This is a genomic window from Microbulbifer mixtoriginis (SeqCode) (assembly GCF_052466695.1).
Map to the genome: position 1 here is coordinate 4,650,041 of NZ_CP174285.1, position 115,343 is coordinate 4,765,383.

Below are 115,343 nucleotides of genomic sequence, written 5' to 3' on the forward strand. Positions count from 1 at the left end.
TTTTCTTGTAGACCAGACCCTTTTCATAGAGACGGGTGAAGAACCATTGCTCCCAGCGATAATAGGATGGCTGGCAGGTGGCTAGCTCGCGGGACCAGTCGAAGCCAAATCCGAGAGCTTTCAGTTGCCCCTTCATATAATCAATATTGGCGTAGGTCCATTTTGCTGGCGCGGTTTTATTCTGGATCGCAGCATTTTCAGCCGGTAAGCCGAAGGCATCCCAGCCCATGGGGTGCAGGACATTCTTACCCTGCATACGCTGATAGCGGGAAATAACATCGGTAATGGTGTAATTGCGCACATGGCCCATGTGCAGCTTGCCGCTGGGGTAGGGGAACATGGATAGGCAGTAGAACTTTTCCCTGCCGGTATCTTCCTTTACCTCAAAGCTTTTCTCTGCCTCCCAGAATTCCTGGGCGGAAGCTTCGACTGCGGAGGGGTTGTACTGCTCTTCCATCGATTGGGGACCTATACTCTGTGATCAAATTTTGCGGGGAAACTTTTCAGTGTTTTAGTGGAAGCAGCTCTGGATCGACAAGCAAAAGGATTGATTGCGATCAAGGACTGCCCCCAGAGCATCTTTTAGGATGCGTAAACGCGAGATTATAGGAGGGATACCGTGACGAAGGAACCGAAGTTACCGCCGAAGGACGATCTGGCCGATGAGTTTCGTGAAGACCTGGAGGATTTGATTGAGGGAGAGCTGGCAGTTGAGGACCTGACCGCAAATAAGGTCGCTTTTCTTCGCGCCTGGTTAAAAGATGATCTGCATCGAGCCGGGGATTATATGCGCGGTCTGGGAGGGGAGCTGATTACTCTGGAAGAGCGCGGGGGTGACTGGTTGCTGAACGCAGCGGACCCGACAGAAACGGCTTGGCCCAATCTTATGCGTTGTATCCGTGAAGGCAAACCCTGGGCCCTTGCGGGTGAGATAGTGGGGGCCGATGAGGAACTGCAATGTCTGGGGTGTGGTTATCTCGCTCAGCCGCCGGAGAATAGTCAAATTACACCCTGTCACCGCTGTGGCTATGGTTGCTTCAGGCAAATAGAAGGCGGCCTTGAGTATTGATTGAGCTGTATAAAATAGCGGTCAATTTGTTGATGCCACCACTGGCGCCAATGCTGGGGCTGCTGGCGGCATTCTTGATACGCTTTTTTCCTGAAGGCTCTTTGCTGGAGAAATTGTCTCTGCCATTGGCGATCCTCTCATTTTGTCTGCTCTGGCTTAGTGCTACTCCGGCTTTTTCAAGCTGGATCGGTAAGCGCTTGGGCGTTGTAGCAGATTTACCTGATACAGAGGCAGCTCCAAGGGCTGTGGTGATCCTCGGAGGCGGTGTTTACAGGGATAATCAGCAAGGCTATGAGTACCTATCTGCGTCCAGTTTGGAGAGGGTGATCTGGGCAGCAAAGCATGTCCCAAGGGATATGCCAATCCTGGTGTCCGGCGGCCGTGTTTCACCGGATGAGCATGTCTCTGAGGCAGAGTTGATGGCGAAAATGTTGGATGAGATGTCCCGCCCGGTGAGTTGGCGCGAAGCTTGCAGTCGAACTACCGCAGAGAACGCGGTAAATAGCGCGGAGATATTGCGCAATTCAGGTGTGGGAACTATTGTGCTCGCCACTCACTGGTGGCACATGCCCAGGGCTGCGGCAGTTTTTACCCGCGCAGGCCTAAAGGTACAGCCTTTATCAGTGGGCAGTGCTTCTGAGTTAGAGTCAAGGGAAAAGGGTGGGGTCTTAAATTGGGTTCCCAGTGCTGAGGCGCTGCTGCGGACTCAGGCCTATTGGCGGGAACTATTGGCACAAGCCTGGTATCAATATCGACCACTGCCACAGGCCAAAAAGTGCTGAGGAACTTTTGTGATGCGGTGCTCTCAGATACTTATCAGGCATGAGGGAATAGGCGTCGGCGAGGGATTGCATCTGTTTTTTGAAAGCTGGTTGTACTAGGTAATGGACGACTGGCGCCACAGATCTCACCCGCTAATTACTACTTACATTGGAGTAGCGACTGTGGATAACAACCATAACAATAAACGAGATAACCTTATGATGAAGGGCATCCCGGTTTCCTTCACTCCCATCCAATTGCACAACCGACTCAACCGGGCTGTTTGGATCGGCTTCAAGCGTGTGGACCAGGATGGCCGAATTCTGTTTTTCCTATGTGGCGGTGCTGAGAGCGGGGCCCATTTGAATAAAAATTTCGAGACATTTGCGGGGCAAATTGTCCGTGAGTTCGGTTTAGATCCTGCAGAAGTGGAATTCATCGAGCTGCGGGTAAATGCAGAGGAGTCCCAGTGGTATCGCTGGCACGCGCACTGGGTTGGCTCAGCCCCTATGGGTAGTCACGGGGATTTAGTCACCAGTGAATCCAGTCGGCGTTATTTAATGCAGGCCCTGGAGAGTAGCGTGGTTGCTGCTTAAGCAGCATAGCCTGATCCAGCCAATAAAAGTGCCCAGGAATCAGACACTTACCTTATTACTAGCATTGTCTTTAGCTAGCAGGTCGGCTAGTGCTTGTTCCAGGGTAGGAAACTGGAAACTGTAGCCGCTGTTTAAGGCGGCTCGGGGCTCCACTCTTTCGCTGGCAAGGAGTAGCTCTTCTGCCATTTCCCCGAACAGGGTTTTCAGCAGCCAGGCTGGAGAACGGAAAAAGCAGGGGCGGTGTAGCTGTTTTGCCAATAAGCGGCTGAAGCTGTTATTGGTAACTGCTTCTGGAGCACTGGCGTTAAAAGGGGTGCATAGGTGTTGGTCAATAGCGTGAAGTATCAATCCGACTTCGTCGTCTTCGTGAATCCAGCTCATCCAGTGTTCGCCAGAACCCATTGGTCCACCAAGCCCCAGGCGAAATGCCGGTAGCATTTTGGGAAGTGCTCCCCCTCGGTTGGAGAGCACAATAGCGGTGCGTATGATTCCGACGCACATTCCGGCCCTTTGTAGTGGCAGTGTGGCCGCTTCCCAGTCACGGCACAGTTGTGCGGAAAACCCTCCGCCAGCAGGGCTGTCCTCCTTGAGCAGTTCGCCGCCACGGTCTCCGTAGTATCCAATAGCAGATCCTGAGAGAAAGTAATTGGGGCGTTCTCTTTGGGCGAGTGTCCAGCGTACTAGCCGTTCGGTAGTATTCAGGCGTGAGTTGCGAATTTCGGCACGGCGTTTCTCGGTCCAGCGAGAGGAAATGGGTTCCCCTGCCAGATTGACAACAACATCTACCCGCTCTTGCACCTCTTCAGGAGCGCTGGCGGCATTGACAGACTCTCCGCAGAGTTGGTGTATCTTATCCGGATGGCGACTAAGTACTGTCAGTGTGTCGCCACGAGCGAGCCAGCGTTGGCAAAAGAGTCTACCGATCAAACCGGTGCCACCACTGATTAAGCAATGCATAGACTGCCCATCCCCGCCATAATTTCACAGGTAAATTGCATGCAGCATAGCAGTCATCTGCACATGCGGGGTGTCTCGGCGGCGCACTTTAGAGTGATCAGTGGCAGGTCATTACTATTCGGTCACTCCCCCGGTCATTGGCTTGGCAGCGCTGTTCTTTCGCTTGCGATTGAGAATTACAGCTAGCGCCAACATTGGTAGTGCCAGGGCAAATACTGAGAAAATTCCGGCAAGCATAAATGGTGTTGAGCCGCGCATCGCACGTATGTCACCGCTCATATTGGCTTGCTCAAATTGTGGCAGCTGCTCAATGATAAGTCCGCGGGGATCGACAATCGCGGTTACACCGGTATTGGTGCCGCGGACTAAATAGCGACCGGTTTCCAGTGCGCGCATTTGCGCCATTTGCATATGCTGCAACGGCCCTATGGATTCACCGAACCAGGCATCATTACTGATGGTCAGGAGTACCTGGGAGGTGAGAGCGCTATCCGCCACTAGGCGAGGGTAGACAATTTCATAGCAGATTAGTGGAGCCCAACGTGCTCCTGCAGCATTCAGTGGCCCCTGTTGGTCGGGTCCGGAGCGAATAAAGGAGGTGGGTAAATTGAAGAATTCGATAGTGCCTCGAATCAGCTCCTCCAGTGGGACATACTCACCAAAAGGTACCAGGTGACGCTTATGGTAAACACTGGGGCTGCGGCCAAAGACCGCTGCGGAGTTGTGGACTTTGCGAGAGTTATCCACAGGGCTGTGGGTGTCGTAGAGAATTCCGCTGATAAGATCAATGCCGGTTTTCTCTGCATTGCGTTGCAGAGCCTGCATTAGGTTCGGAGCCTGGCCGTAAAACATGGGTAGCGCTGCTTCAGGCCAGATTATAACGTCGACATCACGCTCGCTCAGGGTGCGGGTACCCTCCTGATAGCGGCTAATAGTCTCGCCGCGAAACTCCGGCAGCCACTTTTTCTCCTGGGGAATATTAGCCTGTACCAGTCCAACGGTGATGATGCCTCCCTCTGCCTGAGTCCACTGTATATTGGCCAGGGCAGCACCGAGGGGCCAGGGTACGATTGCTGCTCCAATCAGTACAATATGGGCCGGTCGCTTGAGGGGGGACAAGCGGCCACTGGCAGCCAGTGCGATGACCGCACCGGAGAGGGCCAGAAAAAGTCCAATTCCGTAGACACTCACCACCGGAGCCCAACCAGATAGCCAGGTCTCCAAGTGGGCATAGCCGGCGAACAGCCAGGGAAAGCCAGTGAACATCCAGCTGCGGAACCACTCACTGATAAACCAGAGTGCGGCAAAGGCGAGGGCGAAGCTAAATTTGTTGGCGGTAAAGCGACCGAGGAAATAGAACGGTGCTGCAAGCAGCGCCGCCATCAGCGCGACGAAGCTGGCGGTGAGTGCGAATCCTAGCGGCGGCGAAGAATTGCCAAAATTGGTAATTGAGACATAGACCCAAGAGCCACCAGTGGCGTAAAGGCCTAGCCCATAACAGAAAGCTAGCCAGAGGCTGGTGCGCCCACGTAGCGGCTTGCCGCGAGAGGCAAACAGGAATAGCCCGGCAAAAAGCGCCAGAGAAAGTAGGCCGCACAACCAATAGTTGAAAGGGGCCAGGGAGAGCGTCATTAGCCCGCCGGCAGCTGCACCAGCGGCAGGTAAAAGTAATCTTCGCATAGACTCGCTTAATCGGTAGCCGCCGTTGCGGCTGCATCCTACCCGAGAAAATCTTGGCTAGAGCCCCAGAGGGGGCTTAGCTCAATCTTCATCGGGTGGTTTACGCATATGGGCCACGCGCAGCAGGTGGATTTGCCGGCTGTCCGCGTAGAGCACCCGGAAGAGGAAGTCTCCCAGGCGGGTGACTTCATCGCGACCGGGCAAGTGGCCGAAAGACTGCATAATCAGACCACCAACCGTGTCGAATTCTTCATCGCTGAATTCAGATTTAAAAAATTCATTGAACTCTTCAATCGGCGTGAGAGCTTTGACTATATAGTCATTTTCTCCCACCCGGCGGATAAAGCTATCTGCCTCTTCCTCATCGGTTTCGTCTTCGATCTCACCGACAATTTCTTCGAGGATGTCCTCAATGGTCACTACGCCGGAAACGCCGCCATATTCGTCGATAACGATGGCCATGTGGTAGCGGTTTTCACGGAACTCTCGCAGGAGAATGTTGAGGCGCTTACTTTCAGGGATGATATTGGCTGGGCGAATAATATCTTCGAGTTGAAATTCGCCGACGCCCTTGAGGAGCAGGGGGAGCAGGTCTTTGGCTAGCAGTATTCCGCGGATATCGTCGATACTCTCGCCGACGACAGGAAAGCGTGAATGGCCTGACTCGATAATCTTGGGGAGAAACGTTTCCGGCTTGTCCTGTAGCCCTACAACCACCATCTGCGAGCGAGGGATCATTATCTCCCGAACCTGCTGGTTGGATACGTCCAGGGCGCCCTCGATGATGGACAGGGCCTCGGCGTCAACCAGCTGATTTTCAGCGGCGTCTTTGATGATGTCCAATAGTTCATCGCGGGACTTGGGTTCGGCAGAAAATGCACCAAACAATCTTTCCAGCCAGTTCTTTTCACTCGACCTGGCTTTGCTGGAAGAGTGACTACTTGGGGGCTCGTCAGTGGTCATGGAAGTGGCCATGCTCCGAATATCTCTCGTCTATTTCAATCAGTAATCGTTAGTGGGTAGATCCATTTCAACCCTCGTTATCCCGCCTCATCGAGAGGGGTGTAGGGGTCCGCAAAGCCGAGATGGGTCATTAGGCCAGTCTCTAGCCTTTCCATGATTTCCGCATCGCTGTCTTTGATATGGTCATAACCCAGAAGGTGCAGTGTGCCATGGACTAGCATATGTGCCCAGTGCGCCTCAGTCGTTTTGTTCTGTTGCTCCGCTTCCTTCTCCACAACGGGAGCACAAATTACCAAGTCTCCTAATAGTGGGAGGTTCAGCTCTGCGGGAAAGTCTGCTTGGAAGGACAGGACATTGGTCGGCTTATCTTTGCCGCGATATTGCGCGTTGAGCGCTTGGCTCTCCTCTTCGTCGACGATTCGAACTGCCAGTTCGGCCTCATCTTTTCGGCCGGACAGAGCGTTAATGACCCAGGTGCGGATCTTTTCATCGGAGGGTAGGTTTGTGCAGTGGCTAGCCCGCTGCACATCAAGGGTTAAATCAATCATAACTCTGTGGAGGAACCTCAGGCGGCATTCTCGTCGGCTTTGTTGCTGACACTGGCATCCCGCTCAGCCTCGTGGATATCGTAGGCTTCGACAATACGTTGTACGAGAGGGTGGCGGACAACATCCTTGGCGCCGAAATGGGTAAAGCTGATGCCGTTGACCTTGCTCAGGACTTCCACCGCGTGACGCAGCCCCGAGGCCTGTCCTCGTGGCAGGTCCACCTGGCTCGGGTCTCCGGTAATCACTGCAGTGGAGCCGAAACCGATCCGGGTCAGGAACATTTTCATCTGCTCGCGGGTGGTGTTTTGGCTTTCATCGAGAATGACAAAGGCGTTGTTGAGGGTGCGCCCACGCATATAGGCCAGGGGGGCTACCTCGATCACATTGCGCTCAATGAGTTTGCCCACTGTTTCAAAGCCGAGCATTTCATAGAGTGCGTCGTACAGCGGTCGTAGGTAGGGGTCTACCTTCTGACTCAGGTCACCGGGGAGAAAGCCGAGCTTTTCGCCTGCTTCTACCGCCGGGCGCACTAGTAAGATACGCTCCACTTGGTCTTTGAGCAGGGCCTCGACCGCACAGGCTACTGCGAGGTAGGTCTTGCCGGTACCCGCTGGGCCAATACCGAAATTGATATCGTTACTCTGAACCGCATGCACATACTTGCGCTGATTCAAACCTCGGGGACGCACAGAGCATTTCTTAGTACGAATCAATACCACCTGGTCTGCTTCAGTGGATTCGCCCTTCTCTCCCTTGTGGAGAAGCTCCTCTACACCGGCTTGTTGCAAGGCTAAGTGGATCTCATCGGGGGTTAGTTGATCCCGAGAGTCAGTCTCCTTGTACAGGAAGCTAAGTAATTCACAGGCAGCCTTGGCTTTTTTAGCTTCACCGTAGACGGCGAACTGATTGCCGCGATTGCGGATCTCAATATCCAGTCGCTGTTCTATTTGGCGCAGATGTTGGTCGAACTGACCGCAGAGGTTGGCGAGACGGCGAGCATCGTTGGGCTCGAGGGTAATACTTTGAGCGAGGGTTTGCGTTTCCAAACTGGTTTCCGGCACCTTAATCTAGAGGGTTCATAGCTAGGGTATACCCATTTTCCCCAGATAGGAAAGCTTTGGGTGCTACCAATAGGTTCTAACTTTACCCGATTTTAATTACAGCTTGTAATTTCAGAGGTGTTATTAGGAAATTTGGGTGGCAAGGCGTGGTTTTAAAGCACGCCTTGCCTGGGGGGAAGGACGGTCACAATGCCTCAGATCAGAATAAGTCCTCTTCCAGTTCCGAGGTGAGTAAAGTGCCGCGTAGGGAGTTTGGCAGGGCTTCCTCAATCAGGACATCGGCAAATTTGCCGATTAGGGCCAAGTCATCGGCGCGGAAATTTACCACCCGATTGTTTTCAGTGCGTCCTTGCAGCTGTCCTGGATCCTTCTTGGATACTCCGGTCACCAGAACCCGTTCAGTGTTACCTACCATGTGCCGGGCAATTGCCTGGGCCTGCTGGTTGATACGGTTTTGCAAAAGCTGCAGGCGCTCTTTTTTGACGTCTTCCGGGGTGTCGTCGGGGAGATCCGCTGCCGGAGTACCTGGGCGCGGGGAATAAATAAAGCTGAAAGATATATCAAAGCCCACTTCCTGAATCAGGTTCATGGTAGCTTCGAAATCTCTGTCGGTTTCACCGGGGAAGCCCACGATAAAGTCCGAAGACAGGCAGATGTCCGGGCGTATTTTCTTCAGGCGGCGAATCTTTGACTTGTATTCCAGCGCGGTGTGTCCACGTTTCATGGCCATTAAAATACGGTCGGAGCCACTTTGCACTGGCAGATGCAGGTGGCTGACCAGTTCAGGCACCTGTGCATAGACGTCGATCAAAGCATCGGAGAACTCTACCGGATGTGATGTGGTGTAGCGGATGCGGTCGATGCCATCAATTGCCGCTACATAGGTGATCAGCTCGGCGAAGTCCACTTCCTGTCCGTCTACCCCTGCGGCGCGGTAGGCGTTGACGTTCTGGCCCAGTAGATTCACTTCCCTGACACCCTGCTCTGCTAAGTGTGCAACTTCTTCCAGTACATCGGCGACTGGGCGGCTCACTTCCTCGCCGCGAGTGTAGGGCACTACACAGAATGTGCAGTACTTGGAGCAACCTTCCATAATGGAGACAAAAGCCGTGGCTCCGTCGGCTTCAGGTTGTGGCAATCGGTCGAACTTCTCGATCTCAGGGAAGCTGATATCTACAACGACCACGCCATTCTTCTGCTCTTTGGTTTCCATCATTTCTGGAAGGCGGTGCAGAGTTTGCGGGCCAAAGATCAGATCTACATAGGGCGCGCGCTTGGCGATAGCCTCGCCCTCCTGGCTGGCTACACAGCCACCGACGCCGATAACCAGCTCGGGATTTTTTTCCTTGAGGCGCCTCCAGCGACCCAGCTGGTGGAACAGTTTTTCCTGAGCTTTCTCGCGAATGGAACAGGTATTGACCAGGAGAACGTCCGCCTCTTCGGGATCGTCGGTGGGTACCATAGCGTGAGACTCGCCGAGTAGATCGCGCATCCTGGCGGAATCGTACTCATTCATTTGGCAGCCGTGGGTTTTGATGTATAGCTTTTTCGCCGGTGTATCGGACATATCGTGCCTGATTAAAAACTGGTCAATTAAACGGGTGGGGCATTATAGCGACAGGACCCGGCACTGCATAGATGGCTATATTAGCGGTTGAGAACCTGTGCTATTCTTGCGCGCTTTTTCGGGCTTTGCCCGCTTTCTGAACAACTTCGAGCTTCGGGGTATTCCCCATCCTGAGAGACTTATGGCCAACCCGATATATAAAGTGATTTTCCACAACCAAAGCCAGGTGTATGAACTCTATGCCCGGGCGATTTATCAGAGCGATATGTACGGCTTTATTGAAGTCGAGGAGTTTGTTTTCGGGGAGAAGGCCCAGCTGGTAGTGGACCCCAGTGAAGAAAAGCTAAAAACCGAGTTTGCCTCGGTAACCCGTTCCTATATCCCGATGCATAGTATTGTGCGTATCGATGAGGTGGAAAAAGAGGGGACAGGCAAAATTGTTGAAGTTAAAGGCGATAAAGTTGCAAAGTTTCCCTTTGCGCCGCCCATTCGCCATCCCCAAGATACCGAATAACCCTCCCCCTTTACCGAATCAGCTGGCCTTGGGCCAGGCTGATTCGGGCGCCTAAAGCCCTCGCAGTCTAGCGGGTTTCACTGCAATATAAGCTTCAATAAAGGTCCTCTGGACTGTCATCAAATCGCTGCAAAGTGACTGCGCAGGCGATCATTGGCCTTGATGGTATTTGATCGATATCTAATAAGCGTTCGCCTGTTCGCGGCTTGCAAACTATTGACCGATAAATTCCACTGCATGGCATAGGTTGGCGCTCAGCAGGCTAGTTATCAGTCTTTACGCGAGTTGATTACTGGTCAAAGGTTGGAGCCTTGCTATGGGCAATCGCTACCATGCGCTGTGGATATCTGATGTCCATTTGGGTAGTAGAGACAGTGAGCCTCATCGGTTGGCGGATTTTCTGGCACAGAATCGTGCCGATAAGGTGTACCTGGTAGGGGATATTTTCGATATGTATGCCCTCTCTAAAGGGAAAGGCACCTGGTGTCAGGCATCCTCTATGTTGTTGGGGATGCTTTCGGAGTTAAGCAGTCTTACTCCGGAGGTTATTTATATTCCCGGAAATCACGACGCCCCCATGCGCAGCTGGGCGGGTAAACGTTTGGGCAATATTCGTATCGAGCGCGATTGGATTCACACAGCTGCCAGCGGTAAACGCTACTGGGTAACCCACGGCGATCAATTTGAACATAATATCAAAATTAATCCGTTCAGTTACCACATTGGGGATCGCAGTTACTATCTGATGCTGCGATTTAACCGCTGGATTAATTATTGGCGCAGTCGTTTCAACAAGCCCTGGTGGTCTCTGGCCAGCCAAGTAAAGAACCGTGTGAGTGCAGCCAGGCAAATGATGACCGATTTCGAAAATGTCGCTGTGGGTGAGGCTCAGGCCAAGGGGATGGATGGGATTATCTGTGGGCATATTCATCGCCCGGCGCTGCGCAATAAGAACAGAGGTGGGCGTACGGTTATTTACGCAAACTGCGGTGATTGGGTTGACTCGATGAGTGCCGTGGTAGAACAACAAGATGGCAGCCTGGAACTGCTTCATTGGTACCGGGCCCCAAAAATAGCCAGCATAATGACAGAGGTGGTGGCCGCATGATTCAGCTTGAAACACTGTTACAAAAAAATGCCTGGTACAGCGCAGCGCCGCAAAAGCCCACACGAAAATTGGTCTCCGCTACCCTTAAAAAAATTTGTTGTGAGGAACAGATTGTAGAATTTGGGCGGCGTTACCCTCACTTGGGAGGGTTGGATTTTATTCGCCAGTTATTTAGTGACCTCAATTTCCGCTATGAGTTAAATCCCTCGGAATTGGAGCGGGTGCCAGTGACTGGGCCCTTGATTATTGTGGCTAATCACCCCCTGGGCAGCCTGGATGGCCTGGCATTAATCGATATGGTTGCCAGAGTGCGCAAGGATGTGCGTGCAATTGCCAGTCACCTTTTATGGAATATTCATCCATTGCGTCCATATTTTTTGCCGGTAGATAACTTTAACGGACGTACCCGCCGTGCCGATGTGCAAGGGATTTATGATTATCTCGGCCTGGGTGGGGCTGTAATTATTTTTCCCGCCGGTGAGGTTTCACGCCTAAGCCCCCAGGGGGTGCGCGATGGGCGCTGGAACCCTGGATTTGTACGCTTTGCTGAGAGGGCCAATGCACCGATCTTACCGGTGCAAGTGCTCGGCAGAAATTCCTGGTGGTTCTACGGCCTGTCGATGCTGAATAAACCACTTTCAACCCTTTGGCTTATTCGAGAAATGTTCAAGCAAGCCAGCCGTGGTATTGATATCCGTATTGGCCGCCCCTTGGAAGCGGAGCACTTCCGCAGTTGGCCGCTAACTCCCCGTGCCCAGGCGGCTCTCTGGCGCAAACATGTTTATAAATTGCATCGTTCTCCCGCGCCTCTGGGGCCGGAACTTATTGCCGCTGCTGAGTCTCGGGGGGAGGTGAAAAAAATAATCGAGAGCTGTGAAGCTCTGACCTCCCAGGGGAACTTCTCCGTGCGACTCTATCGGCAGCGGCCGGATTGCCCGGTTATGCGTGAGCTGGCGCGTACGCGTGAAGTGGCTTTCCGGGCAGTGGGTGAGGGTACAGGACAGAGTCGGGATTGGGATGCATTTGATGCGCACTATGACCACTTGCTACTGTGGGACCATCATTGCCAGCAGATAGTGGGCGCCTACCGTATAGCGGGCACCGAGAGCTTGGCAGAGAATGAGATCTACAGCAGCACCCTGTTCAATTATCCCTCCCCACCGCGATATTGCCTGCCGGGTTCGGCAGAACTTGGTCGCAGTTTCTTACTGCCTGAATACTGGAGGGGCAAAGGGCTGGATTTGTTATGGAGCGCTATCGGCCAGTGGGTCTTGCGCAATAAAGTACGCTATTTATTTGGCCCTGTTTCTATGCCGGGAACATTTTCGGTGCGGGCAAAGTCGGCAATTGTAAGATATTTTTCCCATTATTTTGCTCCACAAAACCCACTGGGCGATGCGCGTCTGCCTTTCTTGCATGCCGGTGCACCTCTGCCAGATCTCTCAGGGGATTCAATTGCGGATATGCGCCAGTTAAAACTGGTGTTGCGTGAAGAGGGGGTGGTTTTACCGCCACTTTTCAAAAAGTATGCTGCATTAACCAAGCCGGGTGGCACTAGTTTTCACGCCTTCAATGTTGATCCAGACTTTTGTGATTCCGTTGATGGGCTCGTGGTGGTCGATTTAGATTTAGCCGATGAGAAGTTTGCACGACGCTATCTCTCAAGCGAAAACGCTGCTTGAATCAAAAGGGCAGTTTTTAATGCCGCCCTTTTGATTCTCTGCCAAACCATTTCAGAAGGTTATCCTGCCTTTCGCTGTTGCTCCAGCTTCTGGCGCACACTGGCTAGTTTCACGCACAGTACAAACACCGACATGGCGGTGTCGAGTTCTTCCAGGGGGGGGAAACTCGGTGCTATGCGGATATTGCTGTCCTCAGGATCTTTGCCATAGGGGAAGGTGGCACCTGCAGGGGTGAGTTTTACACCGGCCTCTGCTGCCAACTTGACTACGGCCTTGGCACAGCCTTTGCGGGTATTGAAGGAGACAAAATACCCTCCTTGAGGTTTTTCCCATTGGCCCAGATCCATTTCAGCCAGACCGTTGTGCAGGTGTTCCAGCACACAGTCAAATTTGGGCTTAAGGATATTGGCATGCTTGCGCATGTGTTCCTTCAGGGTGGTGAATTCGGTAAAGAAGCGTGAGTGGCGCAGCTGATTCACTTTATCTGGGCCAATAGTCATGGTCTGCATCTGTTGCTGCAAGGATTGCAGGTTGGCACTACTGGCACTGACAAATGCGACACCGGCTCCGGCATGGGAGACTTTAGAGGTGGAGGCAAATTGAAGCACTGAGTCCACAGTGTCATTTTCCAGAGTGGCAGTACGAATGCTGGCGAGACTGACATAGTGTCCAAGGTCGTGTACAGCATAGGCGTTATCCCAGAATATTCGAAAGCCTGGATTGGCGATTTGGCCGAGCTGAGCCAGGCGCTCTACGGTTTCATCACTGTAAGTGATACCACTGGGATTGGAGTACTTGGGCACGCACCAGATACCGATAATTTCATTGTCCTCACGAATATACTTTTCTACAAGGTCCATATTAGGTCCTTGATCATTCATGGGGATGCTGACCATACCGATCCCCAGTTGTGCACAAATACTGAAGTGCCGATCATATCCGGGCACAGGGCAGAGGAATTTGGGGGCTTTCAATTCTCGCCAGGGGGTATTGCCGGCAAAGCCGAACAGGTAGCCGGTTAATACTGCGTGATACATCAGGGTTAGGGAGCTGTTGCCTGCGGCGATAACCTCTTCTGTGGGCACTTGAAGCATATCCGCACCAAGTTCACGAGCACTAGTGAGCCCGATTAAACCGCCGTAATTGCGGGTGTCAGTGCCTCCTGCGGCGCGGTAATCGTTACACAGGATACCGTCGAGTTTGTCGGATAAATTCAACTGTTCTGTGGAGGGTTTGCCACGGGTGATATCCAGATTTAGCTCGTGTTGACGGATGCGCTCATAGTGGGAGCTCAGCTCTTTTTCCCACTCGGCTAACTGGTCAAAACTGGCGGATTCGATTTGCACGTGAAGTCCCCTGGCTGGTCATTAGAGTTGGCGAGCTTAGCAGTATGAGCTGGGCTTAGTCAGCCCCATGTTACGATTTTTGAAGGTTACTTTTTAGGGTGCATTGGCTTATAAGTGCGCTTTATCTTTTTTCTTCGGTATTTTTATTGGTTGGCGAGGGAGTGAAAGTCCTGCGCGTATTCTCTTAGTGTTTTACTGAGATGTCGGCGTTGTTCAAGGCTGGTACTGGTTAATATTTTTTTGGCCAGTTCTTGCGCCTGCTGTTGGCGCTGTTCCTGATTCTGGCGATATTCTGGCGGCCAGAGTTGTTCTGGGTTGAGCAGTAGGCTGCGAATTTTTTCCAGGTATCCCTCCGGTTTGTTACGCAATAATTCGAAGGTTTTGGATTGCCAGAGTCTTCGTTGCTCGATGCGCTGTAGAGGGTTGTACTCCATTTTGGATACCCAGGCGGTAATCATTTTTTTTTGCTCTTCGGTAAGGGCGCCGAGCCAGCGAATGCTTTCTCTCCGGATAATTTTGTCGCGCTTATGTTGTACTTTTTCCGGAGAGCGTTGCCATTTTTCCAATCTCTTTTGCTCTTTTCTCCACATATTGCCTTGTAGTTCATTAATCTGTTGTTCACTCAACTGCGCTGCCAAAGGCAACATCAGGTTGTAAGCATTTTCACTGGCGGCGGCTAAAAACTGATGGACCTGCTTATCGATAGGTTGCAAGTTGGGCTTTTCCAGTGCTCCTTCATCGACCCTTTTTGCTAGGTTATTCAAAAAGTCGGCGTAGCGAGGGAGTTGGGTCTGTCGGTGCCAGCGAAAAAAGCTGTTAAGGGCGCCCTGCAGCTCACCTTTTTGGGTGCGGTCCAGTTCTACATATTTTTGGGCTTTCCAGCGAATCCAGTAATCCACATTGTTGTAGGCAAATTGGATGCTGGAACAACTGTTAATAAATTGTAATAGGATTAGGAGCGTTATAACTCGCCAGAAAAGGTGTGTTGGCGTGCCGCCCTCTTTTGTCATCGATTGTTTCCTGTAGGCATTGCCCGATTGATGCCGGGGAATTATTAGAAAGCATAGATGATTAGGATATAAGCGTCTTGTGGCGTGAAATCGCTTGTTTCTCTCGTGTAGGCCTGCTTTGGGAAGCTTTTTACGCTTATCGAGAATGAGTCGAAAATGGCTTGATAAAAGAAGTGACAATGACCTCCCCAGCCATTAAAACAGCCGCTCTTTATGTGCTACCTGCACATAAACTGATAGTTGGATTCCTCCAAAAAGTTTGCCGGGAGTCCGGTTTCGGGGAGAGGGGTAGCCTGAGTGAATGATGGAATGACTACGACGATTATGGAGGCCGAAGCCCGTGAGGCTCCGGCAAGAATTGCTGAACAGCTACAAACGAATGCGAAAGTGATGGAGCGCCTGGGGGAGCGTTTGCAAGCTCATGCTCCGCGCTTTGTCATGATTGTTGGACGGGGTTCTTCTGACCATGCTGGTGTTTTTGCCAAGTATCTGATCGAAATAGAAACAGGGACGCCCACCTTTGCTGCGGCGCCTTCAGTTTCCAGTGTGTATGGACGCCGATTGAAATTGGAAGGGGCATTGGTGCTGGTGATCTCTCAGTCGGGGCGCAGTCCGGATATTCTGGCTCAGGCGAAGATGGCCAGGGAGTGCGGCGCCTATACGGTAGCCTTGGTGAATGATGAGCAGGCGCCAATCAAGGATATTGTCGATTTACTGATTCCCTTGAAGGCGGGGCCGGAAAAAGCGGTGGCAGCAACCAAAAGTTACCTGGCCACGCTTTCGGCAATTTTGCAGTTGGTGGCTTGTTGGAGTGGTGACAAGACGTTGCGCCTGGCCTTGGAAAAACTACCTGAAACTTTAGAAGCTGCTGTTCGCGCAGAGATACAATTGAGACCTGAGGATCTGGCTTCGGTGCAGAATCTGGTGGTGCTCGGACGCGGTCCCGGTTATGCCATAACCCGCGAGCTGGCGCTGAAATTAAAAGAAGTGTGCAATATCCATGCGGAGTCTTTTTCCAGTGCAGAATTTTTGCATGGGCCGGTAACTCTTGTTGAGGACAAGCTGACCGTTGTAAATGTCCCTATTGAGGATGAGTCATTCAAGGCGCACAGTGAGCAAATTGATGACATAGTGCAAAGAGGGGCAAGCCTGATCAATCTGCATGTGCCGAGTAAAGGAGTACATCCCCGCATCGCCCCCCTTGCTTTGCTGCAGCGCTTTTATATCGATGTTGCCCATGTGGCAGTAAACCGCGGTATTAATCCTGATGAGCCGGCAGGCCTAAAAAAGGTCACCCAGACCGTGTAATAATCTGCCAGGAATTTCGGTGTAAATAATATTCAGTGTTAAGGAGAGGTTGTGGCTTTCGCCCTGGTCGCAGAGAAGCTTTTTGATGGTGAACGGATCTTGGAGGACGTGTCACTGATTATCGACGATGATGGTCGCATTGCCTCCGTTGGAAAATCCCCGCAGTCCTCAGCGACATATTTACAGGGCCTATTGGCGCCGGGGTTGGTGGATGTGCAGGTGAATGGTGGTGGTGGTGTACTGTTTAACCAAGAGCCCAATGTTGCAGGGCTGCGTACAATGGGCGAGGCTCATGCCCGGTTCGGCACTACAGCTTTTCTCCCCACGCTGATTACCGACTGTCTCGATATTATGCAGGATGCTGCGAATGCGGTTAGTGCTGCGCTGCATCAGCAAGTACCCGGTGTGATCGGTATCCACTTTGAAGGACCACATCTTAGCGTGTCGAAAAAGGGGACTCATGAGCAGTCATTTATTCGTCCTCTTAGCGATGAGGAGTGGGAAATTTATGCGCGAGAGGATCTGGGTATCAAGGTTGTTACCTTGGCGCCGGAAACAGTGCCCATGGAGGATATCAGTCGATTGTCTTCTATGGGGGTGCGGGTGTGTTTGGGGCATTCTAATGCCGATGGGGAAACCGTGCGTTCGGCATTGCAGGCTGGCGCAGTGGGTTTTACACATTTGTACAATGCCATGTCGCCGTTGCATTCTCGCGAGCCGGGTATGGTGGGATCCGCTCTTGTTAGCGACGAAGCTTGGTGCGGAATTATTGCTGATGGTCATCATGTCAGTGCCGAGGCTATTACTCTGGCGCTCAAGGTTAAGCCGCATGGAAAGCTGCTTCTTGTGACTGATGCCATGTCCCTGGTGGGAAGTGATGCGCTGAGCTTTCCGTTATTTGATCGGGTGGTAACTAGAGAGGGGGATAAGCTCACTTCAAGTACCGGAGAGTTGGCCGGTTCGCATCTGGATATGATGGGGGCAGTGCGTAATATCAGCGACTGGTGTGGCTTGGATATCTGTGAATCCTTGCGAATGGCAAGCCTCTATCCTTGCCAGTTTCTGGGTTCGCAGGGCGGAAGGATTGTTCCTGGAACCAAAGCGAATTTTATTTTGCTCGACCGTAGTTTTAATGTGCAAAAAACCTGGATCGGTGGGCGTCAGGTTTATGGTGAGTAGTGTGCTTGCCTATCAATCAAGTTTGAGGGTTGTAGGCTTTCTCAACTACCGGACCACTGGATTCTCGCACGATTAGACTCGGAGTAAAGCTGTGGTAATTGCTATCTGACTTTACGCTGTTTAGTTGTTCTTTTTCCTGTCCTCCACGGCATTGAATACGCTCCAATAATAGTTCTGCAGCGCGACGGGCAATATCTTCGTTCGGTTGGTGGGCGGTGGTGAGCTTCGGCCAGGTCTGGCGTGAAAAGGGGCTGTCTTCGAAGCCAGCGATAGAAAGTTGTTGGGGCACCTCAATGTTTAACATGCGCGCGGCAAAAAGTGCTCCTGCAGCCATTTCATCATTACCGGCAAAGATGGCCGTGGGAGGGGTGACTGAGTGTAATAAGGCGGTCGCCCCGGCTACGCCGGAGTCAAAGGAATATTCGCCCTCTATGACCTGCTCCTCAGTAAAAGGTAAGCCAGCTTTTTGCAGGGCCTTTTTGTAACCCGCTAGGCGGCTGAGGGTGGATAAGTGTTCGGCGCCACCGCCAAGGTAGGCAATTTGTCTGTGCCCCAGCTGCAATAAATGTTGGGTAATTGTGAAAGCGGCGGTTTCGTCATCAATTGCAATGCAGTTTTCCTCTCCCTGGCCGCAACCTTCAGAGGAAATTATCCGTACAAATTCCACATCCAGTGACTTCAAAGTATCGATAACTTCCCGGGTCTCGGAGAAAGGGGGAGTGAGTACCAGTCCGGCAACCCGGCTTTGTTCTATTAGTTTGCGCAACTCTTCATGGATGGTTTCTCTTCGGCCACTGCCAGGATGGATAAGCAGTTCGTAGCCCCGTTCGCGGCAGGCTCCGAGGATGCCGTTTTGCATGTCGATCACATAGTAGGCATTGGGGTTGTCGTAAATAAAGGCAATGGAATAGGAATGGGTACCTGCCAGATTGCGCGCGGCCAGGTTGGGGCGGTAGTTTAGGGCTTGTACCGCCTGCATGACCCGCTCGCGGGTGCTGGGGCGCACAGAGGGTTCATTGTTTATGACCCGGGAAACTGTCTTTATTGATACGCCTGCGCGTGCGGCAACGTCGTTAATGGTGACTTTCATCGGCACCGATTCCTCTCGCAAAACCTGCCCTGGGGAGGCCTCAGCCTCAAGCTCATCTCATCTTCTTTGTTCGGACCATCCGAAGTAAAAAGGATCACTCGGTACTGACAGTTTGGCAGCAGCTAGTAATCCCGGTTAATGGCGGTAGTGGACATGAGCAAAATATACTGATCTGACATCTTTTTGTAATTTTCTTACATTATTACCTTTTGGTACCAAAAATTTATTTCCCGTATATCTTGCTATTGTGGCGCTTAATTCTCCTTGTTGGAGGATTTCGCATCGTTTCACTTGGCCTTCCCAGGCTAATGGCTTGGTTCTTATGTCGGCTATAGACTGGCTCTTGATCTTTTTTGTAGTTTTACTACATAATGCGCTTCATTAAGCTTGCAGGACCTGATTTGCTAGTGCCATTTGAGGTTTGTGAGCTTTCTACTCCATCTGGAGGGGGAGGATTTGATCTCACTGGCCCACTAGTATCCGATGGGGTTAGTGGGCTCCGGTAAAAATTAGGCCTGGTAAGAAAGTGCATTTCTTGAGGTTTGGTAGGGATGTTGATCAAGCCTATTAGTTTTTCTTGAAAAAAAAGTGCACTTTTTTTGCTGGGTGGGTGATGGAATTCTCCAGCTTGTCCATCGCCTGCCGGGTGATAGGGCTTCGCCCGCACTACAACCCAGTCAGGCGGCGGGATTTTACTTGCCGGAAGGCCCTTTCAGGGATGAAAACTCAATGGTGGCTGTGCCGCCACCGCAATAAGGCATCGATGTCAGTTCAAGCGTGCATCGAGCAGAATTAATACGGAAGAGTCATGGTTCACAGCAAGGTTCAGGCAGTTACCGAGCGAATTATCCAGCGCAGTGAGGAAACCCGCGCTCAGTATTTAGCTCAGGTGGAGAAGGCGCACATTGAAGGGCGTGCCACTGCGCACCTGTCCTGTGGCAATCTGGCCCATGCTATTGCAGCCTCTCCAGAAAAGGACAAGCAGCTTATTGTTTCCGGGCGTGGTCCCAATCTGGGGATTGTTACCGCTTATAACGATATGCTCTCAGCGCACCAGCCCTATGGGCTTTATCCGCCACGCTTGAAAGAGGCGGCGGCGCGCCAAGGTGCCACTGCGCAAGTAGCCGGTGGGGTACCGGCGATGTGCGATGGGGTGACGCAGGGGCGGCCAGGTATGGAGCTGAGTCTCTTTTCCCGCGATGTCATTGCCATGTCCACAGCCATTGCCCTTTCCCACGATGTCTTTGAAGGCGCTATGTTCCTCGGTATCTGCGACAAGATAGTGCCGGGACTGGTAATCGGTGCCCTCGCTTTTGGACATCTACCCTCAATTTTTGTACCGGCGGGCCCAATGCCCACTGGGCTTTCTAATGCGGAAAAAGTACGAGTTCGCCAGCTCTATGCCGAGGGCAAGGTTGGTCGTTCCGAATTGTTGGAGGCGGAGAGCGCTTCTTACCACAGTGCTGGCACCTGTACTTTTTACGGCACCGCTAACAGCAACCAGATGCTGGTGGAAATTATGGGCCTGCAGTTGCCAGGCAGTTCATTTGTCAATCCTGGCACTGGCCTGCGCGATGCACTTAATGAAGCGGCGGTGGCACAGTTAGCAAAAATTACTGAGCCCAGCCAGCACACACCCATCGCGAAAATCCTCACAGAAAAAACATTTGTTAACGGTATTGTGGGACTGCTCGCCACAGGTGGTTCCACCAACCATACGCTGCATTTAATAGCGATGGCGCGAGCTGCCGGTATCCAGATCACCTGGCAGGATATGGCCGACCTCTCTGAAGTGGTGCCTCTGTTGTGCCATGTCTACCCGAACGGTACAGCCGATATCAATCACTTTGCGGCAGCTGGCGGTATGCAATTCCTGATGAGTAAGTTGCTTGAGGCTGGCCTGTTACATGGTGATGTATGCACGGTGCTGGGTGATAGTGGTCTTGAGTCCTATTGCCAAGACCCCTTCCTTAACGAGTCGGGTGATGGTGTAGTTTGGCGGCCAACGGCGAAAGAGAGCGGCGACACTACAGTGATTCGCCCTGTTAGCGATCCTTTCTCCCATCACGGCGGCTTGCAGCTACTGGAGGGCAACCTCGGCCGTAGTGTGATCAAAGTTTCCGCGATTAAACCAGAGCATCTCAAGGTGAAAGCGCCGGCGATTGTGCTGCATAACCAGGATGAATTGCTGGAGCGTTTCAAAGCTGGCGAGCTGGAACGGGATTTTGTTGCGGTAGTGCGTTTTCAGGGACCACAAGCAAACGGTATGCCTGAACTGCATAAGCTGACTCCAACCCTGGGTGTACTGCAAGATCGAGGCTTCAAAGTGGCCCTGGTCACCGATGGGCGGATGTCCGGTGCTTCCGGCAAGGTGCCGGCGGCTATTCATATGTCTCCTGAGGCCGTCGAAGGCGGCCCCATTGCCAAGGTGCGTGATGGTGACATAGTGGAGCTAGATGCCGAAGCTGGCGTGTTGCGGGTCTTGGTGGATGAAACGGAATTACATGCGCGCGAACTCGCTCAGTGCGATTTATCTGATAGCGCCCGCGGTATGGGCCGGGAACTCTTTGCCAATATGCGCGCTATCGCCAGTGGTGCCGAGAGTGGTGCCAGTATCCTTTATTAATATGTGTCGCTCAAAAGAAACGGCGCAGTAGAAAACGATTTCAGAGCAAAATTTATGTCTAACCCATTTGATATGGTGTTATTTGGTGGTGGTGGTGATCTTGCCCTGCGCAAGTTGATTCCAGCACTGTATCGCGCTTACCGAGAGGGCAGCTTAGCAGAGGGCTGCCGAATTCTTCCTGTTTGTCGCCACCAGCAAGACGCCGATCAATATCTAAATGTGGCACTTCAGGCCCTACAGCAGCATTTGCGCGATGGTGAATATTGCAATTCCATCTGGACTGGTTTTAGCCAGTTATTACGCCCTGTGGCCCTGGATATTTCTGTACCGGATCAACAGTGGACGCACTTATCGGACATCCTCGAATCAGATCCCGAGCGAGTACGAATTTTTTATTTGGCGATTCCCCCTGGTGTTTTTGGCCCCTGCTGTGAAAACCTTTCATCCAAAGGCTTAATTAGTAAAAATTCCCGGGTAGTAGTAGAAAAACCTCTCGGTTATAACGCGCAGACTTCCGACGAAATCAATAGCAAAATTGCGAGTTACTTTCCGGAAAATAGTATTTTCCGCATCGATCATTACCTGGGTAAGGAAACCGTTCAAAACTTGCTGGCCTTGCGTTTTAGTAATGTATTGTTCGAGCACCTTTGGGATGCAAAAACTATTGACCATATACAGATTAGTATTTCTGAAACTGTCGGCCTTGAAGGCCGCGCGGGTTTTTATGATGAAACCGGTGCGCTGCGGGATATGGTGCAAAATCATCTTTTACAACTTTTGTGCCTGATCGCTATGGATTCTCCGAATTCCATGACCGCGAAAAATGTTCGAGCGGAAAAAATCAAGGTATTGGAGGCGTTGCGCCCACTAAAGGGCGGTCTGGTAGATAAAAACGTTGTGCGTGGCCAGTATGTTGCTGGAGAAATTAATGGTCAAAAAGTGCCGGGGTATCTGGATGATCTGGAAGGTGGCTCTAGTGCCACGGAAACCTTTGTCGCTTTGCGTGCATATATCGATAGCTGGCGTTGGGCGGGAGTACCTTTTTACCTGCGCACAGGCAAGCGTATGGAAAAACGCTGTGCGGAAATTGTGGTGCAGTACAAAAAAGTTTCCCACCTAGTCTATGACGAGAGTGCCGGCAATGTAGTCCCCAATCGTTTGGTTATCCGCTTGCAACCGGAAGAGAGCATCCGGCTGATTTTGATGGCCAAGAAAATGGATAGCCTGACCACTGAGCTACAGCCGGCGGAATTGAATTTAACGCTTTCAGACACTTATGACAGCTTCCGCAGTGATGCCTATAAGCGGTTGATGCTCGATGCCGCTGCCAATAACTCGGCCCTGTTTATTCACCGCGATGAAGTGGCGGCAGCCTGGGCCTGGGTGGACCCTATTATTGAACACTGGCGTGAAACCGAAAATCAGCCCAAGCCCTATCCTGCGGGTAGCTGGGGACCAGAAGAAGCTAACGAACTGCTAGCGCGTGATGGTCGCCAATGGTTTAACGCCTACTAATGATTTTGTGGATTACCTATTTTTAAGGTAATCCATAACGATGGATGGAAGTATTCATGGCAGAAGAGAAATTCTTTACCGATCGTGAACGCCTGGTACAGGCACTGGCCTACGACTGTGCCTGCGAACTGCAGCAAGGCATTAAAGAGTCTGGTCAAGCCACTTTTCTTGTCTCGGGAGGTAGTACTCCGGAACCGGTTTATCGTGAACTTTCCAAGCGTCCACTGCCCTGGGCGCAGATTACGGCGGCGCTGGTGGATGAACGCTGGGTAGAAAAATCCCACAGTGGCAGCAACCAGGCATTTATTGAAAACAGCCTACTGCAAAATAATGCCGCCGAGGCCACTTTGCTGGGCATGAAAAACACGCACAGTAGTGCTGTTGAGGGTGAAGCTGATTGTGAGCTCGCCTATGATGAGCTGCCGCGCCCCTTTGATGTGTGCATTCTGGGAATGGGTAACGACGGCCACACCGCTTCTTTATTTCCCCATGCGCAAGGGCTTGCCGAAGCACTAAATCCAGATTCGGACAAATTGTGTAGCGCCATTACCGCGCAACAGAGTGCCGTGACCGGAACTAATACCGAACGTATGACGCTAACCCTAAATGCCATTTTACAGGCAAAAAATATCAAGCTACTGATTACCGGTGAGGAAAAACTCAAGGTTTATCGTGAAGCCCTGCTCGGTAGTGATGAAATGGAAATGCCGGTGCGCAGTATTCTCAAGCAGGGACTGAAGCCGGTCACTGTGTATTGGGCGCCTTAACGAACGATTTGGAATTGATTGATGCAGAAAAATATCGCCGACATTTTGCAGTCTGCTGGCGTTGTCCCAGTGTTGGTTATCGAGCGGGCTGAAGATGCGTTGCCCCTGGCTGAGGCCTTGCTCGAAGGTGGCTTGAATGTTCTTGAGGTGACCCTGCGTACAGAAGCAGCCTTGGCTGCAGTAGAGCAAATTGCCAAACACCTACCCGAGGCTGATGTGGGTACCGGCACAGTGCTAAATGACGATGATCTGCGCCGCTCTGTCGATGCAGGAGCGCGCTTTATGGTAAGCCCTGGTGCAACAGAAAAACTATTGGCATCTGCGGATAAAAGTGATGTGCCTCTATTACCCGGTGCCGCAAGCGCCTCCGAAGTGATGGGCCTGTATGAGCGGGGTTACCGTTATCAGAAATTTTTCCCTGCTGAGGCCGCCGGCGGTGTGGCCATGCTGAAGTCCCTTGCCGGTCCATTAGCGGAAGTAAAATTTTGCCCAACCGGTGGTGTGAGCCCCAACAACGCGGCGGATTACCTGGCACTTAACAACGTGGTTTGTGTGGGAGGTTCCTGGATGGCCTCCAGTGCCTTGGTACAGGAGAAAAATTGGGCCGAGATTACTCGTCTTTCGCAACAGGCTGCAGCACTGAAATTCTAATCTGTTAATTGCCTGTGCCGTTCCCGAATTGTTCGGGTAGTACTTTAGTGACTGATGCAAGTGCGCTACACCATCAGGCAAATCGTCATAAAAGTTCGCTAGAGTGCATTCATAAATGGATGCAATAGGGGATAACCAGAAGCTAATAAAAAGGTAAAGCCAGATGAAAATTAAACTCGCCATCAATGGTTATGGCCGTATCGGTCGCAACGTCACCCGTGCCATCTACGAGTCTGGTTACAGCGATCGTATCCAGCTGGTTGCGATTAATGACTTGGCTCCGGTTGCCTCCAATGCGCACTTGACGCGTTTTGATACTATTCACGGCCGCTTTGCCACCGAAGTAAAAGTGGACGGCAATGCGTTGATTATCGGCTCTGATAGAGTTCAGGTCTATCAGGAGCGCGATCCGGCTAAACTGCCTTGGGGAAAGCTGGGGGTGGATCTGGTATTGGAATGTACCGGCCGCTTTACTGACAAGGCTTCTGCTTCTGCCCATATCGAAGCCGGTGCTGCAGCGGTGCTGATTTCCGCTCCTTCAAAAGATGCAGATCTCACCGTAGTTTACGGCGTGAATAATAGTAACCTGACCTCGGAGCATCGCGTAGTTTCCAATGCTTCCTGCACCACCAATTGCCTGGCACCGGTGGCACAGGCGCTGCACCGTATGCTGGGAATTGAGCGGGGCTTTATGACCACGGTGCATGCCTATACCAACGACCAAAACACTCAGGATGCGGTACATGCGGATATTTATCGGGCACGTGCTGCGGCCGACAATATGATTCCCACCAAGACTGGGGCGGCGGCGGCCGTGGGTCTGGTATTACCGGAATTAAAGGGGCGCTTGGATGGAATGGCGGTTCGGGTGCCGGTAAGTAACGTCTCTCTGGTGGACTGTCAGTTTATTGCGAGCCGCGATACTACGGTTGAAGAGGTAAACCGTATTATGCAGAGCGCCGCAGAAGCCAGTGGTGGTGTTTTGAGCTATTGCGACCAGCCTTTGGTTTCTGTGGATTTTAATCACACCACCGCTTCCAGCCACTTCGATGCCAATCACACGCGGGTGAATGGAAATCTGGTGAAGGTGATGGCCTGGTATGACAATGAATGGGGCTTCTCCCACCGTATGTTGGATACCAGCTTGGCCATGGCAGCAGCTTTACAGTTGGATCTGCCGGTGGCGGAATCTGCCTGAGTTTACTCCTATGATAGGTTGACCCGAAATTGGAAAACCCTTGTGGGAAAGCCTGTGAATTCGTCTTGTACTCTAGTGGGCCGGCTAAATTTACTTTTGCAGTGCTAGTCGGTCGTAGACATTTTCTTTCAAACAAATATCTAACGGGACCATATGATTCGCCATACAAAAATCGTCGCCACTCTGGGACCCGGTACCGATAAGCCGCGTGTGATCGATGAAATGATTCGTGCTGGCGTGAATGTTGTGCGTTTAAATTTCTCCCACGGTAGTGCCGATGACCATCGCCGTCGGGTGCGGGAAGTGCGAGATGCTGCTGAGGCACAGGGGAAAACTGTCGCAGTGCTGGGCGACTTACAGGGCCCCAAAATTCGAATTGCCCGTTTTACAGCCGGCAGCGTGGCGCTTGAGAACAATGATGAATTCACACTGGATCTCGACTGCCCTCCGGAAGGGGGCGATGAGCATCGTGTGGGAGTCGACTACCCCAGTCTGATCAGTGATTGCCATTCCGGTAATATTCTCCTGCTCGACGATGGCAAGATTCGCCTGGAGGTGACGGGCACAACTGCCAGCAAGCTGTATTGCCGTGTGCTGCAGGGCGGGAAACTCTCCAATAATAAGGGCATTAACCTGCTCGGTGGTGGTTTGTCCGCGCCAGCTTTAACTGAAAAAGATTACCGCGATATTGAACTGGCTGCCGAATTGGAAGTGGATTTCCTCGCAGTGAGTTTCCCCCGCTGTGCCGAGGACCTGGAGACCGCGCGCAAGGCCATGCAGGCTGCCGGTAGCCAGGCCGCCATTGTGGCCAAGATTGAGCGCGCCGAAGCCGTTGCCGACAATGCACAGATGGATGCCCTGATTCTCGCCTCTGATGCGATTATGGTGGCACGTGGCGACCTAGGGGTAGAGATTGGCGATCCCGCTCTGGTGGGTGTGCAAAAGAAACTGATCAACCGTGCCAATGCGCTCAATCGTGGCGTAATCACCGCGACGCAAATGATGGAGTCCATGATTACCAGCCCAACGCCCACCCGCGCGGAAGTGATGGACGTGGCCAATGCCGTGCTGGATGGCACCGATGCGGTGATGCTCTCTGCCGAGACCGCCGCTGGGGATTATCCTGTCTCCGCAGTGGAATCCATGAGCGAGGTGATTGTGGGGGCTGAGCAGTATCTCGGCAGTGTGCCTTACTCGCCAGAGGAACATGGTGCTTCGGATCGTATTGATACCGTGATCGCCCAGGCCGCTATTGATGTGGCTGCCCGAGTGGAGAATCTCTGCGCAGTGGCTGCGTTGACAGAGTCTGGCCGAACCCCGCGTATGATGTCCCGCGCCAATACCCGCCTGCCGATTTACGCTATGACAAGGCACCCCAATGTTGCACGTCAGCTGGTACTCTTGCGCGGAGTAGAGCCCATCAGTTACGATCCAGCCACGGTGCCTCTGGGGCACCTTACCGAGTCAATTATCGAAGTGCTGGGCGCGCGCATAGACCTGCAAAAAGGCCAGCGGGTATTGATCACCCAAGGTGAGCGCCTCAATGTCGGTGGTCATACCAACTCGATGCGTATTAAAGAAATCGAATAAATCTTTATGGTGTAAGTCATTACTAACGGTTTAGGGGTTGAAATTAGTAATGGCTTTCACCTGAAGAGAAAGATTGTCGATAAACTTTTCATTTCTCCATTCTCAGCTGCTCACTTTTTCACCCAGCTCTAAATTCTTTCTAATCTTTTCTCCTCTCTTGGTTTGTGATGTTGTTCACGTTGCGCCTGATCCTGGAGTGGTTCTATAGATCCAACTAGTAGCTACTAGTTAAAGCAGTGAAGAGGGATGGCAGCACAAATAACTTTTTTAATGAGTTATTGCCGGTTAAATTCGAATTTGATTTTTCTTTTAGATCTTTGCAGTAAATTATCTGTTGTTAGGATGATTGCCTTTATATTTATTACGCTTAATTCAAAATATTTTCAGTAATTTATTTGTCTGCAGCGCTACACTCGTTGTCGTACTCGTGTAATACCGTTTATCTATCCCCCTCGACCTATTTGCGGTAATCTGCCCAGATAGGTCGCAATTTCAGGTATCCCTTACCGGTAGCTTTGGCCTCATCCCATCCAGGTGCCGGTAAATTGGAGCTATTGGCAAGTAGTTTTCCATAAGCTTTCGGGATCATGAGGTTTACTATTTAAGATTTCACAAATTGCGAACATCCTAATCCAAAAGATTTTGGGCTGTGACAAGTACTCGTCGTGTTATTACTTGCAGGGTGAAAAATTTTTATTGGAATAGAGGCCGGCCATGTGCGCCGGGTTGTAAATAGATGTGAAGATAAATCGGGATGATTTATTGGATCTGGCAAAGATAAAAGAAGCTGGCGTAGAGCGGGCTTACGGCGTTTGAAGGATTATCCATGCAGCTAAGTGTCGAGAATAGGCAAGGCATTCGTTATATGGTGAGAGTTGGCTGGGCGTACCAGATGGGTATTCCCCTGCAGGTGGATGCCACCCAGCTCTTATCTATGTTCGATAACGCCGCCATTCAGGAGATCTATGAATACTTTTTCGGCTTGAATGGGATTTCCTGCAATACGCTGAGTGTCAGTATCCAGTCCAGTCAGTCGGGTACGATATTTCTTGGCCCCTTAAGTGAAGCTCCGGGACATTTAACCAGCCGGGAAAAAGAAATCTACCTGGCCCTGGTACAAAACCGCCTGATTATTGAGGAAGCCCCATTTGCCGCTACCGAGCTGGTCGACAAGCAGGCGCAACTGCTCAGCAAAATCCGTATAGGGTTTCAGCAGATTATTGCTCAAGAGCGGGCTGAGGCTGCGTTGATTCAGCAGCGCCATGAACAGCGCTCGGGTCTAGAGAAGGTAGGTGCTTATATTAATCGAGGCGCTACGGGCCTGGGCAACGCTGCCTGGGGGCTGGCCGTTTGGGCTAAAGACGTGCTTGAAGTGGCTGCACTAATCCATCCTGTACGTCAGTCCTTTGAGCAAAATAAAGCGGTTGTCAATTACCTGCTCCATGATAAAAGTCTTGTAGAGTCTCAACGGGAATATTTATCGGCTGTTCAGCGAGAAGCGGTAGATGTACTCGGCTTCGACCCCTCTAAAATCACCAAGCAGCAATTTGATCTGGCCCTTGAGGTGGCTGAACTGATTTATGACGATCCGGCGCTACGCGATATCATCATCCGTTTTGCCAAGGATTACGCCAGTGCCCAGCACAGTTTAGAAATCACCGAAATGGCCGGTGGTGGAGCTTTTGAGATTATTCTCACCATCGTGTTGGCTGCGGCTACAGGGGGTATTGGTGCGGTAGCGGCTATGGCGAAAAATACGCGCCTGCTAACAGCCTTCCGTGGCATCGGCGACCTGATGATGGATTTTGCCAAGCTGAAAAAGCAGCGCAATCTGCTCTCCAAAAAACGCGGCGGCAATGCCAAGGGCAATGGAGCCAGCTTCTCCGATTTAAGCTCTTCAGAGGCTTCAGTGCCGTCATCTTCCGGCGGCCCCTCGTCACGCGGTTCCTCCTCAAGCAGCACTTCCTCTAGTGGTAGCTCTAGTACTAGCAATAGCTCTTCTAGCGGTTCCAGCAACGGCAATCAAAGTAGCCAGGGTGCTGGTTCCGGCTCCAACGCAGTGGGCAGGAGTCAAGCAGGTGGCAACTCCGCCTCCAACGAGCCTGATAGAGCTAACAGTGAAACAGGCACAAACCAGAATGGTGGTACTTCCCAGTGCAATGCGAATGCCTGTGAGGGCGGAGAGCCCATCAACTTAAAAACCGGTGAGGAGCGTCTCACTCTGGTGGATACGGTATTAGATGGGCCCCTGCCACTCACTGTAGCGCGTACTTACCGCAGCAGTAACCCCAAAGATTTTGGTCTGGGACATGGCTGGACTCATACCCTGGGGGAAAAACTGCTATGGCGACCCGGTAAAGCGGTGCAATTCCACGATGCCGAGGGCCGAGTGATTAACCTGCCGGCACCAGGAGATAGCGGTCGCAGCCACAATGTGGTGGAGCAGTTATCGCTTACTCGCGTTAATGATGAACATTGGATAGTTACCCCCTATGGTGCCCCCAATGGAGTGCAGAGGCACTTTAAAGCTATCGGGGATAAGGGGACTCTTAAGCTTGCAGAAATTCGCGATGGTTACGGCAACTTCTACCTGTTCCACTATATCGATGAGCGTTTAATCTGTATCGAGAGCAGTCTCGGTGAAGCCCTGCATATCAGTCCTCCGGAAGGGCAGGCAAAAAGTTTACATATTGGTGAACTGAAAAAAGAAACCCGCGATGGTCGTATTAAAGTTCTCGCAAAATATGAGTACAACAATGAAGGCGACCTGATCAAGGCCACCGATGCTGATGGCCACAGTGAGCAGTATCAGTATCACCAGCATGTTATTAAGCAGCGTACCCTAAAAACCGGCTACCGCTTCCACTTCGAATGGGATGCCGAAGGTCCCTCCGCCCGCTGTGTTCGTCAGTGGGGTGACCCTATCGATGGGCAGGACACTTACAATTATCAGTTTGCCTGGGATGATGATGGTAAGGGGGTTAGCGTCACGGATACCCGCGGCGGTAAAGAGCGTTACCGTTTCAATGAGCGCGCCCTGCCCATTTATCACCGCGATCCGGAAGGTGCCGAGACCCTTTATACATATAACGATCTGGGCCAGATCACTAAGGTACAGCTGCCAAGTGACGATGGCAGTCTGCGCGAAGAGATTTATCAATACGATAATCAAGGCCGCCTGGTACAAAAAACCGATGCCGCCGGCAATAAGCGCCGCATTGAATACAATAGCGAAGGTCTGCCCGCAAAAGTTACGGACCCTGCTGGCAATAAGTGGCAACGCGAGTACAATGAAAAAGGTCAGATCGTTGCCACTAAAGATCCTCTCGGCAACAGTACCCAGTACGGTTATAACCCCGTTGGTCTGATCGGCAGCGTTACCGACCCATTGGGAAATACCACCCGCTACTTGTGGAACCCCGAGGGTAAACTTGCGGCGGTCAAAGACCCTATGGGCCGCGCCCAACACTACCGCTATGACAACGCTCGTCGCCTGGAAGAAGTACAACACGCCCCCGGCCAGGTCACTCGCTACGAATACGATGCCCAGGATCGTATTCATGCGGTGACCACTCCAGACGGCGCCCGCACCCAATACAGCTACAACCCTCAGGGGTTACTGGCCGAAGTTACCGACTCCGAAGGTCGTAGTACCAGTTATGCCTACGACGGCCTCAGCCAGGTTAAGACCCGCACCAACCCGGACGGCAGCCGCCTGCAATATCACTATGACGGCGAGCGCAACTTAGTCGGCCTCACCAATGAAAACGGAGAGCGCTACCAGCTTAAATACGATCTCAACGAACGATTAATCGAAGAAGTCGGTTTCGATGGCCGCGTGACCCGCTATGCCTATAATCGCGCTGGCCATCTGATCAGCTCCAGAGCCGTTACCGACACTGATACTGGTAAGGGCATCGACACCATCTTCGAGCGAGACCCCTTCGGCCGCCTGTTAGAAGAAGTGACCCCGGATGGGATTACTAACTTCCGCTACAACCGAAGCGGACAGCTTATCGAAGCGGAAAATACCCACCGCAAACTGCGTTGGGAGTACGATGCCAATGGGCGTGTTGTTGCCGATTGGCAGGGCAAAGACAAACTGAGCCACCAATACGATGCCGTCGGTAATCGTATTGCCACAACATTACCCGATGGTGAAGTACTGAACTTCGCCTTCAACCCCGCCGGTCAATTCCAAAGCCTGCACCGCCGCCCCATAGGCAGTGATACAGATCAGCTGATCACCAGCATCAGCCACGATGAACAGGGCAGGGAAAGCCAGCGCCAACACGGCAATGGGCTGGAAAGCCAGAGAGACTACGACCCTCAGGGCCGCCTGCAAAAACTGCGCCTGGGCAAGGCAAATGGCCCGGTATCAGATCCGGCTCAGTCAAACTCCATCCTTGAGCGTAGCTACCAATACAATAAAGCCGGCCAGATTGCCCAAATTGAGGACAGCCTGCGCGGCACCCGCAGCTACCACTACGACGCCCTCGACCGCCTCACTCAGGTAGACGGCCCCAACCCCGAATATATTGTGCACGACCCCGCGCACAATATTCTTGCCGCCGCTAACTCGAAAGACGAAGCCAAGCAGCAGGCCAGCGCCACCCAGGTCAAAGGCAACCGCTTAGCCTTCCGTGGTGATACCCACTACCGCTACGATATCCACGGCAATCGCATCGCCGAACTGCGCGGTAAAGGACAAAAACTGCAAACCCGCTACCACTACAACAGCCGCCAGCAGCTGGTGCGGGTAGAAAAGCTCAAGGTAGAAGAGGGGGCAGAGCAGCTTCAACAAAAAATTCACTACCAATACGACCCTCTGGGGCGTCGTATTGGTAAAGTGAGTGAAAGCGTGCAAACCGGTTTTCTCTGGGATGGCGACGTGCTCCTGCAGGAAAATAAAGTCGATACCCAGACCAAGCAGGATCTCAATACCCGTACTTACTACTTCGAGCCGGGCACTTTCAAACCTGTTGGTTTAAAAGAAGATAATCAGGTTTATCACTACCATCTGGATCACCTGGGAACTCCAGATACCCTTACCAACCAAGATGGTGAAGTGGTATGGAGTGTTGCCTACAAGAGCTATGGCAATATCGCCGTGGCTCACGAAAACCAAATTGAACAGCCGATTCGCTTCCAAGGGCAGTATTTCGATGAAGAAACTGGGCTGCATTACAACCGGTTTAGGTACTATGATCCACAAGTTGGTGAGTTTACTCAACAAGATCCGGTTGGGTTATTGGGGGGATCGAATAATTATCGGTATGTTCCCAACCCAGTTAGATGGATTGATCCGTTTGGGCTTACTGCAAAAAGTGACGATTGCTCTAAAGGTGATGTAAATAAAATACCGGATGATTTTGACTTTCTTGAAGATTTAAATGTCAATAACGTCGTTGAGCAACATGCTGGTTTATCTTTTGTTGAAAATAGTAATCAGTTGCAAAGTTCTCTTGAGGGGTTGCCAGAAAATTTATATCAGCATGAGTTTTTAGCACTTCGGACCTATACCGGCCCATACTATAGGCAGATGAATGGGGTGTTGAGAGGAAAATACCCTGAAATAAGTGAGACGTGGGACCCTGTTAATAGTGCTGCAAGTAGGGCGCTTGAAAAACTTTCAGCTGACCCTTTAAGAAATTTTGCGGGAACAACTTATCGCGGTGCCCCAATGACAGAAGAAAAAGTTCATGAGCGTTTTCCTGGTGTGGGGGAAATATATTCAGATAAGGGCTTTAGTAGTTCAACTTCAGACCCAGATGAAGCTTTTTCTGGAAATGTGCAAATGACTATAAAATCTAAAACAGGTGTAAAAATACAAGATATATCTGCAGTTCCCTCCGAAGATGAGGTTTTGTTCCGTCCGGGAACAGAATTTAAAATAACTAAGAAAGAAAAAGATGAAGATGGTATTTGGCGTATTGATTTGGAGGAGGAATAATGGTTGTTAAAGTTAGTGTTCCTCCATTGTCTAATAAATTTGATGAGGAAAGTCAAACTAAAAATCAATGGCTACTAAACTACTTTATCTATCGAGAATCTTCTCGATCACAGGCAGACTTATTCAATTTTACAAGATCAATTGGGAAGAACTCTAGTATTCTAGCTGATAGATATAGAGGTTGCTTGTTAGGTCTGGCTATTGGAGATGCCCTAGGTACAACCCTGGAATTTGGTGCGAGACCGGATAAAGAGGATCTAACAGAAATTGTAGGGGGAGGACCATTTAAGTTGAAGCCTGGTCAATGGACTGATGATACTAGTATGGCTCTTTGTCTAGCCTATAGCTTGCTTGATAAGAAATCTTTCGATGCAAGAAATCAAATGGAGCTTTATCTAGCGTGGTGGAAGGATGGTCTTTTTAGTTCCACTGGTAGTTGTTTTGATATAGGGAATGCTACTGCGAGAGCCCTCAGTAAGTTCTCTGAAACAGGGCAAGAGTTTTCTGGTTCTGACGATGAAAGATCCGCAGGTAATGGTTCCCTAATGAGGCTGGCTCCGGTCCCCCTTTTTTTTGCTAGCCTGCCACAGGATGGTATCCGAATGGCTGGAGAAAGTTCAAAAACAACTCATCCCGCAATTGAATGTGTGGATTCATGTAGGTATTTTTCAGCTCTGATTCTTGGTGCTTTGTATGGCGAGACAAAAGATGTACTTTTGAGCGAAGGATATGCTCCAGTTAACGGCTATTGGGGATTTCATCCTCTTTGCGAGAAGGTAAACAAAATAGCACTGGGATCATATAAGAAAAAAACAAGAGATGAAATACTCTCATCCGGTTATGTCATTGATTCTTTAGAGGCGGCTTTATGGGCTTTTTATAACACTTCAAATTTTGAAGATGGCCTTGTGAAAGCCGTAAACCTTGGAGGTGATAGTGATACTATTGGTGCTATATATGGTCAATTGGCTGGAGCCTTCTATGGAGAATCGAAGATCCCATTTCACTTTATAAAAAAGATACATAAGCCTCATCTATTTTATTATTTTGCAGATGAGTTGGTTGCATATTATGCAGGGAGTCCAGTTTTTGAAGAGTGTAATATTGTTAATTTACAAAAAGTCTAGTTTTGCTATGTTTTGAATGTGTATGAAGCCTCTTGGTTGTCGGAATAATATTTCGACATATGCACCTATTTGAAATTATTCCTCTAATAATAGGTTAGTTTTAATTAACACACAGGTAAACCACCGCCTCTGGCGGTGAGACTTGACAAGGCTCAGCCGTTCCGGCGTGCAGAGTAAAAATATGGCCTCCATGAACGGGCAAGTTCTAGAAGGAGGCCATATGCGAGATTGGCAGTGCCAAACTCACGTGAAACATTATTGCAGGTACCACGTGGTATTTGTGCCCAAGTATCGAAAGAAAGCGTTATTTGGGACATTGAGGCGGGAGATTGGAGCAATATTCCGAGACTTATGTCGCCAAAAAGGCATTGAGTTAGTCGAGGGGTACGGAATGAGGGATCACATTCATATGCTGTTAATGATTCCTCCGAAGTTTAGTGTTTCCAATACGGTTGGGTTTCTGAAAGGGAAATCTGCGATCCAGATATTTCGGAAGTACAAACATGTACAGAGAAATTTCACAGGAAGACACTTTTGGGCTCGGGGTTACTGCGTGAGTACAGTGGGGCTTGATGAGCAGATGATTCGAGAGTGCATCAAGAATCAAGAGGTCGAAGAACGCCGGCAAGAACAGATTCAACTAGCGGGGTTGTAACTAGCCCTCTCTGGGGGCTTTCACCATACCACCCGCTATGCGAGTGGTTGTTGATTGCTCCATTAAGTCTTTGATAAGTTGGTTGTATATAATTTTGTAGCGTTAAATTTTAGTGGGGATCACTTCGTGAGCTAGGTGTAATATTAATTCTTCAATAAATGAAGAGGCTGTTTTGAGTGCGAACTTACATATAGTTTTTTCCATTTCTTGTTGAAAATTACATAGAAAGAAAATGGGTCGATTTAGGTCTGATCGAAATGGTAATTAAGGAGTGAAACATGTGTTGCCAATGTTCTCTTGATCTCTGGCTAGCCAGCCTGTGATTGGCTTGAGAGGAATACCGGCTAGGGGGCTTTAGCTACTATATTGGATGAGTATGAAGTGCTTAACTTCGCCTTCAATCCTGCCAGTAAATTCCAAAACCTACTTAGGCAGCGATACTGATCGGCTGATTAGCAATACCAAGAAAAACAATGTCTGGGCAAGGTCAACTGCCTGGAATAAGATCCGACTCAGGGCTCAATCCCTGAGTGCAGTTATTATTACGATGCCCTGGTCCGCCTGACCCAACCCCGAATGCTTTGTCCACGTTCCTACACAATATTCTTGTCGCCCCCAACTCGAAAGGCGAAGCAAATCAACAGGCCAGCGCCACTCAAGTCAAAGGCAACTGCCTCGCTTTTCGTGGTGATACCCACTACCGCTACGATATCCACGGCAACCGTATTGCCGAGCTACGCGGTAAAGGCCAAAAACTGCAAGCCCGCTACCATTACAACAGTCGCCAGCAGCTGGTGCGGGTAGAAAAGCTTAAGGTAGAAGATGGGGCAGAGCGGCTTCAACTAGAGATTCACTACCAATATGCCCCTCTAAGGCGCCTTATTAGTAAGGCTTCTAGCGATGATCAAACTGGCTTTCTTTGGGATGGTGATGTCCTCCTGCAAGAAATCAAAAGAGATCTCCAAGTTCAGCAGGATCTTAATAGCCGTACATACTACTTCGAACCGAAGACTTTCAAACCTGTTGCACTTAATGAAGATAAGTAGGTCTATTACTACCACCTAGACCACCTAGACCACCTAGACCACCTAGACCACCTCGAAACCCCGGATACCCTCACCAACCAAGATGGTGAAGTGGTGTGGAGACGTTGCCTACAAGAGCTATGGCAATATCGCCGTGGCTCACGAAAACCAAATTGAACAGCCGATTCGCTTCCAAGGGCAGTACTTCGATGAAGAGACCGGGCTGCACTACAACCGGTTTAGATACTATGATTCGCGGGTGGGAGAGTTTACTCAGCAGGACCCGATTGGTTTAGTGGGGGGAATCAATTTATACCGCTATTGCTCTAATCCGATACATTGGGTTGATCCTCTTGGGCTTACTTCTAGCGAAGTAGTTTCAATTTGTCCTAAAAAAGCAGCAAGAGAACTTTCGGAAGGTAAGAAAACACAAGAAGTTTATGAAGTAAACGGGGTATGGGATGAGGAGCGTCAAGTTTTACATCATGACTTGGTTCAAGAAAAATTAAATCGTATTACAGGTCTAGGCCAATCAGTTGATGAACCAACAATATTCGCTATGCGAGGCAATTCTGGTAGTGGTAAGTCGCGTTTTGTTAACTCTGGCGGAGTGCAAGGCGTCGAAAGTATGAATGACATTGCAGTAATTAACCCTGATGAGTTCAAGAAATTACTGATTGATAACACAAAATTTCCTGTCACACATGATCAGGTACATGCTGAGAGTTCAATGCTTGCTAAACGAGTACAAGCCGAATTGTTAAAACAAAAGGATGTATTAGGAAAGCCTGTAAGCTTTATGGTAGATAAGCGTTTAGGTGATGTTGAAGATATTCAAAAGTTAGTTGATGCGGCGCAAAACACAGGAAGAAAACTTAATGTCTCTGATATGGATGCTCCGCTCGAAATCTCTTTAATCGGTGTTCTAATGCGAAAGCCTGGTGGTGAGGACCCTATAGTCCCTTTTCATGTTGTGGGAGAGACTAGTTTCAAACCAGCAAGAGAAAACAGAGAGAAGACAATAAAATTTTTTGAGGATAATCCGGAGCTTGGGGTTTACGAGCTTTATGGTACATCCCCTTCAGGAGATAAAAAGCTGGTCACTAGAGTTGAGCAAGGTGAGTTGGATATTCTTGATCAATCTGAATACGTTAAACTTACAAGTGATCCAACTTTTGAAATGAATGAGTTGAAACATATTGAAATTGATGATGCTGAGATAGCAAGAATAACCGACCCTTTACCTGACGGAGCTTGGAAAGAGGATGTGGTTTCAACCTTATCCAAGTATAAGGGGAGAACTTGGGGTAAAGCTATTGAAGAGCATGGTGGGTTTGGAGATTGATATGAGGCTTAAAGGTGAAGCTGCAAAGCAATTTGTTGCTGAATTAAGGCGACGACACAAAAAAGAAAGGCAGGAAAGGCTGGAAAAGGCTAAGCAAAAAGCAAAATTAGATGGTAAAGAACCTTTTGATATTGATTTGGTTTTTAAGTATTTTCCAGTTTATGAACATGATAAAGAGGATATGGAAAATCCAAAAGTAATGCAGCAAAAAATAGAGGCTTTAGAGGAGCGTTACTATGTTAGCTTTCCAGATATCATGACTATAAAAGAGTTTGGTGAGAAAATGTGTGAGTTGAGAAATTGGGGGGCTTTTGATTGATTGTCTATTAGCCAGAAATTTTTATGGTGTCTGGAGGGCTCTCTGTATGTGTCCGTATCTTATAGTTCCTATTACTTGTGATCTATGGCGTGCTAAAGAGGCAGCTTAGAATGGTCATAAATTGAAGAGCTGAGATTTAGGTATGGGCAATAAAAGTATTGCCAGTACTTTATTAAGTGGTTAATTTAAATATCGGTTTACTCTGAATTGGGTAACGATGGTAAGAGTGTTACCGGTTGCCTAGATGGTGAGTAACGCTAGAAGCTGTTTTATAACTTCCTTAATGTAATTAACATGCAGGCAATATAAAAAAAGGAAGTTATAAAATGGCTTATAGGATGTATCCCATGGATTTATATCACTTGTGAAATGGTAGTAAATATAGTTGGGTGCAGTGGTAGGTGATAATTGTCTTTTTAAAAGCGAAATTGTGTCGATTGGTACCTGTAGCAGCTGGGGCTTTAAATTGCGATTAATTTTTTAATCGTGTTTTGCCCAGGGATAATTACTTGTGAAACTATTTTTCCTGTCTTTATTGTGTTTCTGGTGTGGAAACTTCATTTGAAGTGGTCCTTGAATTTAATTCTTTTTATGCCATTTGGTTGAGCTTGCCGCCTCATTAAAGAAACCAATGTCATTATTCCTTTTTTGAGAGTTGGTACTATTGACAGTAGTTGTCTTCAGCATGGAAGGTGATCGGGCTGTCTGGGGTTGTCAATTTAATAAAAAAATTAAGGTTCAAGTTATGAGAAAAGCTAATCTTTCAACTTCAATAAAAACTGCATTATCTTTATGTTTGCTAATATCACCTGCTATCAGTTTTGCTGAAAGTGATTCTTCACTTGAGCGTGCTAATGACAACGCTAAATTTAAACGTTGTGGCACTAATCACCCCTCTATTCAGGAGGCTGCTTTGAAAGAGCAGCATTTTACTGCGCTGCGCGGACAGTCTCATAGTATAAGCAGTGGAACTCATACGCTACGTCCAGCGGGTTCTGTAACTATTGATGTATATTTCCATGTTATTACTGATAACGCCAATAATGGGTCGCTACCCAGCAATGTAATTAATGCGCAAATGGCAGTACTTAATGATGCTTATGCGAGTACACCATTTACTTTCAATCTGGTTTCAACTTCAGTAACGGCTAATAATTCTTGGTATAACGTTGGATATGGTTCCTCCGCAGAGCGCGCTATGAAAAGTTCATTGCGTGTTGGTGATGCGGGAGACCTGAATATCTATGTGGCTGATATCGGCGGTGGTCTACTTGGGTGGGCAACTTTCCCAAGCAGCTATTCTTCAGATCCGCTGGATGACGGGGTAGTTATTTTAACCGGTTCTGTGCCTGGTGGCGATGCAGCACCTTACAACGAGGGCGATACTCTTACTCATGAGGTTGGCCACTGGTTAGGTTTGTATCATACCTTCCAGGGCGGCTGTGGTGGAAATGGGGATTATGTTTCCGATACTCCTGCCGAGAGGTCACCGGCTTACGGGTGTCCAGTAGGTAGGGATTCCTGTACTAGGGGGCGGAACGCAGCCGGTCTTGATCCGATTACAAATTTTATGGATTACACAGACGATAGCTGTATGTACGAATTCACAGAGGGGCAGGCTACTCGCGCAGATGAGCAAAGCAGTACCTACCGCGGTCTATAATAATTTTTTGGGGGGATTACTCCCCCCAATACACTGATAATTATGAAAAGTATCCGATTTTTTATCCTATTTGCTTTGATATCTATGAATACGGCTAACGTAACTGCCCAGAGGCTCGCTGTGCCAGGCTATGTTGCTTGTAATAGGAACCAGCTGACTTCCTGGCAGGGAGAGGTGACAAAATTAGTGCGGACAGGAAACGGCGTTAAAGTATGGATTTCCACCGATTACGACACCAAAGAATCATTAGAATTGACGATGCCTAGTTGGAAAGCACTTCTCGGTCAGTTCCGTTTACAAGGGAAAGAGTTTCTGGAGAGTGACTGGGGAAAGGTTACTGATTCACAAGCAGAACTTAGGCCTGGGATTCGAGCAGTAATTTGGTTGTGCGAGAATAAGGCCTATCCCGCTGTGATCAATTGGCAACCTCGGCCAGAGTAGGTGCCTGCATTCTTACTTTATATGTAATCAAGATTTAATTAAATTTTTAGTACCGCCCTAATTAAGTCAAAGATATCTTCTCTGATGGTTGGTTATTTTTAAACCAAAGATTACAAGTTGTTGAAAAGTAACCCCTCAATAAGCTTTGGGAACTTACTCCTATATTGAGAGTTGTTTGTAGGGGGGGATTTTTAAGAGAATTCAATTGCTGGAGTTCTCATCAATTAATCGATTTCTCCCGTCGTACAGAATTTTCTGCATTTCTTTTTGCGCTATGATCTACATCTACCCTGTGAACGTATTCTCGATATGGGTTGCTGGAGCTAACTGAATAGTCCTTAAGTTCAACTCCTTGCTTGAATATAAAATGAATATGTGCCTATTACTATCTGTATACCTCCTTCTGAGAAAAAAGAAGGGTGTGAGCATCGCTTGGGCTAAAACACCGTGTTGAAGGCATTAGATAGACTCCAGTTTTAGCAGGCTGCCCTCGGCGTCTCCTGTTGGGAGTTTCTTCTATAAATTTATCTGTAATTTTGTAAAAGACTCATTTTTTTGGTATTCCCTGATCTAGAAATCCAGAATCGACACCGAACCAAAAGCTTCCATCTTTATTGTCAAAATACATATATCGAATGTTACCTCCGCTGGGTACAGTCGTTTGACTGACAAATTTTTGTGCTTCTGTATCAAAAGCAAAGATGATGTTAGGAATATCACCGGTGTCTGCTACCCATAGCCGGCCTTTGTTATCCATTGCGGTTCCGTAAGGGCGTGGATTTTCAGTGGGGAGCTTCCATTCTTTGAATTCTTTTGTACTGGGCGTATATCTGCCAAGATAGCCCTCTGGATAGTCCACATACCAGATATTGTTAGATGTATCGATTTCCAGCCTGCGAGGCCGAGCGTTTGGTCGGGGAATTGAGATTTCGTTTACCACCATGGTTTTAGGGTCTACCCAAGCTAGTTTATTCGTGCCAAATAGAGCAACCCAGGGGCGACCTTGTGAGTCTACCTTGATTCCATAAGGGCGTGCGTTGGCAGTTTGTGGTGTAGCTACTTTCACCTCTCCATTATTTACATCCAAAATACCTATGCGATTGCTCTGTTGGGCTGTAAACCAAATATTGCCCTCACGGTTGAATACCAGTGTATGTGGATCATTTACACCTTTAGGCATTGGGTATTGAGTGATTTTACCGGTCTCTGCATCCATACGCCCAATATGCGCATTGCGGTTGCCCGCATACCAAACCATGCCCTGCTTATCTACTATCAAGTTGTGAGGGTGGGTTCCTTCAGGGACCTCAAATTTTTTAAACGTCTGATCAGACGGAGAAAATCGACCGATGTAGTTGCCGGCCTGCCCACAGAACCAAACTTGCTGCCTGTTATCCACATGGGGGTCTCTGGGCAGTCCCTGCCAGGGGACCTTCCACTCGTTTAATTTGAGTCCGTCTGGCAGTTTATTTTCTTGTGCCGCAGTAATTAATGATGTCGACAAGAAATAAATGACGCAGATAGTGATTTTTAGTGACAGCGCAGGAAGTTTTGGGGAGATTTTCATTTGCCAATTCCAGTGATTAAGCCGTCAAGGAGAATTTATACGTATATGCCGTAGTGTGGGAAAATGGGTGATCTGAGTCCTGGTCAAAGCATAGGTGATAATTGATGCATATTGAAAATGGTTTACAGGATTAATGTTTCGCCGAAGAGTGATTTCAAACTGCTATTTAGCGATCAAGAATCTCATTGGGGCACTTGATCATATTTACGAAAGAGATACTGAAGTCTCAGAGCTCTATTTGTGTAAGTTCTAATTGACCCAGTGGGGTTTAAATGAGAAGAGCCTTGTCTTTACTACAAGGCAGAATTAATAGCTGGTTTGGTGGTGATTGGCAGTCATCTTAAGCTCAATTTACACGCCAGCGTTGTATAGCGTATATTGCTGTCCTCAGTGTAGGAGTCCCGCTATGTTACAACGCCTCCGTCGACCGGAAATTCTTCTGTTGATCCTTGCAGGCTCAATGCCACTTTCTTTTTCTGTCTGGAATACCCTCCTTAATAACTTTGTGATAGCCAAGGCTTCATTTACCGGGGCTGATATTGGCTTGCTGCAAAGTGTGCGGGAAATCCCAGGTTTCCTTGCCTTTACAGTGATCTTTGTTTTGCTGCTTATTCGTGAGCAGCGGTTGGCGCTTCTCTCACTTGTAGCAACCGGGATTGGTGTGTTGCTGACCGGTTTTTTTCCATCTCTCACAGGTTTATTACTCACGACATTATTGATGTCGATCGGTTTTCACTTCTATGAAACCCTGCAAACCTCTCTGGCTTTGCAGTGGTTTCCAAAGAAGACTTCGGCAATCTGGATGGGGCGAATGGCTGCAGCTGGCTCTTTTGCCGCATTATTGGCCTATGGGCTAGTTTGGGGCTTGATGGATTTTGGCGGGTTGGACTATTCCTGGGTTTACCTGATTGGAGGAGGGAGCACAGTTATTATTGCCCTGGTGGCCTGGATACTTTTTCCTCAATTTCCCCAGCCCCATAGCCAGAGAAAGCAGTTGGTTGTACGCAAACGTTATTGGCTTTACTACGCTCTGACAATGATGAGCGGTGCACGTCGGCAGATCTTTATTGTTTTTGCTGGTTTTTTGATGGTTGAGAAGTTTGGTTATAGCGTAGGGGAAGTTGCTGCACTTTATACCGTAAACCACCTGTTGAATTTATATATTGCCCCGAAAATTGGCCAGTTTATTGTTCGCTTTGGTGAGCGCCGAATCCTCACTCTGGAATATATTGGTTTAGCACTAGTCTTTGCTGGTTATGCATTGGTGGAGAGCGCGATGATGGCAGCTGCGCTTTATATTATCGATCATCTGTTTTTCTCTATGGCCATTGCCATCAAGACCTATTTCCAAAAGATCGTGGATGAACGTGACATCGCAGCCTCTGCAGGTGTCAGCTTTACCATTAATCATATCGCGGCGGTTATTATCCCCGTTTTGTTTGGTTTGCTATGGCTCACCTCTCCAGCGATGGTTTTCTTTGCTGGATCTTTGATGGCTTTGGTTTCTTTGGGATTGGCTCAGCTGGTACCGGAACACCCCGGACCAGGCAATGAAGCGCGCTTAGGGCAGGGTGTTGCTGCCACATAGTGGCTCTATTATTTTTTAAGTTTGGATTCTTTGATCGTTATTATGGGTTGTATATGCATCAAATCCTCCTACTCATAGTGCTTGCACTTCCGCTATATGCTTTTGCGTCGCCGGAACAGATTCCTGTGGGTGAGTACCGTATTGAATATGAGATCAAAGGATCTGGTAAGGCTATCCTGCTTTTAGAAGCGGGGGGCTCGGCTGGTATGTCTGACTGGAATCCAATCTATGACAGGCTAGCAGAGCATGCACGAGTTATACGTTACTCGCGTGTTGGCAATGGTAATTCTACAGCCATCAAGAAACATTTTAGCTCTGAGGATTATGCTCAAGGGGCCAAGGCGTTATTGGAGGCTTTGGGGGTTAAAGAGAAAGTTACTTATATTGCGCACTCCTATGGTGCTCATGTAGCCCGAACGTTTGCCGCACAGTACCCAGAAAGAATGGCAGCGTTGATGCTGATAGAGCCTTCTTCTGAGCATGATGTGGATATTATGCGATCTCTGAATCTGGAATTGGCCGAAGAGCAAATTGCTCAGGTAAAACTGGATGATATGAAGAACGGCATGTCGAATCAGTACCTGGATTTTTGGTCTAAACGCCCTTTACCTGACTATCCACAAATCCCAGATATACCCGTCACAGTAATTGCCTCAATTAAAAAGTATGACAATCCTCCTCTTCTTTTCTTTACTGATGAGGCCCGGGATAGATGGGGGGAGTTACATTCTAATTGGGCCAAAGCGTTTCCACGAGGCAAAGCTGTTTTGACTGAGAAGAGCTATCACTATCCTCAAAATGATGAGCCGGATATGGTATTAAATGAGATTCTGGCACTTATTTCCAGGACCTATAAATAGATGTTGAAGTCAAATAAAAAGCAAATGTAGCCATATTGCATTTCATATTTGACAAATTGCAGTCTTATAAAGGTGGTCTGTATTGACCATCCATCCCCTAGCCCTAAAATAGAAGTCCTTGCATCTATAGGGCTTTTATTGTGCTTAAAAAAATTATATTGGCTTTTTCTTTGACAACTTTCTCTGCAGGCATTGTATTTGCGAAGGGCATCAATAAAGTTCCAGAGAATTTATCTGATGCAGAAAAACTTTATGGTCTCTCCCTTTATTGGAGGGAAGTTAGCTACAACTTTGCTTTCTTTGATCAGGTTCCCGAGTTGGACTTTGATGCTAAATACCAGGAGTTTATTCCACGGGTTTTAGCAACACAAAACACCTATGAATATTACCGCGAGTTAAAGCGTCTCAATGCCTTTCTACAGGATGGACATACTAATATTTATTACCCAAAGGGTATGTCCTCCAGTTATGTAGACTGGCCAGCTATTCGCTTAGCTGAGGCCGGACGTAAAGCAGTAATCACAGGTGTTGAGAAGGGCTTGGAGTCACATATTCCGCCGGGTTCAATTATTGTCGCAATCAATGGGCAGCCCATAGAAGCTCATTTAAAAGAACAGGTTTTGCCATATATTGCTAGCTCTACCCAGCATATTCTCTGGAATGCCGCGGTTCGGGATGCTCTTGATGGAAAGCCGGGCAGCATGGTCCAGCTCACTATTGCAACCCCCGATGGGGCGACCAAGAGTATTGAGGTTAAGCGGGATGCGCGGGGTAGGAAGATCGAATATGCCTCAATTAAACAGCCCGCCTCCAACGGTGAGCTGTTTGAGTTCAAATGGCTGGAGAATGATATTGGTTATGTAGCGCTAAATGGTTTTCATGATGAGGCGATTGTTGCGCAGTTTAAATCTCACTACGATGAGATTACTAAGTCTAAAGGGCTGATTATTGATCTGCGTTTTAATGGTGGAGGTAATTCTGCTTATGCCGGAGAGATAATCTCTTATTTGGCTGATCGGAATTTACCAGGCTCTGTATGGAAAACTCCCAAACATGTTGCGGCTTATAAGGCCTGGGGCTCTTTTGCCGATCAGTTTGAAGATTTAGAAGAGTATCGGCCCTATGCAGAGGGTGCTTCGTGGGAATTTAGTGAGGACTCCGGGGATATAGTTGAGCCGAAATTGGATAGTAACCACATAGTGCCAACTTATGTACTAATTGGCCGAAATACCGCCTCTGCAGCCGAAGATTTCTTGGTGTATGCAGATTCTCTCGAGCACTTTACTACCGTCGGTGAGCCTACTTATGGCAGTACAGGTCAGCCAATGATTGTAGATCTTCCTGGAGGTGGTACTTTCAGGGTGTGTACCAAGCGGGACACTTACCCTGATGGGCGGGAGTTTGTTGGCTATGGTATCCAGCCAGATATTCTGGTGGAGCGCACCCTGGATATTGTGAGATCAGGTGAGGACAGGGTGCTGGATAGGGCTTTCATTGACTTGAAGAGCACAATCACTAGCTCAGCGCTCTGATTGCGGATTTATTGAACAATGTTGACTAACTTTCCCTGCTGTTACGGGTCCCTTAAATAATTCTACTCTGATGGTTCCCTGTACAAGCTTGGACTGTTATGCCTCACATTTCTATTATATGGCTGGAACCCAAGTCTTTGCTGGGAGAGGCATGCTCGCGGGATTTTGTCTTTAGATAATTTACTGGTGGTCGAGATTGCCTGTTGGCCCGCTTACCTGTTTAATGCTGACTTTGGTTTCCGGCGACTACAGGAAAGCGCTTGTCATCGTTTATAAGCCAATTAAGTGGTACGTTAGGGTATCTCTGAAAATTAAGTAACTATAAAAGTAGCTAGGAGTTGTACTTATGGCACAGATCAAAGCTTTGGATAAAAAGGCACACGCCAACCTGAAACTCACCCAGGACATCACTTTTGACCATGTGAGCAGCAATCATATTTTGCCGCTGGTGGTTCAGGAAATTGTTCAGGCGGCCCAGAGCTATCCGATCCTGTTCGTAAAAGACCAGAATACTGAGCAGTTTAAAGTGGTTGCCCTTACAGGCCTGCGTCCCGGTGAAAACCTGTTCTCTGGCGCTGAGGGTTGGAATGGCAGCTACATTCCTCTGCAGGTTCGCACCTACCCATTCGTGCTGGTGAAGAACCCGGAGAATACCGATCAGGCGGTACTGTGTATCGATGAAGACTCCAGCATGTTGAGTGAGTCCGCAGGTGAGGCTCTGTTTGACGGTGAGGGCGAGCAGACTGACTACCTGAAAAACCGCGCTCAGGCGGTGGTGGAAACTGCCCAGCGCGTATCTGTTACCGAGTCGTTTATCGAATTCCTGGTATCCAAAGACCTGCTGACCCAGAAGAAGCTGACTCTGCGTATTACCGAAGAGGATAAGCCCTACGATCTGACTGGTTTCTACGTGATTGACGAAGAGAAGCTGAACAAGCTATCCGATGAAGACTTCCTGGAACTGCGCAAGCGTGGTGCCCTGCCGGCGATCTATGCTTCCATGATGTCCTCCATGCAGGTTCAGAATCTGATTCGCAAGAAGCGTCTGAACTAATCCTGTATGGCCCGGCAATTGCAGTTGCCGGGCTGTCTGCGCGTATCAGTATTACGAGATGTAGTTATCAGCAGTCATTATCCCTCCTTGATCCCGCCTTACACTCGTACCACTATTAGCCCCTCTGACGTTTAAGTTCGCGAATAATAAAATGAAATACTTAGCGCGGCTCTCTTTCCGCTACTGGTTTGCCTGGTTGGCGTTATTTTACGGAGCTTGGCTGTTTCTCGTTGTGCAGGGCGATAACTTGGCCCTAGCACTGGAGCATTGGTCCATGGCGCTTGCCATGGCGCTCGGCAGCTATGCCGCCGGTTCCACGCCCATGGGCGGAGGCACGGTGGGCTTCCCCGTGTTGGTGCTCTTATTTGATATGCCTGCCAGTCTCGGCCGCGACTTCAGTTTTGCGGTGCAGTCGATCGGTATGGTTAGTGCCAGCCTGTTTATTCTCTGTCGGCGACAGCCGTTAGCCTGGTCGATGCTACGTGGCGCCTTGCTTGGTTCTTTATTGGCTACCCCCGCGGGCATATTGCTGTTTGCGCCGATGATTTCCGAACTGTGGGTGAAGCTCTCTTTCGCGGTGCTTTGGGGTAGCTTTGGGATATTTCATTTGTATCGGCTCGCCGAGATCACCGACTGTGAGCACAAGGGTGATCCGCAGTGCCCAACGGATTTTCGTGTAGGTCTTCTGCTTGGGGTTTTTGCGGGCTTCTGTGTGGTCTCGGTAACCGGGGTTGGTGTGGATATGCTGGTGTACGCGGCTTTGGTGCTGCTGAGCCGTGTGGACCTGAAGGTAGCGATTCCCACCTCGGTAGTGATCATGGCCTTCTGCTCTGTTCTCGGTGTGCTGGTGAAGTCGCTGGCCGGCGACTGGCAGCCAGGGGTTTTTGGTAACTGGCTGGCAGCGGCGCCGGTGGTGGCCTTGGGGGCGCCCCTTGGTGTTTTTGTTGTGAGCTTGCTGGGGCGCAAACCCACCCTGCTAATTGTGGCTCTACTGTGTGTTGTACAGCTTTTGTGGACCTGTGCGTCGGAACGGCAGGCCCTAAGCGGCCTGGGAGGACCTCTAGTGCTATTGGCGTTATTGCTGTGCTTACTGGGGTTCGAGTGGCTGCGGGTATTGGGGTTGCGTCGAGAGCTCAGCCGTGGCGCGGCAGCAAATGGGTCTGGTGCAGAGATTAAGGCAGTTGCGATAGAGGAGAGTTTGATACCGGGGGTTAAATAAGGGAGCTTGGCGAGTGCTGGCGCGCGACTGCGTGCCGGCGGCAAAGACTAGATGTTTTGCGTTAAAAATATCAGCTGCTAAGTAATCTGGCTTCGAGTGCTGCCCTTATTCGGGCCTGCGGGATAAATTCTGGAAGATGGCTGGGGCGGAAGGATTCGAACCTTCGCATGACGGGATCAAAACCCGCTGCCTTACCGCTTGGCTACGCCCCAGTTTCAAGGTTCACAAAGAATAGTCTCTGTGATTTGAAATGGTAGCAAGGGGGAGACTCGAACTCCCGACCTCAGCATTATGAGTGCTGCGCTCTAACCGGCTGAGCTACCTTGCCATTTCTTTTGTTGTCTCGGCTGTCCCGAGGGCGCGCATTATTAATCGATGGGCTGGGTGTGTCAACACTTTTTTGTATTCTTTTCAGTTAGTTAGCGATTTTTTTCATCTGGAGCCGCAGAGCCCTTGGCGCGATGCCCGGAACGGATAGCGGCGAGGGCGGAACCCAACACCACCGCAGCGGCACCACTCCAGCTGATCCAGTTAAGCGGCTCCACCGCGATGTAATCGGGCCAGATACTGCTCACCAGGGTGCTGAACAGCAGCGTGATTACTGGTACCAGTGACAGAGTGGCACTGACACTGGAGGCTTCCCAGTGCGCCAGGGCCTTGCTAAAGGCGCCATAGGCGATCAGTGTGTTGGCGGTAAGAAATGCAAGTAGCAGCCAGTCCAGCCAGCCCAGATGGGTGACATCCAGTGGATCTGCCATGGGTAGGAAGCACAGGGTGCCAGCAATATAAATCAATACCAGCAAGTCCTGGGGTGTGGCGCGGCTGAGGATTTTCTTCTGGAAAAAGCCATATACCGCCCAGGATACCGCGGCGATCAGGATCAATCCGAGCCCCAGCAGGTAATCACTATCGGCGCCGCTCCCCAGCTCGGCGAGGCGCTGGTTGAAAAATAACAGTAGCCCCATCACCACTAGGGCCACACCGGCCCACTGTCTCGGAGAAAAGCGTTCATTAAGCCACAGAACACTGGAGATCAGCAGTAGTAGCGGGGCTAGCTGGATCACGATCTGTGCCGCACCAGGGGTGATGTGATTTAGGCCGCTGGCATAGGTGAGGTAATTCAACAGCAGCCCGGCCACGGCGAGTAGGGTGAACAGCAGCAGGCTGCGGCTGAACAGTGCCTTTAATTTCAATTGCCGTGCACGCCCGTAGTAGAGTCCCGCCAACAACGCCGCGCCAGCAAAACGATACCAGGTGGCGGTCTCAGGGCTGATGTGTTCCAAAAGGCCTTTGAGGGCGATGGGTAGGGCTGCCCACATAAAGACGGTGGTCAATGCCAAAGGCAGGCCGACTTTCCAGTTTGATTGCGCCATGGATCTTACGCCGCAGAGACAGCCTCCCCGGGGTGGGGAGGCGAAGGATAGATAGCAGGGGGATTAGACGTTGAAGCGGAAGTGAATTACGTCACCATCAGCGACAACATAATCTTTACCCTCCAGGCGCCACTTGCCTGCGTCTTTGGCTCCAGCCTCGCCATTGTGATCGACAAAGTCACTGTAGCTAATCACTTCGGCGCGGATAAAGCCTTTCTCAAAGTCCGTATGGATCTTGCCGGCGGCATTGGGTGCGGTGGCACCTAGCGGGATGGTCCAGGCGCGCACTTCCTTCACGCCGGCGGTAAAGTAGGTGTGCAGGCCAAGCAGTTGGTAACCGGCGCGGATTACACGGTTCAAGCCCGGCTCTTCCATACCCAGTTCTTCCAGGAATTCTTGCTTCTCATCGTCGTCCAGTTCGGCAATTTCCGCTTCAAGCTTGTTGCAGATGGGTACCAGTACAGCGTTCTCTTCAGCGGCGATGGCGGCAACGGCGTCCAGGTGCGGATTATTTTCGAAACCGTCTTCGTGCACGTTGGCAATGTACATGGTGGGCTTCACCGTGAGCAGGCTCAGTTCACGCAGGTCCGTCAGTTCATCTTCGGACAGGCCAAAGGAGCGTAGCGGCTTGGCTTCGTTCAGGTGTGGCAGGATTTTTTCCAGCAGCGCTTTCATCTTGATGGCGTGCTTGTCCTGCCCCTTGGCGGCGCGGGTAAAGCGTTGCAGAGCTTTCTCCACAGTGTCCAGGTCGGCGAGTGCCAGCTCGGTGTTGATCACTTCGATATCGGATACCGGGTGCACCTGATTGGCCACGTGGATGACATTGTCGTCTTCGAAACAGCGTACAACGTGAGCGATGGCATCGGTCTCGCGGATATTGGCGAGGAATTTGTTGCCCAGACCTTCGCCTTTGGAGGCACCTGCAACCAGTCCGGCGATATCGGTGAACTCCATGGTGGTTGGAATCACTTTCTGGGGCTTGACGATCTCCGCTAACTTGTCGAGGCGGGGATCCGGCACTGGCACTACGCCGGCGTTGGGCTCGATGGTGCAGAAGGGGAAGTTCTCTGCGTCGATTCCCGCTTTGGTCAGTGCATTGAAGAGGGTGGATTTGCCCACGTTAGGCAGGCCGACAATACCGCAAGTAAAACCCATGGTGATATTTTTCCGTTTGCCTGAGGCGCGTACCGCGCGCTCTGCTAATTGCGTTTGAAGTCCGGTAGTGATTGCGCTGGCGGGAGTCTGGGCGGGCTGGGTAGCGCGGCCTCCGAATGATCCGGGCCAGCCGGGAAAATACCGGCAATTTGGCGCAGCACACTATCGAGATTTCCGGGGCAAAAGGCAAGCCGCCCGGTGGGATCTATTTGGCGGTGTGCAGCGTTTTCATGGCTGCGCCCCAGTCGCCGCTGGCGGCGGTGGGCAGCACGTCGATCGAGTGATCGATGGCGTCAGCCAGAGTTTCCTGTTCCGCCCTGGGGGCGCGCTGAAGGACAAAGCGCGCCACCTCGCTAGCGCTACCGGGGTGGCCGATGCCGAGTCGCAGGCGCATAAAGTCCCGGTTGTTGCCCAGAGCGGCAATAATATCCCGCAAGCCATTGTGTCCGCCGTGACCACCGCCAGCTTTCAGGCGCGCGATACCGGGGGCCAGGTCCAGCTCATCGTGAGCGACCAATATGGCTTCCGGGGGAATTTTGAAGAAGTTCGCCAGCGGGCCTACAGCCTGGCCACTGCGATTCATATAGGTGGTGGGAATCAGCAGCCGGACTTCCCGGTTGCCGATCCGCACACGGCCGGTGAGGCCGTGGTATTTGCTGTCGGAGCTGAGCTGAGTGCCGTGGCGGCGTGCCAGTTCGACAACAAAGTCGGCACCGGCGTTATGTCTTGTCCGGTCATATTCCGGCCCGGGGTTGCCCAGGCCGACAATCAACTGGATGGGAGTATCCGGTGCCGCAGCCAAGGTGATTACTCTTCGCCTTCGCCGGCTTCTTCGGCTTCAGCTTCAACAGCGCCGCGAGGCTTGTGAATAGAAGCTACAACCAGGTTGTGGTCTTCGCCGTGGCTCAGATCTGCAGACTCAACACCTTCCGGCAGTTTCAGGTCGGAGATGTGCAGGATGCCATCCAGTTCCAGGTCCGCCAGGTCTACCTCGATGAACTCGGGCAGTTTACCGGCAGGAGCATTTACTTCCAGCTCGGTCAGGGTGTGAGAAACGATGCCGCCGGCCTTAACGCCTTTACAGGTTTCTTCGTTGAGGAAGTGCAGGGGCACTTTCACGTGTACTTTGGTGCTGGCGGAAACGCGCTGGAAGTCAATGTGCAGAAGCAGCTGCTTTGCAGGGTGACGTTGCAGATCGCGCAGAATAACTTTCTCTTCTTTGCCGTCGACGTCGATGGTCAGCATGGAGGAGAAGAAAGCTTCGTTTTCCAGGGCCTTGAACAGGTCCTTTTGCAGCAGGGATACAGACTGCGGCTCAACTTCGCCACCGTAAACGATGCCGGGTACACGGCCTTCCAGGCGACGCAGGCGGCGGCTCGCACCTTTCCCTTCATCGCTGCGGGCAATGGCGTTCAGTTTGATATCAGACATGGGTAAAACCTCGGGTTGTCTGTCCAGAGAGACCTGCGACCGGACCGCTCTGGCGTTAGTGTAAATTGGGCGCTTGCCCAGAAGTAATAGCCCGGCAGTGCCAGGCGGGCGCGTATTCTACGGGAATCAGTCCCAAACGCAAAGTGCCCCGCTGCTGCGGGGCACTTTTCTATTTGCCGATAGGGAGTCCTTAGCGGAACATCGCAGAGAGGGATTCCTCATTGCTGATACGGCGCATGGACTCGGCCAGCATGGCAGATAAGGTCAGCTGGCGAATTTTTGGAGCCTTTTCCATTTTGTCACCCAGCGGGATGGAGTCGGTAACCACCAGCTCATCCAGAACGGAGTTGTTCAGGTTGCTGATGGCATTGCCGGAAAGTACTGGGTGGGTACAGTAGGCGACAACTTTCTCGGCGCCGTGTTCTTTCAGGGCGTTGGCGGCATTGCACAAAGTGCCAGCGGTGTCGACCATATCGTCTACCAGCAGGCAGGTGCGGCCACTAACTTCACCGATGATGTTCATCACTTCGGCAACGTTGGCGGCGGGGCGGCGTTTGTCGATGATGGCTAGGTCGCAGTCGAGGCTCTTGGCCACGGCGCGGGCGCGAACAACACCGCCAATATCGGGGGATACCACAACCAGGTTCTGGTACTTCTGGCGCTCGATATCGTCGAGCAACACGGAAGAGCCGTAAACGTTATCCACAGGCACATCGAAGAAGCCCTGAATCTGCTCGGCGTGCAGATCGACAGTCAGCACGCGGTCGATACCCACGCTCACCATCATATCGGCAACCACTTTTGCGGAAATTGGTACGCGCTGGGAGCGCACGCGACGGTCCTGGCGGGCGTAGCCGAAGTAGGGAACCACTGCGGTGACGCGGCCGGCTGAGGCGCGGCGCAGGGCGTCAACCAGTAGGATCAGCTCCATCAGGTTTCGATTGGTGGGCTGGCAGGTGGATTGCACTACGAAAACGTCGCGACCGCGCACGTTGTCAGTAATTTCAACTGCAATCTCGCCGTCGGAGAAGCGCTTGACCGTGGCTTCGCCCAGGGGGATCGCCATATGGTCGACAATTTTCTGCGCCAGTTCCGGGTTTGCGTTGCCGGTGAAGACCATTAAGTCAGCCACTGCGAGTTCCTTTAATTCTGTCTTGAAGTGAGTTGAAGTGTAGATGCCGGCATAATTTGCTAGCAGTTAGGATGCGATAGCACCACTTTTTATAGGGGGCGATAGAGCGGATAGCGAAGCTGTTAAAGGTGCTGGCCGTGGCTCCTGGTCACCCAGGTGGTTGCTTTGATATTCGGAAAGCCTCCGGGTCGACGGCAGGGAGTTGCATGCAAAACTGCCTTCGACATTATTCTTTAGAATTCGGGGGTAGGCTTTTTGTAGCCCGCTACGAGTGGCCTCGGCCGGTTGGGTCAGTGTCGACTGAAACATGTCGGAACCGGTTTTTGCTGCTGCCACTGTATAAAAGGAAAATGGCTGGGGCGGAAGGATTCGAACCTTCGCATGACGGGATCAAAACCCGCTGCCTTACCGCTTGGCTACGCCCCAGTATGTTTCCTCAATTGCTTGAGGTTAATTTCGCGAGTTGCTGATGTGTCGGTGAAATCTGTACACCGGCCGCAACAAAACCCTGCCATTTTCGCGGTAGCCTGGCAAGTGCCGATCGGGCTGCTTGCTCAGTTTCGAAGGCGGCAAAAACGCAACCTCCGGTGCCGGTGAGTTGTGCTGGCGCAAATTGCTGCAGCCACTCTCGGGCATCGCGAACTTCTGGGTAGAGACTCTCAACAAGTTCCTGGCAGTCGTTACCGGAAAAAACTTCCAGTTTTTTACTGCTGAGTGGCGTTTCATTGAGCTGCCCCTCGCGAAGGGCCGCTAATGTAATTGCGTCGGAATCTCTTGTCAAACGGGAATCGGAAAAAATTTTTGCCGTACTCACCTGGCAACCGGGAGCAAGGACTAAATAGTGGCGTTTTTCTGTGCAAAGTGGTGTGAGTTTTTCTCCAACACCTTCGGCCCAGGCGGTGTGCCCTCGCACAAATACTGGAATATCTGCGCCGAGTTGCCGGCCGAGCTCGGCGAGGGTATCGATGGATAGATGGCACTGCCACAGATAGTTGAGGCCGAGCAGAGTGGTGGCCGCGTCGCTACTGCCACCGCCGATGCCACCGCCATGTGGCAACTTTTTAATCAGGCGGATATGAACACCGGGAAGTGATTTATTCTGCCACTGCATATTTTGACGCAGCAGCAGAGCTGCGCGATAGACCAGGTTGTCCTGCTCGGGAACATCCAAAGCGCCTGCATCCACACGGATAATGCCGTCGTCCCGCAGGGAGAACTCAAGACTGTCGCCGTAATCGAGTATTTGAAAGAGGGTTTGTAGTTCGTGGTAACCGTCGGGGCGACGGCCGAGTATACGCAGAATCAGGTTGAGTTTTGCGGGGGCGGGTAAGGTCAGCATGCGGGAATGTTGGGCCGGTTAATTCTGTTGGGCGCATCATACCCGCATGCCGGGGCTTCGGCATTTAAAAAGCCCAGTCCTTAATTACCAGAGTGACTTGTACCGGCCCGGCGGCACCGTTGGTCTGGGCTTTAATACGTGTGGGAAGTAGGTAAGGGCCGTTTTGGCGATAATCGCTGAACCGCAACGACCAGCCGGATTGTTGCAGGCTCTGTAGCTCGCCCTGGCCGTTGTGTTTTTCAGCGCCTCTTGGACCGGGCGCGGGAAGACCGCGTACCCAGTAGAACATTTCCCTTGCGGGCAGTGGCCAGCCCAGAGTTTGCTGAGTGAGTTGGGCGGCATCGCGGGCGACTACCGGCGCTTCATTGCCGCGCACCAGACTGACACCGCCAGCGGAACCGGAAATTATCGTGGTACCAGCACCCAAGGGGCCGCTTAGGTGAATACGAAAATTTTGCGGGCCACTCTGTTGCCAGGTCAAATTGGCACTGCCGTTATCTGCCGGAGAGCGCACGCCGAGTTTTCCTTTGATAGTCCACTGTTTGAGCTGGGCTACCGAAGTGGGGGCCGCAGTTTCGCCGGGGGGCTCCTGAGCAACGGGCTCTTTGGTCTTTTGGCCAGCACACGCGGAGATCAGCAGAGTCAGTGCTGTTGCCAGGAGAAAATAAAACTTACGGGTAGCGGCGTCAGTTGTCGGATACATGTTGTTCCAGTGTTTCTTTGATTTGCAGTCGTTTCATCGCAGCCGGAATAATTTTGCTCTCTGGATTGGCGGCCAGCCCATCGTTCCAGACTTTGAGGGCCGCTTCGCGATCCCCCTGAACCCAGAGCACCTCGCCCAGGTGGGCAGAGATTTCGTGATCCGGCAGTTTTTCCAGGGCTTTGCGCAAATATTTTTCCGCGTCGCGATAATTCCCCAGACGGTACTGCACCCAGCCCATACTGTCGATAATGGCTGGATCCTCCGGTTCCAGCTCCAGAGCCCGGCTGATAAGTTGCAGGGCCTCCTGGCGGCGGGTCTCATCGTCGATCAGTTTGTAGCCCAGTGCATTTAATACCGTGGCGTTATCCGGGTCGCGTTCCAGTAGTGTACGCAGGTCCTTCTCAAACGCTGCGGCATTGCCCAGCTGGTCGTTGAGCAGGGCGCGGCTATACATCAGGCGGCCGCTGTTATTCAGTTTAGAAATGGCCTGGTCTGCCACTTGTAGGGCCATCTGTGGCTCACCATTCCTGCGCAGCAGTTCGACCTCCATCAGGAAAAAATGTTCTACCTGTCCGGGGTGTCGCTCTCGTAACTTGGCAAACCACAGGCTGTTTTCACGGTGTTTACCGCTGGCTGCGAGTAGCTTGGTGCCCTTGGTGATGGCCTCCACGTAATCGTTGCCGGGTTGTACTTGTTGGAAGTGAGCGGCGGCAGTGTCGTTGTCACCCCGCTTCTGCGCGAGTCCGCCCAAGTAAAAGTGTGCCGCCGATTCGTGTTGTTTTAGTTCCAGTAGGCGGTTGAGTAGGGGTTTGGCTTCACCGAGCTGGTTGGTTTCATAGTGAATCAACGCTAGGGATAAAATCAGGTTGCCGTCCTCTGGACGCTGTTTGACTAATTCGGCGAATTGTTGGCGAGCAAGATTGAGGTCTTCGCGAATAAGCAGGCGCGCGTATTGTAGGCGCAGGCGGGTTTCCTCTGGATAAATTTTGACTAAATTTTCCAATAATTGAATGGCTTCGTTGCGCCTATCCAAGTCCACCAAAAGATGGCTTTGTAGGAGCGGTGCATCGATTTGTTCGGGGTGTTGTTCCTGAATGTGGCGTACCAGTGCGAGGGCGCGCCTGTACTGCTTCGCATCACGCAATACCATGGCATAGGCCATAACGACTTCATCGTTATTGGGGTAAACCCCAGCCAGCCGGGCAAATTCTGCACGAAGTTGTTCATCGAGTTGTTGGTGGCCGATGGCGGTGGCTGCGAGGGATTGCATCGGTGCTTTGCCGCCGAGAGCGAGCGCTCTCTCAGCGTGTTTCATGGCCTCTAAAAACTCTCTAGACAAGGTGAGCTCTGCGGTCAGTGCCAGTTGGGCATCCGCATTGTCCGGCTCCAGCTCAGCCCACAACTGTGCCGAACGCAGTGCGGCCTGACGCGCATTGAGAAAGCGTGCGATGCGGGTTGCACGCGCTGCCACGCCTGCATCTTTAGTAACTTCAGCCTGGTGGTAGTAGTTGGCCAGGGCCACATCGTACTGTTCGCGTATACCGGCGACTTCGGCTACCAACAGTGTGTAAAACGTATCTATGGGGAAGCTGCGCGCTGCATCCTTCCCGGCGGCGGCCGCCCCTTCATCGCGGTGCTGCTCCCGAGCTGAAGGCTCGGTTTCCTCATTGGTTGCCGTTTCAGGCGGTATTTGGGCGCAGGCACTCAGTAGGTAGACGAAGGATAGGCAGAGCGCACCGAGTGATAGAGTTTGGTTTTTGAGGAGGGGGAGCGGACGACGGGGTGGAAGCATAGATCGTATCCATACATGGCTGCTACTGGGATGCAGTGTCAGAGTGGCGTGTTTTAAACGTTTATCGCCATATAATTCTAGCCGTGAATCCGCTTCTGGAGCGCGGGCCCTGGGCCGGTTATTCAAATCAGCGCATAATTAAACCGCCTCATCAGCTTGCAAGCAAAGCGGTGGCCCGTGAAAATGCGCCCCGAATGCGGATGACGCGCCTCTAGATTTAGCCGACGGAATTCTATGCCAATTGTTACCCTGGGGATCAACCACGACAGTGCGCCAATCGAGGTGCGCGAACGGGTCGCTTTTGCACCCGAGGTGATGTCCGGTGCCCTGGGGGATGCGCGCAAGGCGCTCGACTGCCGGGAACTCGCCATTCTTTCCACCTGTAATCGCACCGAAATCTACGGCAATGTGGAGGCGGAGCCGCTGCTGCAGTGGCTGGCCGAGTACCATCAGGTACCGCTGGAGCAGCTGCGAGGTTGCAGCTATATCCACAGTGGTGAGGCGGCGGTGCGCCATATGATGCGCGTCGCCTGTGGGCTCGATTCACTGGTCCTTGGGGAGCCGCAAATTCTTGGCCAGATCAAGTCCGCCTATGCGGTGGCGCGGGAGTCTGGCAGTGTCGGCAGCGAGTTGCACCGGGTTTTCCAACGGGTATTTACCGTGGCGAAAAAGGTGCGCACAGAGACGGCGATTGGTGAAAACCCCGTCTCTGTTGCCTATGCGGCAGTATCCTTGGCTTCGCGTATTTTTACCGACTTGAAGCAACAGACTGCGCTGCTGATCGGTGCCGGTGAGACGGTGGAACTGGTGGCGCGCCACCTGTTAGATCAGGGCATTAAGCAGCTGATCGTGGCTAATCGGACTCTGAGTCGCGCGCAGTCTTTGGCGGAAAATTTCGGTGCTGAAGCGATACTGTTGGCAGATATTCCCGAGCACTTGTCCCGCGCCGATATCGTGATCAGCTCCACCGCCAGTCAGCTGCCGATTTTAGGGAAGGGGGCGGTGGAATCCGCGCTGCGCAAGCGCCGTCACAGCCCCATGTTTATGGTGGATATCGCGGTGCCACGGGATATTGAAACCGAGGTCGGCGAACTGGACGATGTCTACCTGTACAGTGTTGACGATCTGCGCGGCGTGATCGATGAGGGGATGCGCTCCCGCGAACGCGCCGCTGAGGCCGCCGGGGAAATTGTAGATAGCGCTGCGGCGGAATTTACCAAAGAGGGGCGTGCTCTCGGAGCGGTGGACACGATTCGCAGCTACCGCCAGCGCGCACAGCAGATAAGTGGCACCGAACTTGAGCGGGTACTGCTGCAGCTCGATAAGGGCGATGACCCCAGGCGTTTGCTGGAGCAGCTGGCCCGTTCACTGACCAACAAATTGATCCATGCTCCCACGATCAGCCTGAAAAAAGCGACTGCGGATGGCGATCTGGAGCGGCTGCGTATCGCCCGCGAAGTGGTGGGGCTCGATGATCTCGCCGATACCGAATTAGAGAAAAAACAGAAATGAAAGAATCCCTATTGAACAAGCTGGAGAATCTGCAGGAGCGCCACGAAGAAGTTTCCGCGCTGCTTGGTGACGCCAGCATAATTTCCGATCAGGATCAGTTCCGTGAGCTATCGCGGGAGTACTCCGAGCTGGAAGAAGTGGTCAAGTGTTACGGCCGTTACAAACAGCTGAAAGAGGATATGGCTGCGGCGCGGGAAATGCTTGGCGAGAGCGACCCCGAGATGCGTGAAATGGCCCAGGAGGAGCTGCGTGAGGCAGAGGTCCAGGTGGAGCCCATGGAGCGCGAGCTGCAAACCCTGCTGCTGCCCCGGGACCCCAATGACCGCAAGAATGTCTTCCTGGAAATTCGCGCTGGCACCGGCGGTGACGAAGCGGCGATCTTTTCCGGCGATCTTTTCCGTATGTACTCGCGTTATGCCGAAAAACAGGGCTGGCGTATTGAAATTGTCAGTGAGAATGCTGGCGAGCACGGCGGTTACAAAGAGATTATCACCCGTGTGGCCGGTGAAGATGTTTACGCCAGGCTGAAGTTTGAATCCGGTGCACACCGTGTGCAACGAGTGCCGGAAACTGAATCCCAGGGGCGTATTCACACTTCCGCCTGTACCGTGGCGGTAATGCCGGAGCCAGACGAGCGCGATGCGATCGAGATCAATAAGGCCGATCTGCGTGTGGATACCTACCGCGCTTCGGGAGCTGGTGGTCAGCACGTCAATAAAACCGACTCCGCTGTGCGCCTGACGCACCTACCCACCGGCATCGTGGTGGAGTGTCAGGACGAGCGTTCCCAGCATAAAAACAAGGCCAAGGCGATGGCACTATTACAGGCCAAGCTTTCCAGCGAGCAGGAGGCGGCTGCTGCACAGGAGATCTCTGATGCCCGTCGTAGCCTGGTGGGTAGCGGCGATCGTTCCGAGCGCATTCGCACCTACAACTACCCCCAGGGGCGTGTAACCGATCACCGTATCGGTCTGACCTTGTACAAGCTCGATGAAGTGATGCAGGGTGCCCTGGAAGAGGTGATTGAGCCGCTGCGTACCGAACACCAGGCGGATCAGCTGGCGGCGATGGGACAGTAGTTGCCGTGTTGTATGGCGATATTGGGTAGCGTTTTCCTATGAGCAGTGTGAAGGATAATCTCGCCCGTAGTATTGAACTTATCGACAGTGAGTCAGCGCGACTCGACGTAGAGGTCCTGTTGGCACATATTCTCGGTCGTGAGCGCAGCTGGCTGTATACCTGGCCGGAGTACGAGCTGAGCACGAGTGAGCAGAGTGAGTTCGATGGACTGCTGACGCGTCGTAAAGATGGTGAACCTGTGGCTCACCTGACCGGTGAGCGGGAGTTTTGGTCTCTCATCTTGAGGGTCGATACCTCTACATTAATTCCCCGCCCGGATACCGAACTGCTGGTGGAAGCCGCGCTGGAACTCTGCCCTCAAGAGAAATTGCGCGCACTCGACCTGGGTACTGGTAGCGGGGCAATTGCCCTGGCATTGGCCTCGGAAAAACCGGGATGGAAGATTATTGCGGCGGAGAAGTCTCCCGCTGCCCTGGCGTTAGCGGAGGATAACCGCAGGCGCCTCGGTTTCACCAATGTGCAGATCCTGGAAAGTGATTGGTTTGCCCAGTTGCCGCCCCAGCAATTTGGCCTGATCGTCAGTAATCCCCCCTATATCGATGCAGCGGATCCTCATCTGGCCCAGGGCGATGTGCGTTTCGAGCCACACTCTGCGCTAGTGGCTGAGCGCCATGGGCTGGCGGATATTGAAGAAATCGCCAATTGCGCGGGAAGTTTTCTGCAAGACGGCGGCTGGCTGATGGTAGAGCACGGTTGGCAGCAGGCAGAATCCGTACGGGAAATTTTTATTGCTGCCGGTTACAGAGCGGTGGAGAGTCGCAAAGACTATTCCGGCTGGGAGCGCATAACCCTGGGGCGAAAAAACTAGCCGGGCGGGTATTACTAGGATTTAAAAGGGAGGGAGCTCATGCACGATCACGTTCACCATCGCAATGGAAATGGCGCCCTCCGCCCGCTAATTATTGCTCTGATTCTGACGCTTAGTTTTTCAATTGTTGAGGCCATCGGTGGATGGCTGTCGGGCTCCCTGGCGCTACTCGGGGATGCCGCCCACATGCTCACGGATACTTTTGCCCTGGCACTGGGTGCTATTGCTGCGGTGCTGGCAAAAAAGCCCGCAGACCGTGAATTGTCGTTTGGCTGGGGGCGTGCGGAAGTATTGGCAGCAGTGACGAATGGCCTGATTATGTTGCTGATTGTTGTGGGAATCTCCTTTATGGCGATCAACCGCCTGCGCAACCCCCAACCGGTGCACGGCAGTACGGTGATGTTGATAGCTGCGGCGGGCCTGTTGATCAATATTCTGGCGGCTTGGGTGCTACTGCGTGGCGAGCGCACGCTCAATATTCGCGGCGCATTGCTTCATGTGATGGGGGATATGCTCGGCTCAGTAGCCGCCCTGGCTTCGGGTGCGGTGATTTACTTTACTGGCTGGGTGCCGATTGATCCGCTGTTATCGCTGTTGATCTGTTTTCTGATTTTGATTTCTTGTGTGCGTCTGCTGCGTGATGCGGTGGATGTGCTAATGGAGCGTGTTCCTCGGGAATTGAGCCTGCCAGTTGTGGGGGAAGCCCTGGCCGCGGAGGTAGGTGTGCGCTCAGTACACGATCTGCATATCTGGCGTCTGGATTCCAGCACCATCTCTCTGTCGGCACACATTGTGGTGGATGATTTAAGTGCTTGGCCCGCGGTGTTGGAGCGCTTGAGGAGGACCCTGACCAAGCGCTTTGATATCGAGCATATCACTTTACAACCGGAGCCCCTGGAGCAGCCCAGCCCAAGGGTTATCGATAAAGTGAGTGGCCCGCAGTAGCGGGCTAGTCCTCGTCCCCTTGGAGGTCCGCGGCGCTATTGTCGGATACTCTTGTTTTTTGGGCATCTGGAGATTGGGGTTTTTGTGCAGCCGTCTCTTCTGGGATGACCTCTTCGGGCGGGCTGATTTGTTCCTGCGGAGCCTGGATACCGATGTGGTAGGCGGCGAAGCCAGGTTGCACCACCTGATCCAGCGCCATGCCGAGAATACGGCCGTTGTGCTGCGAGCGAATTTCTGTGCGCACATTGGTGATGGGATTGGTCACTGTGCCCAGTAGATCTCCCTTGCGCACAAACTCTCCCAACTGAACCTCACTAAAAATAATGCCGCCAGTGGAGGCCCGCTGCCAGGTGGAGTTGTAGTATACGGGCTCGGGATCACCCCATAGGCGGAACTTGCTCACCATACCCAGTTGGTTAAGCAGGGTGCGAACCCCTTTCACACTGTGGCTAACGGAGCGCTCGTCCAGCACCATCGGCGCGCCGGCTTCCAGGGTTACGGTGGGGATACCCGCATCCACCGCGGCGCGACGCAGGGTACCTTTGGCCCCGGCGCTGTGGAGTACCACAGTGGAGCCAAAACCCTTGGTCATTTTCACGATTCTGGGGTTGGTGAGGTCGCCGCGTAACTGCGGCAGGTTGGTGCGGTAAAAAGAGCCTGTGTGCAGGTCTACCACTGCATTGCAGTGGCTGATGACTTCGTGGAAAAAGGAGTTGGCAATCCGTGAGGCAGAGGAGCCATTAGGGTCTCCGGGGAAGTGCCTGTTCAGGTCGCGGCGGTCGGTGAGGTAGCGTGAGCTGCGGTGGAAGCCCTGCAGATTAACGATAGGCACGCCGATTACCGCGCCACTTAACTGTTCAGCATCGAGGTCGTACATGACCCTGCGCACCGTTTCTACGCCGTTTAATTCATCTCCATGGACCGCTGCGGTCAGGCAAAGTACCGGTCCCGGTTTGGCACCGTTGACAACCAGGACGGCGGTGGGGCTGTAGACACCCTCAAAGTGTTGACTGGGAGACCAGGCCAGGCGGGTGGAGGTTGCCGGGGTTACCTCGGCACCGAGCAAGCGCAGGGGTTTGGCCTTTACCACTTCTATAGAAATATTGCCGGTAGGGGATGATTCTGGCTGAGTGGATGTATCTACTGTAGGCCTGGTTTGCGGCTCTTTATTTGAAGGCGGTGCTTCCAGTTCATTGATGGGCTGGTCTAACTGCAGATTTTCCGCCTGGGGCAGTGATTTCTGAGGGGGGGCTTCCCCATTGGCCTGCGTATCAATAATTGGTTCCGCGGCGCCAGTGGGTGGGCCCAGCTCGGTAATCACCGGCTGGTCCAATTGCAAGTTTTCCGCCTTTGAGATGACGCCTTCCTGCTCTTTTTCCTGTGCCTTCACGTTGGGTTTTTCTTGCTCGCCGATGGTGGCACTCACTGCCCAGGCCTGGGCTGAGGCCAAAATCAGGGCAAGGCTCAACAGGCGCCGGGGCCTGCTGGGGAAAAGGCGCGGGATCATTGGGTAACTCCGATTAACTGCTTGTGCGGGCGGTGCCGGTTATTATTGTTGCCTGGCACGCTTGGAGACTTGGAGCGCCAGTATAGTCAAAGCGTTCCCTGGGAATGTGAACCAACCTGTATTCCCCAGGTTTTGGCAATGGCTTTGCGGCTGGTTCGGCGCAGTCGAAGCGCCAATAGGATCGAGGCGGTGCCCAGGCCGATACAGACACCAGTCCAATAGCCATAAACGCCCCAGAAGTTTTCGCCCAGCCAATAGGCGCTGGAGAGCCCTACCAGCCAGTAAGAGAACAGCTGTATATACATGGGAACGCGGGTGTCTTTATAACCTCGCAGTGCTCCCCAGGCCATGGCTTGAGCGGCGTCTACCAATTGGTAGGCGGCACAGAGCAGTAGTAGGTTGGTTGCCACTGCGATAATTTCCGCATTGTTGGTATAAGCCTGCACAAACAGGTGGCGAAAGGTGATCAGTAGTACACCTGTTCCGAGGGCATACACGACGCCACTACCAATCCCCACCATGCCGGCAAACAGTGCCCGCTTGGGGCGCTTCTGGCCGAGTAAGTGAGCCGTACGGATGCTCAGGGCCTGGGCTAGAGCCAGGGCTACCAGGTAAAAAATCGAGCCGATACTCATGCCGATTTGATGCGCTGCCACTATGGCTGCGCCATAGGGAGCGAGCAGAATCGTCAAGCTGGCAAAAAATGTGACCTCACTGGCAGCGCCGACACATACTGGCAGCCCTACAGCCAAAAGATGTTTCAAAATGGGCCAGTTGGGCCTGGGCGGTATCAGTTTTAGCTTGAGTTGGTGGTATACCGGATCTGTGGCGGCATGCCAAAACAGGGCGATAGCAATCAGGGTGCTTACCGCTGCGGTTGCCCAGCCACAGCCGGCACCGCCCATAGCTGGTATAGGGCCGGCGCCAAATACAAAGAGAATGTCCAGGGGGATATTGAGCAGGGCGGCGGCCAGATAAATACGCATGACTGGGCGCACCTGTCCCATACCCTCACAATAGCCGCGCAGTGCGGTTCCGAGGGCAAAGGGTAGGGTGCCTACCGTGAGTGCCAGGATATAACCCTGTAAAACCTGTCGAACAGGCTCCTCGGTTTTGATCCACTGGCTCCACACAGGCACGGCGAGCAGGGCGAGTAGCACTAATATGCCGCCGATCAAGCCAATCCAGAGAGCTTGGTGTAACTGGGCAGCACAACCTTCCTCATCGCGACTTCCGCGCAAGTGGGCAACAACCGGGGATACTGCAGCGAGCAGGCCGATCAGGGTAACTGCGCATACAGCCCAAATACTTGAGCCCAGCGCCAAGCCGGCCAGGTCTACCTCCCCAGCGTTACCGGCGACAATGGTATCCACAACGCCCATGCTCACCACTGCCAAGTTACTGACTACTAAGGGCCCCCCCAGAGTGGTGAGGTGGGAGAGTTCGGTGGAGATGGCGCGTCGGTAAATCTTGAGCAAGGGAAAAACCAAGTTTATTAAGGCAGAGCCTGTCGATGATTTTGGTATATCAGCCAAGTTCAGCCGGGGCTGGGCAGAAAATGTTATTGAGGCAGTCGGTTGTGCCAAATGATCTTTAAAGCAGAGCGGGGGAGCTGGATGGGAGCTGACAGCAAGAATTTCCCGTCGCCATAAAGGCGGAATATTCTACGGCTAAATCATGTTTTCTCCCAGCGGCTACAGAGGAATTTCCTGCAATAATCTGGCGACTTTGTGCGGTGTGAGAAAGATACAACCGTGGCTGACGGCAACTTCTCGGTAGTGCCAGCCGAGAATCTTTTGCGCGCGCTCACCGCTTACATTGGCTGGGGGGTAGTAGGGCTTGGTGCAGCGAATAAAAGTACAGCTCGGTCCTTGCTCGGGTGGGAGTCTCATTTGGATGGGATCCAAATAAGTTTTCACGGGGTGAGGGGTCATACGCCGGCGCAGCCAATTTTGAACATCCTGCTTCTTAATCCCCATTTGCGCCGGATCTATCGGTAAAAAACAGCGGGTGCCGTGAATTTCTTTTGCCTCTGCCAGGCGTTGTGTGAGGATATCTTGCGGTAGTTGTTCGGCAAAAGCGTGATCGGGATTGGGAATGGCACCATCCAGGTAAACGAGATGGCGAATGCGCTCGGGAAGTGCGTCAGCGGTGCCGGCGGCCGCCATGCCCCCAAAGCTGTGCCCCACTAAAATCACCCGGTTTAATTCCTCAAATTCGATTACGTTCACCAGGTCTTGGATAAAGGTATCCATACCTATTGTGGGTGAAAGTAAATGATGTCTCTCTCCCAGGCCTGTCTGGGTGGGGGTGAATACCCGGTGTCCGTTGGCAGTCAGCAGCCTGGCTACGGGGCCCCAGCACCATCCCCCGAGAAATAGGCCATGAACCAGTACGTAGGTATTCACTATGCATTTACTCCATTCCGCGATTCGGAAGAACAAGCTTAGTTGGAGGCAGTGTAAGAGATGCCTGGGCCGCTCGACTAAAGTGAACACATATACTGAAAAGAGAGTGAAAAGGATGGTTCTGTTATGAATACCCTGGGTCGTTGGTATGGCTGCTTTGTGCATTGGGTGCAGAAAATCGACTGGCTCGGGCCTCTGGCACTACGGATTTATTTGGCGCCGATTTTTATTTTGGCGGGCCTCAATAAAATGGGGGATATCAATAGTGTGGCCGCTTGGTTTGGTAACCCCGACTGGGGTCTTGGCCTGCCGGCACCACTGTTTATGGCTTGGGCAGCGGCATTGACGGAGTTTTTTGGTGGTATTGCCATCCTACTGGGGTTTGCCACTAGGTTGGTGGCGATCCCCTTAATGTTTGTGATGGCGGTGGCGGCGTTTACCGCACACTGGGAGAATGGGTGGTCAGCCCTGCCTGATAAAACTCTGGTTGCTCCTTGGGAGTGGCGCGAGGACCTGATTGATGAAGCCATCACTCGCAAAGAGAAGGCTATAGAACTCCTAAAAGAGCACGGCAACTATGAGTGGTTATCCGAGAAGGGTAGTTTTACTGTTCTGAAGAACGGCATAGAGTTTTCTGCGACCTACTTCATTATGTTGTTGGCACTGTTATGTAGTGGGGCGGGGCGCTTCTTTAGTATTGATTATTGGCTGTGCCGCCACTGTAGTGGGCGAGAATCCACCTAGAGTGGTGGTATACTCGCCGATTATTTGAACATTTGAGCGAGTATTTCACTTGATAGGAAAGTTGTTCCGCCGTTCCTCCTCCTCTGAGGAGAAGACTCCCCGCCAGGGAGACGAGCACTCCCAGCAGCGTAAAAGTGGCCAGAATCCCTCTAAAAAGCCTCGTGGGGGCCAAAAAGCCGAGGGGAAGTCTGGCCAGAGCGAGGGAGGTTCGCGCCGGAGCGGCGGCAAAAGTTCCCAGAGGGGACGTCAGCGTTCTCGCTCTCCTAAGGCGGAGGCCTCGGCAACGCCCTGGTCCTTGGGTGATTTCAAGGTTCCAGAGCAAGAGGGCAAGGTCCGCTTCCATGACTTGGGCCTGCCGCCGGAGCTAATGCGCGGTATTCACGACCTGGGTTTCCAGTACTGCTCGCCAATCCAGGGCCATTCTCTACCTCACACCCTGAATGGCCACGACCTGGTGGGCAAGGCCCAGACAGGCACTGGCAAGACCGCAGCTTTCCTAATTACGGTCATTGATGATCTGTTGCGTCATCCCTTTGATGGTGAGCGCTACGCCGGTGAAGCCCGCGCCCTGATCATCGCTCCCACTCGCGAGTTGGTAATGCAGATCGCCGATGATGCCAAGGCGTTGTGCAAATACACCGACTTGGAAATCCATACCCTGGTGGGGGGGATGGATTACGATAAGCAACAGCGCAATCTGAATGAGCGATTAGTGGATATTCTAGTGGCGACACCGGGGCGCCTGTTGGATTTTGTCGGCAACCGCGATTGCTTCCTGGATCAAGTGGAAGTGCTGGTGATCGACGAGGCCGACCGCATGCTGGATATGGGCTTTATTCCCCAGGTTCGTAGGATTGTACGCCAGACACCTCGCAAGACTCATCGCCAAACCATGTTTTTCTCTGCCACCTTCACCCCCGAAGTCGATGACTTAGTGGAGCAATGGACCGAAGAGCCGGTAGTGGTAGAAATTGAACCTGAACGGGTTGCTACCGATTCCGTCGAGCAGCATGTCTATCTGGCCGCTAGTGAGGAGAAGTACGCACTCCTCTACAATATTTTGCAGCGAGATGAGGTGGACAGCCTGATTGTCTTTGCCAACCGCCGCGACCAGTGTCGCCGCTTGCATGAACACCTGCTCGCCCACGGCATTTCCGCCGGTCTACTCTCCGGCGAAGTGGCACAGAACAAGCGTGTACGCACTCTCGACGACTTCAAGTCGGGTAAAACCAAGGTGTTGGTAGCCACGGATGTCGCCGGGCGCGGTATCCATATCGATGGCATTAGTCATGTGGTGAACTTCACGCTTCCTGAAGAGCCTGAGGATTACGTTCATCGCATCGGCCGCACCGGTCGTGCTGGCAAGACTGGAACATCGATCAGCTTTGCCTGTGAAGATGATGCTATGCGTCTGGAGCCGATCGAGCAGTTACTGGGACAGAAGCTCAAATGTGAAGTCCCACCCGAAGAGCTACTACAGGAGCCCCCGAGAGTCGAAGTGCGTCGCAGTGGTGGTGATAGGGACCATCGTGGAGGGCACGGTAACCGTCGCGGTGGTGGCCGGGGGCGTTCTCGCCATTGACTCCATTTAAGCTAATAGGCCGCTAAAGGCCTATTGGCGTTTCTAGTAATTGGAAACATACCTTATCTACTCAATAAGTAATGAGTGCATCAGTTTTTGCCTTTTTCCCTCTTCTGACCTCCCTTTTCTATCCTTGAACTACACTGGTATAGATTTTTCCTGTTGTTGGGATTTTCACTCCGTGGGCTGCCTCATTTGTTCAGATGTTTGACGCAGCCTTGCATTCGGATGTTTTTTTACCTATGTAAAATCAAAAAGTATTCGAATGCGAACTCTCTTCCTTCATATCGGTTTTCATAAAACTGGCTCTAGTGCACTGCAGCTTGCTCTAAAACAATCCACCAAACTATTAAGTTCAAAAGGTATAGAGTTTCTTTCCTTGGGGAAAAAGGGGAGTTCCTCTCGTACTGTCGATTTCCAGAAAAAAAATGGTCGAATGTCCTATCGTCTGAACCGGCGGCTTAGTGACTTACTGGCATCAAGTCGCGGTGATAATGTCGTTGTGTCTGCGGAGCACCTTTGTTTTCTGCATACGTTTGAAGATATTGACAGTCTCTACAAGGAGTGTCGAAGATTTTTTGACCGCTGCCAAGTCGTTGTTTATTTGCGACGGCAGGATTTACAGGCATTCTCATTTAAAAGGCAGGCTGCACGGGCGGCAGCACCTGATGTCAGCCCCTCCAGCTTGTTATTTGGGCATTGCGAAGGTGCTTTCCCACATCTCAATACTGACTTAATGGTGTATTTTGACTATTTTTCAAAGTTAAAAATATGGGCTGCAGTTTTTGGGGGAACTGCCCTGAATGTGCGGGATTTCTCTGCTGAGTTCTTGCGTGAAGGCGATGTGGTTAGTGATTTTTGCTCATTGCTTGGAGTGAATTTTTGCATCCCATCTGTTCGTGTGAATGAGGGAGTCGGTCGAAAGGAATTTCTGTTAACTAATAAGCTAATAGAGCTTGGCGTTTCTAAGTCGGAGATTAAAAAAATCAAGCCGATGATGAGGTTGGAAGTTTCAGAGCCTTTCCCTGCAAAAGTTGAGGCAGAGCGCTTCTTTAGACGATTTGAGTGCTGTAATAAATCGCTTAATAGTCATTTCCTCAAACATTCTTCGGGTTTGGCATTTAGTGATGATTTTTCTGGATATCCCGAAGAGGGAAATGACTATTTAACCCTGCAGGATTTATCCTCTTGGTTACCGCAGATTCTATCTGCCGGTGTGAGGCATCCCCAACAGTTGCGCGATGCTCTGTTAAGAGAGTCTCTGCAAAGCCTGATGGGAGAGTACCTCGAAAACCCATTGTTATTACGTGAGCTTGAAGGAATTATGAGATGCTTGTCCCCCGTAATTAAGGATAAGCCAGTTGATGTGCCCCGGTTGTGGTCTCTTCGCAGCTGATTTCTACTAAAAGTGCTTTCTTATACCAGCTGGTTTTCTATTTGCGAGTCAACTGTTTATAGTGAGTGAGTACTTGGTTGGCAACTTTCTCCCAGCTGAATTTCTCTTGTACCACGGCAAGCGCGGCATTCCCCATGCGATTATTCAAATTTCGGTCATTCATTAGTTGCTTAATGGCTCCTTGTAGATCTTCCACAGAGCCAGGCCTTGTCAAAATGCCTGTAATGCCATCGTTGACAATATAAGGCGTGCCGCCAACATTTGAGGCTATCAGGGGGAGTCCCGAGGCCATTGCCTCCAGGCCGGCGATACTCATTCCCTCCATAAAAGAAGGCAGCGAAGAGGCGTTTGCGGCGCGGTAAATGTTTGACATCTCCTTGTTGCTGACATTACCGAGAAAGTGTGCGTGTCCTGAGCTTATTTTATCTTTTAGTAACTCTTTAATTTCTGCTGACTCTTTACCCTCGCCAGCAACAACCAGATATAGTTGGGGGTCATCAATCGCTGCAACTGCCGCAGCCAAAAAACGCACACCTTTTACCCGTTCGAGTCGGCAGCCGATAGCAATAACATAAGCACTTTCTGGAATCGATAATTGTTCTCTGAGGGAGGATTCTCCCGGATGAAATACAGAAGTATCTACACCATTACAGGTAAAGCTTATCGGTTTTTGGTAACCCGTTTCTCTAGTGTTGGCAATAAGGGTTTCACTGACAGCAAGTATGCTAGAAGTAATATCCAATTGTTTGCGCATCTTCTTGAGCGCTTTCTTCCCTTTTTGTGCTCTTTTGACAAATGAGGAGGTGTGATTGGTGAAAATAACGGGAACATCTAGCCCCTTGCAGGCATTTAAAGGACGCATGCCGTGCACATGCACAATGTCAACTTTACGTTCACGTACTTGTTGGTGAATTTTTCTGCGTAATAGCCAGTCGTAGAGTAGGTGACTGTCTGGCAACTTCAGGCGCTCAACAGTTACATCGTCAAAGCAGTCAGTTTCGGGAGTGTTCTCATAAGGCTTTCTGGTCAGTACGTGTACTGAGTGATTAAGCTTGGCAAGCGCTCTAGAGAGTTCGAGCACATGAGTCTGAACCCCACCGATGGAGGGTGGGAATTCATTGGTAATCATTAGGATATTCATTAACGCTTGTACTAATAATTAGGTGGGTGAGTAACTGCCTAGCCAGTGTGATGCATTTTTAGTGAGAAGCAGACTCATTCTGCCACTCACTGGAGTCAAAGAAGCATTCATCTAGAGATCAAGAGACAGACAATTACCTTGTTTCTATCTAGGCTGGGTATTGGTGAGAGTTTGTGCCAGGATCTCCCTCCCTGCGCAGTCGCTCTACCCAGAGTGCGGTACCCCCTGCCACTGCCGCAGGCATTACGAAGATATTCAAAATGGGCACCATCTTGGCCAGCATTACGCTTCCACCAAAGGCGAGGCTGGTTAGTTTGCGCCTGCGTAGTACGCTCTTTAGTTCGTCAAAAGGACGCTGGTGGTTATCGAGAGGGTAGTCAACGTATTGTATTGCCATACACCAGGCACCCCAAACTGCAGCTAATACGGCAGGGATAATTATGGTCCAGCTGGTTACTGTGGATATCAGAAAAATGATCACTCCCCAGAAAATAAAATAACCTAACTTGCGCAGTTCCCGTCCCAGTGTACGCCATACCATCTGTATCATTGGTTCAGCAGGAGGTGCTTTACCGGTGAGAAGTTCTTCAACTTTCTCGGCCAGAAGGCCATTAAAAGGAGCCGCAATAATATTGGTGATTATCCCAAACAAATAGCCATAGGCGAGGAAAAATAAAAACAACACCAGAATTGCAATGATCCAGGCGAGCCAACGAAAAACGCTGGCGGTCCAGGCGGCACCTTTGGCCATCACGGCTTCCCACCAGGACATATTGGTAGTGTCCACTGGGGTGTGTGACAGCAGACTGCTGATAAACTCACTGAGACCACCGAGCTGGGTAATCATGATGCCGCTGATCACGATAAATAACACTAGGTTGATCAGCAGGGGGACCAGGATAAAGGGGCGTAGTTCACGCTTGGTTAATAGGCGGGCGCCGCGCATTAGCGCGTCAATACCATGGACTGGATTTGAAGTCATAAAGTTACCTCTCGCAGGTGCGCGGCGGCCAATCAGTGTTTAGCACCGGCGGCTTTTAGTATTTCTATGTACTCGTTGCTCTGGCGGTGTTCACTAATGCGGGTTAATAAGGTTTTTCCATCCGGATCCATACTGTTGAGGTCATGACCTTCGGCGAGAAATAGTTGTACAAAAGTGGCAAAACTCTCCGCTTTCATACTGCGGTAGGCGCGTTCAAGTAAATGGAAATCCCGGTTGGTATTTTTTGGTGCTTCCCCCACCAGAAAACCGGCAATTCGCTCCTCGTCAAATACTTCACCGAGGACTTTTTGTTTGTCTTTTTTTAGGCTCAAAATCTTTTCCTTAGTTAAGTGAAAGAAGCCAGGTAGATTGAACCTGGCCGCAGGTTAAAAAGGTTTAAAGGAGAGCGTCGAGCTTATCCTTGAGGATCTTGTTGATCATCTGTGGATTCGCCTGACCCTTCGAGGCTTTCATGATTTGGCCGACAAAATAGCCCATCATCTTGGGCCGCTTGGATTCGTCGGCTTTGCAGTAGTTATCTACTTGTGCGCTGCTGGCAGCAATAACTGTCTCTACCATCTCTTCAATGGCACCGGTATCAGATACCTGCTTGAGACCACGCTTTTCGATAACTTCATCCGCACTACCCTCTCCCTGTGCAATAGCTTCAAAAACCTGTTTGGCAATCTTGCTAGAGATGGTGTTGTCTTTGATACGCATGATTAAGCCCGCGAGTTGCTGGGCGCTAACCGGGGAATCCTGTATAGAGATTTCCTGACGGTTCAGCAGTGCGGCTAACTCACCGGTAATCCAGTTAGCGGTGAGTTTTGGTTCCCCGCAGGATTTGCATACTGTTTCAAAGTAGTCGGCGCTGGCGCGCTCCTGAGTGAGTTGGTCAGCGTCGTAGGCAGATAAGCCGTACTCTGACTGGAAGCGCTCGGCTTTGGCATCGGGCAGCTCAGGAAGTAGTTCATGCAGTTGCTCGACATAGTTATCGGTGAGTACTACGGGTAGTAGGTCTGGGCAGGGGAAATAGCGATAGTCATTGGCAACTTCTTTACTGCGCATGGAGCGGGTTTCATTTTTATCCGCGTCGTACAGTCGGGTTTCCTGCACTATGCTGCCACCATCTTCGAGAATATCGATCTGACGCTCGGCTTCAACTTTGATAGCTCGCTCAACAAAGCGGAAGGAGTTGATGTTTTTAAGCTCGGTGCGAGTGCCCAGCTTTTCCTCTCCCTTTAATCGCACAGAGACGTTGGCATCACAGCGGAGAGAGCCTTGAGACATATCTCCATCGGAGATGCCCAGATAGGTGACGATACTGTGGATTTTTTTCAGGTAGGCAACCGCTTCGGCAGCGCTGCGCATATCGGGCTCTGAGACAATTTCTATCAGAGGTGTGCCCGCGCGGTTTAAATCGATTCCAGACATGCCGTGGAAGTCTTCATGCAAGGATTTGCCCGCATCTTCTTCTAGGTGGGCGTGGTGCAAGCGTACTTTTTTACTACTGCCATCCTCTAGATGAATTTCAACTTCGCCAGCCCCAACGATAGGTTGCTCCAACTGGGTTGTCTGGTAGCCTTTGGGGAGATCTGGGTAAAAATAGTTTTTACGCTCAAAAACAGAGCGTTTACTAATATCCGCATTCATCGCTAGGCCAAACATAACCGCGTAACGAAAGGCTTCCTCATTAGGGACAGGCAGGGTACCGGGCATGGCCAAGTCAACGGCGCAGGCCTGGCTATTCGGTGCCGCACCGAAACGGGTACTAGCGCCAGAAAAAAGTTTGGATTGGGTGGATAACTGCACGTGAATTTCCAGCCCGATAACGATTTCCCATTCCACGATAGATCTCCTTATACGGCGCTGGCTTGGTGCCAGTCGGTAACCTGTTGGTATTGATGCGCAACATTGAGCATGCGGGATTCGTCCAGATAGTTACCGGTAATCTGAAGCCCTACAGGCAAATTATTTACCAATCCACAGGGGATAGACATGCCTGGTAGGCCCGCCAAATTGGTCGCGATGGTATAGATATCTTCCAGGTACATGGCTACCGGATCAGCCCCCTTGGCTCCCAGCTCAAACGCTGGGGAGGGTGTGGTGGGCCCCATAATTACGTCGACTTTTTCAAAGGCCTGTACAAAATCCTGCTTGATCAGTCGGCGCACCTGCTGGGCCTTATTGTAATAAGCATCGTAATAGCCAGCGGATAGCGCGTAGGAGCCAACCAGAATGCGGCGCTGGACTTCTTCGCCAAAGCCCTCACCGCGGGAGCGCATATATAAATCTCGCAAATCTTTGGGGTTTTCACAGCGATGGCCATAGCGCACCCCATCGAAGCGGGATAGGTTGGCGGAGGCCTCGGCTGGGGCTATGACGTAGTAAGCGGGAATAGCCAACTCAGTATGTGGCAGACTGATATCCACCAGCTCGGCCCCGAGTTTTTCAAACTCCTTAAGGGCATCTTGTACGCGGGCGGCTGTTTCAGCATTCAAGCCTTCCCCAAAGTATTCTTTAGGGACTCCGATTTTGAGGCCGGCGATAGAGTCGCTCAGTCCCGCGGTGAAGTCTTCATGCGGACGGTTCAGGCTGGTGGAATCTTTTGGGTCGTGGCTGACCATAGCAGACAACAGATAAGCGGCATCCTCAGCATTGCGTGCAATAGGGCCTGCCTGATCCAAGCTGGAAGCATAGGCGACAATACCCCAGCGGGATACACGGCCGTATGTAGGTTTAAGGCCGGTGGTATTGGTCAATGCGGCGGGTTGTCGAATGGAGCCGCCGGTATCTGTGGCCGTGGCTCCAGGTACTAGCAGCGCCGCTACTGCTGCAGCGGAACCTCCGGATGAGCCGCCCGGTACACAACGGGTATTCCAGGGGTTTTTTACTGGGCCGTAATAGCTGCTTTCGTTGGAGGAGCCCATGGCGAACTCATCCATATTGGTTTTGCCCAGAGTTACGGTGCCGGCGCCGTTGAGGTTTTCCACTATGGTGGCATCGTAAGGCGGAATAAAATTGTCCAACATCTTTGAAGCACAACTGGTGCGTATGCCATTGGTGCAGATGATGTCTTTATGAGCAACTGGCACTCCGCACAGGGTGGGTGCTTCGCCTTTGGCAATACGTTGATCGGCGGCTTCGGCCTGCGATAGGGCGAGTTCTTCGGTTACGGTAATAAAGCTGTTATAGCTGCTGTCTAGTTGTTGGATTCGTGCAAGTAGATGGCGAGTTAACTCCATACTGGAGAATGCCTTGCTCTGCAGGCCGCGGATCATCTCGGCGATAGTAAGCTGGTGCATGTTATTCCCTTAAAGGCTTTGGGCGGGCTCAGGGCGAAATCGAATAATTGGGTGCTTGCCTGGGGGCCTGTTCAGTCGATGACTTTGGGGACTAGATAAAGCCCTTCTTCAGATTGGGGGGCCAAGTTCAGGAAACTCTGGTGCTGGTCAGTCTCTGTTACCTTGTCGGCTCGCAGGGTCTGCACTTCATCAAGTGGGTGCGCCATGGGTGCGACCCCATCGGTGTTGACGGCCTGTAACTGGTCCACCAGTTGAAGAATATCGCCGAGGCGGCCGCTGACTTCCTCAATGGTTTCTTCGGATATGGCGATGCGAGCGAGTTCCGCCAGCTTCTCTACGGTTTGCGTATCCACAGCCATGGCAATAGAGCTCCTCCGGCTTCAGTTGCGAATCTGGGTTGCTCCGTATAAGGACGGGGCAGGGCCGGCAAATTTAGCACAATAGGCCGCTATTCTCACCGGCTCAGCTGTAGGGGGAAGTCTGCAATCGATTAGCCGGGCTTCAGCCTTGCCCTGAACCGGTGCCGTTGTTAGAGTTTGCCCAATCCTGCCGGGCGCTCAGAGACTCCGGCGTATTGCGTAAATTCCGATTCGAAATGCGGCTCGGAACTCAGAATTATTTGCGCGGACTAACTAGGATTTGTATCCATAAAATAAGCCGCGCCCGCAGTGCCCGATCTGGGGGCTGACAATTAGTACAAGGTAATCGAATTCCATGTTTAAACGTTTGCGGGGCATGTTCTCCAGTGACCTCTCCATTGATCTGGGAACCGCCAATACGCTGATTTACGTTCGCGATCGCGGCGTAGTACTCGACGAGCCCTCTGTCGTCGCAATCCGTCACTACAATGGCCAGAAAATCGTTGAGGCAGTTGGAGTGGAAGCCAAACGTATGCTCGGCCGCACCCCCGGTAATATCACAGCGATTCGCCCACTGAAGGACGGGGTGATTGCCGATTTCCAAGTGACTGAAAAAATGTTGCAGCACTTTATCAAGAAAGTGCATGAAAACAGCTGGATGCGCCCAAGTCCCCGTGTGCTGGTATGCGTACCCTGTCAGTCCACCGAGGTGGAGCGCCGTGCGATTCGCGAATCTGCCCTGGGTGCAGGCGCCCGCGAAGTATCCCTGATCGAAGAGCCGATGGCGGCGGCGATCGGTGCCGGCCTGAATGTGGAAGAGGCTAGCGGTTCTATGGTGGTGGATATCGGTGGGGGTACAACTGAGATTGCCATTATCTCCCTCAATGGCGTGGTCTACTCCGACTCTGTGCGCATTGGTGGCGACCGTTTTGATGAAGCCATCGTCAACTATGTACGCCGCAACTACGGTAGTGTAATCGGTGATGCCACTGCTGAGCGTATTAAAGAAGAAATTGGCTGTGCCTACGCGGGTAGTGAAGTTCGTGAGATCGATGTACGCGGCCGCAACTTGGCGGAAGGGGTGCCCCGTAGTTTTACCCTGAATTCCGATGAAATTCTTGAGGCCTTACAAGAGCCGCTAACTGGTATTGTACAAGCGGTGAAAAGTGCCCTTGAGCAATCTCCCCCCGAGCTGGCTTCGGATATCGCTGAGCGCGGCATGGTATTAACCGGCGGTGGAGCCTTGCTGCGGGACCTGGATCGCCTGCTGATGGAAGAGTCAGGTCTGCCAGTGATCGTTGCTGATGACCCCCTTACCTGTGTTGCCCGAGGTGGCGGCAAGGCCCTGGATATGTTGGATCGCAGCCGTTTGTACCTGATGTCCAACTGAGTGGATTGAAGCTGGCGGGTTTTCCTAACAGTTAGTGAGGTAGCCCTGCCGGCGGTTAGTTTCACGTTTCAGTGACATTCGATATATTGTGAGATCAATAATCATTGACCTGTACAAAGGTGGCTGCCCTTGAAACCGCTTTTTACCCGCGGCCCCTCCCCTGAGTTCCGCCTTCTACTATTGGTGCCGCTAGCAATCGCCTTGATCGTTGCAGATCACTACACCAATTGGTTCCAGTCTACTCGCGAGCGTCTTTCTGGTGTTACAGCGCCTCTTTACTGGATCACTGGTGCTCCAGAGCGTGTTGGCGATTGGGCTGGAGAGCAGTTTCGCTCCCGCGAGGAGCTGCTTGAAGAAAATGACCGTCTCAAGCGTCAAGTGTTGCTGTTGGAGCAGCGCAGCCAATTATTGGCTGCTGTCAAAGCGGAAAATACACGCTTGAAGGAGCTGATGAATTCGGCAGAAATGGTTGATGACCGGGTGCTGGTGGCCCAGGTCATCGGTGTCTCACCGGATCCTCTTGAACATGTGCTGTTGATCGATAAAGGGCGCGATCATGGTATTGATGTGGGTACACCGGTTATGGATGCGAGTGGTTTGCTCGGGCAGGTGATTGAGGCTGGGGATGCGTTCAGCCGGATTCTCCTGATCACTGATTCCAGCCACGCAATTCCTGTCCAAGTGTTACGCAACAGTATGCGTGCCGTCGTTGAGGGCACCGGTGACCTCTATCGCCTCAAGCTCAGGCATCTTGCGAATACCAGCGATATCCGCGAGGGTGATCTGCTACTCAGTTCCGGTCTCGGTGGACGTTTTCCCGCAGGCTACCCGGTGGGCGAGGTTATGTCGATCTCCCGAGACCCGGGTCAACCATTTGCCGAGGCGGAAGTGCTCCCGCGCGGGCGTATGAGTCGCAGCCGCTTTGTTCTGGCGGTAATCGGGAGTGGGGGGCAGGGCCTTGCAAGCGAATAATCGCTGGTTTATCACGCTCACGCTCTTTCTCTCGATGTTACTTGTGGTTATGCCCTTGCCACAGCAGTGGCTGTGGTTCCGACCCGCGTTTCCGGCCCTATTGGTTATTTTCTGGGTTACTCGTATGCCTCAGGCCTTGGGCGTTGGTTTTGCCTGGCTGGTGGGTATCCTGGAAGATCTGATCAGCGGAGCCAGTCTCGGTACCCATGCATTGGCTCTGGCAGTTTTGGCCTATTTCAGCCTGTTAACCTACCAGCGTACCAGGGCCTTTAATCCAGCTCAGCAGCTTCTATGGGTGTTCGTTTTGGTGGGTATCCACCAGGTTGTGGGTAACTGGGTACATGGTTTGGAGGGAAAAACCGTTCCCGGCCTGACTTTCTTATGGCCGGCACTCACCACGGCCCTGCTATGGCCTTGGGTTGCTCCGCTATTGCATCGCCTCTGCAGTCGGCTGCAGGTTCATTGAGCGTCTTGTCAGTCTGTAAATCAATGTAAAATTCTGATCATTTTTCGATCAGTATCGCTATAATCAGCCGCTGGCCCACAGGGAATATGTAGTACAGTGACAAATATCACCTCTTCGAATCGTCTTCTTCTTGCTTCGGGGTCGCCACGTCGAGCCGAATTGCTGGAGCAAATAGGCGTTGTGTTTTCCCAATGCCCGCCCTCGGTGCCTGAGCAGAAAGAAGCTTCAGAGACTCCCCAAGAATATATTCAGCGCTTGGCGCAGGAAAAATCTGTGGCCGGGTTATTGGCGACACCAGAACAGGCCGGGCTCTGGGCCCTGGGGGCCGATACAGTCGTACTTTGTGGTGAGCGTCTCCTGGAGAAACCGCGGGATTTTACTGACTTCGAGTCAATGATGTCGGCCCTATCGGGCAGAGAGCATTCTGTGCTGACTGCGATTTGTCTTCGCAGTCAGCACAGGCAATTCAGCTGTCTGGTGGAAACCCGGGTGCGCTTTCGCCAATTATCAGTCCAGAGTATTCAAGACTACTGGCACACCGGTGAGCCCGCCGATAAAGCTGGAGGATACGGTATTCAGGGAATGGGAGCCGCGTTAGTGGAGTCTATCAGCGGCAGTTATAGCAATGTGGTTGGCCTGCCCTTGGAGGCGTTAGTTCCGATGCTGGAACAGGCCGGGATTTCTTACTGGCAGGAGGCCAAGTCTTGAGTGAAGAATTGCTGATCAATGTTGCCCCAACAGAGACCCGAGTGGCACTGGTAGAAAATGGTGTGCTACAGGAAGTCTACCTGGAGCGCAGTGCACGTCGGGGCATTGTTGGCAATATCTATAAGGGCAAGGTGATTCGGGTATTGCCGGGGATGCAGGCGGCTTTTGTGGATATTGGCCTGGAGCGCGCCGGGTTTATCCATGCCTCTGATATCGCCCCCCTGGATGATGATGGAATGGAGTCCAGGGATGCTGAAGTTGCAGATATTCGCGCTCTTGTGCGGGAGGGGCAGCCCCTGGTCGTTCAGGTAGTAAAAGATCCTATTAGCAGTAAAGGCGCGAGACTGACCACCCACTTGTCAGTATCTGCCCGCTATCTCGTCTATATGCCGCAAACTCGTCATATCGGGATCTCCAATCGCATCGAGGATGAGGGCGAGCGTGAGCGCTTGCGTCAGCTGGTGGAGGCCGCCTCGTCACGTCTCGCCGAAGATGGCCTTTCCGCTGATGGAGGCTTTATTTTACGCACCGTGGCTGAGGGTGTTAGCGAGGAGGAGTTGTTACGGGATATCCCCTTTCTTTACAAACTTTGGGGGGAGTTGGAGCAGCGCATCAAGGAGCGGGCAGTGCCCTCCGTAATTTACGAGGATTTGCCGCTATTTATGCGTGCCCTACGTGATCTTGCGCGCCCTTATACCGAGAAGATTCGTATAGACTCCCGCGAGGCGCACGGTCGCGCGGCAGAATTTGCAGGCAAGTATGCACCAGAAATAGCTGGACGACTCGAGCACTACCCCGGTGAGCGCCCCCTGTTTGATCTGTATGGGGTTGAGGAGGAAATCCGCCGCGCCCTACAGCATAAGGTGACGCTAAAGTCCGGGGGGTATCTGATTGTCGAGCAAACCGAGGCGATGAGTACAATTGACGTCAATACCGGCGCATTTGTAGGTCACCGCAACCTGGAAGAGACTATCTTCAAGACGAATTTGGAGGCGGCAACGGCAATCGCCCGCCAGCTGCGCCTGCGCAACCTCGGGGGAATCATCATTATCGATTTTATCGATATGAAAGATCCTGAGCACCAACGTCAGGTATTGCGCACCCTGGAGAAGGCCCTTGAACGGGATCACGCTAAGTCGAGTATTACCGGGGTTTCCGAACTCGGTTTGGTAGAGATGACCCGCAAACGTACGCGGGAATCTCTAGGGCAAATCCTGTGCGAGCCCTGCCCTGTGTGTGAGGGGCGCGGCACCTTAAAGAGTGCGGAAACAGTTTGCTTTGAGATCTTCCGGGAAATTATCCGTGAGGCGCGCGCCTACGATAGTGAAAAAATCATGGTTTTGGCCAGTCAGGTGGTAATCGATCTGCTGCTGGATGAAGAGTCGGCGAATGTCGCCGATCTGGAGGAATTTATTCGCAGGCCCATACAGTTCCAAGTAGAGCCCATTTACAACCAGGAGCAGTACGACATTGTTCTTGTGTAAATCATTATTAGCCTCCTCGCAGTTTTTCGATGCTGGTCGTTGCGATGCCTGCGACAGCACCGTGGAAGAGTGGGGGTGATGATGATCTTATTGCGCTGGCTTGCGCGAAAGTTTTGGCTGTTATCGGTAAGCTTGGTGATTGCCCTGGCAATCCTTGTACAAACCGGACGCCTGCTATCGCCTCAAGTTGAGGAATATCGCCCGCAGATCAGCCGTTGGCTCAGCGGCCAGTTGGGAGTTCCGGTGCAGATGGACCGTATCTCCCTGCGCTGGGAAGCACTGCAAGTCTCATTACAGCTCGACGGCCTGCGTCTGGGGCAGAAGGGCGAGTTGCGTATGGGGCACGGCCTGTTCCAACTGGATTTGCTCGCCAGCCTATGGAATCGTGAGCTGGTGTGGAAAGACCTGCAAATGCACGCCTTTACGGCTGGACTCAGCCGAGATGAGCAGGGCGAGTGGCGTCTGGACGGCTTCCCCGATATCTCCCTAAAGCCTGACGGCAGGGTTGTGTCCAATCCCAAGGCAGCGGACCCGGCACGACTTTTCCAGTTGAGCCCCAAGGTCTGGATTAGCGATGCGGCAATCACTGTCAGGCTGCCTGATGAGCAGGTTGCCGAGCTCAACTTGCCACAAATTTCTCTGGAAAACCGAGGTGATTTTCATCGTCTTACGGCCCGCGCTTTTATCTCCCGCGAAGGCGAAGAGCAGGCTAGCAACAGTGAGACTCTCCGCCTGGTGCTCGAGGGGCGTGGTAACCCGCGCAGTAAAAAACAATTTTCACTGCGAGGTTATATGCAGCTCAATGAGCTGCTGTTGGACCAGGATATTGTGTCACTACTCCATCAGTTGACCCCTCTACCCGACCGATTTCATTGGAGTGGGCGTAAGTGGGCGGATGGACGCCTGTGGCTGCACAGCGATGCGAGCAGTGGTTATCGGTTGGTCGGACGAGTAGACCTTGCTCAGGTATCAAACTTGGATCAGCCAGAAGAGGCGCCGAAGAAAAGCAGTCAGGGCAAAAGTCAGCATGAAAGTAGTGATCTGGTACAAAACAGAGATCACATAATGGCACCTTTACGGGCGCTTTCTGGAGATATTTCTGGTCGCTGGCTGCCCGGTGAACATTGGCGTTTGGCTTTACAGGATACCCAAATCGATTGGCAGGGCTTGCAGATGCCGCCGCTAAACCTGCAGGTTAGTAACGACCTTCAGGGAGTAGCACTGTCCGCAGATGTGATCGATTTAGCGGGATGGAGCGATATTCTCACTCGGCTGGATGTTTTGCAGGGTGCTGCAGGCGAGTGGTTGACGTCCCTGAAGCCTTCTGGCCAGTTGCGACGCGTGCAGCTGCGCAAAGAAGCGCAAGGTGCGGTGAGCCTGAGTGCCAATTTGCACAATATCAGCACGCAGGCATTCCGCGGTGCGCCATCAGTGGCCGGCTTGAGTGGCTACATGGAGTTTGCCGGTAACGATGGCCGGGTGGAATTGGATGGCTCGAACTTGCAAGCAGGGTTTCCAAATCTTTACTCCGAGGCATTCTCTTTTGAGCAAGCCAGCGGTACTTTGGCCTGGAGCCTTGGTAAGGATTCGAATGAAATCAATGTCTTCTCTGGCCCTTTGCTATTAGATGGAAATCTGGGCGAAGTTCGCGGGCAGTTTTTGTTGTCCCTGCCTTTCCATCCTCAGAGCCGTCCAACGGATTTACTCCTGTCGCTTTCTCTGCGTGATGCGGATGTTGGCGTTCAAGAGAAGCTGGTGCCGACAAATGTCAGTGAAGACTTGCGCAGTTGGTTGAATGAGGGGCTGGGCAACGGAAATCCTGGTCGGGTTGAGACTGCCGCATTTATTTACCGTGGCAGCAGTTATCGCAAAGATGGCAAGGATGAGTCTCTACGTGCGCTGGGGGCTCACAATAAGCGTCAAACAGTACAGTTGGCTGCAGACTTTTCTGGCGCCAATCTTAAGTATGCCGACGAATGGCCTAAGGTTCAGTCTGTTGATGGCCTACTCAGGCTGGATGATGGCAATGTTTCTGTCAGTGCAGACAAGGCCCGTGTTTGGGGAGTGGATGCGAATAAAGTTTTAGTGGAAGTAACCCCACAAAAAGATAAAGGCTCACGTCTGGATGTGACCGCCCAGCTTCAGGGGCCGGCTGCTGATGGTTTGCGCTTGTTGCGCGAATCCCCTTTGCGCAAACAGCTCGGCAATGCTTTTGATGAGTGGTTGTTGTCGGGAGATATTCGCGGGCAGCTGAACCTCACTCAGCCCCTGGGTGGCGCTTCAGTATCACCAGCTCAAAGAGTTGAATTGCAGTTGAGTCGTGGTGATTTACAGCTGCAAAATCTGCGCTTGCATGCTGAGGCTCTGGCTGGTGATGTCATTTTTGACAGCGATACAGGACTCGAAGGTACTAAGCTGAAAGGTCAGTTCTGGGGGCGGCCAATAAATGCGAGCATACGTCATATAGGTGATGCCGATGCGCGCGATACGCAGGTGGTCGTGGATGGCAGTGCCAGTACTGAGTCGATCTATAGCTGGAGCCAGCGTCCTGAGCTGAGATGGCTTGAAGGTACCATGGGTTACCAGGCACTTATTACTATCCCAGCAAAATCCAAAGAGGCTCCCTATGCTGCAGTTTTCGAGCTGACCTCAAATCTTGCTGGTGTGGCGGTAAACCTTCCGGAGCCCCTGGCTAAGCCCTCTGAAAGTAAAACGAATTTTGTATTGCGAGCTCCCATTGGTGATCAGGGCAGCTTATTTCACCTGAACTACGGTGAGCACCTGCAAGGGCAGTTTTGGCTGGTGGACGGAGCTCTTGAACGAGCGGCTATTGCGCTCAATGCCGAGGCGAAATTACCTGAAGAAAGAGGGGTGAGTATCCTTGGCGACATTTCCAATGTTGATTTACCCCGCTGGGAAAAGCTATTGGGCGTTTACCGAGATGACTCATCGGTTGTCGAAGAGTCATCCGCTCAGCCCGAACAAGCACCATCACTGATTCATAAGGTGCAAGCAAGCAACCTGGATGGCCTGACTGCACTTCCCCAAAGTGGACAGACAACTGACAATGTTTCCAGTCCACTGCCGATTAGTCTTGACCTAAGCACAGATAGCCTGCAATTGGGAACAGTGGCTATTGAGCATATTCATGTCACAGGCGGAGGAGTGGGTTCAAAGTGGCAGTTAGATTTTGATAGTGAAATGGCGGCGGGAAGACTTTCGGGAACGCTCGGTGGGCAAAAACCTCTGCGTTTAAAGTTGGCGCATTTACGCCTTCCTGCTCCTGAAGAAAGGCAGACTATTTCCGGCGCTACATTGGCTGAGCAGCCCTTTGCGGAAGAGTTGTTGGACCCCTGGGCAGATTTTAATTTTCAGACGCTGCCAGCCCTGGATTTCAGCACGGAAAGTCTGCGAGTGGGGGGTGAGGAGCTCGGGCGCTGGTCTTTTGAAGTTCGGCCATCCGAAGACCGCCTGGTTCTAAGCGATATTCGCGGTAGTGTCCGCGGGTTCCATCTGCAGGGACGTGGTGGTGGTGAAAAAGCCTTGGGAGCGCAATTGATGTGGATGCGCGATGCGGAGGGCAATAATTCCTCTCAATTTATTGGGCGCCTGGCAGCAGATGATCTCGCTGATATTCAGCGTGAGATGGGGCATGAACCGCTTATTGAAAGTAAGTCTGCGACCTTTGATACAGCCTTGCGCTGGGATGGGTCTCCGGCCATGGCCAAGGGTAGTTTGCTCTCCGGAGATTTGAAAATAGATATTCGTGATGGCCGCTTCCTTCGTTCCACCGGTACTGCTGGCTCAACAGTCTTGCGGTTGTTATCGCTGTTTAATTTCGATACCTGGGCGCGCCGCTTGCGATTGGATTTCTCCGACCTTTATAAGAGTGGTATGGCTTTCGACCGAGTGCGTGGAGAGGTCGTGTTCGAAGGGGATGGGCAGTTGTTGATTGCAGTGCCTATTCAGGTTGAGGGGCCAACCAGTGAGCTGCAGATGGCGGGAAGGGTCAATTTATTGCGGGAAGATTTGGATTTGACTCTGGTGGCGACTTTGCCAGTAAGTAACAACCTAGCCCTGGTTGCCGCTCTTGCTGGGGGATTGCCGGCAGCGGCAGGGGTTTATCTCATTAGTAAAGCGTTTAAAAAGCAGGTGAAGAAGATGGCCAGTGTAAGTTATCGCATCAGCGGTGACTGGGCTGACCCACAAATGCGTTTTGAGAGACTCTTTGATGGAGATGGTGCAGAGCGTCAGGGGGCCGCCTCTGAGGCTGCTGGGAAACAGGCAAAACCGGATCAGGGAATCAGCCGTGCACCAACGCCTCCTTTGGCGGATGAAGCGGGCTCTTAGCCTGCTTATTGGGAGGATACACTTCCAGAAAGAGCTCAACTGCATGTGCATCTAGTTCTCTATCCTATTAGGTAGGTATAACTGAGTGAGGACAGGAGTTTGCAAGATGGTGAGGTCCCCGGTCCTATGGCCCCTGTTGGTGTTTACCCTGGTTCTATCGGCCTGCTCTGAGGCTGATGACCAAAGAATCCAGAATATGACAGTGGCGGAAGCCAAATCACGTATAGCCGAAGGCCAAGGGCTAGAGCAGATCCCCAAGTCGGTATGGAAGCAGCTACTCCCCGAGGACCGTTACAAGGTTCTCTGGCAGGGAGATACGGAGCGGGCTTTTAGTGGCAAATTGTTATACAACGAAAAAGAAGGTGTTTATGTCACCGCAGGCTGCCGTCTGCCGGTTTTTAGTTCAAAGCACAAGTTTAAATCGGGTACTGGTTGGCCCAGCTTTTGGGATGTGGCCTATCCGCAGAATATCGTATTAAAGGATGATTTCAGCTGGGGGCTCAGGCGCACAGAGGTATTGTCCAAATGCGGAGAGCACCTGGGGCATGTGTTTAAGGATGGTCCACCACCGACAAACCTGCGGTATTGCTTGAACTCGCTGGCCTTAGATTTTGAGCCGGCCGGGGATGTCAAACAGTAATCGCTAGATCTCATACTATCTTTGTCTGATTTTTGGTTTGAGCGAGACTCTTTTGTAGTTTTAATTGATGCAATTTGGCTTTGGTATAAGTCAATTGAGTTTATGGGCGGAGCAGGGCCGCCCGTGTGACATGCGGTGGGTGAATGAGAACTACTGTGATGCCTGAATAAAGAAATCACGCAGGTAGCGGAACAGCTTGCGCTGATTGCTGGGTGGTTTGCTGTTTTTGATCTCGCGCAGGGAGTCGCGTACCAACTGCCGTAAATGCTGGTGGTCTATCTGGGGGTACTGGTCAAAAAAGGTACCCTGGGCACTATTACCTTCTTCGAGTAGGCGTCTGCGCCAGTCTTCGGCCATTTTATCGAAGCGCAGGTGCTGCTGGTCTCGCTCTTTAAATTTATTCAGCACGGCTTCTATCGCTTCGTGATCTGCACTGCGCATCAGCTTGCCAATATACTGCATTTGGCGACGGCGAGCCTCGTTGGACTTGATTCGCCCCAAGGTGTCTATTGCCTCGCGCATATCCTCATCAATGGGCACCTCGGCGAGCTGGGCTTTAGATAGTTCGGTTAATTGCTTCCCCAGGGCCTGCAGCTCGTGCATCTCCTGTTTTACCTGCGTCTTGCTCTTGGGCAGGTCTTCATCATCGTATTCGTACATCTTCAGTTCCGTATAAAAGTTCCGGATCGTACCGGCTCTGTTTGAGCGGGGAGTGTATTGCCTTTCAGCCAAAATACCAGGTGGCGAGGCCAAGGAAGGACATGAACCCCACCACATCGGTGACGGTTGTCAGTGCGACACTACCGGCTAATGCCGGATCGATTTTTATTGCCCGCAATACAACCGGTAAGATTGCTCCTGCCATCGCTGCCACAATCAAATTGATTACCATGGCCGCAACAATAATGACCGCAATGGTAATGTCGTCAAACCAGAGTGCAGCGATTAGCCCCATCACCAGAGACCAAAGCAGGGCATTAAGGCATGCAGAGCCGAGCTCCCGCGAGAGTAGCCAACTGAGGTTACTTTTGCCAATCTGGCCCAGAGCCATGCCCCTGATCACCACGGTGAGTGTCTGGCTGCCGGCCACCCCCCCCATACTTGCGACAATCGGCATCAATACCGCCAGGGCAACGACCTTTTCCAGCGTATTCTGGAACAGACTGATTACCCATGAGGCCAGAAGGGCTGTGAGCAGATTAATACCGAGCCAGAGGGCGCGCCTGCGCGCAGTGCGCCTTACCGGAGCAAAGGTGTCCTCTTCTTCATCGAGGCCCGCCATACTCATCAGTGAGTGGTCAGCGTCTTCGCGAATAACATCGACGATATCGTCGATTGTAATTCGACCCAGCAGGCGGTTGTGTTCATCCACTACTGGTGCGGTGATCCAGTCATACTTTTCAAATAGCCGGGCCACCTCTGTATCGCGCATATCGGCGGGAATTGGCTCCACATCAGTATTGACGACCTCGCGTACCGTGACAGAGGGGTCTGTGGTGAGAAGCTTTGAAAGCGGTAGCAGCCCGATATATTGGCCGCGTCGGTTGACTACAAATAAGCTATCGGTGGATTCCGGCAGTTGCTCATGGCGGCGTAGGTAGCGCAGTACCACATCCAAGCTTAAGTTGGGGCGCACCGAGATAGTATCGGTGTCCATTAAGCCGCCAGCGGTATTCTCATCGTAAGCGAGTACGCTTTCCACCCGCAGGCGGTCGGTTTCGCTCATTGCTGAGAGGACTTCAGAGACAACACGTTCGGGGAGCTGCTGAAGGATATCGGCGATATCGTCCGCATCCAGCCCCTCCATAATCTCCACCATCTCCTCGGTATCCATGGTATCGAGGATTTGGCTGCGCACTTCATCGGTGAGCTCTTGCAGTACTTCACCTTCGACATCGCGATCAATCAGGTTCCACAGAACTTGGCGAATACGCGGGGGGGAGCTTTCCAATAGCTGCGCAATACTCTGCGGGGTCAGGGTTTTGAGCATGCGCCGGACTTCCTGCCCGGTGCCACTATCGAGGGCGGCGAACAACTCGCTGAGCTGGTTTTGCGCGCGGAACTTGATTTCGGCTTGGGGTGGGCTGGACACGATAAATCCTTACTGCTCAGCGGTGTTTAGGGAGTAGAGACCATAAGAAAGTCGCGGCGTTATTACGCCATGGCGGACTCTATCCAGAGCCGCTCGCCTTTGCAAATTACTCGGCTTCTCCAAAGCGCTCTGAGACGAGAGTGCTGATAGCTCCGAGTGCGTCACTCTCATCACGGCCCTCAACCTCCAGCTCCAACTCTGTGCCCTGCCCGGCGGCAAGTAACATAAGCGCCATAACGCTCTTGCCATCCACCGATCTATCGCCACAGTGCACTTTGATGTTGGAGGAAAAGCGGGCAGAGGTTTGGGCAAACTTACTGGCTGCGCGAGCGTGCAGCCCGAGCTTGTTAATGATGGTGAGGCGCTGTTTTTGCATAGGTAGCGGATTTGTATGGACTATCTCTGTTGTTCGCGGTGACGGACTTGAATATTGCCAAATTTGTGTAGAAAAGTGCGCGCCAGTTGTTCAACCATATAAACTGAGCGATGTCTCCCTCCGGTGCAGCCAATGGAGATGCAGGTGTAGCTGCGATTGCTCTCCTGGAAAGAGGGCAGCCAGTTCTCTAAGAAACCGGTGATATCTGCTTCCATCTTGTTAGTTTTGGGGTGGGAGCGTAAAAATTCGGCTACTTCATGGTCCAGTCCAGTTTTTTTCCTAAGATTGGGTTCCCAGTAGGGATTTGGTAAGCAGCGTAAGTCGAACATCAGGTCGGCATCCACTGGCACTCCATATTTAAAGCCGAAAGACTGGAAAAGTATTGCCATCCCTTCCGAATGTCCGCCCACCACGCGACTTCTAATCAGCTCCCGTAACTCGTGCAAACCGAGGCTACTGGTATCTATCACCATATCCGCTATGGCTGAGACGGGTGTTAGCAGCTCTCTTTCTTGTTTCAAGGCTTCGAGTAAGTGGGTGCAATCATTGCTCAGGGGGTGTTTGCGGCGGGTCTCGCTGAAGCGTTGTACCAGTACAGGTTCGCGGGCGTCCAGGTAGATTACATCACACTCTACGCCGGTACTGCGCAGGGCTTCAATAACACGGGGGGCCTGTTTGATATCCTGCCAGAGGTTGCGAGCGTCTATTCCCAGGGCAAGGGGGGTATCCCCTTTAGTCGTTTGCTGCTCAGCTCGCTTGATGAGTTCGGGTAGTAGGCTAATCGGCAGATTGTCGATGCAGTTAAAGCCCGCATCTTCGAGCAGTTGAAGTGCGGAGCTTTTACCAGAGCCGGAGCGGCCGCTGATGATAATCAAACGCATGGGGACCCCCTCTTTTTAGCTCTTTATACCATTTAATCGTTGATTAAATGGTGTTTATATTCCTGGCGGTAATTTATAAATCGTGACTCCGGAATCGGATTACCAGGATATGAGCGCAAAGCTAGAATCAGGCTGCTGCGGCTGAGTCTATAGCTAGGGCGTAGAGTGCGTCGCTAGTGTCAGCCTGCCTCAACTTGTCCCGGACCTGGGTGTTAGAGAAGAGCGCAGCGATTTCTGCCAGTGTATCGAGATGTTGTTGTTCCGAATCTTCAGGGACCAGTAAGACAAAGAGCAGATCGACAGGCTGTCGGTCGATAGCGTCGAAATCTATGGCGGGTTCTGTAGTGCAGAGCACGCCAATAGGGTGCTCACATCCAGGAAGGCGGCAGTGGGGGATAGCCACACCTTCGCCAATTCCTGTGGAGCCTAGACGCTCGCGTGCTATCAGTTGGTTGAATATGGTGTCAGAGTCATGCTGTGGATATTGTTCGGCTACAGCCTGGGCGATATTGAGCAGCAATTTTTTTTTGCTGCTCCCCGCCAGATGGCAAAGGCTGAGGCGGGGAGAGAGTAAAGCTTCCAGTGTCATAGTTCAGCGGTGGTTCTGCAACTTCTCTTTGTGTTTTTTCAGTTGGCGGTCCAGTTTGTCTGTAAGCGAATCAATGGCCGCATACATGTCCTTGTCTTCCGAACCCGCGCAAAGATCGTGACCATTGATATGTACTCGGGCTTCGGCTTTCTGGATCAGCTTGTCTATGGATAGGATGACTTGCGCGTTGGTTATATTGTCATAATGCCTTGAGAGCTTTTCCAGCTTGTTCTCACAGTAGCTGCGCATTGGCGAGGTAACGTCGACGTGGTGACCACTAATATTGATCTGCATGGATTTCTCCTTACCAGGTGCATCACATTACGGCGAGCCTCCTTTCGGGTCGCAACCCTACTAGGAAGTGGCCCAGAATGGAAGGATACACTCAAAGTTTGGAGTTCGGTTGCGAAGGTGTAGTAATTGGTGCCAGGTTATGACTTGGCCTACCTCATGAGTCGAAACCCAAGCGGCCCCTTCAGACCAAGCGTTTTCGCTCGCTGGAGGAGGGAATTCCCATTGACTCGCGGTATTTCGCCACAGTGCGGCGGGCTACTTTAATACCCTGTTTATCGAGCTCTAGGGTAATTTTGTTATCTGAGAGCGGCTTGCGCGGGGTCTCTGCGTCAATCAGCTTGCGGATCAGGGCGCGGATAGCGGTTGAAGAGGCATCCTCACCGGAGTCTGTGCTGACGTGGCTCGAAAAGAAATACTTGAGCTCAAACACGCCGCGAGGCGTGAGCATGTATTTCTGGGTGGTCACCCTGGATATGGTCGATTCATGCATGCCAATAGATTCAGCAACATCTGCCAGCACCATAGGTCGCATGGCTTCCGGGCCTTCTTCAAAAAAACCTTGCTGCTTTTCGACAATACAGTTGGCTACTTTCAGTAAAGTCTCGTGGCGACTCTGCAGGCTCTTCATAAACCAACGTGCTTCTTGCAGGTGATCCCGCAAAAAATTGTTATCTCTGGAGTTGTCGGCACGCTTGACCAGGGAGGCGTAGTGGTCATTGATACGGATCTTTGGGGTGATCTCTGCATTCAATTCTACGTGCCAGCGAAGGGTTTTGCGGGAAACGACAATATCCGGAATTACATAGTCCGGTTCTTGCCCGCCATAGCTCTCTCCCGGACTGGGGTTTAAGGTCTGGATTAGGCGAATGGCCTCGCCTAGCTGGGCTTCAGTGAGTCGTGTGCGTCGACTCAACTGGCGAAAATCCCTTTTGCCAAGTAAGTCCAAGTGTTTCTCAATAATGTTTTGCGCTTGGCTTAGCCAAGGGGTATTTGGCGGCAACTGCTGCAGTTGTAATTGCAGGCATTCTTTGAGATCCCGAGCCCCGCAGCCAGCGGGATCAAACTGCTGAATAGCCTTTAGAACCGCGAGCACCTCATCTTCATCGATCGATAAAGAGGTGGCGACATCCTGCACAGAAGTACCAAGGAGGCCGCTGGGGGCTATGCCATCAATTAAGTTTTCACCAATCCACTTATCCTGCTCGGATAAGGGGGTCAAGTTCAGCTGCCAGCGTAGATGATCCTGAAGGCCGATGGAGGTGGAGTTACGCTCATAGCTGGAGGAATCTAACTCGTGGCTGCCGCTGTTATTGGTGTAGATATCATCCCAGCGCGAGTCGACGGGCAGCTCATCAGGAATTGCCTGGTCCCAGTCCCCCTCGGCCAGTTCGCGCTCTTCTACCGGCTGTGTTGTGTTTTCCGGTGTTTGTTCAGACTGTGGTTGATTTTCATCCACCTTTACGGATTGCTCTTCGCTATCCGCTTCCAGCATTGGGTTGTTGTCCAGTGCTGCCTGGACCTCCTGCTGCAGATCGAGTGTGGAGAGTTGCAGTAGGCGAATTGCTTGCTGCAACTGGGGGGTCATGGTCAGCTGTGTGCCGAGCTTGAGCTGGAGAGACTGCTTCATAGTGGAGCGCCGCAGGCCGATAAGACAGGGTGTCGATCAAATTGTCCTAAGATGGCGCAGACTACCCCTCTCTTCAATCTATTACAAGCAATAAGCGTGCCGGTCCTGGCGTGATAGCTGGCGCTATGTTTCCAGAATTATGATTATTCCCGTCTTAAGTGAAGAATTTAAGGACAGAAATTGGTGGTTAGCCTCAAATAGTGAATTCGTGTCCCAAATAAACTTCGCGCACCTGTTGGTTGGCGAGAACCTCATCCGGCGTGCCTGCAGCGATGATATGACCTTCACTGACAATGTAAGCGGTCTCACAGATATCCAGCGTTTCGCGAACATTATGGTCTGTGATTAGTACGCCAATATCGCGATCACGCAGGTGGCGGATGATCTCCTTGATATCGTTCACCGATATGGGGTCTACCCCAGCAAAGGGCTCGTCCAACAGGACGAAGCCGGGGTTGGTGGCCAGAGCGCGGGCAATCTCAACTCGGCGTCGTTCTCCACCAGAGAGGGCCATACCCAGGCTTTGCGCGATATGGGTTATATTAAATTCCTCAAGTAGTGCTTGGGCCTGTTGTTGCCGCTCGTCTCTTGAGAGGTCCTTGCGGGTTTCAAGGATTGCTAAGATATTGTCTTTTACCGTCAAGCGGCGAAATACAGAGGCTTCTTGGGGGAGATAACCGATACCTTTGCGTGCGCGTCCGTGCATGGATAGCCGGGTTATATCCTCATCGTCGATCATCACCCTGCCAGCGTCGGCCTGCACCAGCCCGGCAATCATATAAAAGCAGGTTGTTTTGCCGGCACCGTTAGGGCCGAGGAGGCCAACAACCTGTCCACTGGAAACACTGACGGTGACATCCTGGACAACTTTTCTTTTTTTATACTGTTTCGCGAGATGTAACGCTTTGAGCGTTGGCATAGTGTGTACCGAATCTATCCATGCCGCGGGCAGAGTGATGCCCGCCGGTGCAATAATATTTGTTACTTATGATGAGGTATTAAGTAGAGGGTTTACTGGCCTTGATTATCATTGGCGTCTTGCGAGCTCTCTTTCTTCTCGGGTTTCCAGGTCATCTCTACACGCCCTTTCCCAGTTTGGCCCTTGGCGCTCATTTGCTCGGTAGTGAGATCGTAGTCAATTTTTTCCGCTGTCAGTGTGTTGCCTTCCCGGTCAACATGGGCTTTACCGGTTAGTTGCAACTCCTCAGAGCCCACTTGATATACAATGCGTTGGGCTCTGGCTTTTACGGGGTTCTCGCCCTGGAGGATCTTTTGCTGGAAATGTGCGGGTTTGCCCACGGCCACTACACGACTAATCTCCTTTTCTGGAGTGAAATAAACCTCAACGCGGTCTGCCCGTATTTTTAAAGAGCCCTGAGTTATAACAACATTGTTGCTATATACCACCAAGTTATTATTTAGACCTGCATTCATTGCATCAGAGCTGATATTGATCCGCTGTTGGCGGTCCTCAGGCAGTGCAAAAGCTGATGAGGCTGTGAGCAGGAGCGCTGCGATGGTGGAGACTTTTAACAGGTGGCGGTAATTAGTCAGTGTCATAGATGCTCTTTACATCGGATAGGATTTCCATCCGGTCTTCATTCAAGTAAGCGCGCATGCCTTTGCCGGTGGTGCGGTTTTGGCCAGAGCTTATAGTAACAACTTTGTCTGTCTCGGCGAATTCCTTCGCGGGGAGAATCGTAATACTGGACGTTTCCAATTTGATGCCGCCTGGGGTGGGTAGTTCATCAATTTCTACATCGCCACTCAGGACTACTCGTTCACCGCGATTGTGTGCCACCCCTTCTCGGGACTCGGTACGCCATTTAGGCTGGTCATCTTGGTAAAAAACCATGCGAGGTTCGGTCAGGTCTGCCCGGTCACGGCGTTTAAACTGGTAGTAGGTTATCTGGTCCGCGTCCACGCGATAGGCTAGATTTCCTTCCTCATTAAAGTGGCGTGTTTTGGCATTTCGGATGATTAGCTCTGCCGCTTTGTCATGCTGCTGGGGGGTAGGTCGAACCCCCAGCAGCTGATCAGGTGGGCTCTCTGAAAGCCACAGGCCAACACTGATTAGCGATATTACTAATAGCAGCGGTAGCCAGGTGCGCATTATTTCTCTCCAATGTAGGGGGCGAGGGCAGAATCAAATGTTCCCTGGGCCAGCATAATTCGATCACAAGCTTCGCGCACTGCACCTTCACCACCGCAGGCTCGAGTTATCCACAGGGCACGTTCTATGACTGGAGGAGCTGCATTGGGAGGAGCTATGGGGCAGCCGATACGGGTCATAACCAGTAGGTCAGGATAGTCGTCGCCAATATAGGCGATATCTTCCAGGCGGCATGACTCGTCGGACAAGAGTTCCTGCAGTGCAGTAAATTTGTCCTCGCGCCCTTGGATCAGTTTAGTGATGCCAAGATCGTGAGCGCGGCGTTCCACTACTGAGCTGCGTCGCCCTGTAATAATGGCTACGCGAACCCCGGAATTTTGCAGCATTTTAATGCCGTGCCCATCGAGTGTATTGAAGGTCTTCAGCTCATTGCCGTTATTGTCGAAATAGAGCTTGCCATCGGTGAGGACGCCATCTACATCCAATACCAACCAGCGTACCTTCTGCAGTGCAGAGTTTATTTCTTCTTCTGAAACCACCAGGTTAATCCTTTCGAAATGTCTGTGAGGTGCTAATTTGCGCCGTCATTTATTTGATTATCTCAGATTACGCCGGCGCGTAATATATCGTGCATATGTAAAACACCTACGGGGTGGTGGACTTTATCCTCCACGACGAGTGCGGTGATTTTGTAGTCTTCCATAATTCGCAGTGCTTCAGCAGCCAGGGTTTCGGCAGATACCGTTTTGGGAAGGCGGCTCATCACTTGATCCATTGTGGCCTTACCCAGCTCGATTTTGTGGTCGATCACTCGTCGTAGATCCCCATCGGTGAACACACCGAGCAGCTCACCTTTGGAATCGACAATAGTGGTCATACCAAACCCTTTACTGGTCATTTCTAGTAGGGCCTTAGATAGCAAAGTATCGGGTTGGACCTGGGGTAACTCCTCTCCTGCGTGCATAACATCTTCGACCTTGAGTAACAGACGTCTACCGAGGGCTCCTCCTGGATGGGAAAATGCGAAATCTTCAGCGGTAAAGCCTCTCGCTTCCAGTAGGGCTACAGCTAGAGCATCACCCATAACCAGTGTGACAGTGGTTGATGAGGTTGGTGCTAGATTAAGAGGGCAGGCTTCCGTTTGCACCGAAATATCCAGGTTTACCTCTGCAGCTTGTGCTAATGGCGAATCCGTCTTCCCTGTCATGCTGATCATGGGGATACCCAGGCGTTTCAGTAATGGCAGCAGAGTAAGTACCTCTGCGGAAGAGCCTGAATTAGAGATAGATATCACTAAGTCGTCGCGAGTGATCATTCCTAGGTCGCCATGGCTCGCTTCCCCTGGGTGGACGAAAAAACTTGGGGTACCGGTGCTAGCGAGGGTTGCCGCTATTTTACGACCGATATGTCCTGACTTACCCATACCTGTCACGATGGTACGGCCTGGGCATTTTAAGATCATCTCGCAGGCGCGCTGGAAGTCGCCGTTGATCCTATGCTCCAGTGCGGCGACAGCTTCCATTTCCATTCGCACAGTGCGCCTTCCAGCTTCCATTGTTAATTCTCGGGTCATTAAGTGCCTCTAGTTACTGACTTCTAAATATACAAATTTATAACTATTGAACGTATTTGTGATAACTCTACCTGCCCAATTTAACTTGTGGGCATATAGCACAGTGGGAGATCGTTGTTCTTCTTTGGGCTTGTAGCGACAGTTGGTACGATTGTCGTGCTAATCTAAATACGAACACCCAACAGGCATGTAGGAAAACCGGTCGCCTGCCGGAGTGTCAAATGACACGCTCGTACACTGCCACACCACCGGGCGCGGTCATGGTATAGTCTGCCGCCGCTGCTGTCAGCTATGTCACTCAGCGGATGAACGACAAATTCCCATTTACTGGGACTGATTGCCAGCAGCTTCGTCATGGCACTTATTTACGCTGTGTGCGTCCAAGGAATGATTTGCTAATTGGAGAGTATTTGTGAATACATCATTTTGGATTGGTCGGTACGGTTTTTCCCGGTGGCTAAGATTTGTACTTTGCGCAGTATTGGTATCTGCTGTGGTCCCCGCTGCGCATGCCGATCAAAACCCCTATGTAATGATTGAAGGGGTTTCCCAAAAACTGTTGAGTGTGATTCGCTCAAATGCCCAATATGCCAACTCTGATCCGCAGAGATATTACAGCGCTATTGAGGGGGTCCTGACGCCGGTTGTGGATTTTGATTTTATCGCACGCGGTGTTATGGGGCGTTATGCCAAACAGGCGACTGCATCCCAGCGCTCCCGTTTTTCCAGTGCTTTTCGTCGAGATCTGGTGGCAACATTTGCTCGCGGTGTAGCAAATTTTGGCGACCTCGATGTGAAAGTGGTCAACCCGGGAACTTTGCCCAGTGGGAACCGGGTTAATGTTTTGCAGGAAGTGCGCAGTAAAGAGGGTATTACCAAAGTTTCTTATACTCTGGTGCGTAACCGCGCCGGAGAGTGGAAGCTGATTAACGTTATCTTAAATGGCGTTAATTTGGGTAAAACTTTCCGCAGTCAGTTTTCTCAATCTATGCAGTCTTATGGGGATATCGACAAGGTAATCTCCAACTGGTCCGCAGGACAGGATGTTGCCGATAAAGTGAGCTAGTCGGCGAACTTCAGGGTGCGCAGCTGCGCACCCTTCATGATTCAAGTACACTTGCGTGATGTTTTTTAACTAACGCAAATCCCACCTATGCAACCAGATGAAATCAAAACCCTCATTGAGGGTCATATCCCCGAGAGTAATGTCGACGTCGCCTTTGAAGGTAGCCACCTGATGGTGACTGTGGTGAGCAGCGCCTTTGAAGGCCTAAGCCGCTTGAAAAAGCAACAGCTGGTTTATGCGGCGCTAAATGACAAAATTGCCGACGGCACTTTGCACGCCGTGCAAATGCAGACCCTTACTCCAGAAGAAGCCAGTCGATAACCTGTCGCCTGTATTCAGGCGACTCCCGAAATACGAGACCGAATGGATAAGTTAATAATAGAGGGTGGTAGCCCAGTTTCCGGCACCCTGCGAATTTCTGGTGCGAAGAATTCCGCTCTGCCAATTTTGGCCGCAGCACTTTTGGCCGATGGTCCGGTACATATTCATAATCTGCCACACCTTAATGACATCACCACGATGATCACCCTGCTGCGCTGTATGGGGTGTGATGTCACAATTGATGAGAAGCTGGGTGTTGAAATAGACCCCCGTTCGGTCAACGATCTGACGGCGCCCTACGAGCTGGTGAAAACCATGCGCGCCTCTATTTTGGTTTTGGGCCCGCTACTGGCCCGCCACGGTGTAGCCAATGTCTCTTTCCCTGGCGGCTGTGCGATCGGCAGTCGTCCGGTGGATATCCATCTGAAAGGGCTGGAGGCGATGGGTGCAGAAATAACCATTGACGGTGGTTTTATCCGGGCCCGCTCCAATGGCCGCCTCAAAGGCGCCAATATCGTTATGGAGAAGGTTACTGTCGGTGGTACAGAAAACCTGCTGATGGCGGCAGTTTTGGCAGAGGGCACCACGGTATTGCACAATGCCGCGCGCGAACCTGAGATCGTCGACCTGGCAGAATTCCTAATTGCCATGGGGGCACAGATAGAGGGTGTTGGCACTGACACTATGCGCATCCACGGCGTCCCCAAGTTGACCCCTTGCACCTTTACCGTTATGCCGGATCGCATCGAGACGGGCACTTTTCTTGCCGCTGCGGCAGCAGCTCGTGGCAAGGTTCGGCTTCTGCATACCCGTGCGGACATCCTCGATGCGGTATTAGTGAAGTTTGAGGAGGCTGGCGCACACCTGAGCTGTGGTGATGACTGGATTGAGCTGGATATGAAGGGCAACCGCCCTAAGGCGGTGAGTTTCCGCACCGCACCCTACCCAGCTTTCCCCACCGATATGCAGTCGCAGTTTACTGCTATGAATGCCGTAGCTGAGGGTAAAGGCGCCGTGGTGGAGACTATTTTTGAGAATCGGCTGATCCAGGTTCATGAGTTGAATCGTATGGGTGCTGATATCACCCTTGAGGGTAATACGGCTTTCGTCACAGGTGTCGAGAAGCTTAAAGGAGCACCCGTGATGGCCTCGGATCTACGCGCTTCGGCAAGTCTGGTGATTGCAGGTATGGTTGCTGAAGGCACTACCACAGTCGACCGTATCTACCATATAGACCGGGGTTATGAATGTATTGAGGAAAAATTACAGCAACTGGGGGCGAGTATTCGCCGAGTACCTGGTTAGCAAGTTGAGACAGCCGCCCCTTTGGTCGGGGCGGCTCTCGAAGAAGAGCCGGCTTAATAATGACTATGCAAATCACGATCGCCTTGACCAAGGGGCGTATCCTGCAAGAAACCTTACCTCTACTCGCAGCGGCGGGCCTGGAACCACTTGAAGACCTAGGGAAAAGCCGCAAGCTGATTTTCCCTACTAACTGCGAGGGAGTGCGCCTGCTTCTCTTGCGTGGTGTTGATGTCCCCACGTATGTGCAGCATGGCGCTGCGGATATGGGGGTTGCTGGTAAAGATACTCTGCTGGAACATCATGCTGACGGTATTTATGAGCCTCTTGATCTCGGTATTGCGCGCTGTCGTCTGATGACCGCAGGGGTGAAGGGGGCCGCTCTGCCGAAGGGGCGGATAAAAGTGGCAACAAAATTTGTTGAGAGCGCCAAGCGACATTATGCCGCTCAAGGGCGGCAGGCGGACATTATCAAGCTATATGGCGCAATGGAGTTGGCTCCATTGATGGATCTTGCCGATGAAATTGTAGATATAGTCGATAGTGGTAATACCTTAAAAGCCAATGGCCTTGAAGCTCGTGAAATGATTGCGCAAATCAGTAGCCGCTTGATTGTCAATAAGGCCGCCATGAAGATGAAGTATCAGCCAATCAGTCAGCTGATTGAAAAATTGTCGACAGCTGTCGCGCAGAATTAGAAGATTTTTATACGTTATGACTCGCAAGTTTATTGGTCGGCTAAGTGCCGCTGACACAGATTTTGATGGGCAATTAAAGCAGTTGCTCGCTTGGGAGGCGGTGGCTAATAAACAGGTCGAGGAGACAGTTGCAGAAATTCTGCAGCAGGTGCGAAGTCGAGGGGATGCTGCGGTTATTGAATATACCAACCGTTTTGATCGCCGTAATCTTACTGGAGCAGAAGACTTTTGTTTAACTTCACAAGTGCTGACTGAGGCTCTTGCCCGTATTGGAGTCGAGGAGCGTGAGGCTCTTGAAGTCTCCGCCCGGCGCGTACGTGAATACCATGAATACCAAAAGCAGGGCTCCTGGCGCTATACCGAGGCAGACGGCACAGTATTGGGTCAGCAGATTACTCCAATGGAGCGTGTTGGTATTTATGTACCTGGGGGTAAAGCCAGTTACCCTTCCTCGGTATTAATGAATGCTATTCCGGCTAAGGTTGCTGGCGTGGATTCAGTGGTTATGGTGGTTCCGGCTCCCGAGGGCGAGATCAGTGATTTGGTTCTGGCCGCGGCAGCGATTGCCAAGGTGGATCAAGTCTTCACTATTGGTGGTGCACAGGCGGTGGCCGCACTGGCTTATGGCACCGAAACGATTGCCTCGGTAGATAAGATCGTTGGCCCCGGTAATATCTTTGTGGCTAGTGCCAAGCGCGCGGTCTTTGGCCATGTGGCAATAGACATGATCGCCGGGCCCTCTGAAATACTTGTTATTTGTGATGGGGCCACCGATCCAGATTGGATCGCGATGGATCTGCTGTCCCAGGCCGAACACGATGAACAGGCGCAGGCGATTCTGCTATGCCCTGACGCAGAATTTCTCGATGCGGTGGAGTCATCCCTTGAGCGGCAGCTGGCGAAGTTGCCTCGCGCAACAATAGCAGCCAAGTCACTAATGGATCGCGGTGCTCTGATTCTGGTGGACTCTATTGAGCAGGCAATAAAAATCTCTAATCGTATTGCACCCGAACATCTGGAAGTTTCTGTGGCTGATCCTGAACCTTTGTTGCCGCAAATTCGCCATGCTGGTGCGATTTTCCTGGGCCGCTATACTGCAGAAGCTTTGGGGGACTATTGCGCGGGCCCCAACCATGTACTGCCTACCAGTGGTACCGCGAGATTCTCCTCACCCCTGGGTGTTTACGATTTTCAGAAACGCAGTTCGATTATTTATTGTTCCCCACAAGGTGCCGATCAGCTTGGTCGTGTAGCTGCCACCCTCGCTTGTGGTGAAGGGTTGGAAGCCCATGCTCGCTCTGCCGCCTTTCGGATCAAGAAATAAACGAATACCTTATCGCGGTATCTGGCACCAGTAAGGCACATCATGCGTAAATTACTTCTGTGTTTAGCCGCCCTTAGCCTGGTTGGTTGTGCGACGACTGATGAATATAGCGTTGAAAAATATTCAAGGTTTGAGCAGAGCCTTCCCGCCCTATCCCTATTCGCCAAGATGCCTGGTGAGGATTTTGAACGGCGCTGTAACGACTATTCCGAAAGTTCTCTGCTCAAATATTGTCAGTATGGTGTAGTGGACTACACGGAACTATTGGGGCAGCTGGAAGCCTCCACAGCCTTTAGTTCTGTGCACTCTGGTAACGACGATATTCCTTACCAATTACTGGTAACTTCTGCCGGTTATTCTGAGGAGGGGATAGAGGATATCGGCGAGGCGGTTATAGCAGGTGCCACTTTGATGTTGGCTCCTATGCGTACCACGCAGGATATCCATATCGATGCAATCCTGACTTGGCATGGCCTACCCTTGAAGCGTTATCAATTAGAGTTTCCGTTCACAACAACAATAGGCCTGTTTACTTCTCCGCTTGCCGCAAAGCGAGATTTAGCCAAAGTGGTAGCAGGGGAGCTGATAGCTTTACTGCAGGAAGATAGGGTTATGGCTCCGGAGTATCTCTATCAATCCATTGGAGCGAGTGACTACCATTCGGCTCTGAATTTGCCGGAGTCTGTCGGTGAGTATGTGAGCAACCCCCTTGTGCTTGCTAGCCACCCGTTATTTGGGGCTCAAACGCGCTACGTGCACCGTCAGTTTCAGTTCGATTCTGTAGATGTTTTTGTCTACCCAATCCCCAATTGGGAGTGGGGAGATCTGAAGCAGGCGCAGGTTGAGGAGCTGGATAGGGTTCGCGAGGAACTTGAGCTGGTCGAGAGGGAGGCTCAGTGGCAGGTGTTGGATCTCAGCGAGGAGGCCTCAGAAATATGGCGCGTACAGGGGCAGGACATGCCCGTGACCAGGCTTTCTGGTTATTTCCTCGCCGCAGATGGGGAGCGCTTTGATACCCATACCTATTTATTTGTACGCAAGGATAAATTTATTAAGGTGCGAGCTTCTTTTTCCGGAGAGGGGAGAAGCAGGGAGGAGGTAGAGACTTTTGCTAGGGGGCTAATTGCCCAGGCGAATGTACCCAGTGAATCCCGATTTATGGCTAATGTTCGCGAGAATTGGCGGGAAAGGCGGGCCGGGGACTAGCCTGGCCCACGCAATATCCTATTTCTACTGGCTTCCTTCTCTGGGAATTTGGGTTGCCTGCCAGGCGATTACAAACCAGTCTCCCTGGCGTTTCACAAAAGTGCCTGTATTTAAATAATAGTTTTTCCTTCCTTTGACACTATCGTTGGCGACTAATTTGAAAGCTACTACTGCCGTATCTCCGAGTAGGCGAATATCGATATCCTCTGCGGCGTAGTTTACTGTTATTGGCTCATCGCCAGCTGTCTCCATGCCCTGCATGATTTTGGCTTTGCCAAATCGCTTTCCCGCGGAGCTGGTATAGACAAGGTCATCAGCCCAAAAGCGCTGATGGGCCTCGGCACTGCTGGCAGCATTATCGATAAAATAATGTAGTAGTTTTTGGAGTTCCTCTTTGTCATTGGCCCAGCATTGCCCGGCAACAAGAGTCGCGAGGATGGAAAGGATGATTGTGCGCATAGGTTGTCTTCCTTGTTCCCCGGCAGGCTATTCCACAGGGGTTGTTGTATCAGGCTTGACTGACACGGTAGCTTCCACGGTATGAGACTGCCCCTCTCGAGTAAAGGTAATGGATATGGTGTCTCCAGGACGCAAGGTTGCCATGGTGGCCTCACCTTGCTTTCCGTCGCCAATGGGGAGTCCATCAATATGGGTGATCACATCTCCAGGTTTGAGTCCGGCGTTATGAGCTGGGCTCTCATTGTAGATGGCAGTAATCATGACGCCACCGGTGGACAGGAGATTGAATTCCTTAGCCATCTGCGGGCTGATTGCGCTGGCTTCGATGCCTAGCCAGCCAGGTACAACGCGACCGTAAGCAATAATGTCCTGCATTACTTTAAAAGCGATATTGGCGGGAATGGCGAAGCTGATCCCGCCGGAGTAGCCGGACTGGTTGAGAATAGAAGTGTTAATTCCGAGCAGGCGCCCGCGAGAGTCCACCAATGCGCCGCCGGAGTTACCCGGGTTCACGGCAGCGTCAGTTTGCAAGAAATTCTGTAGGTGGCTTCCGGTGCCGGAGTTTTCCAAGTGGCGTCCCTTGGCGCTAATGATACCTTGGGTGACCGTCTGGCCAACCCCAAAAGGGTTGCCAATAGCCAGAACTACATCGCCTACTTGAGCGGATTCGGGCTCACCAACTGAGATAGAGGTTAGACTGTCGAGTTCGATTTTCAAAACGGCCAAATCAAAGTCGGCATCGCTACCGACCATGCGAGCCTGTGCCTCGCGGCCATCGGCGAGTAGAATGACAATAGCGTCTGCCTGGTCGACCACATGGTGGTTGGTGAGAATATAGCCGTTGTCACTGACAATAACCCCAGAACCGAGGTTCGACTGCATGCGTTCCCTCTGTGGGACATTCATGTTGTCGAACAAACGGCGAAAAAGGGGGTCATTAAATAGTGGGTGTTGCCGCTGTGGTAGTGCCATGCGGGTATAAATGTTAACTACAGCGGGACCAGCCATATTGACTGCTTGGGCATAGGAAACCGGCCCCTGCCAATCCTCCTGGGGAGGTGTGGGGTTTGTGCCGCGCAACTGCGGAAATATGACCAATAGTAGTGCGGCCATAGCCAAACCTATCAGGGCAGGCAGGGCCCAATCCTGTAAAAAGCGATTTTGGGACACTCGAGACTCCTCATTTGCGCTGATTATACACACCTCTCGCTGGGGATTCGCCGAGTACAGCCTTGCTACAGTTTCGGTGATTGGTTCAGGGTGAGTTAGGGGGTCTGCGAGGAGTTTTCTATCCCCCCAGTGACTATTGAGGGTGCGTTAGTGGGGGTATTTAAAAGATCAGCATCAATGACCACTGTTTAGGAGCCTTCAAGCCAGTCCATTCATATGCTTGCCAGTGCTTAAAGTTACCTTGTGATCCCCGCGAGGCTTATTGAGTTTGATCGGGGGTGGTAAGCTGACCTTTCTCGCCCCAGTTTTTATATCTATCCCCTATTGATGTTGACAGCCCCAAATGGATATTCAGGGATATTTTCCCAGCGCTTATTTCCTGGCTAGATTAACCGCAGCCTTTACTTCGAATATATGTACGATATGTAAAAATTGTGTTTTGGTAGAGCATCAATTTCTTAGAGCAGTATTGTTGTTTGATGGGCTATAGGGGGAGCTATACTCCCCCACTCTGTATAGGTTTGACATTGGTCAGCCTTTATAGATGCGTATAATGGCCAGCCGATAATTGACTAACCGGCAAATTTTGTATTTGGAGACCAAAATGTCCTTAGTTCGTCCCCACGGCAGTGTTGAGCTGCAGCCTCGCTTTGTTTATGACAGCGAGCGGCATCACCAGCTGATGCATGAGGCGGAGTCGTTGCCCTCTATTGTGGTTAGCTCTGCCGCTGCTGCTAATGCAGTCATGCTGGGAGCGGGCTATTTCAACCCCTTACACGGTTATATGAACTTGGCCGATGCGCTGAGTGTTGCTGCCACCTTGCGCACAGTCGACGGCCTCTTTTGGCCTGTGCCGGTGTTGAATGTTGTTGAAGACACCAGTGCTATTGAGGGGGCATCTCGAATCGCTTTGCGGGACCCGAATGTTGAGGGTAACCCGGTGCTGGCGATCATGGATGTGGAATCGATTGAAACCGTATCCGATGAGCAGATGGATGCTATGGCCGAGCAGGTCTTTGGCACCCTGGATGATAAGCATCCCGGTGTAGCCACCTTTAAATCCGCTGGTCGCCAGTTAATTTCTGGCCCTATCGAAGTACTGAACTTTAGTTATTTTATTAACGACTTCCCGGATACCTTCCGCACAGCGGTAGAAATTCGCAACGAGTTTGCCGAGCGTGGTTGGAGTAAAGTGGTGGCCTTCCAAACCCGCAATCCTATGCATCGCGCCCATGAAGAGCTGTGTAAGATGGCTCTCGAAGCGGTAGAAGCGGATGGTGTTCTGATTCATATGTTACTGGGGCAGTTGAAGCCCGGTGATATCCCTGCGCCGGTACGCGATGCCTCGATTCGCAAGATGGTCGAGCTCTACTTTCCTGCTAATACCGTAATGGTGACCGGTTATGGTTTTGATATGCTCTATGCTGGTCCTCGCGAAGCCGTGCTGCACGCGTTGTTCCGCCAGAACTGTGGTTGTAGCCACCTGATTGTAGGCCGAGATCACGCTGGTGTTGGAGATTACTACGGTGCCTTCGATGCGCAGACTATTTTCGATGAGAAGGTGCCTGAGGGTGCTTTGGAAATCGAAATCTTCCGAGCCGATCACACGGCCTACTCAAAGAAGCTCAATAAAGTTGTGATGATGCGTGATGTACCAGATCACACTAAGGAAGACTTTATTCTGCTGTCTGGAACCAAGGTACGTGAAATGCTGGGGGATGGCATTGCGCCGCCTCCGGAGTTCTCCCGCCCGGAAGTGGCGCAGATCCTGATGGATTATTATCAGAGTCTGTAAGTTTACAACTTAATGAAAAAGGCGGGATATCCCGCCTTTTGTGATTTTACACCGTTGTGAAAAATAGAGCTTATTGGGCTTTGTTACTTGTTAACTGCCTGCGTGGGCCTCTTTCTCCAGGCCGTAATCTTCATCGAGGGTGCCTTTGGCGCCGGGCTCTTTCGGTGCCCAGTCTTTCGGTGGTTCCATCTCTTGAAGTTGCTTGTCGTCTTCTTTTAGTTTGCCGCTACCGGCCTCAAGCATTTGTCGGCCTATATCCTGGTTGGAGAGGCGTAAAGCGCTATTGGATAGATACTCGTGAACGTCTTTGTAACTTTCGGTCAGGTTGTGAACCAGCTGAGAAGTTTGGTCAAAGTGTTCATTGACCTGTAGCTGGAAATCCTCGAGCTTGCTATTGGCCTCTCGCAGGCGCTGTTCCAGCTCTTGGGTGCGGTCAATACTGGAGCGCCCGCGAATCGCCAGGTAGGCTAAAAAAGCACCCAGCGTCATTCCGAGAATGCCAACTAAAATTAATACCGATGTAGAGTGCACTTCCTACCTCCCGAACTTGCTCTTATATGGCACTGGCGATCCCTGGTGCATGATTATGGATGGCGGTTATTTGGACCGCGATACTGTCTGAGGCCCTGGATGGTCAACGTTAAGTGACTGTCGCCCAATGTTAGCGGGCCCAGTATACGCGATTATTAATCTGACAATTAAGGTTGTTAGTTATTTGCGACACGCCAATTTACCGCCAGTTCCGAATTGCCGGTATAGGCTGGCGAATCGGACACGGGTAGGGCCTGGCTGGGTTCGCCGATGTTGTACCTTTGTCGCCTAGGCGGCTTTGTGGTGAATTTGGTAGAGTGCGCGCCTGTGATTTAGCTGTTGAAGAAATTTTCATCTATGTTGCCCGCCAAACCTCTCTTACTTTCCCCTCTTGAGCGCTATGAGAATGACCTGCAGCGCCCTGAATTTTTGGAGGACTCGTCCCAGAGGGCAGCGGTTCAGGAGCTGCAGAATCTGCACCTGCGCCTGGTGGCAAGGGCTGAGCGAGGGTTTCTTGCCGGGCTAGTCTCACGTCTGCGCGGCGCCGATGTTGGGCCTGAGCGCGGTCTCTACTTCTGGGGTGGGGTGGGGCGCGGTAAAACCTATCTGATGGATGCCTTTTATGAGTCCCTGCCGTTTGAGCAGAAGCAGCGCACCCATTTCCACAGGTTTATGCGCCAGGTTCATCTGGATCTGAAGGAGTATGCCGGGGAGAAAAACCCGCTGGAAAAGGTAGCCGACAAGATTGCGCGAAGAGCGCGTGTGCTCTGTTTTGATGAGTTCTTTGTCTCCGATATCGCTGACGCTATGATCCTGGCGGGCCTTTTGGATGCCTTGTTCCGCCGTGGGGTGGCTCTAGTGGCCACCTCTAATATCGTGCCGGAAGGGCTCTATAAAGATGGTCTACAGCGAGCCCGTTTTCTGCCAGCTATAGAACTCCTTCAGCAACACACCAAGGTGGTGAATGTCGATGGTGGCACCGACTACCGGCTGCGCACCCTGGAGTTACTGGAGCTATACCATGCTCCACTCGACAGAGCGGCAGACGAAAACCTGTCCAACAGTTTCTCCCGTCTGATCGTGGATGGTTGTGAGGTGCGCAGTGATGTCGACTTGCAGGTTGAGGGGCGTCCTATCCGCGCACTGAAGGTGGCAGATGATGTTGCCTGGTTCAATTTTGCAGATCTGTGCGATGGTCCTCGCTCACAAAATGACTATATAGAGTTGGCTCGGGAATTTCATACAGTGCTGTTGGCGGCGGTACCGAAGTTTGATGAGCGCATGGATGCCCAGGCGCGCCGCTTTATCAATTTGGTGGATGAATTCTACGATCGCTGCGTCAAGTTGGTGATCTCTGCAGAGGTACTGGCCGAAGAATTATATGGAGGGCAGCACCTGCGTTTTGAGTTTGAGCGCACGGTCAGTCGGTTATTGGAAATGCAGTCCAGGGAGTACCTGGAGAGGGCGCATCGCCCGGAATAGCCTCGCTTGCCGAGAAGGGTGGGCGCCCCAGAAATCGCTTGAAAAGCGAGCACTCCTTTTGTACTATCCGCGCTCTTTTGTGGGACGGCCCCTAAAACCAGGGGGTCATATTACAGGTGTTTATAACATGAAGACATACAGTGCCAAGCCAGAAGCGGTAAAACGCGACTGGTACATTGTTGACGCTGCGGACAAGACCCTCGGCCGTATTTCTGCCGAGATCGCCCACCGCCTGCGTGGCAAGCACAAGCCTGAATACACGCCCCACGTGGACACTGGCGATTACATTATTGTGATCAATGCCGAGAAGGTTCGCGTGACCGGCAATAAGGCCAAAGACAAGATCTACCACAGCCACTCCGGCTATCCCGGTGGTCTCAAGTCCATCAGCTTTGAAAAGCTGATCGAGAAAGCGCCCGAGCGTACCATTCAAAGCGCCGTTAAAGGCATGCTGCCGAAGGGTCCTCTGGGTCGCGCCATGTTCAAGAAGCTGAAAGTATACGGCGGTAGTGAACATCCTCACGCGGCACAACAGCCGATTGAACTGGCGATCTAAACGGGAAGAAATCTGATGGCAACTACTCAATACTACGGTACCGGCCGCCGCAAGACCTCCACTGCTCGTGTATTTATCGTGCCCGGTGAAGGAAAGATCAGCGTAAATGGTCGCGACCTGGACGAATACTTTGGCCGCCAGGTGGCTCGCATGATCGTGCGCCAGCCGCTGGAAAAAGTAGACATGGTCGAGAAATTCGACATCATCGCAACTGTAAAAGGTGGTGGTTCCTTTGGTCAGGCGGGTGCAATCCGTCACGGCCTGACCCGCGCCCTGATGCAGTACGATGAGGAGCTGCGTCAACCGCTGCGCGCCGCTGGTTTTGTTACCCGCGACGCCCGTGAGGTTGAGCGTAAGAAAGTGGGTCTGCGCAAAGCGCGTAAGAAGCCGCAATTCTCCAAGCGTTAAGCTTTCTTTTGGGCCCGGCAATTGCCGGGCTTTTTTCTATCCGGTAGTTGTGACTTTGAATACCCATTTGGGAATTGTTCAATTTCTCGCAATTTCACCGCGCAATTCCAGACGTTCCCCAGGTCTTTGCCTTGTATCAAAATGGCATTTTCTTTAACATTGCGCGGATTTGTATCCGCTTGATTTGTGGGGTTTATTCGCGCGGGCAATCTGCCGGAGCGGGACTTCTTTCAAGACTTTTTGGGTTTGGGCCAGCGCATTTCCGGTCTGTCCGGGATCGCTGTGATGGGAGAACTACGTCATGAGTGATGACGGTGTAAATGTAGGACGGCGCCGTTTTTTAACCGCTGCTACCTCTGTAGTTGGTGGTGCGGGTGCGGTTGGGGTGGCCGTGCCTTTCGTCGCTTCCTGGAAGCCGAGTGCCAAGGCGAAAGCTGCGGGCGCTCCGGTTAAGTACAACATTAGCAAACTTGAGCCGGGTCAGATGGTCACCGTTGAGTGGCGCGGCAAGCCGGTATATGTGGTCCGTCGTACTGACGAGATTTTACAGGACCTGGAAAAGGTGGAGCCGCTATTGCGAGACCCCAATTCCGAAGAGTCTATCCAGCCGGCTTATGTAAACCCGGAAAACCGCTCTATCAAGCCGAAGTTGTTGGTTCTGGTTGGTTTGTGTACTCACCTGGGCTGTGCGCCTATGTACCGTCCCGAAGTTGGTGCTGCCGACCTGGGTGGTGACGAATGGATGGGCGGTTTCTTCTGCCCCTGCCACGGTTCTAAATACGATATGGCTGGCCGTGTATACGCCGGTGTTCCGGCACCTACCAATCTGGAGGTTCCGCCTTATTCCTATGAGAGCGATGCTGTAATCGTGATTGGTGTAGACCAGGAGGGCGCTGCATGAAATGGCTAGCAAATTTCGGTGACTGGGTTGATCAGCGTTTGCCGATCTACCAGGCCTGGGATAAGCATATGGGCAAGTACTATGCGCCCAAAAACTTTAACCTCTGGTACTTCTTCGGCGTATTCTCCCTGCTCGTACTGGTCAACCAGTTGTTGACCGGTATTTGGCTGGTAATGAGTTTTAATCCCTCTGCCGAGGGCGCTTTTGCCTCCGTTGAATACATCATGCGCGATGTGGAGTGGGGCTGGTTGATACGCTATCTCCACTCGACAGGTGCGTCTGCCTTCTTCGTGGTGGTGTATCTGCATATGTTCCGCGGTCTGATGTACGGCTCTTATAAGCCGCCCCGCGAGCTGGTGTGGATCTTCGGTATGTGTATCTACCTGGTGCTAATGGCCGAAGCCTTTATGGGTTACGTACTGCCCTGGGGTCAGATGTCCTACTGGGGTGCCCAGGTGATCGTATCCCTGTTTGGTGCGATACCCGGCATCGGTGACACCCTGGTGGAGTGGATTCGTGGTGACTACCTGATTTCAGGTATTACTCTGACCCGATTCTTCTCTCTGCACGTCATTGCGTTGCCGTTGGTGCTGGTATTGTTGGTGGTATTGCACATTCTTGCGCTGCACGAAGTGGGCTCTAACAACCCAGACGGTATCGAGATCAAGAAGAACAAAGACGAGAACGGTATTCCCAAAGACGGCGTGCCTTTCCACCCTTACTACTCGGTTCACGACCTGGTGGGTATTGCGGTATTCCTGTTTATCTTTGCCACCGTGGTGTTCTTCTTCCCGGAGATGGGTGGCTTCTTCCTGGAGTACGCTAACTTCGAAGAGGCAAACCCGCTGAAGACACCGCCACATATTGCCCCTGTTTGGTACTTCACACCCTTCTATGCAGTTTTGCGCGCAGTAACTATGGATATTGGCCCTCTACCGGCTAAGTTCCTCGGTACTGTTGCTATGGGTGCTGCTATTGCGGTGCTGTTTGTGCTGCCCTGGCTGGATAAGAGCCCGGTGCGTTCCATCCGCTACAAAGGCTGGTTGCCCAAGGCATTACTGCTGGTGTTCGCTGCGGTATTTATTATCCTCGGTTATCTTGGTGTTAAATCTCCGACCCCTGAACGCAACTTCCTGTCTCAGGTGGCGACTCTGTTCTACTTCGCCTTCTTCCTGACCATGCCGGTCTGGACGAATCCGAAGAGCAAAAAAGGCATTGGTTCCTGGGTTGTAAGCATCGGCTTCGGTGTGCTGTTCCTGTGGATGGCCGTTGCCAATCTCTCTGTGAATACTTTCATGGCTGTGGTAACCCTTCTACTGGCTGGCTTCTTTGCCGCTCTGCCGTGGATTACTAACCGCGATGACGTATATCCGGAGCCTGAGCGTGTAACCAGCCCGTCTGGCGCCAAGACTTTCGGTATCCTGTTTATTGGTATCGTGGTTGTCGGACTGCTGACCCTTATCCCGATTAAGGCGGTAGGTGCCGAGTCCAGTGTTGAGCTGGACCACATCAATATCGACCTACAGGACAAGCCGTCTCTGCAGCGCGGTGCCAAGTACTTCGTCAACTACTGCATGGGTTGTCACAGTGCCAACTATTCCCGCTGGGAGCGCGTTGCCACCGATCTGGATATCCCCAACGAGTTGATGATGCAGAACCTGGTTCTGGGCAACGATAAGATTGGTAATCTGATGGAGATCTCCATGCGTCCGGATGACTCCAAGGTGTGGTTCGGTGCCACACCTCCGGACCTGACGCTGGTGGCCCGCTCCCGCTCCCCGGAATGGCTCTACACTTATCTCCGCAGTTTCTACAAGGATGACAGCCGGGCTACCGGTGTGAACAACCTGGTATTCCCCAGTGTCGCTATGCCCCATGTTTTGATGGAGCTGCAGGGTTTGCCGGAATGTGCCCCGGGTCCTAAGCGCGACCACGGCAAGATTGTGCGCGATGAGTTGGGCAACCCCATTATGGATGCCGATTGTGGCAGCCTGAAAGTCGGTAGTGTGAAGGGCTCCATGAATCCTGAAGAGTTCGACCAGGCTATGTATGACTTGGTTAACTTTATGGAGTACATTGCCGAGCCTATGGCTGAAGATCGCAAGCGCATTGGTTTCTACGTGCTGGCGTTTATTTTTGTATTCTTTATCTTCGCCTGGCTGTTGAACCGCGAGTACTGGAAAGACATACACCACTAAGTTTCGCCGGTTTCTCTTTGATGGGTGGTGGAGTTGCTCCGCCACCCTTTTATATTTTGAAAAGGTTGGCGCTCGCCGACCAACTAGTTTGAGGTAGATTGAACATGGGTGTGCCTACCAACAAGCGCTCCTCGATGACCTTCTTTTCCGATGGTCGCAGTCACTACAGCCACCGCGTGCGCATTGTGCTTGCAGAAAAGGGAGTTTCCGTCGACATCATTGATGTTGATCCCGATGATAAACCAGCCGAGCTCGCTGACCTCAACCCCTATAATTCTTTGCCCACCCTGGTAGATCGCGATTTAGTATTGTTCGAAACCAAGGTGATGATGGAATATCTGGACGAACGTTTCCCACATCCGCCGTTGCTGCCTGTGTATCCGGTTGCCCGTGCACAGAGCCGCCAGATTATGCACCGCATCGAGCGTGACTGGTGCCCGCTGGTAGATAAAATCTTGGCCGGCGGCAAAGATGTAGCTTCTGCGCGTAAAGAGCTGCGCGATAGCTTCGTTGGTATTGCGCCGATGTTTACCGAGTTGCCCTATTTCTTTAATGAAGAGTTCTCTCTGGTCGATTGCTGCATGGCCCCGCTGCTGTGGCGTCTTGAGCAGTTTGAAGTCAGTTTGCCTAAAACCAAGCAGGTTAAGCCGTTACTGGATTATATGGATCGCCTATTTGCTCGCGAAGCCTTCCAGCAGAGCCTGACTGAGTACGAACGGGAAATGCGTTGAGGACACTTTTGTGAGTAAGCCGGCTATGACATCCAATCGCCCTTACATTTTACGGGCGTTCTATGAGTGGATAACCGATAACCGGTGCACTCCCTATATTCTGGTGGATACCCATTTGTCTGGAGTCTTGGTGCCTCAACAGCATGTTAACGACGACGGCCAGATTGTGCTGAATGTCTCGGAAAGTGCTGTGGTTGGCCTGACCATGGATAATTATGCGATCAGATTTAATGCGCGTTTTGGTGGCGTGCCTACCGATATACAAGTCCCGGTAGGGGCGGTTATCGGTATCTATGCCCGTGAAAATGGGCAGGGCATGGTGTTCGAGCCTGAAGAGACCCCGGAGCCGCCGGAGCCGACACCGCCTACCAGTTTAGGCAAAAAGTCGGTGAAAAAGCCCTCTTTAAGGGTGGTGAAGTAATCGCATCAGGATTTCGAAGGGGGCGATTTTGCCCCCTTTGTTGTTTTTACTCTAGCTTATTTTCGCTCCTCTCTATTTCTGTGAGTTACTTCTGAGAATACGCGCTTGCTAGTTGCGTAAAATTGCCTGTTATTTTTTAGTTCCTATTCATCACCATGCCGTCGTATTTGCAGTGGCTGCGTTTTAGCTGGATACCTGGGCTACTTCTGGGTTTACCGCTTGTCCAATACTTACCCTGGCTTGATTTGGCCTTTCTGCACAATGCCCAGCTGCCATTTCTCCTGTTGGTAGGGGCGCTTCTACTCAGCTTTTTTTACCACTCCAGCCGGGTTGGTTTGGCTGCATTGCTGCTGATGGCTTTCTATGGGGCGACTCGCCTGGACTGGTTATTGGGGTGGGAGCAGGACCTACCTATTTACCTGGGATTGATAGCTCTCAATCTGATGCTATTTAGTTGTAGCCGCGATCGTAGTATCTGGGGCTATTTGGGGGGTGTCTGGTTAATGGCGCTTCTTGGGCAGGGGATGGGACTCTTTTGGGTGCAGCAGAACTTTGGTCCACTGTTGCAGCAGTTCTCGTTGCCACACTTGCCGGCTTGGTCGTTAGCCTTTGAATCGTTCACTTCCCCACTACCACTTTTGGCCTGTATGGCGGCTTCAATGGGGGCATTCGCTCTATTGATCCTTTACCCAGGACCAACAGCCATGGGGTTGCTAAGTTGCAACCTGCTTATGCTTTATGGGGTTTGGAGTGGTATGCCCTTGGTTCCTCTGATGTCTGTAGCGGGCTTACTTCTTCTAACTTCGTTGCTTGGGAGTAGTTATGAGCTGGCTTTTCGCGATGAACTGACCGGGGTTAAGTCTCGGAGGGCGTTTCGCTATCAAATGCTTACACCGGGGTGGCACTATTGCATTGCGATGATTGATATCGATCATTTTAAAAAGCTGAACGACCGCTTTGGGCATCAGCTTGGAGATCAGGTATTGCGGATGGTGGCTACCCAAATTGCCAGATATGCACCGGGGCAATTATTTCGCTACGGTGGTGAGGAATTTGTGTTGCTGATACCGGGGCGTGACTGGGAAGCGGCAGAGAAACAGCTGGAATTTATGCGGGAGAAAATTGCCTCTTACCCTATGCATCTGCGCTCAGGAAAACGTAGCTCTGGGAATAAATTTTGGCGTTTTGAGAACCGTACGGGCCAGCAAGTCAAGGTAACAGTTAGTATTGGCCTTGCCCAGAAAAGCAGGAGATTGAGAAGGGCTGAGGAGATTCTAAAAGCTGCGGACCAGGCACTTTATAAAGCTAAACGCAGTGGTCGAAATCGCATGAGTATCCACCATTGATATAAATCAACCTGATTTGAAAGTGGCGCTTAATTTCTTATTTGCATTGGTTATTTTCGCGCCGACCCCCGATACTGCAAAGCAGGGTATTAAAGGGAGAATAAGCGTGCGGTTACTCAGTCACACTATTGGTATTCTGACCAACCCAGAGAAAGAGTGGAAGGCTATACGGGCGGACAGGCATTCTTTCTTCCAGGTATTCATGACCCATGTGCCATTTCTAGCTTTGATACCTACAGTTGCCGGTTATTTTGGTGTAACTAGGGTAGGGTTTGAAGTAGGCGGGCACTTGGCGAAGCTGACCCCTGAGAGTGCGGCGGTTTTATCAATCGTTACCTATTTTGCTCTTTTGGTTGGTGTTTATTGCCTAGGGGAATTTATCAACTGGATGGCTAGGTCCTATGGGGTCGAGGGGGATGAGCCCACTAGGCACTATGAAGGTACAGCACTCGCCGTTTTTATCACCACACCGATTTTTCTTGCCAGCATTGTCGTGCTTTTCCCACACCCCTGGTTGACTATGGCTGCGGTCGGAATTGCGGGTATGTATTCCATTTATCTGGTGTTTGCAGGCATCCCCATTTTGATGAATATGAATAAAGAGCGGGCCTTTCTTTATGCTTGCGCAGTGTTGACCGTGGCCTTGGTGTTGATGGTCACAGTGCTAATCACCTCCGTTATTTTATGGAGTGTGGGCATAGGCCCAATCTATCAGCACCACGCTCCTTAAGAGTAAATAATTTGCCAGGCTAGTTTTCTTTTAATACTAGGGGCGGCATAGGGCAATCCAGGCTGTCCGCTATCGCTCTGAGCAACTCAATCTCTTCCGCCTTGATAATGCCATTGTGGTTTAGAGTGTAAACCAACGCTTTTAGCAGTAAGGGCTTTTCTAAAGGCTTCATTTGACAGGCTATAGCGATCGCTTTGTCCAGATGCTGCAGATCGATATCTTTGCGGCTTGGCAGTGGAGTAACCTCTAGCTGTAAAAACTTTAGCCCCTGCTCGTAGGCGCGTTTTGCCGGTAGGTACTCGCTATTACCCGCATGGGCAATGGCTGCGATCAGGAAACGAGAGGCATCGTTACCAGCGCCTTTCTTGTTGGAAAGGCGTTGCCGATCGGGACTCTCTTCCATGGCGTGCATCAATACTCGATACAGGGCCCACTCCCAGATCTCAATCTTTCCATCGCTGCGCAATAGTTTAATCAGGTTTCTCTTGAATACCTGGTATTGCTGTGGAACCAGTACTTTGAGTGCGGGTACGCAGAGATCTAAAAGCGGCAGGCGCGCATTGTCGGGCAGGGCTTTTAGTTGTGGAGCTAACTTGTGCATTTCTCTTACTACCGCGGGATGGGCGATTTTCTTCAATAGCACCATCTGGGTCTCGCGCTCGCTCTCCCCACTGTGCAGCAGCAGATGATAAATCAGAGCACGAGCGATGAAGGGGTCGTGAGCAGCCTGCAGGATAGCGGAGGGGATAGATTCCAGTAGCTGACGGCCGTATTGCACTTGTTGTGCACTGGGGCAGGCAATACTGTTGTCCACCGCTTCCAGGGCGACCTGGAAGGGGGCTGAGTCGACGAAATGGATAGTTGATCCGGAATTTGTTTCTTTAGTCTGTGTTTGTGCAGTGGAGCTTCGCTCATTGAGGTAGAGGCCATTCCAGCTCGGTTCTAGCCGCGCTATGCGTTTGCTCAGGGGAGGGTGGCTGGCGAACAGGTTGAAAAAAGAGCGCTTTAGGCCGCTGCTAAAAAACATATGACTGAACTCAGCCGCTCTGCCGCTGCTGAGGTTTGAGCCAGTGCTGTAGCCGCCAATTTTCTTGAGGGCGTTGGCAATACCTGCGTTGTTGCGGGTGAACTGGACCGCAGAGGCGTCTGCAAGATATTCCCGTTGCCGACTCACAGCGAATTTGATCAGGTTGCCGAGTAATGTTCCTGCATAGCCCACCACCATCAGAGCTAGGCCCAAAGCAAACAGGGGTATACGGCCGCGGTTATTACTGCTGTTGGGGTAGACGCCGCGCACCAGCCAGTGACCCAGCAGGCCGATAATCAATATGCCGTTCAGTAGGCCGACGATACGGATATTCAGACGTGTGTCGCCATTGAGGATATGGCTGAACTCATGCGCCACCACGCCCTGCAGCTCGTCTCGGTTGAGATTTTCAATGCAGCCGCGTGTTAGACCGATCACCGCATCGCAGGGCTTGTAGCCAGCGGCGAATGCATTGATGGCTTGATCTTCAATCAGGTACACATCTGGCACCGGGGTACCGGAGGCGATGGCCATCTCCTCTACCACATTCAGGGCGCGCTGTTCGGCAGGGCCCTGAGGGGCGATATTGAGTTTGCGCCCGCCCAGCGACTCAGCTACCACTTTACCGCCGGCGGCCAGCTGCTGCAGTTTGTACAGGCTGCCCAGGGCCACGATAGCCACAATGGTAAGTGCTATGTAGCCCACTGTCTGCCAGCCGAGCAGCTGCTCGATCGCCAGTGGGGAAAAAGCCTGGCCGCGGGAATACGAAACCGCAGCGGCAGCCACCAAGGTGGTCAATCCAACCAGCAGAATTAACGCCAAAGTAAAGAGTCCGACTAACAAGCCGCTGTTGCGCCTGGCCTTATCCTGGTACTCGAAGAAGTTCATCGCTTAAAACTCGATTCGTGGTGCTACCTGGATGGCTTCGCTGTCGGCAAACTCCAGTAAGCGGCCGTCGGCGCGGTGACCAAAGAATCCCGCCAGTAGAACGGGGGGAAAGCTCTGTTTGTAAATGTTGTAATTGGTGACTGCGTCGTTAAAGGCTTGGCGGGCAAAGGCAACCTTATTTTCGGTGCTGCTCAGCTCCTCGTTGAGCTGCATCATGTTCTGGTTGGCCTTGAGATCTGGATAGGCCTCCATAACAGCATTGAAGCGGCCCAGAGCGCTGTTTAGGGCACTTTCAGCACGGCCGAGGTTGTCGATCGCGCTGGCGTTGGAGGGGCTGGCTGCCGCGGCTTTCAGGTCGCTAATGGCGGTGTTGCGTGCACTGACCACCGCTTCAAGGGTATCCCTCTCATGCTGTAAGTAGCCCCTGGCGGTTTCCACCAGGTTGGGGATCAGATCGTGGCGGCGCTTAAGCTGCACCTCAATCTGAGCGAAGGCATTCTCGTTGCGATTTTTTAGGGATACCAGCCGGTTGAAGATGCCGATCCCGTAGAACAACAGTGCGGCCAAAACAACCAGAACGACGATGCTTGAAATCTCCATAATCCCCTCGCCACTTTTTCTTGTGATTGGCGTCGATAGTAACATGCCCCCGTGGCGATCGAGACGTATTGCCCCGGGGTTCTGGCGGAACGGGGTATGGCTTCGGCTATAATGCCGCGACATTAAAAACAATTGCCGCCAAGACAGGGATGGTGGCGCTGAACTGGGAGCAGACAGAATGAGCGATGTAACCTCAGATCCAGTAGTGATCGTTGGAATGGCACGCACCCCAATGGGTGCTATGCAGGGGAGCCTGTCGGCGTTGAGCGCGCCGCAGCTGGGCGCCGCGGCCATACGCGCGGCGCTGGAAGACGCCGGCGTGTCTCCTGCCGATGTCGATGAAGTACTGATGGGCTGTGTGCTTCCGGCCGGTGTCGGGCAGGCGCCTGCCCGTCAGGCTTCCCTGGCTGCGGGTATTCCCGAAGGCACGCCCACTACCACAGTTAATAAGGTCTGCGGCTCCGGTATGAAGACCGTGATGATGGCCCGCGACGCACTACTCTTGGGTGAAGGCAAAGTCATCGTTGCCGGCGGTATGGAGAGCATGAGTAATGCCCCATACCTGCTGGCCAAAGCTCGCTCCGGCATGCGCTTGGGACACGGCGAGGTCAAGGATTCAATGTTTCTTGACGGCCTGGAAAACGCGGCAGATGGCAAGTTGATGGGCACCTTTGCCGAGAGCACGGCCGAAAAATATGGCTTTACCCGTGAGGAGCAGGATGCTTTCGCACTGGAATCC

The 115,343-nt window shown here is 51.8% G+C and carries 104 protein-coding genes and 3 tRNA genes (2 of these 107 running past the window's edge); 58 read left to right on the top strand and 49 right to left on the bottom strand.

All coding sequences use genetic code 11. The features are described from left to right. Positions 1–457, bottom strand: the start of a protein-coding gene (gene leuS, locus ACJJI0_RS20330) for a leucine--tRNA ligase (protein ID WP_444883975.1). It extends 2,141 nt beyond the left edge of the window; the window shows 457 of its 2,598 coding nt (coding positions 1–457); the start codon lies at positions 455–457; its stop codon lies off the left edge, out of view. A gap of 162 nt (positions 458–619) precedes the next feature. Here leuS and ACJJI0_RS20335 point away from each other — a divergent pair, with 162 nt between their 5' ends. The 3 genes from ACJJI0_RS20335 to ACJJI0_RS20345 all read left to right on the top strand — a co-directional run bounded on the left by ACJJI0_RS20335 (position 620) and on the right by ACJJI0_RS20345 (position 2,427). Beyond that, positions 620–1,069, top strand: a complete 450-nt coding sequence (locus tag ACJJI0_RS20335) for a zinc ribbon-containing protein (protein WP_252083074.1) — start codon at positions 620–622, stop codon at positions 1,067–1,069. Next, entirely contained in the window at positions 1,066–1,851 is a 786-nt protein-coding gene (locus tag ACJJI0_RS20340; protein ID WP_444883976.1) for a YdcF family protein, read from the top strand. Before ACJJI0_RS20335 ends, ACJJI0_RS20340 begins: the two co-directional genes overlap by 4 nt. Positions 1,852–2,013: 162 nt before the next feature. Continuing rightward, positions 2,014–2,427, top strand: a complete 414-nt coding sequence (locus ACJJI0_RS20345) for a hypothetical protein (protein WP_252083072.1) — start codon at positions 2,014–2,016, stop codon at positions 2,425–2,427. 39 nt (positions 2,428–2,466) lie between these two features. On the opposite strand, the gene ACJJI0_RS20350 is transcribed toward ACJJI0_RS20345, so the two are convergent. From ACJJI0_RS20350 to miaB, 6 genes are all read right to left on the bottom strand, one after another. Further along, positions 2,467–3,384 carry a TIGR01777 family oxidoreductase gene (locus ACJJI0_RS20350; RefSeq protein WP_444883977.1) on the bottom strand — a complete coding sequence of 306 codons (918 nt, stop codon included), beginning with the start codon at positions 3,382–3,384 and terminating at the stop codon, positions 2,467–2,469. Between the two features lie 114 nt (positions 3,385–3,498). Continuing rightward, a complete protein-coding gene (lnt, locus tag ACJJI0_RS20355; RefSeq protein ID WP_444883978.1) occupies positions 3,499–5,064 on the bottom strand; it encodes an apolipoprotein N-acyltransferase in 1,566 nt (521 codons plus the stop codon). A gap of 81 nt (positions 5,065–5,145) precedes the next feature. Next, complete coding sequence (locus ACJJI0_RS20360; protein ID WP_435583622.1) at positions 5,146–6,039, bottom strand: CorC family transporter; 894 nt, start codon at positions 6,037–6,039, stop codon at positions 5,146–5,148. 65 nt (positions 6,040–6,104) lie between these two features. Then, complete coding sequence (gene ybeY, locus ACJJI0_RS20365) at positions 6,105–6,575, bottom strand: rRNA maturation RNase YbeY (RefSeq protein WP_444883979.1); 471 nt, start codon at positions 6,573–6,575, stop codon at positions 6,105–6,107. A gap of 17 nt (positions 6,576–6,592) precedes the next feature. Continuing rightward, entirely contained in the window at positions 6,593–7,621 is a 1,029-nt protein-coding gene (locus ACJJI0_RS20370) for a PhoH family protein (protein WP_444883980.1), read from the bottom strand. Between the two features lie 214 nt (positions 7,622–7,835). Further along, entirely contained in the window at positions 7,836–9,203 is a 1,368-nt protein-coding gene (gene miaB, locus ACJJI0_RS20375; RefSeq protein WP_444883981.1) for a tRNA (N6-isopentenyl adenosine(37)-C2)-methylthiotransferase MiaB, read from the bottom strand. 181 nt (positions 9,204–9,384) lie between these two features. On the opposite strand from miaB, the gene ACJJI0_RS20380 reads away from it, so the two are divergent. From ACJJI0_RS20380 to olsF, 3 genes are all read left to right on the top strand, one after another. Then, entirely contained in the window at positions 9,385–9,717 is a 333-nt protein-coding gene (locus ACJJI0_RS20380) for a DUF1820 family protein (RefSeq protein WP_211214910.1), read from the top strand. A 316-nt stretch (positions 9,718–10,033) separates the two neighbouring features. After that, positions 10,034–10,825 (top strand): UDP-2,3-diacylglucosamine diphosphatase, encoded by a 792-nt coding sequence (locus ACJJI0_RS20385; protein WP_444883982.1) that lies wholly within the window; start codon positions 10,034–10,036, stop codon positions 10,823–10,825. Continuing rightward, entirely contained in the window at positions 10,822–12,507 is a 1,686-nt protein-coding gene (olsF, locus tag ACJJI0_RS20390; protein WP_444883983.1) for a bifunctional ornithine lipid synthase OlsF, read from the top strand. The genes ACJJI0_RS20385 and olsF overlap by 4 nt, the downstream gene beginning before the upstream one ends. A gap of 59 nt (positions 12,508–12,566) precedes the next feature. On the opposite strand, the gene ACJJI0_RS20395 is transcribed toward olsF, so the two are convergent. Both ACJJI0_RS20395 and ACJJI0_RS20400 read right to left on the bottom strand, forming a co-directional pair. Beyond that, the gene (locus ACJJI0_RS20395) at positions 12,567–13,853 is read right to left on the bottom strand and encodes an aspartate aminotransferase type Ic (protein WP_444883984.1); all 1,287 of its coding nucleotides are present in this window, start codon (positions 13,851–13,853) and stop codon (positions 12,567–12,569) included. Between the two features lie 143 nt (positions 13,854–13,996). Further along, positions 13,997–14,863, bottom strand: a complete 867-nt coding sequence (locus ACJJI0_RS20400; protein ID WP_444883985.1) for a DUF6279 family lipoprotein — start codon at positions 14,861–14,863, stop codon at positions 13,997–13,999. Positions 14,864–15,172: 309 nt separating this feature from the next. Between ACJJI0_RS20400 and nagB-II the strand changes: the two genes are divergently transcribed. Further along, positions 15,173–16,171, top strand: coding sequence for a glucosamine-6-phosphate deaminase NagB-II (gene nagB-II, locus ACJJI0_RS20405; RefSeq protein WP_444883986.1), 999 nt, complete (start codon positions 15,173–15,175; stop codon positions 16,169–16,171). Between the two features lie 51 nt (positions 16,172–16,222). After that, entirely contained in the window at positions 16,223–17,350 is a 1,128-nt protein-coding gene (gene nagA / locus ACJJI0_RS20410) for an N-acetylglucosamine-6-phosphate deacetylase (RefSeq protein ID WP_444883987.1), read from the top strand. Between the two features lie 16 nt (positions 17,351–17,366). Here the strand turns inward: nagA and ACJJI0_RS20415 are convergent, their stop codons facing one another. Further along, the gene (locus ACJJI0_RS20415; RefSeq protein WP_444883988.1) at positions 17,367–18,440 is read right to left on the bottom strand and encodes a LacI family DNA-binding transcriptional regulator; all 1,074 of its coding nucleotides are present in this window, start codon (positions 18,438–18,440) and stop codon (positions 17,367–17,369) included. 808 nt (positions 18,441–19,248) lie between these two features. Here ACJJI0_RS20415 and edd point away from each other — a divergent pair. The 12 genes from edd to ACJJI0_RS20475 all read left to right on the top strand — a co-directional run bounded on the left by edd (position 19,249) and on the right by ACJJI0_RS20475 (position 37,211). Next, a complete protein-coding gene (edd, locus tag ACJJI0_RS20420; protein ID WP_444883989.1) occupies positions 19,249–21,066 on the top strand; it encodes a phosphogluconate dehydratase in 1,818 nt (605 codons plus the stop codon). 54 nt (positions 21,067–21,120) lie between these two features. After that, entirely contained in the window at positions 21,121–22,581 is a 1,461-nt protein-coding gene (zwf, locus tag ACJJI0_RS20425) for a glucose-6-phosphate dehydrogenase (RefSeq protein WP_444883990.1), read from the top strand. A 56-nt stretch (positions 22,582–22,637) separates the two neighbouring features. Then, on the top strand, positions 22,638–23,348 hold the full coding sequence (pgl, locus tag ACJJI0_RS20430) for a 6-phosphogluconolactonase (protein WP_444883991.1): 711 nt from the start codon (positions 22,638–22,640) through the stop codon (positions 23,346–23,348). A 21-nt stretch (positions 23,349–23,369) separates the two neighbouring features. After that, complete coding sequence (locus ACJJI0_RS20435) at positions 23,370–23,999, top strand: bifunctional 4-hydroxy-2-oxoglutarate aldolase/2-dehydro-3-deoxy-phosphogluconate aldolase (RefSeq protein WP_444883992.1); 630 nt, start codon at positions 23,370–23,372, stop codon at positions 23,997–23,999. A 163-nt stretch (positions 24,000–24,162) separates the two neighbouring features. Next, a complete protein-coding gene (gene gap, locus ACJJI0_RS20440) occupies positions 24,163–25,197 on the top strand; it encodes a type I glyceraldehyde-3-phosphate dehydrogenase (protein ID WP_444883993.1) in 1,035 nt (344 codons plus the stop codon). 153 nt (positions 25,198–25,350) lie between these two features. Then, entirely contained in the window at positions 25,351–26,787 is a 1,437-nt protein-coding gene (gene pyk / locus ACJJI0_RS20445) for a pyruvate kinase (protein ID WP_444883994.1), read from the top strand. 826 nt (positions 26,788–27,613) lie between these two features. After that, positions 27,614–32,740: an RHS repeat-associated core domain-containing protein gene (locus ACJJI0_RS20450; RefSeq protein ID WP_444883995.1), complete on the top strand. Its 5,127-nt coding sequence runs from the start codon at positions 27,614–27,616 to the stop codon at positions 32,738–32,740. Further along, the gene (locus tag ACJJI0_RS20455; RefSeq protein ID WP_444883996.1) at positions 32,740–33,867 is read left to right on the top strand and encodes an ADP-ribosylglycohydrolase family protein; all 1,128 of its coding nucleotides are present in this window, start codon (positions 32,740–32,742) and stop codon (positions 33,865–33,867) included. Before ACJJI0_RS20450 ends, ACJJI0_RS20455 begins: the two co-directional genes overlap by 1 nt. A gap of 220 nt (positions 33,868–34,087) precedes the next feature. Further along, positions 34,088–34,522, top strand: a complete 435-nt coding sequence (tnpA, locus tag ACJJI0_RS20460) for an IS200/IS605 family transposase (RefSeq protein WP_444883997.1) — start codon at positions 34,088–34,090, stop codon at positions 34,520–34,522. Between the two features lie 581 nt (positions 34,523–35,103). Next, positions 35,104–35,568, top strand: a complete 465-nt coding sequence (locus ACJJI0_RS20465; protein WP_444883998.1) for a hypothetical protein — start codon at positions 35,104–35,106, stop codon at positions 35,566–35,568. An 82-nt stretch (positions 35,569–35,650) separates the two neighbouring features. Next, a complete protein-coding gene (locus ACJJI0_RS20470) occupies positions 35,651–36,892 on the top strand; it encodes an RHS repeat-associated core domain-containing protein (protein WP_444883999.1) in 1,242 nt (413 codons plus the stop codon). 1 nt (position 36,893) lies between these two features. Further along, positions 36,894–37,211, top strand: coding sequence for a hypothetical protein (locus ACJJI0_RS20475; RefSeq protein WP_444884000.1), 318 nt, complete (start codon positions 36,894–36,896; stop codon positions 37,209–37,211). Positions 37,212–37,949: 738 nt separating this feature from the next. Here ACJJI0_RS20475 and ACJJI0_RS20480 read toward each other — a convergent pair. Then, complete coding sequence (locus tag ACJJI0_RS20480) at positions 37,950–38,096, bottom strand: hypothetical protein (RefSeq protein WP_252083045.1); 147 nt, start codon at positions 38,094–38,096, stop codon at positions 37,950–37,952. Between the two features lie 28 nt (positions 38,097–38,124). Between ACJJI0_RS20480 and ACJJI0_RS20485 the strand changes: the two genes are divergently transcribed. Together ACJJI0_RS20485 and ACJJI0_RS20490 are read left to right on the top strand one after the other, a co-directional pair. Then, entirely contained in the window at positions 38,125–38,874 is a 750-nt protein-coding gene (locus ACJJI0_RS20485) for a zinc metalloprotease (RefSeq protein ID WP_444884001.1), read from the top strand. Positions 38,875–39,048: 174 nt separating this feature from the next. Then, the gene (locus ACJJI0_RS20490) at positions 39,049–39,315 is read left to right on the top strand and encodes a hypothetical protein (RefSeq protein ID WP_444884002.1); all 267 of its coding nucleotides are present in this window, start codon (positions 39,049–39,051) and stop codon (positions 39,313–39,315) included. A gap of 547 nt (positions 39,316–39,862) precedes the next feature. Here ACJJI0_RS20490 and ACJJI0_RS20495 read toward each other — a convergent pair. Next, positions 39,863–40,882, bottom strand: coding sequence for a Vgb family protein (locus ACJJI0_RS20495; RefSeq protein ID WP_444884003.1), 1,020 nt, complete (start codon positions 40,880–40,882; stop codon positions 39,863–39,865). A 406-nt stretch (positions 40,883–41,288) separates the two neighbouring features. Between ACJJI0_RS20495 and ACJJI0_RS20500 the strand changes: the two genes are divergently transcribed. From ACJJI0_RS20500 to ACJJI0_RS20520, 5 genes are all read left to right on the top strand, one after another. Beyond that, entirely contained in the window at positions 41,289–42,470 is a 1,182-nt protein-coding gene (locus ACJJI0_RS20500; protein WP_444884004.1) for an MFS transporter, read from the top strand. After that, positions 42,470–43,330, top strand: a complete 861-nt coding sequence (locus ACJJI0_RS20505) for an alpha/beta fold hydrolase (protein ID WP_444884005.1) — start codon at positions 42,470–42,472, stop codon at positions 43,328–43,330. The genes ACJJI0_RS20500 and ACJJI0_RS20505 overlap by 1 nt, the downstream gene beginning before the upstream one ends. Before the next feature lie 140 nt (positions 43,331–43,470). Beyond that, positions 43,471–44,862: a S41 family peptidase gene (locus ACJJI0_RS20510; protein ID WP_444884006.1), complete on the top strand. Its 1,392-nt coding sequence runs from the start codon at positions 43,471–43,473 to the stop codon at positions 44,860–44,862. A gap of 346 nt (positions 44,863–45,208) precedes the next feature. Further along, entirely contained in the window at positions 45,209–45,916 is a 708-nt protein-coding gene (locus tag ACJJI0_RS20515) for a SapC family protein (RefSeq protein WP_444884007.1), read from the top strand. A 151-nt stretch (positions 45,917–46,067) separates the two neighbouring features. Continuing rightward, positions 46,068–47,135: a sulfite exporter TauE/SafE family protein gene (locus ACJJI0_RS20520; RefSeq protein ID WP_444884008.1), complete on the top strand. Its 1,068-nt coding sequence runs from the start codon at positions 46,068–46,070 to the stop codon at positions 47,133–47,135. A 137-nt stretch (positions 47,136–47,272) separates the two neighbouring features. Here the strand turns inward: ACJJI0_RS20520 and ACJJI0_RS20525 are convergent. The 11 genes from ACJJI0_RS20525 to ACJJI0_RS20575 form a co-directional block, all read right to left on the bottom strand. Further along, positions 47,273–47,347, bottom strand: a tRNA-Gln gene (locus ACJJI0_RS20525). A gap of 39 nt (positions 47,348–47,386) precedes the next feature. Continuing rightward, positions 47,387–47,463 (bottom strand) — tRNA-Met (locus ACJJI0_RS20530). Positions 47,464–47,554: 91 nt separating this feature from the next. Then, positions 47,555–48,508, bottom strand: coding sequence for a DMT family transporter (locus ACJJI0_RS20535; RefSeq protein WP_252083036.1), 954 nt, complete (start codon positions 48,506–48,508; stop codon positions 47,555–47,557). A 63-nt stretch (positions 48,509–48,571) separates the two neighbouring features. Continuing rightward, positions 48,572–49,663, bottom strand: a complete 1,092-nt coding sequence (gene ychF / locus ACJJI0_RS20540) for a redox-regulated ATPase YchF (protein WP_252083035.1) — start codon at positions 49,661–49,663, stop codon at positions 48,572–48,574. A 205-nt stretch (positions 49,664–49,868) separates the two neighbouring features. After that, positions 49,869–50,465, bottom strand: coding sequence for an aminoacyl-tRNA hydrolase (gene pth, locus ACJJI0_RS20545; protein ID WP_444884009.1), 597 nt, complete (start codon positions 50,463–50,465; stop codon positions 49,869–49,871). A gap of 5 nt (positions 50,466–50,470) precedes the next feature. Then, entirely contained in the window at positions 50,471–51,094 is a 624-nt protein-coding gene (locus ACJJI0_RS20550; protein ID WP_252083033.1) for a 50S ribosomal protein L25/general stress protein Ctc, read from the bottom strand. 190 nt (positions 51,095–51,284) lie between these two features. Further along, positions 51,285–52,214, bottom strand: a complete 930-nt coding sequence (locus tag ACJJI0_RS20555) for a ribose-phosphate pyrophosphokinase (protein WP_286037025.1) — start codon at positions 52,212–52,214, stop codon at positions 51,285–51,287. Positions 52,215–52,577: 363 nt separating this feature from the next. After that, positions 52,578–52,652, bottom strand: a tRNA-Gln gene (locus ACJJI0_RS20560). Positions 52,653–52,662: 10 nt separating this feature from the next. Then, positions 52,663–53,565, bottom strand: coding sequence for a 4-(cytidine 5'-diphospho)-2-C-methyl-D-erythritol kinase (ispE, locus tag ACJJI0_RS20565; RefSeq protein WP_444884010.1), 903 nt, complete (start codon positions 53,563–53,565; stop codon positions 52,663–52,665). A 64-nt stretch (positions 53,566–53,629) separates the two neighbouring features. Further along, complete coding sequence (gene lolB, locus ACJJI0_RS20570) at positions 53,630–54,268, bottom strand: lipoprotein insertase outer membrane protein LolB (protein ID WP_444884011.1); 639 nt, start codon at positions 54,266–54,268, stop codon at positions 53,630–53,632. Next, a complete protein-coding gene (locus ACJJI0_RS20575) occupies positions 54,252–56,060 on the bottom strand; it encodes a tetratricopeptide repeat protein (RefSeq protein WP_444884012.1) in 1,809 nt (602 codons plus the stop codon). Before ACJJI0_RS20575 ends, lolB begins: the two co-directional genes overlap by 17 nt. 234 nt (positions 56,061–56,294) lie before the next feature. Between ACJJI0_RS20575 and hemA the strand changes: the two genes are divergently transcribed. Genes hemA through ACJJI0_RS20595 form a run of 4 tightly spaced genes read left to right on the top strand, consistent with a single transcriptional unit; the run spans position 56,295 to position 60,465 of the window. Next, positions 56,295–57,572, top strand: a complete 1,278-nt coding sequence (gene hemA, locus ACJJI0_RS20580; protein WP_444884013.1) for a glutamyl-tRNA reductase — start codon at positions 56,295–56,297, stop codon at positions 57,570–57,572. Further along, positions 57,569–58,651 carry a peptide chain release factor 1 gene (gene prfA, locus ACJJI0_RS20585; protein WP_252083027.1) on the top strand — a complete coding sequence of 361 codons (1,083 nt, stop codon included), beginning with the start codon at positions 57,569–57,571 and terminating at the stop codon, positions 58,649–58,651. The genes hemA and prfA overlap by 4 nt, the downstream gene beginning before the upstream one ends. A gap of 38 nt (positions 58,652–58,689) precedes the next feature. Continuing rightward, positions 58,690–59,520, top strand: a complete 831-nt coding sequence (gene prmC, locus ACJJI0_RS20590; protein WP_444884014.1) for a peptide chain release factor N(5)-glutamine methyltransferase — start codon at positions 58,690–58,692, stop codon at positions 59,518–59,520. A 39-nt stretch (positions 59,521–59,559) separates the two neighbouring features. After that, entirely contained in the window at positions 59,560–60,465 is a 906-nt protein-coding gene (locus ACJJI0_RS20595) for a cation diffusion facilitator family transporter (RefSeq protein WP_252083025.1), read from the top strand. A 4-nt stretch (positions 60,466–60,469) separates the two neighbouring features. Here the strand turns inward: ACJJI0_RS20595 and ACJJI0_RS20600 are convergent, their stop codons facing one another. The 3 genes from ACJJI0_RS20600 to ACJJI0_RS20610 form a co-directional block, all read right to left on the bottom strand. Then, positions 60,470–61,972: a succinylglutamate desuccinylase/aspartoacylase family protein gene (locus tag ACJJI0_RS20600; RefSeq protein ID WP_444884015.1), complete on the bottom strand. Its 1,503-nt coding sequence runs from the start codon at positions 61,970–61,972 to the stop codon at positions 60,470–60,472. A gap of 86 nt (positions 61,973–62,058) precedes the next feature. After that, positions 62,059–63,450: an MATE family efflux transporter gene (locus ACJJI0_RS20605; RefSeq protein ID WP_444884016.1), complete on the bottom strand. Its 1,392-nt coding sequence runs from the start codon at positions 63,448–63,450 to the stop codon at positions 62,059–62,061. A gap of 216 nt (positions 63,451–63,666) precedes the next feature. Beyond that, positions 63,667–64,380 carry an alpha/beta hydrolase gene (locus ACJJI0_RS20610; RefSeq protein ID WP_444884017.1) on the bottom strand — a complete coding sequence of 238 codons (714 nt, stop codon included), beginning with the start codon at positions 64,378–64,380 and terminating at the stop codon, positions 63,667–63,669. Between the two features lie 126 nt (positions 64,381–64,506). Here ACJJI0_RS20610 and ACJJI0_RS20615 point away from each other — a divergent pair, with 126 nt between their 5' ends. The 3 genes from ACJJI0_RS20615 to ACJJI0_RS20625 all read left to right on the top strand — a co-directional run bounded on the left by ACJJI0_RS20615 (position 64,507) and on the right by ACJJI0_RS20625 (position 68,102). Continuing rightward, on the top strand, positions 64,507–65,124 hold the full coding sequence (locus ACJJI0_RS20615) for an HvfX family Cu-binding RiPP maturation protein (RefSeq protein WP_252083021.1): 618 nt from the start codon (positions 64,507–64,509) through the stop codon (positions 65,122–65,124). A 49-nt stretch (positions 65,125–65,173) separates the two neighbouring features. Then, a complete protein-coding gene (gene rhlB, locus ACJJI0_RS20620) occupies positions 65,174–66,706 on the top strand; it encodes an ATP-dependent RNA helicase RhlB (RefSeq protein WP_252083020.1) in 1,533 nt (510 codons plus the stop codon). 265 nt (positions 66,707–66,971) lie between these two features. Next, on the top strand, positions 66,972–68,102 hold the full coding sequence (locus ACJJI0_RS20625; RefSeq protein WP_252083019.1) for a hypothetical protein: 1,131 nt from the start codon (positions 66,972–66,974) through the stop codon (positions 68,100–68,102). A 37-nt stretch (positions 68,103–68,139) separates the two neighbouring features. Here ACJJI0_RS20625 and ACJJI0_RS20630 read toward each other — a convergent pair whose 3' ends face one another. The 6 genes from ACJJI0_RS20630 to gatC all read right to left on the bottom strand — a co-directional run bounded on the left by ACJJI0_RS20630 (position 68,140) and on the right by gatC (position 73,889). Next, positions 68,140–69,231, bottom strand: a complete 1,092-nt coding sequence (locus ACJJI0_RS20630) for a glycosyltransferase family 4 protein (protein WP_252083018.1) — start codon at positions 69,229–69,231, stop codon at positions 68,140–68,142. Between the two features lie 160 nt (positions 69,232–69,391). Further along, complete coding sequence (gene cysZ, locus ACJJI0_RS20635) at positions 69,392–70,225, bottom strand: sulfate transporter CysZ (protein ID WP_252083017.1); 834 nt, start codon at positions 70,223–70,225, stop codon at positions 69,392–69,394. 32 nt (positions 70,226–70,257) lie between these two features. Beyond that, complete coding sequence (locus ACJJI0_RS20640) at positions 70,258–70,557, bottom strand: PA4642 family protein (protein ID WP_444884018.1); 300 nt, start codon at positions 70,555–70,557, stop codon at positions 70,258–70,260. Between the two features lie 64 nt (positions 70,558–70,621). Beyond that, positions 70,622–72,073 (bottom strand): Asp-tRNA(Asn)/Glu-tRNA(Gln) amidotransferase subunit GatB, encoded by a 1,452-nt coding sequence (gene gatB / locus ACJJI0_RS20645; RefSeq protein ID WP_444884019.1) that lies wholly within the window; start codon positions 72,071–72,073, stop codon positions 70,622–70,624. 11 nt (positions 72,074–72,084) lie between these two features. Beyond that, entirely contained in the window at positions 72,085–73,530 is a 1,446-nt protein-coding gene (gene gatA, locus ACJJI0_RS20650; protein ID WP_252083014.1) for an Asp-tRNA(Asn)/Glu-tRNA(Gln) amidotransferase subunit GatA, read from the bottom strand. Positions 73,531–73,601: 71 nt separating this feature from the next. Next, entirely contained in the window at positions 73,602–73,889 is a 288-nt protein-coding gene (gene gatC, locus ACJJI0_RS20655) for an Asp-tRNA(Asn)/Glu-tRNA(Gln) amidotransferase subunit GatC (RefSeq protein WP_444884020.1), read from the bottom strand. Positions 73,890–74,244: 355 nt separating this feature from the next. Here gatC and ACJJI0_RS20660 point away from each other — a divergent pair, with 355 nt between their 5' ends. The 7 genes from ACJJI0_RS20660 to msrB all read left to right on the top strand — a co-directional run bounded on the left by ACJJI0_RS20660 (position 74,245) and on the right by msrB (position 83,899). Then, positions 74,245–75,279 (top strand): rod shape-determining protein, encoded by a 1,035-nt coding sequence (locus ACJJI0_RS20660; protein ID WP_020412569.1) that lies wholly within the window; start codon positions 74,245–74,247, stop codon positions 75,277–75,279. A gap of 129 nt (positions 75,280–75,408) precedes the next feature. Beyond that, on the top strand, positions 75,409–76,251 hold the full coding sequence (gene mreC / locus ACJJI0_RS20665; protein ID WP_444884021.1) for a rod shape-determining protein MreC: 843 nt from the start codon (positions 75,409–75,411) through the stop codon (positions 76,249–76,251). Continuing rightward, positions 76,238–76,717 carry a rod shape-determining protein MreD gene (gene mreD / locus ACJJI0_RS20670; RefSeq protein ID WP_444884022.1) on the top strand — a complete coding sequence of 160 codons (480 nt, stop codon included), beginning with the start codon at positions 76,238–76,240 and terminating at the stop codon, positions 76,715–76,717. The genes mreC and mreD overlap by 14 nt, the downstream gene beginning before the upstream one ends. A gap of 96 nt (positions 76,718–76,813) precedes the next feature. Continuing rightward, positions 76,814–77,425 carry a Maf family protein gene (locus tag ACJJI0_RS20675; RefSeq protein ID WP_444884023.1) on the top strand — a complete coding sequence of 204 codons (612 nt, stop codon included), beginning with the start codon at positions 76,814–76,816 and terminating at the stop codon, positions 77,423–77,425. Next, positions 77,422–78,909: a ribonuclease G gene (rng, locus tag ACJJI0_RS20680; RefSeq protein WP_444884024.1), complete on the top strand. Its 1,488-nt coding sequence runs from the start codon at positions 77,422–77,424 to the stop codon at positions 78,907–78,909. Before ACJJI0_RS20675 ends, rng begins: the two co-directional genes overlap by 4 nt. 78 nt (positions 78,910–78,987) lie before the next feature. Continuing rightward, positions 78,988–83,259, top strand: a complete 4,272-nt coding sequence (locus ACJJI0_RS20685; RefSeq protein ID WP_444884025.1) for a YhdP family protein — start codon at positions 78,988–78,990, stop codon at positions 83,257–83,259. 106 nt (positions 83,260–83,365) lie between these two features. After that, entirely contained in the window at positions 83,366–83,899 is a 534-nt protein-coding gene (gene msrB / locus ACJJI0_RS20690; RefSeq protein WP_444884026.1) for a peptide-methionine (R)-S-oxide reductase MsrB, read from the top strand. A 150-nt stretch (positions 83,900–84,049) separates the two neighbouring features. Here the strand turns inward: msrB and yjgA are convergent, their stop codons facing one another. From yjgA to ACJJI0_RS20750, 12 genes are all read right to left on the bottom strand, one after another. Continuing rightward, on the bottom strand, positions 84,050–84,559 hold the full coding sequence (yjgA, locus tag ACJJI0_RS20695) for a ribosome biogenesis factor YjgA (RefSeq protein ID WP_252083006.1): 510 nt from the start codon (positions 84,557–84,559) through the stop codon (positions 84,050–84,052). A gap of 64 nt (positions 84,560–84,623) precedes the next feature. Continuing rightward, positions 84,624–85,991 carry a magnesium transporter gene (gene mgtE / locus ACJJI0_RS20700; protein WP_435583621.1) on the bottom strand — a complete coding sequence of 456 codons (1,368 nt, stop codon included), beginning with the start codon at positions 85,989–85,991 and terminating at the stop codon, positions 84,624–84,626. Between the two features lie 106 nt (positions 85,992–86,097). Beyond that, complete coding sequence (locus tag ACJJI0_RS20705; protein ID WP_252083005.1) at positions 86,098–86,367, bottom strand: HPr family phosphocarrier protein; 270 nt, start codon at positions 86,365–86,367, stop codon at positions 86,098–86,100. Positions 86,368–86,387: 20 nt separating this feature from the next. Next, positions 86,388–87,248: an RNase adapter RapZ gene (gene rapZ / locus ACJJI0_RS20710; protein WP_252083004.1), complete on the bottom strand. Its 861-nt coding sequence runs from the start codon at positions 87,246–87,248 to the stop codon at positions 86,388–86,390. A 127-nt stretch (positions 87,249–87,375) separates the two neighbouring features. Then, positions 87,376–87,837 carry a PTS IIA-like nitrogen regulatory protein PtsN gene (ptsN, locus tag ACJJI0_RS20715; RefSeq protein ID WP_444884027.1) on the bottom strand — a complete coding sequence of 154 codons (462 nt, stop codon included), beginning with the start codon at positions 87,835–87,837 and terminating at the stop codon, positions 87,376–87,378. Positions 87,838–87,840: 3 nt separating this feature from the next. Then, positions 87,841–88,131 (bottom strand): ribosome hibernation-promoting factor, HPF/YfiA family, encoded by a 291-nt coding sequence (hpf, locus tag ACJJI0_RS20720; protein ID WP_252083002.1) that lies wholly within the window; start codon positions 88,129–88,131, stop codon positions 87,841–87,843. A gap of 181 nt (positions 88,132–88,312) precedes the next feature. After that, positions 88,313–89,758, bottom strand: coding sequence for an RNA polymerase factor sigma-54 (locus tag ACJJI0_RS20725; RefSeq protein WP_444884028.1), 1,446 nt, complete (start codon positions 89,756–89,758; stop codon positions 88,313–88,315). A 193-nt stretch (positions 89,759–89,951) separates the two neighbouring features. Beyond that, positions 89,952–90,677 (bottom strand): LPS export ABC transporter ATP-binding protein, encoded by a 726-nt coding sequence (gene lptB / locus ACJJI0_RS20730; protein ID WP_252083000.1) that lies wholly within the window; start codon positions 90,675–90,677, stop codon positions 89,952–89,954. Positions 90,678–90,769: 92 nt separating this feature from the next. Then, positions 90,770–91,318, bottom strand: coding sequence for a lipopolysaccharide transport periplasmic protein LptA (gene lptA, locus ACJJI0_RS20735; RefSeq protein ID WP_252082999.1), 549 nt, complete (start codon positions 91,316–91,318; stop codon positions 90,770–90,772). Further along, entirely contained in the window at positions 91,305–91,871 is a 567-nt protein-coding gene (lptC, locus tag ACJJI0_RS20740; RefSeq protein ID WP_444884029.1) for an LPS export ABC transporter periplasmic protein LptC, read from the bottom strand. Before lptC ends, lptA begins: the two co-directional genes overlap by 14 nt. Continuing rightward, a complete protein-coding gene (locus ACJJI0_RS20745) occupies positions 91,871–92,410 on the bottom strand; it encodes a KdsC family phosphatase (protein ID WP_444884030.1) in 540 nt (179 codons plus the stop codon). Before ACJJI0_RS20745 ends, lptC begins: the two co-directional genes overlap by 1 nt. 62 nt (positions 92,411–92,472) lie before the next feature. Next, complete coding sequence (locus ACJJI0_RS20750; protein WP_444884031.1) at positions 92,473–93,444, bottom strand: KpsF/GutQ family sugar-phosphate isomerase; 972 nt, start codon at positions 93,442–93,444, stop codon at positions 92,473–92,475. Positions 93,445–93,856: 412 nt separating this feature from the next. Between ACJJI0_RS20750 and ACJJI0_RS20755 the strand changes: the two genes are divergently transcribed. From ACJJI0_RS20755 to ACJJI0_RS20780, 6 genes are all read left to right on the top strand, one after another. Continuing rightward, entirely contained in the window at positions 93,857–94,510 is a 654-nt protein-coding gene (locus ACJJI0_RS20755; RefSeq protein ID WP_444884032.1) for an MlaC/ttg2D family ABC transporter substrate-binding protein, read from the top strand. An 87-nt stretch (positions 94,511–94,597) separates the two neighbouring features. Continuing rightward, positions 94,598–94,831: a BolA family protein gene (locus tag ACJJI0_RS20760; RefSeq protein WP_444884033.1), complete on the top strand. Its 234-nt coding sequence runs from the start codon at positions 94,598–94,600 to the stop codon at positions 94,829–94,831. A gap of 42 nt (positions 94,832–94,873) precedes the next feature. Next, a complete protein-coding gene (murA, locus tag ACJJI0_RS20765; protein WP_252082993.1) occupies positions 94,874–96,136 on the top strand; it encodes a UDP-N-acetylglucosamine 1-carboxyvinyltransferase in 1,263 nt (420 codons plus the stop codon). Between the two features lie 59 nt (positions 96,137–96,195). Continuing rightward, on the top strand, positions 96,196–96,831 hold the full coding sequence (gene hisG / locus ACJJI0_RS20770) for an ATP phosphoribosyltransferase (protein ID WP_444884034.1): 636 nt from the start codon (positions 96,196–96,198) through the stop codon (positions 96,829–96,831). A 16-nt stretch (positions 96,832–96,847) separates the two neighbouring features. After that, positions 96,848–98,155 carry a histidinol dehydrogenase gene (gene hisD, locus ACJJI0_RS20775; protein WP_444884035.1) on the top strand — a complete coding sequence of 436 codons (1,308 nt, stop codon included), beginning with the start codon at positions 96,848–96,850 and terminating at the stop codon, positions 98,153–98,155. Between the two features lie 42 nt (positions 98,156–98,197). Further along, entirely contained in the window at positions 98,198–99,361 is a 1,164-nt protein-coding gene (locus tag ACJJI0_RS20780; RefSeq protein WP_444884036.1) for a hypothetical protein, read from the top strand. A gap of 24 nt (positions 99,362–99,385) precedes the next feature. On the opposite strand, the gene ACJJI0_RS20785 is transcribed toward ACJJI0_RS20780, so the two are convergent. Together ACJJI0_RS20785 and ACJJI0_RS20790 are read right to left on the bottom strand one after the other, a co-directional pair. Next, positions 99,386–99,820 (bottom strand): nuclear transport factor 2 family protein, encoded by a 435-nt coding sequence (locus ACJJI0_RS20785; RefSeq protein ID WP_444884037.1) that lies wholly within the window; start codon positions 99,818–99,820, stop codon positions 99,386–99,388. A gap of 27 nt (positions 99,821–99,847) precedes the next feature. After that, the gene (locus tag ACJJI0_RS20790; protein ID WP_444884038.1) at positions 99,848–100,990 is read right to left on the bottom strand and encodes a S1C family serine protease; all 1,143 of its coding nucleotides are present in this window, start codon (positions 100,988–100,990) and stop codon (positions 99,848–99,850) included. 604 nt (positions 100,991–101,594) lie between these two features. Between ACJJI0_RS20790 and sat the strand changes: the two genes are divergently transcribed. Further along, positions 101,595–102,785 (top strand): sulfate adenylyltransferase, encoded by a 1,191-nt coding sequence (gene sat / locus ACJJI0_RS20795; protein WP_444884039.1) that lies wholly within the window; start codon positions 101,595–101,597, stop codon positions 102,783–102,785. A gap of 90 nt (positions 102,786–102,875) precedes the next feature. Here sat and ACJJI0_RS20800 read toward each other — a convergent pair whose 3' ends face one another. Beyond that, a complete protein-coding gene (locus ACJJI0_RS20800; protein ID WP_252082986.1) occupies positions 102,876–103,316 on the bottom strand; it encodes a Z-ring associated ZapG family protein in 441 nt (146 codons plus the stop codon). Between the two features lie 357 nt (positions 103,317–103,673). On the opposite strand from ACJJI0_RS20800, the gene zapE reads away from it, so the two are divergent. From zapE to ACJJI0_RS20845, 9 genes are all read left to right on the top strand, one after another. Beyond that, positions 103,674–104,798 (top strand): cell division protein ZapE, encoded by a 1,125-nt coding sequence (gene zapE / locus ACJJI0_RS20805; protein WP_444884040.1) that lies wholly within the window; start codon positions 103,674–103,676, stop codon positions 104,796–104,798. A gap of 127 nt (positions 104,799–104,925) precedes the next feature. Then, on the top strand, positions 104,926–105,354 hold the full coding sequence (gene rplM / locus ACJJI0_RS20810; protein WP_152454552.1) for a 50S ribosomal protein L13: 429 nt from the start codon (positions 104,926–104,928) through the stop codon (positions 105,352–105,354). Between the two features lie 15 nt (positions 105,355–105,369). Further along, positions 105,370–105,762: a 30S ribosomal protein S9 gene (gene rpsI / locus ACJJI0_RS20815; RefSeq protein ID WP_252082984.1), complete on the top strand. Its 393-nt coding sequence runs from the start codon at positions 105,370–105,372 to the stop codon at positions 105,760–105,762. A 301-nt stretch (positions 105,763–106,063) separates the two neighbouring features. After that, positions 106,064–106,663 (top strand): ubiquinol-cytochrome c reductase iron-sulfur subunit, encoded by a 600-nt coding sequence (petA, locus tag ACJJI0_RS20820; RefSeq protein ID WP_444884041.1) that lies wholly within the window; start codon positions 106,064–106,066, stop codon positions 106,661–106,663. Beyond that, positions 106,660–108,861, top strand: a complete 2,202-nt coding sequence (locus ACJJI0_RS20825) for a ubiquinol-cytochrome c reductase (RefSeq protein WP_444884042.1) — start codon at positions 106,660–106,662, stop codon at positions 108,859–108,861. The genes petA and ACJJI0_RS20825 overlap by 4 nt, the downstream gene beginning before the upstream one ends. A gap of 104 nt (positions 108,862–108,965) precedes the next feature. Then, complete coding sequence (locus ACJJI0_RS20830; RefSeq protein WP_252082981.1) at positions 108,966–109,592, top strand: glutathione S-transferase N-terminal domain-containing protein; 627 nt, start codon at positions 108,966–108,968, stop codon at positions 109,590–109,592. Between the two features lie 25 nt (positions 109,593–109,617). Beyond that, positions 109,618–110,013 (top strand): ClpXP protease specificity-enhancing factor, encoded by a 396-nt coding sequence (locus ACJJI0_RS20835; RefSeq protein WP_252086012.1) that lies wholly within the window; start codon positions 109,618–109,620, stop codon positions 110,011–110,013. A 167-nt stretch (positions 110,014–110,180) separates the two neighbouring features. Continuing rightward, positions 110,181–111,359 carry a GGDEF domain-containing protein gene (locus ACJJI0_RS20840; protein ID WP_444884043.1) on the top strand — a complete coding sequence of 393 codons (1,179 nt, stop codon included), beginning with the start codon at positions 110,181–110,183 and terminating at the stop codon, positions 111,357–111,359. Positions 111,360–111,465: 106 nt separating this feature from the next. Continuing rightward, positions 111,466–112,089 carry a Yip1 family protein gene (locus ACJJI0_RS20845; RefSeq protein WP_252082979.1) on the top strand — a complete coding sequence of 208 codons (624 nt, stop codon included), beginning with the start codon at positions 111,466–111,468 and terminating at the stop codon, positions 112,087–112,089. Between the two features lie 19 nt (positions 112,090–112,108). Here ACJJI0_RS20845 and ACJJI0_RS20850 read toward each other — a convergent pair whose 3' ends face one another. Together ACJJI0_RS20850 and ACJJI0_RS20855 are read right to left on the bottom strand one after the other, a co-directional pair. Next, positions 112,109–114,004 carry a M48 family metallopeptidase gene (locus ACJJI0_RS20850; RefSeq protein ID WP_444884044.1) on the bottom strand — a complete coding sequence of 632 codons (1,896 nt, stop codon included), beginning with the start codon at positions 114,002–114,004 and terminating at the stop codon, positions 112,109–112,111. Positions 114,005–114,007: 3 nt separating this feature from the next. After that, a complete protein-coding gene (locus ACJJI0_RS20855; protein WP_444884045.1) occupies positions 114,008–114,604 on the bottom strand; it encodes a LemA family protein in 597 nt (198 codons plus the stop codon). Positions 114,605–114,782: 178 nt separating this feature from the next. Between ACJJI0_RS20855 and ACJJI0_RS20860 the strand changes: the two genes are divergently transcribed. After that, positions 114,783–115,343, top strand: the 5' end (the start) of a protein-coding gene (locus ACJJI0_RS20860) for a thiolase family protein (RefSeq protein WP_444884046.1). 630 nt of this gene lie beyond the right edge of the window; the window shows 561 of its 1,191 coding nt (coding positions 1–561); the start codon lies at positions 114,783–114,785; its stop codon lies beyond the right edge, outside the window.

Excerpts from the sequence above, each read along its gene's own strand:
- ACJJI0_RS20350 (WP_444883977.1), bottom strand. The coding sequence starts at position 3,384 with ATGCATTGCTTAATCAGTGGTGGCACCGGTTTGATCGGTAGACTCTTT.
- lnt (WP_444883978.1), bottom strand. The coding sequence starts at position 5,064 with ATGCGAAGATTACTTTTACCTGCCGCTGGTGCAGCTGCCGGCGGGCTA.
- ACJJI0_RS20360 (WP_435583622.1), bottom strand. The coding sequence starts at position 6,039 with ATGGCCACTTCCATGACCACTGACGAGCCCCCAAGTAGTCACTCTTCC.
- ybeY (WP_444883979.1), bottom strand. The coding sequence starts at position 6,575 with ATGATTGATTTAACCCTTGATGTGCAGCGGGCTAGCCACTGCACAAAC.
- miaB (WP_444883981.1), bottom strand. The coding sequence starts at position 9,203 with ATGTCCGATACACCGGCGAAAAAGCTATACATCAAAACCCACGGCTGC.
- ACJJI0_RS20380 (WP_211214910.1), top strand. The coding sequence starts at position 9,385 with ATGGCCAACCCGATATATAAAGTGATTTTCCACAACCAAAGCCAGGTG.
- ACJJI0_RS20385 (WP_444883982.1), top strand. The coding sequence starts at position 10,034 with ATGGGCAATCGCTACCATGCGCTGTGGATATCTGATGTCCATTTGGGT.
- olsF (WP_444883983.1), top strand. The coding sequence starts at position 10,822 with ATGATTCAGCTTGAAACACTGTTACAAAAAAATGCCTGGTACAGCGCA.
- ACJJI0_RS20400 (WP_444883985.1), bottom strand. The coding sequence starts at position 14,863 with ATGACAAAAGAGGGCGGCACGCCAACACACCTTTTCTGGCGAGTTATA.
- nagB-II (WP_444883986.1), top strand. The coding sequence starts at position 15,173 with ATGACTACGACGATTATGGAGGCCGAAGCCCGTGAGGCTCCGGCAAGA.
- ACJJI0_RS20415 (WP_444883988.1), bottom strand. The coding sequence starts at position 18,440 with ATGAAAGTCACCATTAACGACGTTGCCGCACGCGCAGGCGTATCAATA.
- edd (WP_444883989.1), top strand. The coding sequence starts at position 19,249 with ATGGTTCACAGCAAGGTTCAGGCAGTTACCGAGCGAATTATCCAGCGC.
- zwf (WP_444883990.1), top strand. The coding sequence starts at position 21,121 with ATGTCTAACCCATTTGATATGGTGTTATTTGGTGGTGGTGGTGATCTT.
- pgl (WP_444883991.1), top strand. The coding sequence starts at position 22,638 with ATGGCAGAAGAGAAATTCTTTACCGATCGTGAACGCCTGGTACAGGCA.
- ACJJI0_RS20435 (WP_444883992.1), top strand. The coding sequence starts at position 23,370 with ATGCAGAAAAATATCGCCGACATTTTGCAGTCTGCTGGCGTTGTCCCA.
- gap (WP_444883993.1), top strand. The coding sequence starts at position 24,163 with ATGAAAATTAAACTCGCCATCAATGGTTATGGCCGTATCGGTCGCAAC.
- pyk (WP_444883994.1), top strand. The coding sequence starts at position 25,351 with ATGATTCGCCATACAAAAATCGTCGCCACTCTGGGACCCGGTACCGAT.
- ACJJI0_RS20450 (WP_444883995.1), top strand. The coding sequence starts at position 27,614 with ATGCAGCTAAGTGTCGAGAATAGGCAAGGCATTCGTTATATGGTGAGA.
- ACJJI0_RS20455 (WP_444883996.1), top strand. The coding sequence starts at position 32,740 with ATGGTTGTTAAAGTTAGTGTTCCTCCATTGTCTAATAAATTTGATGAG.
- tnpA (WP_444883997.1), top strand. The coding sequence starts at position 34,088 with ATGCGAGATTGGCAGTGCCAAACTCACGTGAAACATTATTGCAGGTAC.
- ACJJI0_RS20470 (WP_444883999.1), top strand. The coding sequence starts at position 35,651 with ATGGTGAAGTGGTGTGGAGACGTTGCCTACAAGAGCTATGGCAATATC.
- ACJJI0_RS20475 (WP_444884000.1), top strand. The coding sequence starts at position 36,894 with ATGAGGCTTAAAGGTGAAGCTGCAAAGCAATTTGTTGCTGAATTAAGG.
- ACJJI0_RS20495 (WP_444884003.1), bottom strand. The coding sequence starts at position 40,882 with ATGAAAATCTCCCCAAAACTTCCTGCGCTGTCACTAAAAATCACTATC.
- ACJJI0_RS20500 (WP_444884004.1), top strand. The coding sequence starts at position 41,289 with ATGTTACAACGCCTCCGTCGACCGGAAATTCTTCTGTTGATCCTTGCA.
- ACJJI0_RS20515 (WP_444884007.1), top strand. The coding sequence starts at position 45,209 with ATGGCACAGATCAAAGCTTTGGATAAAAAGGCACACGCCAACCTGAAA.
- ACJJI0_RS20520 (WP_444884008.1), top strand. The coding sequence starts at position 46,068 with ATGAAATACTTAGCGCGGCTCTCTTTCCGCTACTGGTTTGCCTGGTTG.
- ACJJI0_RS20535 (WP_252083036.1), bottom strand. The coding sequence starts at position 48,508 with ATGGCGCAATCAAACTGGAAAGTCGGCCTGCCTTTGGCATTGACCACC.
- ychF (WP_252083035.1), bottom strand. The coding sequence starts at position 49,663 with ATGGGTTTTACTTGCGGTATTGTCGGCCTGCCTAACGTGGGCAAATCC.
- ACJJI0_RS20550 (WP_252083033.1), bottom strand. The coding sequence starts at position 51,094 with ATGTCTGATATCAAACTGAACGCCATTGCCCGCAGCGATGAAGGGAAA.
- ACJJI0_RS20555 (WP_286037025.1), bottom strand. The coding sequence starts at position 52,214 with ATGGTCTTCACCGGCAACGCAAACCCGGAACTGGCGCAGAAAATTGTC.
- ispE (WP_444884010.1), bottom strand. The coding sequence starts at position 53,565 with ATGCTGACCTTACCCGCCCCCGCAAAACTCAACCTGATTCTGCGTATA.
- lolB (WP_444884011.1), bottom strand. The coding sequence starts at position 54,268 with ATGTATCCGACAACTGACGCCGCTACCCGTAAGTTTTATTTTCTCCTG.
- ACJJI0_RS20575 (WP_444884012.1), bottom strand. The coding sequence starts at position 56,060 with ATGCTTCCACCCCGTCGTCCGCTCCCCCTCCTCAAAAACCAAACTCTA.
- hemA (WP_444884013.1), top strand. The coding sequence starts at position 56,295 with ATGCCAATTGTTACCCTGGGGATCAACCACGACAGTGCGCCAATCGAG.
- prfA (WP_252083027.1), top strand. The coding sequence starts at position 57,569 with ATGAAAGAATCCCTATTGAACAAGCTGGAGAATCTGCAGGAGCGCCAC.
- prmC (WP_444884014.1), top strand. The coding sequence starts at position 58,690 with ATGAGCAGTGTGAAGGATAATCTCGCCCGTAGTATTGAACTTATCGAC.
- ACJJI0_RS20595 (WP_252083025.1), top strand. The coding sequence starts at position 59,560 with ATGCACGATCACGTTCACCATCGCAATGGAAATGGCGCCCTCCGCCCG.
- ACJJI0_RS20600 (WP_444884015.1), bottom strand. The coding sequence starts at position 61,972 with ATGATCCCGCGCCTTTTCCCCAGCAGGCCCCGGCGCCTGTTGAGCCTT.
- ACJJI0_RS20615 (WP_252083021.1), top strand. The coding sequence starts at position 64,507 with ATGAATACCCTGGGTCGTTGGTATGGCTGCTTTGTGCATTGGGTGCAG.
- ACJJI0_RS20625 (WP_252083019.1), top strand. The coding sequence starts at position 66,972 with ATGCGAACTCTCTTCCTTCATATCGGTTTTCATAAAACTGGCTCTAGT.
- ACJJI0_RS20630 (WP_252083018.1), bottom strand. The coding sequence starts at position 69,231 with ATGATTACCAATGAATTCCCACCCTCCATCGGTGGGGTTCAGACTCAT.
- cysZ (WP_252083017.1), bottom strand. The coding sequence starts at position 70,225 with ATGACTTCAAATCCAGTCCATGGTATTGACGCGCTAATGCGCGGCGCC.
- gatA (WP_252083014.1), bottom strand. The coding sequence starts at position 73,530 with ATGCACCAGCTTACTATCGCCGAGATGATCCGCGGCCTGCAGAGCAAG.
- gatC (WP_444884020.1), bottom strand. The coding sequence starts at position 73,889 with ATGGCTGTGGATACGCAAACCGTAGAGAAGCTGGCGGAACTCGCTCGC.
- ACJJI0_RS20660 (WP_020412569.1), top strand. The coding sequence starts at position 74,245 with ATGTTTAAACGTTTGCGGGGCATGTTCTCCAGTGACCTCTCCATTGAT.
- ACJJI0_RS20685 (WP_444884025.1), top strand. The coding sequence starts at position 78,988 with ATGATGATCTTATTGCGCTGGCTTGCGCGAAAGTTTTGGCTGTTATCG.
- msrB (WP_444884026.1), top strand. The coding sequence starts at position 83,366 with ATGGTGAGGTCCCCGGTCCTATGGCCCCTGTTGGTGTTTACCCTGGTT.
- yjgA (WP_252083006.1), bottom strand. The coding sequence starts at position 84,559 with ATGTACGAATACGATGATGAAGACCTGCCCAAGAGCAAGACGCAGGTA.
- ACJJI0_RS20705 (WP_252083005.1), bottom strand. The coding sequence starts at position 86,367 with ATGCAAAAACAGCGCCTCACCATCATTAACAAGCTCGGGCTGCACGCT.
- rapZ (WP_252083004.1), bottom strand. The coding sequence starts at position 87,248 with ATGCGTTTGATTATCATCAGCGGCCGCTCCGGCTCTGGTAAAAGCTCC.
- ptsN (WP_444884027.1), bottom strand. The coding sequence starts at position 87,837 with ATGACACTGGAAGCTTTACTCTCTCCCCGCCTCAGCCTTTGCCATCTG.
- hpf (WP_252083002.1), bottom strand. The coding sequence starts at position 88,131 with ATGCAGATCAATATTAGTGGTCACCACGTCGACGTTACCTCGCCAATG.
- ACJJI0_RS20725 (WP_444884028.1), bottom strand. The coding sequence starts at position 89,758 with ATGAAGCAGTCTCTCCAGCTCAAGCTCGGCACACAGCTGACCATGACC.
- lptB (WP_252083000.1), bottom strand. The coding sequence starts at position 90,677 with ATGCCAACGCTCAAAGCGTTACATCTCGCGAAACAGTATAAAAAAAGA.
- lptA (WP_252082999.1), bottom strand. The coding sequence starts at position 91,318 with ATGACACTGACTAATTACCGCCACCTGTTAAAAGTCTCCACCATCGCA.
- lptC (WP_444884029.1), bottom strand. The coding sequence starts at position 91,871 with ATGCGCACCTGGCTACCGCTGCTATTAGTAATATCGCTAATCAGTGTT.
- ACJJI0_RS20750 (WP_444884031.1), bottom strand. The coding sequence starts at position 93,444 with ATGACCCGAGAATTAACAATGGAAGCTGGAAGGCGCACTGTGCGAATG.
- ACJJI0_RS20760 (WP_444884033.1), top strand. The coding sequence starts at position 94,598 with ATGCAACCAGATGAAATCAAAACCCTCATTGAGGGTCATATCCCCGAG.
- murA (WP_252082993.1), top strand. The coding sequence starts at position 94,874 with ATGGATAAGTTAATAATAGAGGGTGGTAGCCCAGTTTCCGGCACCCTG.
- hisG (WP_444884034.1), top strand. The coding sequence starts at position 96,196 with ATGACTATGCAAATCACGATCGCCTTGACCAAGGGGCGTATCCTGCAA.
- hisD (WP_444884035.1), top strand. The coding sequence starts at position 96,848 with ATGACTCGCAAGTTTATTGGTCGGCTAAGTGCCGCTGACACAGATTTT.
- ACJJI0_RS20780 (WP_444884036.1), top strand. The coding sequence starts at position 98,198 with ATGCGTAAATTACTTCTGTGTTTAGCCGCCCTTAGCCTGGTTGGTTGT.
- ACJJI0_RS20785 (WP_444884037.1), bottom strand. The coding sequence starts at position 99,820 with ATGCGCACAATCATCCTTTCCATCCTCGCGACTCTTGTTGCCGGGCAA.
- sat (WP_444884039.1), top strand. The coding sequence starts at position 101,595 with ATGTCCTTAGTTCGTCCCCACGGCAGTGTTGAGCTGCAGCCTCGCTTT.
- zapE (WP_444884040.1), top strand. The coding sequence starts at position 103,674 with ATGTTGCCCGCCAAACCTCTCTTACTTTCCCCTCTTGAGCGCTATGAG.
- rplM (WP_152454552.1), top strand. The coding sequence starts at position 104,926 with ATGAAGACATACAGTGCCAAGCCAGAAGCGGTAAAACGCGACTGGTAC.
- rpsI (WP_252082984.1), top strand. The coding sequence starts at position 105,370 with ATGGCAACTACTCAATACTACGGTACCGGCCGCCGCAAGACCTCCACT.
- petA (WP_444884041.1), top strand. The coding sequence starts at position 106,064 with ATGAGTGATGACGGTGTAAATGTAGGACGGCGCCGTTTTTTAACCGCT.
- ACJJI0_RS20825 (WP_444884042.1), top strand. The coding sequence starts at position 106,660 with ATGAAATGGCTAGCAAATTTCGGTGACTGGGTTGATCAGCGTTTGCCG.
- ACJJI0_RS20830 (WP_252082981.1), top strand. The coding sequence starts at position 108,966 with ATGGGTGTGCCTACCAACAAGCGCTCCTCGATGACCTTCTTTTCCGAT.
- ACJJI0_RS20835 (WP_252086012.1), top strand. The coding sequence starts at position 109,618 with ATGACATCCAATCGCCCTTACATTTTACGGGCGTTCTATGAGTGGATA.
- ACJJI0_RS20850 (WP_444884044.1), bottom strand. The coding sequence starts at position 114,004 with ATGAACTTCTTCGAGTACCAGGATAAGGCCAGGCGCAACAGCGGCTTG.
- ACJJI0_RS20855 (WP_444884045.1), bottom strand. The coding sequence starts at position 114,604 with ATGGAGATTTCAAGCATCGTCGTTCTGGTTGTTTTGGCCGCACTGTTG.